Source organism: Bacillus gaemokensis (assembly GCF_001590835.1).
Classification (GTDB): domain Bacteria; phylum Bacillota; class Bacilli; order Bacillales; family Bacillaceae_G; genus Bacillus_A; species Bacillus_A gaemokensis.
The window spans coordinates 161,074-276,416 of the sequence record NZ_LTAQ01000034.1 but is presented as its reverse complement, the minus strand read 5'-3'; the positions used below and the strand labels follow the sequence as shown (position 1 = coordinate 276,416).

Annotated in this window: 111 protein-coding genes, 5 pseudogenes and 2 other annotated features (2 of these 118 only partly in view); of the genes and pseudogenes, 84 read left to right on the top strand and 32 right to left on the bottom strand. The window is 34.4% G+C overall.

Features of this window, described 5'->3' with window-relative positions:
* From AZF08_RS20745 to AZF08_RS20695, 11 genes are all read left to right on the top strand, one after another.
* Nucleotides 1-585, top strand: the 3' portion of a protein-coding gene (locus AZF08_RS20745; RefSeq protein ID WP_033674757.1) for an LLM class flavin-dependent oxidoreductase. The gene continues 474 nt to the left of window position 1, outside the view; 585 of the gene's 1,059 nt are visible here — the last part of the coding sequence; its start codon lies beyond the left edge, outside the window; it ends in the stop codon at nt 583-585.
* Nucleotides 586-1,304: 719 nt separating this feature from the next.
* Nucleotides 1,305-2,705, top strand: a complete 1,401-nt coding sequence (locus AZF08_RS20740; protein ID WP_033674758.1) for a cytochrome ubiquinol oxidase subunit I — start codon at nt 1,305-1,307, stop codon at nt 2,703-2,705.
* Entirely contained in the window at nt 2,692-3,708 is a 1,017-nt protein-coding gene (gene cydB, locus AZF08_RS20735; protein WP_033674759.1) for a cytochrome d ubiquinol oxidase subunit II, read from the top strand. The genes AZF08_RS20740 and cydB overlap by 14 nt, the downstream gene beginning before the upstream one ends.
* Entirely contained in the window at nt 3,708-5,402 is a 1,695-nt protein-coding gene (gene cydD, locus AZF08_RS20730) for a thiol reductant ABC exporter subunit CydD (protein ID WP_033674760.1), read from the top strand. The genes cydB and cydD overlap by 1 nt, the downstream gene beginning before the upstream one ends.
* A 1-nt stretch (nt 5,403) precedes the next feature.
* The gene (cydC, locus tag AZF08_RS20725; RefSeq protein WP_033674761.1) at nt 5,404-7,137 is read left to right on the top strand and encodes a thiol reductant ABC exporter subunit CydC; all 1,734 of its coding nucleotides are present in this window, start codon (nt 5,404-5,406) and stop codon (nt 7,135-7,137) included.
* A 250-nt stretch (nt 7,138-7,387) separates the two neighbouring features.
* The gene (locus AZF08_RS20720; RefSeq protein WP_033674762.1) at nt 7,388-8,527 is read left to right on the top strand and encodes a hypothetical protein; all 1,140 of its coding nucleotides are present in this window, start codon (nt 7,388-7,390) and stop codon (nt 8,525-8,527) included.
* A 174-nt stretch (nt 8,528-8,701) separates the two neighbouring features.
* Nucleotides 8,702-11,263 (top strand): glycosyltransferase, encoded by a 2,562-nt coding sequence (locus AZF08_RS20715; RefSeq protein WP_033674763.1) that lies wholly within the window; start codon nt 8,702-8,704, stop codon nt 11,261-11,263.
* A 19-nt stretch (nt 11,264-11,282) separates the two neighbouring features.
* Nucleotides 11,283-12,410, top strand: coding sequence for an aminotransferase class I/II-fold pyridoxal phosphate-dependent enzyme (locus AZF08_RS20710; protein ID WP_033674764.1), 1,128 nt, complete (start codon nt 11,283-11,285; stop codon nt 12,408-12,410).
* On the top strand, nt 12,407-12,970 hold the full coding sequence (locus AZF08_RS20705) for an acyltransferase (RefSeq protein ID WP_033674765.1): 564 nt from the start codon (nt 12,407-12,409) through the stop codon (nt 12,968-12,970). Before AZF08_RS20710 ends, AZF08_RS20705 begins: the two co-directional genes overlap by 4 nt.
* Nucleotides 12,971-13,270: 300 nt before the next feature.
* Nucleotides 13,271-13,492, top strand: coding sequence for a hypothetical protein (locus AZF08_RS20700; RefSeq protein ID WP_033674766.1), 222 nt, complete (start codon nt 13,271-13,273; stop codon nt 13,490-13,492).
* Nucleotides 13,493-13,647: 155 nt separating this feature from the next.
* Nucleotides 13,648-14,097 carry a DUF6376 family protein gene (locus tag AZF08_RS20695; RefSeq protein ID WP_033674767.1) on the top strand — a complete coding sequence of 150 codons (450 nt, stop codon included), beginning with the start codon at nt 13,648-13,650 and terminating at the stop codon, nt 14,095-14,097.
* Nucleotides 14,098-14,152: 55 nt separating this feature from the next.
* Here the strand turns inward: AZF08_RS20695 and AZF08_RS20690 are convergent, their stop codons facing one another.
* From AZF08_RS20690 to AZF08_RS20680, 3 genes are all read right to left on the bottom strand, one after another.
* On the bottom strand, nt 14,153-14,491 hold the full coding sequence (locus tag AZF08_RS20690) for an EamA family transporter (RefSeq protein ID WP_033674768.1): 339 nt from the start codon (nt 14,489-14,491) through the stop codon (nt 14,153-14,155).
* The gene (locus AZF08_RS20685; protein ID WP_033674769.1) at nt 14,484-14,825 is read right to left on the bottom strand and encodes an EamA family transporter; all 342 of its coding nucleotides are present in this window, start codon (nt 14,823-14,825) and stop codon (nt 14,484-14,486) included. Before AZF08_RS20685 ends, AZF08_RS20690 begins: the two co-directional genes overlap by 8 nt.
* A 285-nt stretch (nt 14,826-15,110) precedes the next feature.
* Complete coding sequence (locus tag AZF08_RS20680; RefSeq protein ID WP_033674770.1) at nt 15,111-16,112, bottom strand: S66 family peptidase; 1,002 nt, start codon at nt 16,110-16,112, stop codon at nt 15,111-15,113.
* A 226-nt stretch (nt 16,113-16,338) separates the two neighbouring features.
* Between AZF08_RS20680 and AZF08_RS20675 the strand changes: the two genes are divergently transcribed.
* Together AZF08_RS20675 and AZF08_RS20670 are read left to right on the top strand one after the other, a co-directional pair.
* Nucleotides 16,339-17,322, top strand: a complete 984-nt coding sequence (locus tag AZF08_RS20675; RefSeq protein ID WP_033674771.1) for a D-alanyl-D-alanine carboxypeptidase family protein — start codon at nt 16,339-16,341, stop codon at nt 17,320-17,322.
* Nucleotides 17,323-17,584: 262 nt separating this feature from the next.
* Nucleotides 17,585-18,184, top strand: coding sequence for a nitroreductase family protein (locus AZF08_RS20670; RefSeq protein ID WP_033674772.1), 600 nt, complete (start codon nt 17,585-17,587; stop codon nt 18,182-18,184).
* Nucleotides 18,185-18,242: 58 nt separating this feature from the next.
* On the opposite strand, the gene AZF08_RS20665 is transcribed toward AZF08_RS20670, so the two are convergent.
* Both AZF08_RS20665 and AZF08_RS20660 read right to left on the bottom strand, forming a co-directional pair.
* Nucleotides 18,243-18,425: a hypothetical protein gene (locus AZF08_RS20665; RefSeq protein ID WP_033674773.1), complete on the bottom strand. Its 183-nt coding sequence runs from the start codon at nt 18,423-18,425 to the stop codon at nt 18,243-18,245.
* 77 nt (nt 18,426-18,502) lie between these two features.
* Nucleotides 18,503-19,273, bottom strand: a complete 771-nt coding sequence (locus AZF08_RS20660) for a TSUP family transporter (protein WP_033674774.1) — start codon at nt 19,271-19,273, stop codon at nt 18,503-18,505.
* Nucleotides 19,274-19,458: 185 nt separating this feature from the next.
* Here AZF08_RS20660 and AZF08_RS20655 point away from each other — a divergent pair, with 185 nt between their 5' ends.
* Together AZF08_RS20655 and entFM are read left to right on the top strand one after the other, a co-directional pair.
* On the top strand, nt 19,459-20,241 hold the full coding sequence (locus AZF08_RS20655) for a TrmB family transcriptional regulator (protein WP_033674775.1): 783 nt from the start codon (nt 19,459-19,461) through the stop codon (nt 20,239-20,241).
* 407 nt (nt 20,242-20,648) lie between these two features.
* Nucleotides 20,649-21,986, top strand: coding sequence for an enterotoxin EntFM (gene entFM, locus AZF08_RS20650; protein WP_033674776.1), 1,338 nt, complete (start codon nt 20,649-20,651; stop codon nt 21,984-21,986).
* Nucleotides 21,987-22,106: 120 nt separating this feature from the next.
* Here the strand turns inward: entFM and AZF08_RS20645 are convergent, their stop codons facing one another.
* Nucleotides 22,107-22,865, bottom strand: coding sequence for an alpha/beta fold hydrolase (locus AZF08_RS20645; RefSeq protein ID WP_033674777.1), 759 nt, complete (start codon nt 22,863-22,865; stop codon nt 22,107-22,109).
* A 317-nt stretch (nt 22,866-23,182) separates the two neighbouring features.
* Between AZF08_RS20645 and AZF08_RS20640 the strand changes: the two genes are divergently transcribed.
* The 8 genes and pseudogenes from AZF08_RS20640 (at nt 23,183) to AZF08_RS20605 (ending at nt 31,220) form a co-directional block, all read left to right on the top strand.
* The gene (locus AZF08_RS20640; protein WP_033674778.1) at nt 23,183-24,943 is read left to right on the top strand and encodes an ABC transporter ATP-binding protein; all 1,761 of its coding nucleotides are present in this window, start codon (nt 23,183-23,185) and stop codon (nt 24,941-24,943) included.
* Between the two features lie 175 nt (nt 24,944-25,118).
* Entirely contained in the window at nt 25,119-25,796 is a 678-nt protein-coding gene (hitR, locus tag AZF08_RS20635; RefSeq protein WP_033674779.1) for an envelope stress response regulator transcription factor HitR, read from the top strand.
* A complete protein-coding gene (locus tag AZF08_RS20630) occupies nt 25,793-26,848 on the top strand; it encodes a sensor histidine kinase (RefSeq protein ID WP_033674780.1) in 1,056 nt (351 codons plus the stop codon). Before hitR ends, AZF08_RS20630 begins: the two co-directional genes overlap by 4 nt.
* 220 nt (nt 26,849-27,068) lie before the next feature.
* Nucleotides 27,069-27,788, top strand: a complete 720-nt coding sequence (locus tag AZF08_RS20625) for a 3-ketoacyl-ACP reductase (RefSeq protein ID WP_033674781.1) — start codon at nt 27,069-27,071, stop codon at nt 27,786-27,788.
* 145 nt (nt 27,789-27,933) lie between these two features.
* Nucleotides 27,934-28,597 (top strand): annotated as a pseudogene (locus AZF08_RS20620) (O-methyltransferase).
* Between the two features lie 46 nt (nt 28,598-28,643).
* On the top strand, nt 28,644-29,084 hold the full coding sequence (locus AZF08_RS20615; RefSeq protein ID WP_033674782.1) for an ASCH domain-containing protein: 441 nt from the start codon (nt 28,644-28,646) through the stop codon (nt 29,082-29,084).
* Nucleotides 29,085-29,306: 222 nt separating this feature from the next.
* Nucleotides 29,307-30,179, top strand: a complete 873-nt coding sequence (locus AZF08_RS20610; RefSeq protein WP_033674783.1) for an aminoglycoside 6-adenylyltransferase — start codon at nt 29,307-29,309, stop codon at nt 30,177-30,179.
* A 195-nt stretch (nt 30,180-30,374) separates the two neighbouring features.
* Nucleotides 30,375-31,220, top strand: coding sequence for a peptidoglycan-N-acetylglucosamine deacetylase (locus tag AZF08_RS20605; RefSeq protein ID WP_033674784.1), 846 nt, complete (start codon nt 30,375-30,377; stop codon nt 31,218-31,220).
* A 19-nt stretch (nt 31,221-31,239) separates the two neighbouring features.
* Here AZF08_RS20605 and AZF08_RS20600 read toward each other — a convergent pair whose 3' ends face one another.
* Nucleotides 31,240-31,854: an NUDIX hydrolase gene (locus AZF08_RS20600; protein ID WP_033674785.1), complete on the bottom strand. Its 615-nt coding sequence runs from the start codon at nt 31,852-31,854 to the stop codon at nt 31,240-31,242.
* An 86-nt stretch (nt 31,855-31,940) separates the two neighbouring features.
* Here AZF08_RS20600 and AZF08_RS20595 point away from each other — a divergent pair, with 86 nt between their 5' ends.
* The 12 genes from AZF08_RS20595 (at nt 31,941) to AZF08_RS20540 (ending at nt 46,533) form a co-directional block, all read left to right on the top strand.
* Complete coding sequence (locus AZF08_RS20595) at nt 31,941-32,579, top strand: pyridoxamine 5'-phosphate oxidase family protein (protein ID WP_033674786.1); 639 nt, start codon at nt 31,941-31,943, stop codon at nt 32,577-32,579.
* A 313-nt stretch (nt 32,580-32,892) separates the two neighbouring features.
* Nucleotides 32,893-33,125 (top strand) — a binding site (T-box leader).
* Between the two features lie 115 nt (nt 33,126-33,240).
* Nucleotides 33,241-33,459: a binding site (T-box leader), on the top strand.
* A gap of 150 nt (nt 33,460-33,609) precedes the next feature.
* Nucleotides 33,610-34,905, top strand: coding sequence for a homoserine dehydrogenase (locus AZF08_RS20590; protein WP_033674787.1), 1,296 nt, complete (start codon nt 33,610-33,612; stop codon nt 34,903-34,905).
* Nucleotides 34,898-35,956, top strand: a complete 1,059-nt coding sequence (thrC, locus tag AZF08_RS20585; protein ID WP_033674788.1) for a threonine synthase — start codon at nt 34,898-34,900, stop codon at nt 35,954-35,956. Before AZF08_RS20590 ends, thrC begins: the two co-directional genes overlap by 8 nt.
* Complete coding sequence (thrB, locus tag AZF08_RS20580; RefSeq protein WP_033674789.1) at nt 35,953-36,858, top strand: homoserine kinase; 906 nt, start codon at nt 35,953-35,955, stop codon at nt 36,856-36,858. The genes thrC and thrB overlap by 4 nt, the downstream gene beginning before the upstream one ends.
* A gap of 135 nt (nt 36,859-36,993) precedes the next feature.
* Nucleotides 36,994-39,300: a glycoside hydrolase gene (locus AZF08_RS20575; protein WP_033674790.1), complete on the top strand. Its 2,307-nt coding sequence runs from the start codon at nt 36,994-36,996 to the stop codon at nt 39,298-39,300.
* A gap of 280 nt (nt 39,301-39,580) precedes the next feature.
* The gene (locus AZF08_RS20570) at nt 39,581-40,579 is read left to right on the top strand and encodes an LCP family protein (protein WP_033674791.1); all 999 of its coding nucleotides are present in this window, start codon (nt 39,581-39,583) and stop codon (nt 40,577-40,579) included.
* 159 nt (nt 40,580-40,738) lie between these two features.
* Nucleotides 40,739-41,989 (top strand): hypothetical protein, encoded by a 1,251-nt coding sequence (locus tag AZF08_RS20565; RefSeq protein WP_033674792.1) that lies wholly within the window; start codon nt 40,739-40,741, stop codon nt 41,987-41,989.
* Between the two features lie 13 nt (nt 41,990-42,002).
* A complete protein-coding gene (locus AZF08_RS20560) occupies nt 42,003-42,692 on the top strand; it encodes a response regulator transcription factor (RefSeq protein WP_033674793.1) in 690 nt (229 codons plus the stop codon).
* Nucleotides 42,689-44,050, top strand: a complete 1,362-nt coding sequence (locus tag AZF08_RS20555) for a sensor histidine kinase (protein WP_033674794.1) — start codon at nt 42,689-42,691, stop codon at nt 44,048-44,050. Before AZF08_RS20560 ends, AZF08_RS20555 begins: the two co-directional genes overlap by 4 nt.
* Nucleotides 44,051-44,153: 103 nt before the next feature.
* The gene (locus tag AZF08_RS20550) at nt 44,154-44,975 is read left to right on the top strand and encodes a peptidoglycan-N-acetylglucosamine deacetylase (protein ID WP_033674795.1); all 822 of its coding nucleotides are present in this window, start codon (nt 44,154-44,156) and stop codon (nt 44,973-44,975) included.
* Nucleotides 44,976-44,989: 14 nt separating this feature from the next.
* The gene (locus AZF08_RS20545; RefSeq protein ID WP_033674796.1) at nt 44,990-45,655 is read left to right on the top strand and encodes a YkyA family protein; all 666 of its coding nucleotides are present in this window, start codon (nt 44,990-44,992) and stop codon (nt 45,653-45,655) included.
* 197 nt (nt 45,656-45,852) lie between these two features.
* Nucleotides 45,853-46,533 (top strand): MgtC/SapB family protein, encoded by a 681-nt coding sequence (locus tag AZF08_RS20540; protein WP_033674797.1) that lies wholly within the window; start codon nt 45,853-45,855, stop codon nt 46,531-46,533.
* A 147-nt stretch (nt 46,534-46,680) separates the two neighbouring features.
* On the opposite strand, the gene AZF08_RS20535 is transcribed toward AZF08_RS20540, so the two are convergent.
* Nucleotides 46,681-47,670 (bottom strand): Gfo/Idh/MocA family protein, encoded by a 990-nt coding sequence (locus AZF08_RS20535; protein ID WP_033674798.1) that lies wholly within the window; start codon nt 47,668-47,670, stop codon nt 46,681-46,683.
* A 152-nt stretch (nt 47,671-47,822) separates the two neighbouring features.
* Here AZF08_RS20535 and AZF08_RS20530 point away from each other — a divergent pair, with 152 nt between their 5' ends.
* The 4 genes from AZF08_RS20530 to AZF08_RS20515 all read left to right on the top strand — a co-directional run bounded on the left by AZF08_RS20530 (nt 47,823) and on the right by AZF08_RS20515 (nt 53,668).
* Nucleotides 47,823-48,353: a GNAT family N-acetyltransferase gene (locus AZF08_RS20530; RefSeq protein ID WP_033674799.1), complete on the top strand. Its 531-nt coding sequence runs from the start codon at nt 47,823-47,825 to the stop codon at nt 48,351-48,353.
* Nucleotides 48,354-48,701: 348 nt separating this feature from the next.
* Complete coding sequence (gene pulA / locus AZF08_RS20525; RefSeq protein WP_235190040.1) at nt 48,702-51,593, top strand: type I pullulanase; 2,892 nt, start codon at nt 48,702-48,704, stop codon at nt 51,591-51,593.
* 354 nt (nt 51,594-51,947) lie between these two features.
* Complete coding sequence (locus AZF08_RS20520) at nt 51,948-52,154, top strand: alpha/beta-type small acid-soluble spore protein (protein WP_033674800.1); 207 nt, start codon at nt 51,948-51,950, stop codon at nt 52,152-52,154.
* 263 nt (nt 52,155-52,417) lie between these two features.
* Nucleotides 52,418-53,668, top strand: a complete 1,251-nt coding sequence (locus tag AZF08_RS20515) for an MFS transporter (RefSeq protein WP_082246067.1) — start codon at nt 52,418-52,420, stop codon at nt 53,666-53,668.
* Nucleotides 53,669-53,768: 100 nt separating this feature from the next.
* On the opposite strand, the gene AZF08_RS20510 is transcribed toward AZF08_RS20515, so the two are convergent.
* Entirely contained in the window at nt 53,769-54,377 is a 609-nt protein-coding gene (locus AZF08_RS20510) for a LysE/ArgO family amino acid transporter (protein ID WP_033674802.1), read from the bottom strand.
* A gap of 106 nt (nt 54,378-54,483) precedes the next feature.
* Here AZF08_RS20510 and AZF08_RS20505 point away from each other — a divergent pair, with 106 nt between their 5' ends.
* The 5 genes and pseudogenes from AZF08_RS20505 to AZF08_RS20485 all read left to right on the top strand — a co-directional run bounded on the left by AZF08_RS20505 (nt 54,484) and on the right by AZF08_RS20485 (nt 58,287).
* Nucleotides 54,484-55,944, top strand: coding sequence for an aminotransferase-like domain-containing protein (locus AZF08_RS20505; protein ID WP_407639491.1), 1,461 nt, complete (start codon nt 54,484-54,486; stop codon nt 55,942-55,944).
* A 61-nt stretch (nt 55,945-56,005) separates the two neighbouring features.
* A complete protein-coding gene (locus tag AZF08_RS20500) occupies nt 56,006-56,173 on the top strand; it encodes a DUF3933 family protein (RefSeq protein ID WP_063177353.1) in 168 nt (55 codons plus the stop codon).
* Nucleotides 56,174-56,379: 206 nt separating this feature from the next.
* Nucleotides 56,380-56,864, top strand: a pseudogene (locus AZF08_RS29085) (sigma-70 family RNA polymerase sigma factor); the annotation flags it as partial.
* 24 nt (nt 56,865-56,888) lie between these two features.
* The gene (locus tag AZF08_RS30870) at nt 56,889-57,143 is read left to right on the top strand and encodes a hypothetical protein (protein WP_033674834.1); all 255 of its coding nucleotides are present in this window, start codon (nt 56,889-56,891) and stop codon (nt 57,141-57,143) included.
* A gap of 316 nt (nt 57,144-57,459) precedes the next feature.
* A complete protein-coding gene (locus AZF08_RS20485) occupies nt 57,460-58,287 on the top strand; it encodes a VanW family protein (RefSeq protein WP_033674804.1) in 828 nt (275 codons plus the stop codon).
* A 170-nt stretch (nt 58,288-58,457) separates the two neighbouring features.
* Here AZF08_RS20485 and AZF08_RS20480 read toward each other — a convergent pair whose 3' ends face one another.
* Both AZF08_RS20480 and AZF08_RS20475 read right to left on the bottom strand, forming a co-directional pair.
* Nucleotides 58,458-59,402: a patatin-like phospholipase family protein gene (locus AZF08_RS20480; RefSeq protein WP_033674805.1), complete on the bottom strand. Its 945-nt coding sequence runs from the start codon at nt 59,400-59,402 to the stop codon at nt 58,458-58,460.
* Between the two features lie 89 nt (nt 59,403-59,491).
* Nucleotides 59,492-59,635, bottom strand: coding sequence for a YjcZ family sporulation protein (locus tag AZF08_RS20475; RefSeq protein WP_033674806.1), 144 nt, complete (start codon nt 59,633-59,635; stop codon nt 59,492-59,494).
* 225 nt (nt 59,636-59,860) lie between these two features.
* On the opposite strand from AZF08_RS20475, the gene AZF08_RS20470 reads away from it, so the two are divergent.
* From AZF08_RS20470 to AZF08_RS20455, 4 genes are all read left to right on the top strand, one after another.
* The gene (locus tag AZF08_RS20470) at nt 59,861-60,622 is read left to right on the top strand and encodes a YwqG family protein (RefSeq protein ID WP_033674807.1); all 762 of its coding nucleotides are present in this window, start codon (nt 59,861-59,863) and stop codon (nt 60,620-60,622) included.
* A gap of 214 nt (nt 60,623-60,836) precedes the next feature.
* Nucleotides 60,837-61,997: a transglutaminase domain-containing protein gene (locus AZF08_RS20465; RefSeq protein ID WP_033674808.1), complete on the top strand. Its 1,161-nt coding sequence runs from the start codon at nt 60,837-60,839 to the stop codon at nt 61,995-61,997.
* 132 nt (nt 61,998-62,129) lie between these two features.
* Nucleotides 62,130-62,333 carry a DUF4083 domain-containing protein gene (locus AZF08_RS20460; RefSeq protein WP_033674809.1) on the top strand — a complete coding sequence of 68 codons (204 nt, stop codon included), beginning with the start codon at nt 62,130-62,132 and terminating at the stop codon, nt 62,331-62,333.
* A gap of 30 nt (nt 62,334-62,363) precedes the next feature.
* Nucleotides 62,364-62,825 (top strand): NUDIX hydrolase, encoded by a 462-nt coding sequence (locus AZF08_RS20455; RefSeq protein WP_033674810.1) that lies wholly within the window; start codon nt 62,364-62,366, stop codon nt 62,823-62,825.
* Between the two features lie 65 nt (nt 62,826-62,890).
* Here the strand turns inward: AZF08_RS20455 and nadE are convergent, their stop codons facing one another.
* The gene (gene nadE / locus AZF08_RS20450) at nt 62,891-63,709 is read right to left on the bottom strand and encodes an ammonia-dependent NAD(+) synthetase (protein WP_033674811.1); all 819 of its coding nucleotides are present in this window, start codon (nt 63,707-63,709) and stop codon (nt 62,891-62,893) included.
* Nucleotides 63,710-64,115: 406 nt separating this feature from the next.
* Between nadE and AZF08_RS20445 the strand changes: the two genes are divergently transcribed.
* Nucleotides 64,116-65,996: an ABC transporter permease gene (locus tag AZF08_RS20445; protein WP_033674812.1), complete on the top strand. Its 1,881-nt coding sequence runs from the start codon at nt 64,116-64,118 to the stop codon at nt 65,994-65,996.
* 299 nt (nt 65,997-66,295) lie between these two features.
* Here the strand turns inward: AZF08_RS20445 and AZF08_RS20440 are convergent, their stop codons facing one another.
* Nucleotides 66,296-67,219: a DMT family transporter gene (locus tag AZF08_RS20440; RefSeq protein ID WP_033674813.1), complete on the bottom strand. Its 924-nt coding sequence runs from the start codon at nt 67,217-67,219 to the stop codon at nt 66,296-66,298.
* A 247-nt stretch (nt 67,220-67,466) separates the two neighbouring features.
* Between AZF08_RS20440 and pdxR the strand changes: the two genes are divergently transcribed.
* The 3 genes and pseudogenes from pdxR (at nt 67,467) to AZF08_RS20430 (ending at nt 70,198) form a co-directional block, all read left to right on the top strand.
* Complete coding sequence (pdxR, locus tag AZF08_RS20435) at nt 67,467-68,894, top strand: MocR-like pyridoxine biosynthesis transcription factor PdxR (RefSeq protein WP_033674814.1); 1,428 nt, start codon at nt 67,467-67,469, stop codon at nt 68,892-68,894.
* A pseudogene (locus tag AZF08_RS29080) lies at nt 68,885-69,075 on the top strand (hypothetical protein); the annotation flags it as partial. The gene pdxR and the pseudogene AZF08_RS29080, both read left to right, overlap by 10 nt.
* Nucleotides 69,076-69,247: 172 nt before the next feature.
* On the top strand, nt 69,248-70,198 hold the full coding sequence (locus AZF08_RS20430) for a S8 family peptidase (RefSeq protein WP_033674815.1): 951 nt from the start codon (nt 69,248-69,250) through the stop codon (nt 70,196-70,198).
* Between the two features lie 40 nt (nt 70,199-70,238).
* Here the strand turns inward: AZF08_RS20430 and AZF08_RS20425 are convergent, their stop codons facing one another.
* On the bottom strand, nt 70,239-70,547 hold the full coding sequence (locus tag AZF08_RS20425) for an ArsR/SmtB family transcription factor (RefSeq protein WP_033674816.1): 309 nt from the start codon (nt 70,545-70,547) through the stop codon (nt 70,239-70,241).
* A gap of 107 nt (nt 70,548-70,654) precedes the next feature.
* Here AZF08_RS20425 and AZF08_RS20420 point away from each other — a divergent pair, with 107 nt between their 5' ends.
* Together AZF08_RS20420 and AZF08_RS20415 are read left to right on the top strand one after the other, a co-directional pair.
* Nucleotides 70,655-71,590, top strand: a complete 936-nt coding sequence (locus AZF08_RS20420) for an aldo/keto reductase (RefSeq protein WP_033674817.1) — start codon at nt 70,655-70,657, stop codon at nt 71,588-71,590.
* Nucleotides 71,591-71,640: 50 nt separating this feature from the next.
* Nucleotides 71,641-72,825 carry an MFS transporter gene (locus AZF08_RS20415; RefSeq protein ID WP_033674818.1) on the top strand — a complete coding sequence of 395 codons (1,185 nt, stop codon included), beginning with the start codon at nt 71,641-71,643 and terminating at the stop codon, nt 72,823-72,825.
* A 60-nt stretch (nt 72,826-72,885) separates the two neighbouring features.
* Here AZF08_RS20415 and AZF08_RS20410 read toward each other — a convergent pair whose 3' ends face one another.
* Nucleotides 72,886-73,110 carry a hypothetical protein gene (locus AZF08_RS20410; protein ID WP_033674819.1) on the bottom strand — a complete coding sequence of 75 codons (225 nt, stop codon included), beginning with the start codon at nt 73,108-73,110 and terminating at the stop codon, nt 72,886-72,888.
* An 84-nt stretch (nt 73,111-73,194) separates the two neighbouring features.
* A complete protein-coding gene (locus AZF08_RS20405; RefSeq protein ID WP_033674820.1) occupies nt 73,195-73,542 on the bottom strand; it encodes a DUF4257 domain-containing protein in 348 nt (115 codons plus the stop codon).
* A 512-nt stretch (nt 73,543-74,054) separates the two neighbouring features.
* Between AZF08_RS20405 and rsgA the strand changes: the two genes are divergently transcribed.
* From rsgA to AZF08_RS20390, 3 genes are all read left to right on the top strand, one after another.
* Nucleotides 74,055-75,104 (top strand): ribosome small subunit-dependent GTPase A, encoded by a 1,050-nt coding sequence (rsgA, locus tag AZF08_RS20400; RefSeq protein ID WP_033674821.1) that lies wholly within the window; start codon nt 74,055-74,057, stop codon nt 75,102-75,104.
* 153 nt (nt 75,105-75,257) lie between these two features.
* Complete coding sequence (locus AZF08_RS20395; RefSeq protein WP_033674822.1) at nt 75,258-75,572, top strand: hypothetical protein; 315 nt, start codon at nt 75,258-75,260, stop codon at nt 75,570-75,572.
* Between the two features lie 170 nt (nt 75,573-75,742).
* On the top strand, nt 75,743-76,111 hold the full coding sequence (locus tag AZF08_RS20390; RefSeq protein WP_033674823.1) for a DUF3979 family protein: 369 nt from the start codon (nt 75,743-75,745) through the stop codon (nt 76,109-76,111).
* Nucleotides 76,112-76,143: 32 nt separating this feature from the next.
* On the opposite strand, the gene AZF08_RS20385 is transcribed toward AZF08_RS20390, so the two are convergent.
* The gene (locus AZF08_RS20385; RefSeq protein WP_033674824.1) at nt 76,144-77,184 is read right to left on the bottom strand and encodes a YkvI family membrane protein; all 1,041 of its coding nucleotides are present in this window, start codon (nt 77,182-77,184) and stop codon (nt 76,144-76,146) included.
* A 241-nt stretch (nt 77,185-77,425) separates the two neighbouring features.
* Between AZF08_RS20385 and AZF08_RS20380 the strand changes: the two genes are divergently transcribed.
* The 4 genes and pseudogenes from AZF08_RS20380 (at nt 77,426) to AZF08_RS20365 (ending at nt 81,281) form a co-directional block, all read left to right on the top strand.
* Nucleotides 77,426-77,869 carry a Dps family protein gene (locus AZF08_RS20380; protein WP_033674825.1) on the top strand — a complete coding sequence of 148 codons (444 nt, stop codon included), beginning with the start codon at nt 77,426-77,428 and terminating at the stop codon, nt 77,867-77,869.
* A gap of 94 nt (nt 77,870-77,963) precedes the next feature.
* Nucleotides 77,964-78,419 (top strand): DUF3939 domain-containing protein, encoded by a 456-nt coding sequence (locus AZF08_RS20375; RefSeq protein ID WP_033674826.1) that lies wholly within the window; start codon nt 77,964-77,966, stop codon nt 78,417-78,419.
* A gap of 303 nt (nt 78,420-78,722) precedes the next feature.
* Nucleotides 78,723-79,667, top strand: a pseudogene (locus AZF08_RS20370) (alpha/beta hydrolase).
* 447 nt (nt 79,668-80,114) lie between these two features.
* Complete coding sequence (locus AZF08_RS20365; RefSeq protein ID WP_082793729.1) at nt 80,115-81,281, top strand: NTTRR-F1 domain; 1,167 nt, start codon at nt 80,115-80,117, stop codon at nt 81,279-81,281.
* Between the two features lie 229 nt (nt 81,282-81,510).
* Here AZF08_RS20365 and AZF08_RS20360 read toward each other — a convergent pair whose 3' ends face one another.
* Both AZF08_RS20360 and AZF08_RS20355 read right to left on the bottom strand, forming a co-directional pair.
* Nucleotides 81,511-82,515 (bottom strand): LLM class flavin-dependent oxidoreductase, encoded by a 1,005-nt coding sequence (locus AZF08_RS20360; RefSeq protein ID WP_033673596.1) that lies wholly within the window; start codon nt 82,513-82,515, stop codon nt 81,511-81,513.
* A 104-nt stretch (nt 82,516-82,619) separates the two neighbouring features.
* Nucleotides 82,620-82,811, bottom strand: a complete 192-nt coding sequence (locus AZF08_RS20355) for a DUF3896 family protein (RefSeq protein WP_033673597.1) — start codon at nt 82,809-82,811, stop codon at nt 82,620-82,622.
* A gap of 186 nt (nt 82,812-82,997) precedes the next feature.
* Between AZF08_RS20355 and AZF08_RS20350 the strand changes: the two genes are divergently transcribed.
* Nucleotides 82,998-84,470, top strand: a complete 1,473-nt coding sequence (locus AZF08_RS20350) for a flavin monoamine oxidase family protein (RefSeq protein ID WP_033673598.1) — start codon at nt 82,998-83,000, stop codon at nt 84,468-84,470.
* Nucleotides 84,471-84,620: 150 nt separating this feature from the next.
* On the top strand, nt 84,621-85,205 hold the full coding sequence (locus AZF08_RS20345) for a GNAT family N-acetyltransferase (RefSeq protein WP_033673599.1): 585 nt from the start codon (nt 84,621-84,623) through the stop codon (nt 85,203-85,205).
* A gap of 224 nt (nt 85,206-85,429) precedes the next feature.
* Here the strand turns inward: AZF08_RS20345 and AZF08_RS20340 are convergent, their stop codons facing one another.
* Nucleotides 85,430-86,332, bottom strand: a complete 903-nt coding sequence (locus AZF08_RS20340; RefSeq protein WP_033673600.1) for an aldo/keto reductase — start codon at nt 86,330-86,332, stop codon at nt 85,430-85,432.
* Between the two features lie 170 nt (nt 86,333-86,502).
* Between AZF08_RS20340 and AZF08_RS20335 the strand changes: the two genes are divergently transcribed.
* A complete protein-coding gene (locus AZF08_RS20335) occupies nt 86,503-87,453 on the top strand; it encodes a CobW family GTP-binding protein (protein WP_033673601.1) in 951 nt (316 codons plus the stop codon).
* 32 nt (nt 87,454-87,485) lie between these two features.
* Here the strand turns inward: AZF08_RS20335 and AZF08_RS20330 are convergent.
* From AZF08_RS20330 to AZF08_RS20320, 3 genes and pseudogenes are all read right to left on the bottom strand, one after another.
* Nucleotides 87,486-87,716: pseudogene (locus AZF08_RS20330) on the bottom strand (alpha/beta hydrolase); the annotation flags it as partial.
* Between the two features lie 203 nt (nt 87,717-87,919).
* On the bottom strand, nt 87,920-88,390 hold the full coding sequence (locus tag AZF08_RS20325) for a GNAT family N-acetyltransferase (RefSeq protein WP_033673603.1): 471 nt from the start codon (nt 88,388-88,390) through the stop codon (nt 87,920-87,922).
* Between the two features lie 193 nt (nt 88,391-88,583).
* Entirely contained in the window at nt 88,584-89,534 is a 951-nt protein-coding gene (locus AZF08_RS20320) for a metal ABC transporter substrate-binding protein (RefSeq protein ID WP_033673604.1), read from the bottom strand.
* A gap of 267 nt (nt 89,535-89,801) precedes the next feature.
* Between AZF08_RS20320 and AZF08_RS30865 the strand changes: the two genes are divergently transcribed.
* Complete coding sequence (locus AZF08_RS30865) at nt 89,802-89,954, top strand: hypothetical protein (RefSeq protein ID WP_167332915.1); 153 nt, start codon at nt 89,802-89,804, stop codon at nt 89,952-89,954.
* Nucleotides 89,955-90,074: 120 nt separating this feature from the next.
* Nucleotides 90,075-90,734 carry an oxidoreductase gene (locus AZF08_RS20315; protein WP_033673605.1) on the top strand — a complete coding sequence of 220 codons (660 nt, stop codon included), beginning with the start codon at nt 90,075-90,077 and terminating at the stop codon, nt 90,732-90,734.
* Between the two features lie 152 nt (nt 90,735-90,886).
* Here the strand turns inward: AZF08_RS20315 and namA are convergent, their stop codons facing one another.
* Nucleotides 90,887-91,927, bottom strand: coding sequence for an NADPH dehydrogenase NamA (namA, locus tag AZF08_RS20310; protein WP_033673606.1), 1,041 nt, complete (start codon nt 91,925-91,927; stop codon nt 90,887-90,889).
* 132 nt (nt 91,928-92,059) lie between these two features.
* Here namA and AZF08_RS20305 point away from each other — a divergent pair, with 132 nt between their 5' ends.
* The 5 genes from AZF08_RS20305 (at nt 92,060) to AZF08_RS20285 (ending at nt 96,416) form a co-directional block, all read left to right on the top strand.
* The gene (locus AZF08_RS20305; RefSeq protein WP_033673609.1) at nt 92,060-92,512 is read left to right on the top strand and encodes a methylated-DNA--[protein]-cysteine S-methyltransferase; all 453 of its coding nucleotides are present in this window, start codon (nt 92,060-92,062) and stop codon (nt 92,510-92,512) included.
* A 46-nt stretch (nt 92,513-92,558) separates the two neighbouring features.
* Nucleotides 92,559-93,503 carry a DUF2628 domain-containing protein gene (locus AZF08_RS20300; RefSeq protein WP_033673611.1) on the top strand — a complete coding sequence of 315 codons (945 nt, stop codon included), beginning with the start codon at nt 92,559-92,561 and terminating at the stop codon, nt 93,501-93,503.
* A 138-nt stretch (nt 93,504-93,641) separates the two neighbouring features.
* Nucleotides 93,642-95,303 carry a peptide ABC transporter substrate-binding protein gene (locus AZF08_RS20295; RefSeq protein WP_033673613.1) on the top strand — a complete coding sequence of 554 codons (1,662 nt, stop codon included), beginning with the start codon at nt 93,642-93,644 and terminating at the stop codon, nt 95,301-95,303.
* A 57-nt stretch (nt 95,304-95,360) separates the two neighbouring features.
* Nucleotides 95,361-95,780 carry a FosB/FosD family fosfomycin resistance bacillithiol transferase gene (gene fosB, locus AZF08_RS20290; protein ID WP_033673615.1) on the top strand — a complete coding sequence of 140 codons (420 nt, stop codon included), beginning with the start codon at nt 95,361-95,363 and terminating at the stop codon, nt 95,778-95,780.
* 18 nt (nt 95,781-95,798) lie between these two features.
* Complete coding sequence (locus tag AZF08_RS20285) at nt 95,799-96,416, top strand: phosphoserine phosphatase 1 (RefSeq protein WP_033673617.1); 618 nt, start codon at nt 95,799-95,801, stop codon at nt 96,414-96,416.
* Between the two features lie 57 nt (nt 96,417-96,473).
* Here the strand turns inward: AZF08_RS20285 and exsB are convergent, their stop codons facing one another.
* On the bottom strand, nt 96,474-97,025 hold the full coding sequence (gene exsB / locus AZF08_RS20280; RefSeq protein ID WP_033673619.1) for an exosporium protein ExsB: 552 nt from the start codon (nt 97,023-97,025) through the stop codon (nt 96,474-96,476).
* A gap of 186 nt (nt 97,026-97,211) precedes the next feature.
* Here exsB and cotH point away from each other — a divergent pair, with 186 nt between their 5' ends.
* From cotH to AZF08_RS20240, 8 genes are all read left to right on the top strand, one after another.
* Entirely contained in the window at nt 97,212-98,288 is a 1,077-nt protein-coding gene (cotH, locus tag AZF08_RS20275) for a spore coat protein CotH (RefSeq protein ID WP_033673621.1), read from the top strand.
* A gap of 212 nt (nt 98,289-98,500) precedes the next feature.
* Nucleotides 98,501-99,118 (top strand): NUDIX hydrolase, encoded by a 618-nt coding sequence (locus AZF08_RS20270; RefSeq protein WP_033673623.1) that lies wholly within the window; start codon nt 98,501-98,503, stop codon nt 99,116-99,118.
* A 189-nt stretch (nt 99,119-99,307) separates the two neighbouring features.
* Nucleotides 99,308-99,910, top strand: a complete 603-nt coding sequence (locus AZF08_RS20265; protein WP_033673625.1) for a DedA family protein — start codon at nt 99,308-99,310, stop codon at nt 99,908-99,910.
* A gap of 96 nt (nt 99,911-100,006) precedes the next feature.
* Entirely contained in the window at nt 100,007-101,386 is a 1,380-nt protein-coding gene (locus AZF08_RS20260) for a putative polysaccharide biosynthesis protein (RefSeq protein ID WP_033673627.1), read from the top strand.
* Between the two features lie 184 nt (nt 101,387-101,570).
* The gene (locus AZF08_RS20255) at nt 101,571-102,512 is read left to right on the top strand and encodes a magnesium transporter CorA family protein (protein WP_033673629.1); all 942 of its coding nucleotides are present in this window, start codon (nt 101,571-101,573) and stop codon (nt 102,510-102,512) included.
* A 198-nt stretch (nt 102,513-102,710) separates the two neighbouring features.
* Nucleotides 102,711-103,607 (top strand): permease, encoded by an 897-nt coding sequence (locus AZF08_RS20250; RefSeq protein ID WP_033673631.1) that lies wholly within the window; start codon nt 102,711-102,713, stop codon nt 103,605-103,607.
* Nucleotides 103,608-103,610: 3 nt separating this feature from the next.
* On the top strand, nt 103,611-104,480 hold the full coding sequence (locus tag AZF08_RS20245) for a TIGR03943 family putative permease subunit (protein ID WP_033673632.1): 870 nt from the start codon (nt 103,611-103,613) through the stop codon (nt 104,478-104,480).
* A gap of 189 nt (nt 104,481-104,669) precedes the next feature.
* Nucleotides 104,670-105,176, top strand: a complete 507-nt coding sequence (locus tag AZF08_RS20240) for an acyl-CoA thioesterase (protein WP_033673634.1) — start codon at nt 104,670-104,672, stop codon at nt 105,174-105,176.
* Nucleotides 105,177-105,266: 90 nt separating this feature from the next.
* Here AZF08_RS20240 and AZF08_RS29075 read toward each other — a convergent pair whose 3' ends face one another.
* On the bottom strand, nt 105,267-105,353 hold the full coding sequence (locus AZF08_RS29075) for a YjcZ family sporulation protein (protein WP_000505094.1): 87 nt from the start codon (nt 105,351-105,353) through the stop codon (nt 105,267-105,269).
* A 160-nt stretch (nt 105,354-105,513) separates the two neighbouring features.
* On the opposite strand from AZF08_RS29075, the gene cls reads away from it, so the two are divergent.
* On the top strand, nt 105,514-106,698 hold the full coding sequence (gene cls, locus AZF08_RS20235; RefSeq protein WP_033673636.1) for a cardiolipin synthase: 1,185 nt from the start codon (nt 105,514-105,516) through the stop codon (nt 106,696-106,698).
* A gap of 32 nt (nt 106,699-106,730) precedes the next feature.
* Nucleotides 106,731-107,183, top strand: a complete 453-nt coding sequence (locus AZF08_RS20230) for a spore coat protein (protein ID WP_033673637.1) — start codon at nt 106,731-106,733, stop codon at nt 107,181-107,183.
* Between the two features lie 46 nt (nt 107,184-107,229).
* Here AZF08_RS20230 and AZF08_RS20225 read toward each other — a convergent pair whose 3' ends face one another.
* Nucleotides 107,230-108,015, bottom strand: a complete 786-nt coding sequence (locus AZF08_RS20225) for an SDR family oxidoreductase (protein ID WP_033673639.1) — start codon at nt 108,013-108,015, stop codon at nt 107,230-107,232.
* A 187-nt stretch (nt 108,016-108,202) separates the two neighbouring features.
* On the opposite strand from AZF08_RS20225, the gene AZF08_RS20220 reads away from it, so the two are divergent.
* Both AZF08_RS20220 and AZF08_RS20215 read left to right on the top strand, forming a co-directional pair.
* Complete coding sequence (locus AZF08_RS20220; RefSeq protein ID WP_033673641.1) at nt 108,203-108,385, top strand: hypothetical protein; 183 nt, start codon at nt 108,203-108,205, stop codon at nt 108,383-108,385.
* A gap of 113 nt (nt 108,386-108,498) precedes the next feature.
* Complete coding sequence (locus AZF08_RS20215) at nt 108,499-109,119, top strand: NAD(P)-dependent oxidoreductase (RefSeq protein ID WP_033673642.1); 621 nt, start codon at nt 108,499-108,501, stop codon at nt 109,117-109,119.
* Between the two features lie 25 nt (nt 109,120-109,144).
* On the opposite strand, the gene AZF08_RS20210 is transcribed toward AZF08_RS20215, so the two are convergent.
* The 5 genes from AZF08_RS20210 to AZF08_RS20190 all read right to left on the bottom strand — a co-directional run bounded on the left by AZF08_RS20210 (nt 109,145) and on the right by AZF08_RS20190 (nt 114,420).
* Nucleotides 109,145-109,627, bottom strand: a complete 483-nt coding sequence (locus AZF08_RS20210; protein WP_033673643.1) for a DUF456 domain-containing protein — start codon at nt 109,625-109,627, stop codon at nt 109,145-109,147.
* A gap of 1 nt (nt 109,628) precedes the next feature.
* The gene (locus tag AZF08_RS20205) at nt 109,629-110,936 is read right to left on the bottom strand and encodes a hemolysin family protein (RefSeq protein ID WP_033673644.1); all 1,308 of its coding nucleotides are present in this window, start codon (nt 110,934-110,936) and stop codon (nt 109,629-109,631) included.
* A gap of 217 nt (nt 110,937-111,153) precedes the next feature.
* Nucleotides 111,154-112,050: a hypothetical protein gene (locus AZF08_RS20200; protein ID WP_063177352.1), complete on the bottom strand. Its 897-nt coding sequence runs from the start codon at nt 112,048-112,050 to the stop codon at nt 111,154-111,156.
* Nucleotides 112,051-112,285: 235 nt separating this feature from the next.
* Entirely contained in the window at nt 112,286-113,749 is a 1,464-nt protein-coding gene (locus tag AZF08_RS20195; protein ID WP_051725661.1) for a HAMP domain-containing sensor histidine kinase, read from the bottom strand.
* Nucleotides 113,737-114,420, bottom strand: coding sequence for a response regulator transcription factor (locus AZF08_RS20190; RefSeq protein WP_033673646.1), 684 nt, complete (start codon nt 114,418-114,420; stop codon nt 113,737-113,739). The genes AZF08_RS20195 and AZF08_RS20190 overlap by 13 nt, the downstream gene beginning before the upstream one ends.
* Before the next feature lie 238 nt (nt 114,421-114,658).
* On the opposite strand from AZF08_RS20190, the gene AZF08_RS20185 reads away from it, so the two are divergent.
* Nucleotides 114,659-115,343, top strand: partial view of an ABC transporter ATP-binding protein gene (locus AZF08_RS20185; RefSeq protein ID WP_033673647.1) — the 5' portion only. 50 nt of this gene lie beyond the right edge of the window; the window shows 685 of its 735 coding nt (coding positions 1-685); the start codon lies at nt 114,659-114,661; the stop codon falls past the right edge of the window.

Here is a 115,343-nt window from a genome sequence, read left to right as displayed (position 1 = left end):
AAAGTAACATGGAATGGTAAATTCCGTGCATCACTTAACAATGCATCCATCTTGCCACAGCCTAAAAATGGTCATATGCCGATTTGGCGTGCAGTAGGAGGTCCACCTGCTAGCGCGATTAAAGCTGGATATGCAGGTGTACCGATGATGCTAACAACACTCGGAGGTCCTGCTATTAATTTTAAGGTTTCGGTAGATGCGTACCGCGAAGCAGCAGAGCGCAGTGGTTTTGATCCAGCAACTTTACCAATTGCAACAACGAGTTTGTTTTATACAGCAGAAAATTCACAGGATGCACTTTATGAGTACTATCCACATATTAATTCTGGTATGCAGGCATTACGTGGTGGAGGCTATCCAAAAGGGCAATTTGAGCAAGCTACAGATTATCGTGATGCGTTAATGATTGGTAGTCCACAACAAATTATTGAAAAAATGCTCTATCAATATGAATTATATGGTCAACAGCGTTTTATGGCACAAATTGATTTTGGTGGCGTACCATTCGATAAGATTGCCAAAAACATTGAGTTGATTGCAACTGAAATTATGCCAGCTATTAAGAAACATACAGTGAAAAAATAAGAAGTAGTTAAGTGCCGTTTGTTGAGACGTATTCAGGCATTCGCGAGGTGAATGCCTGAGTATGATTTTTAATATTTAAAATTTAATACTCTAAATAAAAGCTGATGATGCAGGAGGATATTGCGTCATCAGCTTTTATTTATGTTTTGTTTTATAAAATCTTTTTTAGTAAGTGATTTGTAACATATCTTAACTTTTACTAACAATGTGAAGATGGAGTAAGTTTTATTTTTTAGAATTTGTGAAGTGTAATATTCTTAATTTGAATTTTAAAAATACATTTTTTCTTGACAAAATAGCATATGTTTTTTGAGTGGAGAAAAGGGACATTTTTTCATAGGAAAGTCAAGTGTAGAAAAGAATTTACTGTTTTTTCATCATTTAAAAAGTAGGCTATATGTTTAAAAATTACATTTCTATAATATAAAATTTCTATTTCAAAAAAATTACAAAAGACATATTTCAGACAAAATCCTGTCAAGAATACGTCAAAAATCATCTGAATTTATTATGTAAGTATATTATACAATTCGATTAACGAACAAAACACTGTGGAAATAGTGGGAAAGGTAAATCTCACGAAAAAAGCGTTTTTCTTTAATAGGTAAAAAAGACTGAAAATTTCTATTTTCCAATAATACATAAGTGATGCTATCTTTTCATATTTCCAATCAATCTATTTAAAAATATAAAGAATGTAAGAAGGAAGTGACTTTGATATGGAGACGCTCGAATTAGCACGAATTCAATTTGCATCCACGACGATTTTTCATTATTTTTTCGTTCCGTTGTCTATCGGTCTAGTGTTTATCATTGCATTAATGCAAACAATGTATGTGGTAAAGGGACAAGAAATTTATAAGAAGATGACGAAGTTTTGGGCGCATATATTCCTTGTTAACTTTGCAGTAGGAGTAGTAACAGGTATTTTACAAGAGTTTCAGTTTGGTATGAACTGGTCAACTTATTCACGCTTTGTCGGTGATGTCTTTGGGCCATCACTTGCAATTGAAGGGCTTTTAGCCTTTTTCATGGAATCTACATTTCTTGGTTTATGGGTATTCGGGTGGGATAAATTACCGAAACGAATTCACCTTTTATCCATTTGGCTTGTGTCACTTGGAACGATTTTATCTGCATTTTGGATTTTAACTGCAAGTGCATTTATGCATGCACCAGTAGGATATGAGATGGCAGATGGACGCGCACAAATGAATGACTTTTGGGCAATTATTCAAAATCCGCAATTATGGGTACAATTCCCGCATACGATTACGGCAGCCATGGCAACAGGGGCATTCTTTATTGCTGGTGTCAGCGCATGGAAAATTACGAAAAGACAAGAGACTGAGATGTTTAAAAAGTCTTTCCGAATCTCAATTATAGTTGGAACAATCGCAACAGCTCTTGTGTTGTTCTTTGGTCATGCACAAGCGCAACATTTAATTAAATCACAGCCAATGAAAATGGCGGCAGCTGAAGCATTATGGAATACGAGTGAAGACCCTGCACCATTTACAGCTGTGGCAAAAATTAATCCAGAAACAAAATCGAATTCGTTTGAAATTCAAATTCCATATATGTTGAGCTTGTTATCTTATGATAAATTTAGCGGTCAAGTAGAAGGGATGAACCAACTTCAAAAGCAGTATGAAGAAAAGTATGGACCTGGAGATTATATTCCTCCAGTACGTACAATGTTCTGGAGCTTCAGAGCAATGGTAATAAGTGGAACGTTTATGCTACTTTTAGGAGCATATGGATGGTTCTTGTCACGAAAGGATCGTTTAACAGAAAAACCGTGGTATTTAAAGTTAATGGTTTATGCAATCTCGCTTCCATTTATCGGAAATACAGTTGGTTGGATTATGACAGAAATGGGACGTCAGCCTTGGGTTGTATTTGGTGTTATGAAAACCGAAGATGCAGTATCACCGAATGTTACAGCAGGGGAAGTATTGTTCTCACTCATTTCATTCACAACAATGTATTTGATTTTAGGAGGAATTTGTATTTACTTATTTGTTCGTTTAATTCGAGAACATGCGAATAAGAAAAGCAAAAAGGATTATCAGAGCCATGATCCATTTGATAAGGAGGAAGAATATGTTGTCTCTTAATGAGTTATGGTTTCTTATTATCTCAACGTTATTTATTGGTTTCTTTGTGCTTGAAGGCTTTGACTTTGGCGTAGGGACAGTTGCGAAGTTTTTAGGAAGAAATGATTTAGAAAAACGTATATATATTAATACAATTGGACCATTTTGGGATGCAAATGAAGTGTGGCTTGTTACAGCTGGTGGTACGATGTTTGCAGCGTTCCCACATTGGTATGCAACACTCTTTAGTGGATTTTATATTCCATTTGTTTTTATGCTTCTTGCTTTAATTTTACGTGGGGTAGCGTTTGAATTCCGCGGGAAAGTGGAGAATGAAAAGTGGAAAAATATGTGGGACTGGGCCATTTTGATTGGTAGTTTTGTGCCACCTCTTCTTTGGGGCATTGCTATTACAAACTTTATGGTAGGTGTTCCTATTAATGAAAATAAAGATGTTGTAGGAGGATTCTTACAATTACTTCATCCGTTTGCCTTACTTGGAGGAGCGATGTTTGTTCTTTTATGCACAGTCCATGGTCTGCAATTTATTACACTGCGAACAACAGGTGAATTGCAAGAACGTGCACGTATTGTTGCGAAAAAGATGGCACCTATTACATTACTAGCACTTCTTGCTTTTGCATGTATGGGATTATGGAAAACAGATATTTTTGTTGTTCATGGTACGGCTTGGATTGCACTCCCTATAGGAGCATTTGTAGCACTCTTTGTATCTAGTATATTGAATAGAAAGAGACGCGATGGCTGGGCTTTCTTTATGACAAGTTTAACAATCATTTTGCTTAGTGCAAGTGTGTTTATTGGTATGTTCCCACGTGTCATGATTAGTACACTAGGAACAGCGAATGATTTAACAATTTATAATGCGGCATCAGGAGCTTATTCATTAAAGTTAATGAGTTATTTATCTCTTACAATTTTACCATTTGTATTAGGGAATCAAATATGGAGCTATTACGTATTTAGAAAACGTATTAAGCCTCAGGATCATTTGGAGTACTGATGAAAAGAAAAAGAGGACTCCCATCGTATCCTGGTAGCCGGTTTTTATATGTAGTATTAAGTTTTATTAGTATTTTGGAAGCGTGTAGTATCATTGGACAGGCGGTATTTTTATCACGTGCAATTACATTTTTATTTCAAGGAGCACAAGTACAAGAAGTGTTGAACGAAATTCTCTACTTTGGAATTTCATTCGCTGTAAGACAAATACTAGTTCATATGTCGCAGTTTTTCGTAGAACATTTTGCTGAAAAAACAGGATTAGCACTACGTAAACAATTAATAGAGGCATACTTTAATCTAGGACCAAAGTTTGTACAAGTGAACGGTACTGGTCATCTGGTGACCCTATCGATTGAAGGGATTGAAAAGTTAAAAACATATGTTGAGTTAACAATTCCTCGAATGATTCGCAGTTGTATCGTTCCAGCGCTTCTTGCCTTATATGTTTTTACACTTGATGTTACTTCAGCTGTAATTTTGGTTGTAACGATACCAATTGTTATTGTTTTTATGATTCTTCTAGGATTAGCGGCACAGAAAATGGCTGATAAGCAATATGACACATATCGCGTGTTATCAAATCATTTTGTAGATACGCTAAAAGGATTAGAAACATTGAAATATTTAGGGAAGAGCAAAGAGCATGAAGGTAAAATCGAAAAGGTGAGCAAAAGGTATAGAAAAGCAACCATTCGCACATTGCGAGTTGCTTTTCTTTCTTCTTTTGCACTGGATTTCTTTACGAGTTTATCAATTGCTTTTGTTGCAGTAGGACTTGGTATTCGCTTAATAGATGGATCTATTATTTTGTTACCTGCTCTTACAATTTTAATTTTAGCTCCGGAATATTTCTTGCCAATTCGTCAAGTCGGGGCAAATTATCACGCAACGTTAGATGGACAAATTGCGATGGAGCAAATTGAAGACATTTTGCAAAAACAAAAAAATATGCAAGCACAGGCTGTGGGTTCAAAGGTTGTATGGGATTCTTTTAGTAATATGGAATTAAGTAATATAACGGTATGTAATGATGAAGCGGAAAACGCAATGTTACAAGATGTTTGCTTTTCGTGGAAAGGTAATGGCGCAATTGGGATAATTGGTGAAAGTGGGGCCGGAAAATCAACATTTATCGATGTGCTAGCAGGTTTCCTTCAACCTGCACATGGCAGCATTATGATAAATGGAATAAAAATAGACTCATTGACACGTGAAGATTGGCTACAAAATATTGCCTATATTCCGCAACAGCCATACATTTTTCCAATTTCACTAAGAGATAACATTCGTTTTTATGAACCAGGTGCAACCGATGAAGAAGTAGAGAGAGTTATAGATGAAGTAGACCTTCGCTCGCTTGTTCAATCCTTGTCAAGTGGAATACACGAAAGAATTGGAGAAGGGGGACGTATGCTGAGTGGAGGGCAGGAACAACGCATTGCTATGGCACGTGCTCTTTTAAGTAAAAAGCCAATTATTTTATTAGACGAACCGACGGCTCATCTCGATATTGAAACAGAATTTGAGATAAAACAAGCAATGCTTCGTTTATTCAAAGGAAAGCTAGTTTTTCTTGCAACACATCGGCTTCATTGGATGAAACAAATGGATCATATTCTTGTATTAGAAAAAGGTAACGTTATAGAACGAGGGACATATGAAGAACTTTTTATACGGAAGGGAGGGAAATGAAATGAATAATTGGATTGGGCCCTATATAAAACAAAATAAAGGGAGAATGCTTCTAACTATTATTCTTGGAATTCTTGGAGTGAGTTCAGGTGCAATGCTTCTATTTATTTCTGGTTATTTAATTTCTAAATCCGCCCTTCGGCCAGAAAATATAATGGCTGTATATGTTCTGATTGTTGCAACGCGAGCTTTTAGTATAGGACAGGCTGTCTTTCATTATATAGAAAGACTAGTTGGTCATGATGTAGTTCTTCGTATATTAGAAAAAATGCGTACCAAATTATATAGAATTATAGAACCACAAGCTTTGTTTTTACGTTCTCGCTTTCAAACAGGAGATGTATTAGGGGTATTATCTGAGGATATTGAACATCTGCAAAATTTATACTTGCGTACAATCTTTCCTAGTATATTAGCTTTAGCGGTATATAGTATTTTTATTGCTGTCCTTGGGGCATTTGATTGGGCCTTTGCACTTATGGCTGGGAGTATGCTAGCTGTTATTGTTTTTTTTATTCCATTGCTATCGTTACTTTTAATGAGGCAGCACCATACTGTATTGAAGCAAGGTAGAAATCGTTTATACCAGCAATTAACGGATGCTGTATTTGGATTAGCTGATTGGCAAGCAAGTGGCCGAACAGCTGAATTTATAAAAGAATACTCAGAGAGAAATGTTGAGTTGTTAAAGATTGAAAAGAAGATAAAACGTTGGCATCATATTCGAGATGGAATCATCCACTTAACAGTTGGAGTTGTTGTGATTTCTATGATAATTTGGTCTGGAAAGCAGGCAGAAAGTGAACAAATTGCTCCAACAATTATTGCAGCGTTTGTTTTAATGACATTGTCAGTGACAAATGTACTTATACCTGTCTCAGATGCAATTGATCGAATTCCATCTTATATAGATTCTATAAGTCGGCTCAATCGTATAGAAAGTAACATGGTTCCATCGGACAAATATCAAGACAACTGTGTATACGAACAGAAAAACGGTATTGTACCAAAGAAAGTGGAGATTCAATTAGAACATGTATTCTATAACTATTCAGAAAGTACCGAATTGGTATTGAAAGATATATCAATTGAAATTCCAGCAGGAAAAAAGATAGCAATCTTAGGGAAAAGTGGAACAGGAAAATCCACTTTATTAAAGTTATTAACAGGAGCACTGAGTCCAATAAATGGCCAAGTGTTACTTGATAAGAAAAAGGCACATACTGATTTTCTATCAAAGTATATTTCTGTGTTAAATCAAAAACCACATTTGTTTGATACGACGATTGGGAATAACGTACGTATTGGTAGAACAGATGCAGACGATCAAGATATTTGGTCCGCTTTAGAACAAGCACAAATTGCTTCACATATTGCGTCTCTTCCTAATGGACTTCAGACGAAAATGCATGAAATGGGGAAGAGATTCTCTGGGGGAGAGCGACAAAGAATTGCTTTTGCGCGAACTCTTATTCAAGAAGCACCGATTATTGTACTTGATGAACCAACTATTGGTCTAGACCCTAAAACGGAAGCAGCTTTATTAGAAACGATGTTTACGGCAACGAAAGATAAAACTGTAATTTGGGTAACGCATCACCTTATAGGAATTGAGCACGTGGATGAAATTATTTTTCTTGAAGATGGTCAGATAACGATGCAAGGTAGTCACGAGCAACTTCTTGTAGAAAATGAGAAATATCGTAGACTTTATGAGATGGATAAAGGTATATAGGGGAGAATCTCGCTTGATTCTGATGTAAATGAGTGTTAATAGAATTATGGAAATGTTATCTTTGAATGACATGTTTTTCGGGTGTTTGAGTAGCTTCATCTTATGGTGAAGCTACTTTTTTTACAACTTGAAACAGTTCATTTCATTTCTTGTTTTCAATTCAATGTTTTTATGAAGGTATAGGGCGGTATTTTTGTTTCAAATTGAGAATGCTCTGCGTATAATACATATAATCGAGGAGGTATATATGATGCGTGATGAGTACAACATTATTATTTTGAGTGATAAATTTTCGGGAAGTATTATTCAAAATTTACTCGATAGAAAAAAATGCAAAACAATCGTAAACGTTGAATCTATTTCAGATTCGATTTTTTCAGACCCTGCATTTCACTATGTGATTGTTTGGGGAACTCATGCTGCAATGCTGTCAAACGTACTTATACAATCAGGAGTGGAGAGTACGAAAATTATTAATTTGACAGATTATATGTATGAATGGCAGAAGCGATTGTTTTCCATATATCAAATAAATCCAGACTTTATGAATGTATACACTGCAATGCAAAAGGTAAAAAGCAATCCTACCTACGAGTTATTTATTACAGGACTTTCTTACCCATATTGCGGTATAAATCCTGAGCTTCTTCAAAAAAAGTCAGTTAAATTAACACTTCCATCACAAGATTTATACTATGACTATTTAATAGCGAAACAACTTCTTTCTAATCCTCATGTATTTCAATATTGCATTATGGGTATTGGCTATTTTTCTTTTCATTTTGATTTATCCTTATCTTCTGAAGCACATCGTATTCACAATGTGTATTATCCTTTGTTTCAAGATGGGCATCATACACCAGTAGCAACGCCTTTGTCTACTCATGGATTATTACAATTGGATACCTCAGAGTTCCTTTCCTCTATTTTTATTATGAACTTCGAATATGCTTGTATAGAGAAACTTGGGTGTAGCGCACCAGAATTATCATGGTTACATGCTGAGTGGAATACAGCGCCTTTTCATATGTCAGTTGAAGAACACGGGAAAATAAGAGCACAGTCGCATTCTAAAATTTTTTATCCAAATACTTTGATTGAAAATAAAATGATCTTCAAGAAGTATCTCGATTTACTGATGCAATACAATATAAAACCAATTGTTGTTGTATTTCCTGTGACATCGTATTATGCTCGATCCCTTAATCCAAAGTTAAAAGAAGGGTTTTATAACGTTATAAATGAATTTCGAAATATGTATTCTTTCCAAGTTTTAGATTTATTTGATTCCTCATTGTTTGAAGACAGTGATTTTTATGATAGTGATCATATGAATAAAAAAGGAGCAGATAAGATGTCTGTGTTGCTGAACCAAATTATTAACTGGTAGAGGTTGTTGTATTTTTTAAATCGCAGACTAGCATAAAAGCATAAATACTCCATACAGATATATTAATGTGTTTTTAATAGATAACAGTTTGCGAAATTTTGTTTATTCAAAAAAATTAGTGATAAGAAAGTATATGAAGCTAATAAATAGAATGAGTAGAAATGGGGGAATGAAATGAAAGAACATGTAGAGAAAGATGGAGATAATATACATCTTCTTCCGTTGGTAAGTATATTGATTCCTACTTATAATCGTCCTTTATATTTTGAACAATCTTTACGTAGTGTTTTAAATCAAACTTATTCTAATATAGAGATTATTATTGGGGACGATAGTACAAATGATGAAACAGAGAAAATAATACAAAAATACTTGCCCTATTATCAAAATATCACTTATATAAAAAATACTCCGACTCTTGGACAATTTGAAAATGCAATTATGCTATTTGATAAGGCAAACGGTGAATACATCAATTATTTAATGGATGATGATCTATTTCATCTAAATAAAATTGAAAAAATGATGAAATATTATATAGATGATAAAGAAAATGATATTAAGCTTATTACATCACACCGTCAAGTGATTGACACACAGGGTGATCCTTTACCAGATGTTTATTCAACTATGCGTCTATTTGAAACCGATACGATTATGGATGGCACGCAGTTAGGAAATATAGTTATTATGAATCAACGTAATTATATAGGGGAGCCTACGACTGTATTATTTCGTAAAAAAGATTTAGATGAGCCTTATGGTACATTTGATAAACGAAGGTATTTATGTAATGTGGATGTGGCTTCTTGGTTACATTTGCTTGCTAAAGGAAAAGCCGTATATATTGCGGAGACACTCAGTTATTTTCGACTACACCCAGACCAACAACTGAATGAATCTAATAAACTAATAGAAGGTTTAGAAGATTTTTCTCATGGAATTATAGCTGGAGAAAAATACGGTTTTTTATCTTCTAAAGAAGACCTAGACACGGCGGTCACAAAATTTCTTGAATATGCTAGAACAATTGTATCGTCACCTGCGGTATATTCATTAGAATATTATCAAACGATTATGGCTAAGAAGCTATATATGGAGAAGGAAAAGCAGTATATAAATATAAACTCACACTTGCCAAAGGTTAGTATACTCATTCCTTCCTATAATAGACCCCATTATTTAGAAATAGCTCTTAGAAGTGCTTTGAATCAAACCTATGAAAATATCGAAATCATTATTTGTGATGACAGCACGAATGATGAGGTAAAATCCATGCTAGAGCCTTATTTAAAAGTATATGCCTGTATAACATATATGAAAAATGATGTTCCGTTAGTAGCTGAAAATTTCAACAAATGTATAGAATATTCTAAAGGGGAATATATAAATTTCTTAATGGATGATGATGTATTTCATCATGAAAAGATTGAGAGAATGATGAAATATTTTTTAGAACTTAAAAATATTTCCTTTGTAACCTCATATCGAGAACTTATAGATGAGAATGGGGAATTGTTGCCACCTTCTACACTGAATCCGAAAATGGCTACAGAAACCACACTCTTCGATGGAAAAGAATTAGGTAATTATATGCTGAAAAACTTGAAAAATGTAGTTGGAGAGCCTACGACAGTTCTATTTAATCGTAAGGTGTTTTATGGGAAATTTGGCTATTTTAAAGAGAAAGCATATTCAGCTATTAATGATATTGCAACATGGATAGATATGCTTAAAAAAGGGAATGCGGTTTATATTGAAGAACCACTAAGTTATTTTAGACAACACAGAGGCCAAAATCAAAAACAAACGAATTTCATCTTAATGACAATCGAGGAATGGATCAATTTAATTGATGGCGCCCGTGAATGTGGATTTTTAAGTTCTGAAAAAGATTATAAAGAAAGCTTATCATATTGCTTAGAAAATGCCGGATATATACTAAAGGAAACAGCGAGGCAAGGAGAACTAAGCTATATAAAAAACGAAAATATAAAAAGAGAATTATATAAATTAGTCACTCGTTTATTCAAGGATTATTTTGGCTATTGCCCTTATTGCAATCAAACGTTTGAAAGCTTTTCTCCTTGGCCAGTGGATTTTGATTTCCCAAAATATAGATTTGAAATGTGGAATAAAGATACTGGTATTTGTCCGGTATGCTACTCCATGGATAGAGAAAGACTTTATCGTATTTATATTGAAACAGAAACAGATTTATTGAGAGTAAATCATAAAATCCTTCACATTGCACCGGAAGCAAAGCTAAGAGAGTGGTTGAATCAGTATACAAATCTTACTTACATATGTGGGGATTTAACACCTAAGGATAAATACATGGAAGAAGTTGATGTTACAAAGATAGCGTATGAAAATGAAACTTTTAACGTTATTATTTGTAGCCATGTCTTGGAGCATGTTCCTGAGGATGAAAAAGCAATGGAAGAATTGTATAGAGTATTAAAGCCCGGGGGATGGGGAATTGTTCAAGTTCCAATAGTGATGAATATAGATTCTATCATAGAGGATTCATCTATTGTAACACCACAAATGAGAAAAGCAGTTTTTGGCCAAGAAGATCATGTGAGAATATATAATCAAGCTGGATTTATTCAACGTTTAAAGAATGCTGGATTTTACGTAGAACTATATAACATAGCTGAAAAACATGGAATAGAACAAGCTCGGAAATTAGGATTATCCGAAACAGATATGCTATATATCATTAGAAAATGATAGGAAGGAACAGTCGAATATGAAAAACATTCCTTTTTTACGTGCTTCAGTTGTAAACGCTAAAGAGTACATGAATGATCTAGAAAAAATTGATATGTCTCACATATACACTAATTATGGCCCTATCAATCAGCGTTTTGAAGAGTCCGTTATGTCAAAGTTTTTTCAAGGTAAAGGGGCTGTTACAACAGTAACGAATGCAACGTTAGGTTTGATGATGGCTATTCAATTGAAGAAAAAAAAACAGGGGAAATATGCACTTATGCCAAGTTTTACGTTTCCAGCTACTCCTTTAGCTGCCATTTGGTGCGGATTGGAACCGTATTTTATTGATATATCATTTGAAGATTGGTGTATGGATAAACGTGTGCTTTTCGATACAATTAATGAGCTGAAAGAGGAAGTTGCTGTTGTCATTCCATATGCAACATTTGGCTGTTGGATGGATTTAAAGGATTATGAAGAATTAGAACAGAAAGGAATTCCTGTTGTAGTGGATGCAGCGCCCGGATTTGGATTGATGAAAAAGGATCGGCATTACGGACAGGGATTTAGTGGAATGGTAGTGTATAGCTTTCATGCTACTAAACCATTTGGTATTGGAGAAGGTGGTATGATTTACAGTAACAACGAGGAAGACATAAAACAAATCAAAAGGATCGGGAACTTTGGATTTGATGAGCATCGTCAATGTAACATGCTCGGATTTAACTGTAAAATGTCAGAATATGCTGCTGCGGTTGCACTGGCCACTTTAAATAAATGGGACAATAAAGTTAAAGAACGTAATCAGATTGCCAAGTGGTATAAGCAGTATTTGCAAGAAACTAGATTGTTAGAGAAAGGCTGGGAGCTTCAGCGGACAGATGCAGTTATCCATCAGTTTATGCCTATCTTATGTCCAAAAGAAATTCATAACACAAATGTACTAGAAATATTAAAAGAACAACAAATTGAAGCTAGATCATATTTCTCACCATCCTGTCATCAGCAAGATTTCTTTCAAAAATATCAATCTACAAATTTATCAAAGACAAATACAATAGCAAAACGAATAATTAGCTTGCCTTTATGGGAAGGGATGACAAAAGAGGTAGTGCAAGAAATTGTACTGTGTTTACAACGGAAGGTGGTGCTTGAAGATTGAACAGTTTTTATAGCCAAAAAGAATTAGGAGAAATTGGATTTCAATCTGTTGGAAAAAATGTTCTTATTAGCAGGAAAGCAAGTATATATAATCCGAGTGTTATGACAATTGGAGATAACGTTAGAATCGATGATTTTTGCATCTTAAGTGGTAAGATTCAAATAGGTAATTACGTACATATATCTGCTTATACAGCGTTGTATGGAGGAGAAGTAGGTATTGAAATACAAAATTTTGCTAATATTTCAGCAAGAACATGTGTGTATGCTGTACTTGATGATTTTAGCGGCAATGTACTCATGGGCCCAACAATCCCTATCCAATATAAAAATGTTACGGCTGCAAAAGTCATTTTGAAGAAACATGCAATTGTTGGAGCGAATTGTATCATCTTTCCCAATGTTACTATAGGAGAAGGAACAGCAGTCGGTGCTATGAGTATGGTAAAAACGACGTTAGAAGATTGGTTTATTTATGTCGGAGTACCAGTGCGGAAAATTAAACCTCGTCAGAAAAAGTTATTAGAGCTTGAAACAGAGTTCTTGAAAAATAATAAATGACAATAAGTTTGTAGCGGTGAAAGATAAGATTGTGATATGGATAATATATCATCTTGTCGAGATTGAACAGATGGATAAAGGAATGTAAAATTGTACGTAATAAAAGCACGAATTCTTGATATTTCAAGGGTTGTGCTTTTTATTTGTTTTACAAATCTTTAAATGAGTACTCGTTATGACCAAAAAAAGAATGTACGTTTTGTTGAATGGAGAGTATTGAACTGTTTTAAGCGTGTTTAGAACTCATCATATAAAGGCAATACTGAGCCATATTAGGAATGTATGTGAAAGGATGATTGTATGTTTGAGGAAGATGGAATCGTTTTAATTATGGAACCTGTGGATGAAAGGAATCTGAGAAAATTCATCTTGACTGTACCTCAGTCAGTTTATAAGAAAAAAGAAATTCCCCTAAAATATGGAGCGGCTATAGGAGAAGGGTATACAAGTATTATTGAGGAAATTATCGGTGTACATATAGAATCAGAACTTGTAACAGTTGTAGGGTATGTGAGAAATTAGTTGTCTTTACAGGGGCGAAATAAAAAAGGTACTGTACAGTTTTAATAGAATATATAAGGTGAAGCGTTTGAAATGTTATGATTAAATACAGCTATTTGTATCATGAAAGTTGATAATAAACAATGGATTAGTAGGGATTTAGGAGGGATAAAGAAATGACAATAAAAAAAGCTTTGTTATTTTTATTTGTAATGGTAATTGGTTTAACGGGCTGTTCTATGATTGAAGAAGGTAAGAATTCAATTGATTATGCTCAAAAGGCAACAGACTATGTTAATGAAGTAAGTACGTTTGCAAATGAGGCGCCAGGGTTAGTGGAGAAAGCAATCAACGATAGTGCCGCTCGAAAAGAATTAGAGACTAAACTCGGAGAAATCCAAAAGGATATCCCAGCTTTTAATGAGTTGACGCCTCCAGATGTAGCAAAGGACATTCATCAGCAAATTGTTGGGTATAACGAAAAATTAAATGCATTAATTGATACAACTACAAAAAAGATAGAACAAGGAAAAATGGATGTAGAACAATTTAAAAACTCAGAGCTTATGCAGACAGTTCAACAAGTCCGTGATTTAAAAGATAAAGTTCAAAATTTAGGGCAGTAAGGATAGTATGAAAAAAAGTCCGTTATTTATAACGGACTTTTTTAACGTAAGGATACTATTGTATAGAATAAATGACAATCCCGATTATTATAATGATGTTACCGATAACTTTTCTTTTTGTTATTTTCTCTCCTAGGAAATACCAACCAAAGACTAAAATAATGACATAGCTAAGAGATTCCAATACAGGAGCTTGATTTAATGGAACACCTTTTAGTGCAATAACGTTTAGCCCAGCGTTAATTACAAATAAAGAATAGCCAATAATAACATAACGATTTACATATTCTTTCAATTTGGAGTCGTATTCTTGTAGAGTTGCTTTTTTTAATAAAATTTGTGAGTAATTTGCTAAAACAATCCCGAAAATATATAACAATACATAATTATTCATCTTTCGTCACCACCACAATCCCAAGCATAATGATAGCTGCACCGAGTAAATTGTTCCATTTTATCGTCTCACTCAAAAAGATGACGGACCATAACATGGACCATAATATGATAATTCCCCGTTGTGAATATGCTTTAGAAATTTCAAAGGGTTTAATTACCTGTTGCCAAAGAATAGCATAGCCAAATAAAATCACAACAAGTCCAAAGTAAGCGGCGAAAAACGCAATGGATGCGATAGGAAATTGAGCTGCCCATTTCATATAAAACAGGATGATAGAATATAGCAAGAAAGCTACATGTAAAAATACATAATTTTTAATAGTTGGTTTCATATATTCACTCTCTTTTAGATATAAATACATCAATTTGAAATAAATGTACTTCATCTATATTTTCTTATTACATAGAATGTGGATTGAAATCTTTTTTTCTAGTTTTGTAACGTGTATTCTTTGTTTATCTCTTCACATTCCAAGGTATATAATACCATGAGTGATGTTGTAAAACAATATAAGGAAACGAGAGGCTTTTCGTATAGAAGCCACTCGTTTCCTTATATTCATTATGTAATTTCATTATTAAAATAAAGGTATTCATAGGATCAGTGAATTTCAAATTTAGCTTTTCCATTGTTCGAGAATACGTATGTCCTTATTTGTTGCATCTATCTCTACTTGAACACCAATTGGCATAGTAATCATCGGGTGGGTGTGGCAACAATCAAAGTCTGCAAGAAAAGGAATATTACGCTCCTGTAGTACTTCTAATAATATTTCATATGGTTTTCGATTGGTACCACAATCATCAAATTGCTCGTGTTTTCCAAGAATGATTCCTGAAATTTTATCAAATACGCCATTAATTTTAAGGAATGAGAAACTTCTTTCAATGGTAGCAGCATCTTTGGAGCTATCTTCAATAAAGAGAATATCTCCTTCTTTAATATCAGGCATAAACGTGCTACCCCATATACCTTGTATTGTATTTAAGTTTCCACCAATTAGTCTTCCGGTTGCTTTTCCACCATTTACACAAACCCAATCGTTTTCTCTCAGCTCTTTTTCCTTTGTTTTTTCTTCCCAGTTTATAAATTCATCTGTCCAAAATAAAGGTTTATTTAGCTTATAAGGGATGTCTTGATCATCCATTAAAGCTTCTTTAAAGTATGTATAAGTAGAATCTACAAAAGGCTCAAATTCACCAAAGGAAGGGACAAGTGCTGGGCCGTAAAATGTAGTGATTCCTGTTTGGGCATATACCCCAAGTAAAAGTGCTGTAACATCTGAGTATCCAATCATAATTTTCGGATTTTCTTTAAATGCTCCGTAATCAATATAGGGTAAAAGAGAATTTGAATTCATTCCACCAATCGTTGACATGATGCATGTAACATCAGGGTTTCTAATCAATGTATTTAGTTCTTTAGCACGTTCCTGAATGCTTCCTGCACGATAAAAATCCTGTTTGCCTGTAAGCCAGCCTTCTAATATGTGGAATCCTTCATCTTGTAAGTATTTTTTAGCTCGACTAAATCTTTTAGGTGATGTATATGTTGCTGGTGAAGAGGGAGAGTATATGCCGATCGTATCTCCCTTTTTTAAGGTACTAGGTAGTATCATTGTATCAATCCTTTCTTAATAAAATAGAATGATTTTAAGTGATAATGAAATTTGAAAATTTTTATAATTAAATATTTTTTTGCAGTATAACATATTATTCGTAAATAATCTTGAAATAATAGTTAAAGTAGATTATGACTCTACTGTTTGACCTTGACGATGTAAAGGCATTGTTGGTATGGTTAAATTTGAAATGATAATAGGTAGAGCAAAAGGAGTTTTAGTGATGAAAAGGTTAGGGTGGGGAAGAGTAACAATACTATGTGCCATTATTTTAGGTATATGTTGGTTCTTTTTCCATGGGAGTATTTTAGAAAAGAAAGATACCAATGTTTCAAAAGTAAAAGGAAAAATGACAATAGATGGACCACCGCTACAAGTAGCAGAGTTACCAAAGATAGGGCTATCTGAAAAGGTAATCCCGCAAAAGTATATCCCAGTGGTTGAAGCGAAAGCAGCAATGATTATTGATGCGAGTGATGGACAAGTCATGTATCAAAATCATGAAGAAGATGTGCTTGCCCCGGCGAGTATGTCAAAGATGATGACAGCATATATCCTTTTGGAAAACATACATAAAGGAAAGGTTCATTGGGAAGATCAAGTGAAAATAAGTGATAAATCAGCGCAAACAGAAGGTGCTAGAATTCCGGTGCAAGTGGGGGATGTATTAACGGTTAAAGATTTATACCATGCGTTAATGATCCAATCTGCCAACAATTCTGCAGTTGCTTTAGCGGAACATATAGCGAAGACGGAACAAAATTTTGCCCAACTTATGAATCAAACAGCGAAACAACTGGAGTTATCAGAAGCAACCAAGTTTGCCAATGCTTCTGGATTGCAGGAAGTTGATGGAAGTGAAACGAAAATGACAGTAGCTGACGTAGCAAAGTTAGCGTATCATCTTGTAAAAGATTATCCAGAGATAATAGAAGTCACGCATTTACGTCAAAGTCAGTTAGCATTTAAAAATACGACTGTTACAAATACAAATGAAATGTTGAATCCAGCTAACCAAGGACTTTATATAGAAGGAATGGATGGACTGAAAACAGGTTTCACTGATAGTGCGGGTTATTGCTTTACGGGGACTGCCAAACAAGGTGACAAACGACTCGTAACGGTTGTTATGGGTACGAAAAGCAAAATGAAACGTTTTACAGAAACGAATAAATTAATGTCCTATGGCTTTCAGATTGTTAAGTAAGTGAAGAGTATATTTGCTTTATCGTATGAAGGGAAACAGTTTGTTTGATACTCGAATTGAGTGGAAAATAGGCTGTTTTTTAATTTTAGAGGAATATAAAAAGTATTAAAAACAAATATTAAAAAAGTATGAGTGCTATTATTTGAACTTGTTTTAATTTGTAGATACAATAAATGTATAAACTTATTATTAATAAGTTGGAGGCGGAATATACCATAATACATATGAGCAAGCCTCAAAATAAAAATTGGAGGGAATTAGTATGGCAAAAGATTTTTACACAGCAATTGAAGACAGAAGATCAATTTATGCAATTAGTAAAGAGCAAGTTGTTTCTGATGAGAAAATTCAAGAAGTCGTGAATCATGCCGTAAAATATACACCTTCATCTTTTAATTCCCAAAGTGCAAGGGTTGTTGTTTTATTAGGTGAGCAACATGACAAACTATGGGATATTACAAAAGAAACGTTACGAAAAATTGTACCTGAAAATAATTTTGGACCAACTGAAGAAAAAATGAATGCATTTAAAAGTGGTTATGGAACAGTTTTATACTTTGAAGACAGTAAAGTAGTTGAAGATCTTCAAGAAAAATTTGCATTATATAAAGATAATTTCCCAACTTGGTCTCAGCAATCATCAGGAATGCTGCAATTTGCGATTTGGACAGCATTAGAAATTGAAGGATTTGGCGCAACATTGCAACATTATAACCCATTAATTGATGACGAAGTGAAAAAAGAATGGGATATTCCAGAAAGCTGGGAATTAATCGCCCAAATGCCATTTGGTAAACCAGTTGCACCGGCAGGAGAAAAAGAATTCCAGCCGTTAGAAACTCGTGTGAAATTTCATAAATAAGAAAATAAAAAGGATTACCGATACTGGTAATCCTTTTTTGTTGTGTTGCAAATAATGTTTATAATTTGTAAAGGTCATTTTGTTTTACATGATCTATTTGTTTATGAATCGTATTTTTTAAACCGATCTTTTTTCTTTCGATAACTGGAACTTTTTTGAATGTTAATAAAGATAGCAGGCGTATACATGTGTAGTAAATTTCAATATGGTGTTTGGAACTATTATCAATAATGTGCTCCATAGATAAAAATAAACCTCCTAGTATTTCGATATACAGTAGTTATTTTATCATTTTCAGGCTATATATTCCATTTTTGATTAGAAGATTCCTAAATAATCTCCAATATTTTTTCCGATGAGAAGTAGCGTTACAAAAATAAATAATACTCGTACATAAGAGACGCCCTTTTTTATAGCGAAATTTGATCCAACAAAAGCCCCAAGAATCATTGCAACTCCCATCGAAAGTCCATATGCGAAATTGACAACGTCTAAATAGAGAAAAATAATAAGTGCAGCGATGTTACTTCCAAAGTTTAAAATCTTTGCATTTCCTGCTGATTGAATGAAGTTAAATCCAATAATTAAAAAGGTAAATAATAAAAATGATCCTGTTCCCGCACCGAAGAAACCATCATAAAATCCAATGATAAAAATGACAAAAGAAAAGAGAATTCCTTTTTTTACAGTCATCCCGCCATACGTTGCTTCTTTTCCCCAATCTTTTTTCATTATCGTATAAATCGCAACAACAATTAATAGTACAAGTACTAACGGTTTTAATATTTCAGATGAAATATGTTTGACCACAAATGCGCCAAGTATAGATCCGATAAAAGTCAAAGGAAATAACTTAGAGACCAATTTGAAATTTACATTTCCAGATCGAATAAATGAAATGGTACTCATAAGTGCTCCCATTGAACTTGCTAGTTTGTTAGTTGCGATAGCTGTTGAGGGTGGGAGTCCAGTGAACAACAAAGCTGGTATAGAAATTAATCCACCGCCACCTACTACAGAATCAATAAATGAAGCTAAAAAACCTGCAATAATTAAAAACAGCATTGTATAGAGATTGATGTCTTCCATATGTATTTCCCCCATCCAAAATAAATATTAGTCACTACTAAAATAGTACCTATTGATTTGCTTAATGTAAATGAAAATTTCAATAATTTAGTTGTAATGTTTACTGCATCTATTTTTATGGTTACTATTAAAGTAATGACTACTGTAAATATTGCAGAAAGAATTACACATATGGGAGGCTTACAATGGACGATTTACTACACAAAATTCAAATGCTTGGCTTAAATCAATATGAAACAAAGGCATATGTTTCATTAGTTCAACAGGGAGCTTCTAGCGCCTATCAAGTTAGTAAAAATTCTGGAGTCCCTCGTGCGCGTATATATGAAATATTGAATGCTCTTGAACAAAAAGGCATTGTAATGAAGGAAGAAATAAATGAAGCAGTGCAATATTCGCCTTTACCTGTAGAGGTGTTTTTAGAAACGGTAAGAGAGAACTGGGAAGAGACATACACATATGTAGAAAAAGAGTTAAAAGAATTTGAGAAAAAAGAACCGGAAGCTGATCCAAGAGTAACCACTTTAAAAGGGGAGGAAAATATATTAGCTTTTTGTAGAATATTAATTCGAAGAGCACAGAAAAAGGTTGTTTTATCAATCTGGGATACGATGTATGAAAAGCTTATAGTGGATTTAAAGGAAAAAGACAAGGAATGCAGTTTAAAAGGTATTGTCTTTCAAGTTGAAAATCCGTTAAAAGGATTAGAAGTTCATCGGAAAACAAGTTATGTTGATGATATTGGAAGTCATAATTGGTTTATCTTATCAATTGATGGAAAAGAAATGATATATGGTCATTCAATCGAACAAAAAGGAAATGCTTTTTATACAGATGATCCTGTTCATATATATTTACTAGAGAATTATATATGGCACGATATTTTAGTAAACCGCTTAGTTGGGGATAGTGAACAGAATATGGATTCTTGGATTGCCCCTGAACGTGATAAATTCTTTTTCGTATAATTTTAATTTTTTTAGAATACTATATGGTTGCGTATTTGCTGAATTTTTGTCATGATAAGAGGGTGATTCATGAAAAGAACTATTTTGTAAGACCAGTAGGGAAATTAATTGTTTACTTAGGTACTATGTTTTTATTCATGTCATAGGTAAAAAAGAGATACTACTGGAAACTTCAATTCGTTTTGTAGTAAAAAAGGAAATGTTTTATTACGAAAGTGCTCTATATGAAGTTGGAATTCACATGAAGTTCACATGAAATTCACATTGATAATTTAAAATGAATGACGTATGAAAAAGAAAGCCCTTGGTAAGAAGTGGGATTTAATATGGAATTATTTCCAATCTTTTTGGAAAATATTAAGTTCATTTTTTAAGAGGGTAGTAGGGAAAGGGAGTTAATACAACTTATGAAAAAAGTACTAGCAGGTTTAGCGGCAGCTTCTGTGGCTGGTGTGGTAGTTCCTGGAATGGATACTGCTCATGCACAAGTTTCAACAGACGCACTAAAAGAAATCGATGGACAAACACAAAAACAAACACAAAAACAAACAATTGAACCGAAAGTAACTGAAACAAAAGTAGTAGAAACAAAATCTGAACTTAAGTACACGGTAACAGCGGATGTATTGAATGTACGTACAGGTGCTGGTACAGGAAATGATATCATTTCTAAAGTACAAGAAGGACAAGTTCTACAAGTAACTGGTGAAGAAAATGGCTGGTTAGAAGTAAATGTAAATGGTAAAACAGGCTATGTAAGCAGTGATTTTGTAACAACTGGTGGAAAAAAAGAAACTGCTGTTCAACAAGGAACAGGTACATATACAGTAAAGGTTTCTTCACTTAACGTACGTACAGGCCCTAGCGCTTCTCATACAGTTGTAGGTACTGTAAACAAAGGACAAACTGTACAAGTTGTCGGTGAAGTACAAGACTGGTTTAAAATTAACCACGATGGCGGAACAGGCTATGTAAGTAAAGACTTTGTAACAAAAGGCGGTACAACTACAAATGTAAATACAGAAACAGAAAATCCTAGCAACAATGAAATGACGATCCGAAAAGACGGTTCATATGTTGTTGATACAGGAGCTTTACGTGTACGTACAGGTCCAGCTACATATAATGCTGTAATTGGTGGCGTAGTGAAAGGTCAAACATTACAAGTTATCAGTGGAGAAAACGGTTGGTATAAAATTAACCACCAAGGAAAAACTGGTTATGTAAGTGCAGACCTTGTTAAGTTTGTAAAAGGTGGTACAGGAAATGTAACTACGCCTTCTCGTCCAACTACTGGCGGTGAGCAAGGAAATACACAAACAGAAAAACCACAAATAGAAAAACCACAAACAGAAAAACCGACAACACCATCTGCTAATGGATCATCAATCGTGTCTATTGCACAGTCGTTAAATGGTTCGCCATATGTATATGGTGGTACAACACCATCTGGTTTTGACTGCAGTGGCTATGTTTACTACGTATTAAATAAAGCAGGGCATTCTGGTGCACGTCAAACTGTTGCTGGTTACTGGAGCAGCAAGACAAAAACTACTAATCCACAACCAGGTGATTTAGTATACTTTAAAGATACTACAGGTCCTGGTAGAGGTATGACTCATATGGGAATTTATTTAGGAAATGGTCAGTTCATCAGTGCAGAAACTGAAGAAACTGGTGTAAGAATTCAATCAGTAAATAATTCTTACTGGAGTAAACATCTAGCAGGTTACTCAAAAGCATAATAACAGAATCATATTCTTAAATGGTATTAGGAAAAGCTTTCTAGGAAACTAGAAAGCTTTTTTGCTTTATAAATTGTAGAATATATGGACGCTTGCTTTATTGATTGCGCGTTATTCCGTTTATGCATCCAGTAAAAATTTTGAATACAAATCATGAAAGTAGTTAGGGCGGAATAAGTTTGCAGCGTGACCTGCTAATGGAATTTCTTTATATAAAACATTTGGAAGAATGGACTTTAAATCAAATAAACATGATTTGTAAAGATGATCGTGTTCTCCCATTACCCATAGAATTGGTTGAGTTAGCTCTTTCAGACGAGATTTTAAATCGAATTCTAGACGATGTTTGAGCGATTCTGCAATAATTGATGAGTGTAACTGTAAGCCAAAGCGATAATAAATGTTTTTCGAAATGACGGCAAAAGGATTGGCTTTCAGTATACCACTTGGGAAAATTGTATTCGCATATTGATAAAGCCAAGTGGAATATTCATTTTCACGTTTGTCCCAAAACTTTCGAAAAACGTTATATAAAAGGGAGGGATTATTATAATGACCTCCAATATGACAAAGACTTAATACTTTTTCTGGATATTTGTGAGCAAATATAGTAGCGATGTAGCAGCCGTAGCTAAGGGCACAAATATGAGCTTTTTGAATTCCTTCCTTTTCATAAAGGTTGGATAATTGTTGTACCAAGTGCTCTAAAGAAAAATCTATTGCTTGTCCTTTATCTTCACCGTGACCTAGTAAATCATACGTGATGATATTGTAAGATGGGGAAAATCGCTTATATTCTTTTTTGAAGGCACGACGATTTCCGACTAATCCATGAATGAATATAATGGTTTTCTTTTCGGAATTCTTGTTTGTTTTCAAAGGTATACCCCTTTCAGTGAATGAAGATTAGTAAGAGTTGTGTGTCATTCTTACAATCGTAGGATATGAAAATACAATTCTTATATATTTGATGACTATTGTATAGTTCATTTTTTACTTAAAACAAAAAATGCTAGCTTTTAAATAAGTACCAGGTAATAATATCAGATAGTTACATCTGTTGTAAAGATAAGATTTGATGTATTTTTTTACAAAAAAATAGAATGGGATATGACTGTTTACATTCAGTTTACATTCATATCGTATTCTATTTTTAGAAAGTAACCGTTTGGTTTGAAATAAGGAGATGAACAGAAATGACAGTGAAAAATAAAGAGAAGGAAAAAGGAAGTTGGCGGAAATTTTTACGCCTCATTCAAGATACAAATCCTCCGAAAGGAATTCTTGTTTTTGCATTAGTAATGAGCTTGTTTTCAACAGGAGCAAGTTTGTTTATTCCGATGCTAACAAAAGGTTTGGTTGATAATTTTTCAATCTCATCCATAACTACGATGCAGATTGTCGGATTAGTTGCATTCTTTATTGTCCAAACAATTGCGTCAGGATTATCCATTTATTTACTCAATTATATTGGACAAAAAATTGTAGCTGGACTTAGGGAACGATTATGGAAAAAGGTTTTGATTTTACCAGTTTCTTATTATGATCAAAACAGAACGGGTGACACAATTAGCCGTATGACGAATGATACAGGTGTTGTGAAAACGTTGATTTCAGAGCATTTATCAAATTTATTAACAGGTGGTATTTCTATTATTGGATCACTAATTGTACTATTTGTTTTGGACTGGAAAATGACAGTTCTATTGCTAACTGTTATTCCGTTATCTGTCTTGATTTTAGTTCCGCTTGGAAGGAAAATGTATAAAATTTCTAAAATACTTCAAGATGAGACCGCTTCTTTCACGAGTGTGTTAAACCAAGTTTTATCAGAAATCCGTTTGGTGAAATCTTCAAATACAGAATCGAAAGAATATGAGATTGGAAACAAAGGCATTCAAAAATTATTGCAATTTGGATTGAAAGAAGGAAAGGTTCAAGCTTTAATTACACCAATCATGTCATTTGTGTTAATGGCGTTACTTGTTATTATTGTGGGATATGGTGGAATGCGCGTTTCTAGTGGAGCACTAACAACAGGAGAACTTGTGGCATTTATTTTATATTTAGTACAAATTATTATGCCAATGAGTCAACTTTCTATGTTCTTTACGCAATTTCAAAAGGCAATTGGTGCAACGGAACGTATTAATACGATTTTAGAGTATGAGGTAGAAGATCATATAGAAGGTGTTAATGTAACAAATGCAAAGCAATCAATTTTGATTGAAAATGTAGATTTTGAATATAACAAGGAAGAACATGTACTAAAAAATATTCAGTTTACGATTGAATCAGGAAAAGTGACTGCAATTGTAGGGCCAAGTGGTAGTGGGAAAACGACACTGTTTTCGTTATTAGAACGTTTTTATGAGCCAACAAGTGGTGTAATAAAATTAGGGAAAGATCCAATTTCAACATATTCATTACAATCTTGGCGACGTCAAATAGGGTATGTTTCACAGGATAGTCCATTAATCGATGGGACAATTCGAGATAATATTTGTTATGGGGTAGAAGGAGAAGTGAATGACGAAGAAATAAAGCGAGTATCAGCCATGGCTTATGTTGATGCGTTTATTAACGATTTACCAAAAGGATACGATACGGAAGTTGGAGAACGTGGTGTGAAATTATCTGGCGGACAAAGGCAACGAATCGCAATTGCCCGTGCATTACTTCGAAATCCGCAAATATTAATGTTAGATGAAGCAACTTCAAGTCTTGATAGTAAATCGGAATCTGTTGTTCAAAAGGCGCTAAATAACTTAATGAAGGGCAGAACAACTTTAGTTATTGCACATCGACTTTCTACTGTTGTAGATGCAGATAAAATTATTTTTATCGAAAAAGGGGAACTTACAGGAAGTGGCTCTCATGATGAATTATTGCGTTCTCATGATATGTATCGAGAATTTGCAATACAGCAATTAAAAATTAAAGAGGGAGCACTATAAAACAGGTGTAGTATTTTTGTATATATTTTGATGTAGTGAAATTTTAAGCAGTGGAGATTTTTTATCTCTACTGCTTATTCACCATCATCAATCAGATTTATGGTTGGAAACACCTTGTCTTAACGTGAAAATGTACTAACCATGAATGGTATGATAAAAGAGAAGAGGTGATGATTTGGTACCTAAAATTTTAATTGTAGATGATGATCCGCACATTAGGGAACTAGTTGCTGTGTTTTTGGAACGAGAAGGTTTTCAAACTTATGAAGCTACTGATGGTGTGGATGCTCTTCGTAAAATAGAAAAAGTGAAAATGGATATGGTTATACTCGATATCATGATGCCGAATATGGATGGTTGGGAACTGTGCTATGAATTAAGACAATACTATGATATGCCTCTTTTAATGCTTACAGCAAAAGGAGAGACTTCTCAAAAAGTGAAGGGGTTCCAGTTAGGGACAGATGATTATCTTGTAAAACCATTTGATCCATTAGAATTAGTTGTACGAGTAAAGGCGTTGCTTAAACGATATCAAATTACAGTATCGCAATCTATCCAAGTCGGGAATGTATTATTAAATCGAAAAACATTTGAGGTTATGATGGGAGAACAAAGTATAACATTACCTTTAAAAGAATTTGAACTATTGTTTACTGTAGGTTCAAAGATAGGTAGAACATGCTCAAGAGAACAACTGATTGAGGAAGTGTGGGGCTATGATTTTGAAGGGAATGAACGTACATTAGATGTCCATATTAATCGTTTGCGTGAGAAATTTCAGGAAGAACAATCCGGTTTTACAATTAAAACAATTCGTGGATTAGGTTATCGATTAGAGGTAAGCCGATGAGTAGACGGAAGTTTTGGAAGGTCGCGGGAACAATTATAGGGGTGTTTTCCTTTCTCATTGTAATTTGGTCAATTGCTTTTTTTGTGTCGTCGAATGTGTTACGTGCTCTTAAGATAGAAGTATCACCTTTTGTCACGTTTCTTATTAGTGATATACTTGGATTTTTATTTGTCATTCTTATTAGTATGTTAATAGGATTTTTGATGAAACCAAAGCGAGAAGCGATGATTAGGTCTATTATTGAGCCGATACAGAAAATTACAAAAGGCGATTTTTCTGTAAAAATAAGAAATGAAGAACAGTATGATGGAGAAATTGGTGTCCTTGTGAAAAGTATTAACGATATGGCGGATGAATTAAATGAAATGGAAAGAATGCGACAAGAATTTGTATCAAATGTTTCTCATGAAATTCAATCACCGTTAACATCAATTAAAGGATTCGCGCGTGCATTACAAGACGAACAATTATCTGATGAAAAGAGAGAACATTATCTTACGATCATTGAAACCGAGACAACAAGGCTCTCTAAGCTTAGTCATAATTTACTTAAATTAACGTTGTTAGAATCTGAAGAGTATTTACCAGAGCGGAGAACGTATCGATTAGATCAACAATTAAAGCAAATTGTGCTGAACTGTGAACCATTATGGAGTGAGAAGGAAATTGAGCTGGAATTGTCTTTAGAAAAAATCCACGTCACTGCAGATGAAGAAAGTATGAGTCAAGTATGGATAAACTTACTTCATAATAGTATTAAATTTACTCCAACTGGCGGAGCGATTACGATTCAATTAATGCAAAATGGTGAACAGGCTGAAGTTCATATTCGTGATACAGGAATAGGGATTTCAGAAGAACAAAGACAACACATTTTTGAACGTTTTTATAAAGCAGATTCATCACGTAATCGTGCACATGGAGGCAGTGGTTTAGGTTTGGCGATTGTGAAGAAAGTGATTGACCTTCATAAGGGAGAGATCCGGGTAGAGAGTGTTGTTGGAAATGGAACAGAATGTATTGTTTCGATTCCTAGTAGTAAATACAACTAAAAAGATAAGCAATTAGCTGTGCGAGATACAGATTTCATTAGTAGGGTATGAAGCCACCACACTAATGAAAGTTTCACTTTTTATAAAATGTGTATTGAACACAACAGTTACTTACAGGTAACCTACGCACATCAAAGTGCATAATTGTCATTTCGTATGAACGAAGATAAAATTTATATTATAAAACTTAGTAACAGAAAGTAATTGAGGAGTGTTATATTTGGCAGAACTATTACAAGGTAAAAATGCGTTAATTACAGGAGCAGGAAGAGGAATTGGTCGCGCTGTAGCGATCGCTTTAGCGAAAGAAGGCGTGAACGTTGGTCTTTTAGCACGCTCTGAAGAAAACTTAAAAGCAGTTGCGAAAGAAGTAGAAGCAGAAGGTGTGAAAGCTGTTATTGCTACTGCTGATGTATCTTCATATGAAGAAGTTACTACTGCTATTGAAACATTAAAAAGTGATTTAGGATCTATCGATATTTTAATTAATAATGCGGGCATTTCGAAGTTTGGTAAATTCTTAGAATTAGATGTTGCTGATTGGGAAAAAATTATCCAAGTTAACTTAATGGGTGTATATTATGCAACTCGTGCAGTTTTGCCGAGTATGATTGAACAACAGTCTGGTGACATTATTAACATCTCATCTACGGCAGGACAAAAAGGTGCACCAGTAACAAGTGCATACAGTGCTTCTAAATTTGGTGTTCTTGGCCTAACAGAATCATTAGCGATGGAAGTACGTAAACACAACATTCGTGTAACAGCTTTAACGCCAAGTACAGTAGCAACAGATATGGCAGTAGACTTAGGATTAACAGATGGTAACCCAGATAAAGTGATGCAAGCGGAAGATATTGCAGAATTTATCGTTGCGCAGCTGAAGTTAAATAAACGTACATTTATTAAATCTGCGGGACTTTGGTCTACTAATCCGTAAGAAAGTATATCTGAAGAAATAAAAAAGATTTGGTGTAGAGCTAAATCTTTTTTATTTCTTTTTTAATTCTGATTTTTTCGAATTATAATGAAGGTGAAAGCTACTAGAAATCTATCTCATATAATCCGAAGGGAATGTTATTTACGTGAATTATATTGATAAATGGGCGGCTGTTAATCACTATATTACGGATTTACTTGTACCAAAAGATTCTATTCTTGAAGAGGTGCTTCAAGTGAATGCTGAAGCTGGTTTGCCAGTGCATGACGTTTCAGCAAATCAAGGGAAGTTTTTACAATTGCTTGCAAAGATTCAAGGTGCACGTAATATTTTAGAGATTGGTACTTTAGGTGGATATAGCACAATATGGCTTGCGAGAGCATTGCCAACAGATGGTTGTCTAATTACACTCGAAGCAAACGAGAAGCATGCTGAAATTGCTCGTGCTAATATTGAACGAGCTAGTTTGAGCGATGTAGTTGGGAATGACGATAGACTCGTTGTAGCAAATAGCTACTGAAGATTATGAGTCATTTGATCTTATTTTTATTGATGCGGATAAACAAAACAACCCTGCATATTTTGAATGGGCTCTTAAACTCTCACGACCTGGTAGTTTAATTATTGGAGACAATGTAGTGCGTGAAGGGGAAGTAATTAATGCTTCAAGTAACGATTCTCGTGTACAAGGAATACGTCGTTTCTATGAATTAATTGCGGCTGAACTACGTGTAAGTGCCACAGCAATTCAAACTGTAGGGAGTAAGGGATATGATGGATTTGTAATTGCGCTTGTAACGGAAGAGTAAGATGTGATAAAACTATTAGACTATTGAAAAGTGAGTTGATGAAGAAATGAATTCAGCAGCTCGATTGTACTGGGAAGAGTATTGGAAAGACGAAGAGGCCCCTCAGTCAGTTAGTGCATGGCAGTTTGGTGATAGCTCGGATTATCTTGCCCAGTTAGTAATCGATGGTGTAAAAACAGCAACGTGTTCAGGGCATATTTTTTATGAATTGGAGAATGTGTCGTTACCAACTACGGGAGACTACAGCGTTATTTTAAATAGTAATGAAAAACCAGTAGCAATTATTCAAACAGTAGAAGTGACTTTGACACCTATGAATGAGGTAACGGAAGAGTTTGCAATTGCAGAAGGAGACGGAAGTTATCAAAACTGGAAAGAAATTCATGAAAGATATTTTAGAAGTAAACTGAATGAAATAGGTCATGAATTTTCTAAAGATATGTTGCTTGTTTGTGAACGTTTCAAGTTAATAGATGTAAAGAAATAGGGAGAGAAAAAATGAAGAAAATGTTTGATATGTTATAACGTATATGGAAAACGGGTAATTCTTCTCGTGCGCCTCCAAAATGAATACAGTACAGTGCCCTAATAAAGTGAAGGCTTTTACGGGCAGTTTATCTACTACCTAACTTCTTTGCTTCCGTCGAATTTTGAGGTAGGAGTATTACTGCCCGCAAATAGCAGGATAAAATTTGGAGGTTAGAAAAATATGAGAAGTGAAAAAGAAATGATGGGTTTAATATTAAATACAGCAAGAGAAGATGACCGTATTCGTGCAGTTATTATGAATGGTTCTCGTGTGAATCCAAATGTGAAGAAAGATTGTTTTCAAGATTATGATATTGTATATGTTGTGAAAGATATACAGTCATTCACATCTAATCACAGCTGGATTAATAGATTTGGAGAAATAATGATTGTACAAATACCAGAGGAAATAACTATAGTTCCAGCTGATGAGGATGGAAGATTTCCCTATTTGATGCAGTTTATAGATGGAAATCGGATTGATTTAACTTTAGTTCCAGTACAATTAGTAAATGAGCTAATGGATAGAGATAGTTTAAGTGTACTTCTTCTTGATAAAGATGGTTGTATTGAACCATTTCCACCAGCAAGCGATTCAGATTATCTTATAAAAGAGCCAACAGCAAAAGAATTTGCTGATTGTTGCAATGAGTTTTGGTGGTGCAGTACAAATGTAGCAAAAGGATTGTGGAGAAAAGAACTTCCTTATGTAAAAGGGATGCTTGAAGGTCCTGTACGAGATATGCTTACGTGTATGCTGGAGTGGCATATTGGGATAAAAACAAATTTCATAGTAAACGCTGGGAAGTTTGGGAAATATTTCGAACAATACCTTGAAGATGACATGTGGAAACAATATGTAGAGACCTTTTCAAATGCAGAGTATGAGAATATTTGGAAGGCATTCTGTGTAATGAGAGATTTATTTAGAAAAGCTGCAAATGAGATTGCTAGTTACTCTGGATACGAATATCCACAAGGTGATGATGATAGAGTGACAAGTTATTTAAAGCATGTGAAATCTTTACCGAAAGATAGTACAAAAATATATTAAAGAAAGAAATAACACCGTTCGAATGGTCGAATGGTGTTATTTCTGTTTCGAGAGTTAATATGGAATGCATGTATTTCACTGTTTACGAGCATTATTCACCTAATTGTGAGAGCAATTAAAGTTTCACTTCATATTACAAATCTTCCTAACAAAATCCGAATGAACAGCATATAAAATTTTAGGGAGGTTTTTATCATGTATTATTTTTATCCATCAGAAATGTTGAGTCCTTTTCAATGGATTACAGAGCGTAATTTCTCTTTGTACAATGTATATTCTTATATGCCGTATTCAAATGTACTTTATTATCAAAACTATCCAAGCATAGTTTCTGGTCTGTCAAATACTATATTAGATAATGTGGTTCAAAATGGAAAAGATATTAGAGGATCATGGACTCCATTTTCATGGGTAGAAAAATATGCTTATGCGTTTTCTGGGCCATTTAATAAAGCGGAAGTTGCTCTTACATTTGATGATGGACCAGACCTTGTATTTACTCCGCAAATATTAGATAAGTTAAAAAGTTATGGTGTGAAAGGTACATTTTTCCTTCTTGGTGAAAATGCAGAAAAATATCCTAACGTAGTAAAACGAATTGCAAATGAAGGTCACACCGTTGGGAACCATACGTATAACCATCCAAATTTAGCGAAAGTGAGCGATGAAGAATATCGTAATCAAATCGTAAAAACAGAAGAGATACTGAGGAAATTGACGGGATATGCACCAAAGTTTATACGTCCACCTTATGGTGAAATACTTGAAAAACAACTGGAATGGGCTACAAAGCAAAATTTTATGATCCTGCAGTGGAGTGTAGACACGGTTGATTGGAAAGGTGTAAGTGCAGAGAAGATTACGAATATTGTGTTGGGAAATGCATTTCCGGGAAGTGTGATACTCCAACATTCTACGCCAGGAGGGAATTTGCAAGGATCTGTAGATGCGTTAGATCGAATTATTCCTCAGCTTAAAGCGAAAGGATCACGATTCGTATCACTTCCTAGTATGTTTAATACATCGAAGCAAAGAAAATAAACTAAAAAGCCAACATGTTTTACAAACAGTTGGCTTTGAACATATCTCTTCCTGTTTCTACTATAAACTCGTAATATTCAATTTCGTATGGATAAATATCTTCAAATGTTATTGTAATAAGTTTAGCATTTTTATTTAAAACTGGAGTACCTGTTATAGATGGAAGTTCGCCTTTTAAAAGCTGTAAAAAAGAAGTTGCATTTACTTTCATTACATCGTCTACTTCATCACCTGGTGCAAACGGAAGTGGGTTTGTGACAGTATGAAAGTACATATGGCACATTTCACGATCAATAAAATGCGGAATTTCATGATTGATTTTAAAGATTCCTTTGTATTCTAAGTCATTACCTTGAAAAGAAAGCCCCAATTCCTCTGCTACTTCACGAAGACCACCTATTTGTATATCTTCATCATGCATAATATGTCCAGCCGATGTAATATCCCATTTTCCTGGGAAGTCTTTCTTATTTTTAGCTCGTAATTGGAAGTATAAAAAAATGTCTTCATTATCTTTTTCTACAAACCAACAATGGAATGTTTCGTGCCAATCACCGTCACGATGTACATCATCACGTAATTTTTTTCCTATGTTGTTTCCCTCTTTGTCAAAAATCGTTAACCATTCTGCCATTGATATTCCCCTTTCTGTATATTTTATTATACAATGAACGTATGGAATTTTGGGAAAATAAAGAAAATATAAGAGGTGTATATGGAATGGGAATAGAGAAGAAAGAAAAAAATTCATTTATTTCAACAGAAGATGAACTACGTCTTATTTTAGGGTATCCAAGTGAACGGGCTGTCAAAAAAGTGATTCCATCGCTTGACCATCATTGTCGTGAATTTCTGTCTAAATCCCCATTTTTAGTAATGTCTACTTCAGATAAATTTGGTCATTGTGATGCTTCGCCAAGAGGAGATGCACCTGGATTTGTATATGTTTTAAATGAAAATCAAATTGTCATTCCAGAAAGACCGGGGAATCGCCGAGTGGATTCGATTCTTAATATTTTATCTAATCCACAGGTGGGACTTATCTTTTTCATTCCAGGGCTTGGAGAATCATTACGAATAAATGGGTGTGCAGCCATTACAAAAGACGAAGAGATTTTGGAGAAAATGCAAGTAAATGGTCGCAGTCCACTTCTTGGAATTGTTGTAGAAATAGAAGAGTGTTTTATCCATTGTGCAAAAGCATTCATAAGGTCTAAGTTGTGGGAACCAGACTCTTGGTTAGACAAAGAAAAACTGCCATCAGCAGCAAGAATGCTTGTTGATCATACGAAAGTGAATACAAATGAAGAGGAAGTTGCACGTTCTTTAGAGGAAAGTTATACGAAAAGATTATACTGAGAATATTACAGATTATTTGTTTGATAAAATATATAAATATAATTAATGTTAAGACGGTGGAAGAGTATTCTCTTTATCGGTGATCAGTATTTTGAGAGGCAGAAATATGCTCCTATGAGTTATTATGTAATGTGCGCTTTTGGAAAAGGGAAAAACTGCAAGTTTAATAGTTTCTTTTTGTAACCCTAATTATTATTGCAAGATATGTTGTGAAAATGTAATTGTCTGCTGAAGTAAATGGCATATAAATATTTTTCAGAAAATAGGCTTGCTTTTTTGAATTATCATAATTATAATAATTTAACAAATAGACATAAAAGTAATGATAAGGACATGAGATGATTTTTACGGTTTACAGAGAGGGAGGCCATAGGCTGTGAGCTTCCTAACACGGGAAATCATTTTACCACCTTTGAACTTCAATAGTGAAAGAGTAATCTAGTAATTATTGACGGACTCAGCCGTTATCTGATCTTGAGCAGTCCAGGTGAATATATATTTGGATTGAAACAAGGGTGGAACCACGAAAACACATTCGTCCCTTTACCAGGGATGAGTGTGTTTTTTATATAGAATTAATATTTGAAAATTTTAAAAATAAAAAATATTACTTGCTTTTGTTTTACATGTAAGTATAATGAATTAACAAATACATATGAACGAAAAAGTAATGATAAGGACATGAGATGATTTTTACGGTTTACAGAGAGGGAGGCAACACGGGAAATCATTTTACCACCTTTGAACTTCAATAGTGAAAGAGTAATCTAGTAATTATTGACGGACTCAGCCGTTATCTGATCTTGAGCAATCCAAAGGAAATGTTAAGTTGTTGGATTGAAACAAGGGTGGAACCACGAAAAACACATTCGTCCCTTTACTAGGGATGAGTGTGTTTTTTTGACATTGAAGGGAGGTGCTGTAGAGTGAAACGATTTATATGTACGGAAATAACCACCACCTGCACGAATGTAAAGCAGATAAAGGTGACTCATATAGTATAAATTAAAATTTAGGAGGAGATGGGAAGATGAGTAATGTAGTTTATGTTGGTGTAATAGGTTTAGGCACTGTAGGGAGTGGTGTAGTTCAAATTTTGCAAGAACACCGTAAGAAAATATCACTTGATACAGGGTGTGAAGTAAATGTAAAGGCAGTGGCTGTAAGGGATTTGGAAAAAGAACGTGATGTTTTAATCGATGGAATTCATGTTACAAGTAATGTAGATGATGTTTTAAATGATTCTGATATTGATATCGTAGTAGAGGTAATGGGAGGAATCGAAGAGGCAAAACAATCTATCGTAAAGGCATTGCAAAACAAGAAACATGTCGTAACTGCAAATAAAGATTTAATGGCTGTACATGGAACTGAATTGCTGCAACTTGCAAATGAAAATAATTGTGATTTGTTTTATGAAGCGAGTGTGGCAGGAGGGATTCCAATATTAAGAGGACTTGTCGATGGCTTAGCTTCGGACCATATTGAAAAGATAATGGGAATTGTAAATGGAACAACAAATTATATTTTAACAAAGATGAGTCAAAATGGATGTTCGTATGAAGAAGCACTCAAAGAAGCTCAAAAGTTGGGGTTTGCAGAATCAGATCCATCAGCAGATGTAGATGGGCTCGATGCTGCAAGGAAGGTGGCAATTCTAGCTAATTTAGGATTTTCGATGAATGTTTCGTTAGATGATGTGCATGTTCGAGGTATTCGAAATATAGAAAAAGAAGACTTGGAAATGGCAGAAAAGTTAGGATTTACTATGAAGTTGATTGGAAAAGCAGAGAAAGAAGGTTCTGCGATTAACTTAAGTGTAGCACCTACTTTATTACCAAATCATCACCCATTATCTAGTGTGAATAATGAATTTAACGCTGTGTATGTACATGGTCATGCAGTTGGGGAAGTGATGTTTTATGGACCAGGGGCAGGGAAATTGCCGACAGGCTCGGCTGTAGTGAGCGATATTATTTCAATTGTGAAAAATATGAATCAAGTAGTGAAAAATCAAAGTGTGTTAAAAGAGCCAGAGCCTTATCAATTAAAACAGGATGAAGAGGTTATTTCTAAATACTTTGTACGTATTTTATTACGTGATGAACCAGGGATGTTTCAGAAAATAACGGAATGTTTCGTTAATAGTTCTATTAGTTTGGAAGAGATTATTCAATTGCCATTGAATCAAGAGCTTGCAGAAATTGTAATTGTGACACATCAAACTTCAAAGTATCAATTTGAACAAGTTTTAATATCGCTAGAGAATGTAGTAAATGAAGTGAAAAGTTATTACAGCATTGAGGAGGAAAAACAATATGTATAAGGGATTATTAAAACAGTACGTTTCTTATTTACCAGTAAATGATAATACACCAGACGTAAGCTTAATGGAAGGGAATACACCACTCATTCCACTTCTGAACATTTCAAAGAAATTAGGGATTCATTTATACGGAAAATATGAGGGCGCTAACCCTACAGGGTCTTTTAAAGATAGAGGAATGGTGATGGCGGTTGCGAAAGCAAAAGAAGAAGGCTCGCAGGCAATTATTTGTGCTTCAACAGGCAATACATCAGCATCGGCAGCAGCATATGCAGCTCGTCTTGGAATGAAGTGTATTATCGTTATACCAGAAGGGAAAATTGCTCATGGGAAATTAGCGCAAGCAATTGCATATGGGGCAGAAATTATTTCAATTAAAGGGAACTTTGATGACGCACTTCGAGCCGTACGTCAAATTGCAGCTGAAGAGCCAATTACTTTAGTAAACTCTGTGAATCCATATCGCATTGAAGGACAAAAAACAGCAGCGTTTGAAATTTGTGATCAGTTGCAAAAAGCACCAGATGTCCTTGCTATTCCGGTTGGGAATGCAGGCAATATCACAGCATATTGGAAAGGTTTTTGTGAATATGAGAAGGAAAAGGGCTTCAAAAAACCTAGAATTCACGGTTTTGAAGCAGAGGGGGCAGCGGCAATTGTAAAGGGTCATGTCATTGATTCACCAGAAACGGTCGCAACTGCAATTCGAATTGGTAATCCGGCCAGCTGGTCCTACGCTGTAGAAGCAGCGGAGCAATCAAATGGTGAAATTGATATGGTATCAGACGAAGAAATTTTAAATGCTTATCAGTTGTTAGCAAAAACAGAGGGAGTTTTTGCAGAACCAGGGTCAAGTGCTTCTCTGGCAGGGGTAATGAAACATGTTCAAGCAGGGAAGATCAAAAAGGGAGAGACGGTTGTTGCTGTATTAACAGGGAATGGCTTGAAAGACCCTGACATCGCTATCACTTCTAATCACTTAGACATTGCAAGTGTTTCAAATGATATGGAACAAATGAAAGAACATATTAAAGGAGTGATTATTTCGTGATTCCATTCAAAGTTCGTGTTCCGGCTAGTACAGCAAACGTAGGCCCTGGTTTCGATTCTGTTGGAATAGCATTATCTTTGTATTTGGACGTATATGTAAAAGGAGAATCGACTCACTGGCATGTTATACATTCATTCGATTCGTCCATTCCAAATGATGAAAGGAATTTAATTGTAAGTACGGCACTTAGAGTATGCCCGTCTTTATCTTCTTATATAATAGAAGTTACTAGTAATATTCCGCTCACGCGAGGATTAGGAAGTAGTGCGTCAGCTATTGTAGCAGGGATAGAGCTTGCAAATCAGCTTGGGGAATTACAATTAACAGCAGATGAGAAAGTTCACCTTGCTACGAGTTTCGAGGGGCATCCTGATAATGTAGCAGCTTCGATTTTCGGAGGGACAGTAATTGGCGCGATGGATGGAAATCATGTGTCTGTTGTTAGAATAGAGAGTAAAGAATTAGGAGTGATTTCTCTTATTCCTAATGAGGAATTAAATACAAATAAAAGTCGTTCTGTACTACCGAAGACATTTCAGTTTCATGATGCGGTTCGTGCAAGTGCAGTAAGTAACGTATTAGTGGCGGCGCTTTGTCAGAAGAAGTGGGAGATTGTTGGTGACATGATGGAGCGGGATCAATTTCATGAACCATATCGTTCTGAGCTTGTTCCGTTGTTACCTTCTATTCGTCAATGTGCGAAAAAGTTTGGAGCCTATGGAACAGCACTTAGTGGTGCAGGGCCGTCTATTTTTATTTTGACTTCGTATGAGAAACGCCAGGAGATTGCTGAACAATTAGCGAAAGTGTTTCCGGATATAGGGGTTTGTGAACTTGATATTGATCATGAGGGTATTGTTGTTAATAGAGAAGAAGTTGTTGACTTATCAATGGAAAATTAACATGAATTTGGAAGGAAAGCTAGCACAATGCTAGCTTTCTTTTGTTATTACTATTTTTGTATCTGCAATAACTTTTTCATGTTGCCACATTCCTGTAACAAACCACCTGTATATTCATTGGTGGAGGTGCAGAAGATGAAAAAAATGATGGCAATATGTCTTTTTACAACAATGACAATTTCAACTTTAGCGGGGTGCGATTGGCAACAAAGTGGTGTTTCAAATGAATCAAAAGTAAAAAAGGTAACATATAAGGATTTTACGTATGAGGTTAATCCAGAAACATTTGCATTAACAGTAGAACGGGATGGTGTGAAGGAACAAGCGTCACAGCCTTTACCGAAAATGAAAGTATCAAAATTGAAAAAAGACGATACACACACATCATGGGAATATCCAGATCAGAAAGTAAAAGTAAACTTAGAAAAGAAAAAAGATCATTTAAATATTGAAGTGGAATCTACAGGTGCAGAAAGTTTTACGTGGCCGAAAGTGCAAGCTGAGAATTATACACTTCCATTATGGGAAGGAAAGCAAATTCCAAGTAATGATGAAAATTGGAAGAAATTCTTGAAAGATGACACGTATACATTTGCAGAATCATTTTCAATGAAATTTTTCGCATTAAATGGTTCGAAGTATTCTATGGTATATGTTGCAAATAATATGTTTAATAATGAATTGAAATTTCATTCAGATCCTAAAATAGGGTTTGATTTTGTACACGAATTTCCAAGTATCAATAAAAATAAAACATATGGTTTTCAATTATATGTGACAGATAACGATGCAGTAAGTATTGCTAAGCTATACAAAAACAACATTGTAGAAAAAGGTGAATTTAAAACACTGCAAGAAAAAGCGAAGCAAAATAAAAAAATTGAAAAATTATATGGATCGGCGCACTTTTATTTTTGGAATCAAAATGCTTTGTCACAAAGTAATGTGAACTGGCCAAAGTTAAGGGAGAAAATGAATAGTCCTTTATTCGGATGGATTAAAGAACTAATCCAAAAATACAGTAAAGAGCCTGGGGAACTAAGTGTCCTTGAGCAAGTTAATAAGCAAGATTTTATTGATAAGTATCAAAAGAATGTTGTGTTACGCTATATAAATGAAGCATTAGCTATGAAGGAATTTTATAAAGAAGATATCTTCCCAGAAATTGATGGTGAAGCAAGTGCGTTATTGAAAAAAGGTGTAGACCATTTAACAGAAACAGAATTGTATAATTTCAATAAGTATGTATTAAAGTCAGCACTAGGTGATGCTGTCGATGATATTGATAAATGGGGCAGTGCCGATGGAACGAACATTTTAAAAGAGATGAAAGAAGCGGATATTAATCATGCATGGATCGGTCTTCCAAACTGGGAACAAGGATTCATGCAACCAGAATTTGTGAAACAAGCTGAGAAAATGGGATACTTAGTTGGTCCATATGATTCTTATCATTCGATTCATGAAAAAGGTGATAAAAATTGGAATACAGCTTCCTTTAAAGATCCTTCATTATTTGAAAATGCAACGGTTGCGAAAAAGAATGGTGAGAAAATACAAGGATTTTTAGGGAGAGGTCGTAAATTAAACCCGACATTATCTATGCCTAGTGTGAAAGAACGTGTCAGTGGCATATTGAATAATGGTATCCCATTCAATTCGTGGTTTATTGATTGCGATGCTACAGGAGAAATTTATGATGATTACTCTGCAGAACATATAACAACACAAGAACAAGATTTAAAAGCACGCTTAGCACGTATGGATTATATAGCAAAAGAAAAAGGTATGGTAGTTGGCTCAGAAGGTGGAAATGATTTTGCAAGTCAAGTTATTGCATTTGCACATGGGATTGAAACGCCTGTTATTAAATGGGATGATGAAGATATGAGGAAAAATAAAACAAGTCCTTATTATGTAGGTGGATATTGGTCACCGAATCAAAATGTTCCAGAAAAGTATGTGAAGCAAGTACCGTTGAAGGAAGAATATAAACAAGTATACTTAAATCCAGTGTATTCGATTCCTCTATATAAATTAGTGTACAATGATTCCGTTATTACAACTCACCATTGGGAATGGGGAAGTTTAAAGATAAAGGAAGAAGTGGGAGACCGTATGCTATATGAATTATTATATAATGTGCCACCGCTATATCATTTAGATGAAGTAGAATGGAACAAACATAAAAAAGAAATTACGCATCATTTGAAAACATGGGAAGCATTTCATAAGAAAGCTATAAAGAAGGAAATGACAGATTTTGCATATCTTTCAGAAGATAAACTAGTGCAATCAGCTTCATATGGGAAAGATATAAAAGTCGTTGTTAATTTTTCAAATGATGATGCGAAAACAGGGGATATAACGGTACCAGCAAAATCAGCTATTATTTATGATGAAGAAAAGAAGACGATTTACAAACCAGAAGTGAATGGATAGAAATAAATAAATAAATATAGAAGATACCCACTAGTATAGTAATGAAAGTACGAACTAGTGGGTATTTTTTACTGGTAGGCACAATGGGTTTGTAAAATTATTGGAAATTCAATTTAGTGTCTTGCTAAAATATAACACGGGAGTATAATGTGAAATGAAATACATATTGAATTTTATATAATTAAACCTTACAAAAATGTAAGGTGAATGAAATGAAATTCAATATGAAGATTGATAGACATGGAGTATACTAGGAAAAGAGAAAGAGAGGGGAATAAATATGAGTTCTGAATTAGACCAAAATACAAGAAGCAAAAAGAAGCGTTCTAAAAGAAAATCTATGAAATGGTTCATTTTGATTCCATTTTTCCTACTTATTTTTGGAGGAGTAGGGTATGGTTCGTTTTTATATAATAAAGCTAAAGCAGTTGTAAGTGATGCATATGCACAAATTGATAAATCAGCGAAACGTGATAAAGAAGTTGAACCGATGAAGGATAATATTTCTATTTTAATTATGGGTATTGATGGAAGTGATATTCGAAAAGGGCAGTACGGGGAAGCAGTTCGTACTGATGCGTTGTTACTAGCGACAATTAATAAAGATGATAAATCTGTGAAGTTAGTAAGTATCCCGCGTGATTCCCGCGTATATATTCCATCAAGAAAGAAGTTAGATAAGATTACACATGCTCATGTATTCGGTGGTGTTGAAAGTACACGTAATACAGTAGAGAAATTTTTAAATGTACCAGTTGATTATTATGTGAAGTTTAACTTTGATTCTTTTGTAAAAGTTGTCGATTCACTTGGCGGTATTGATATTGATGTACCAGTTACCTTTACAGAGCAAGATAGTAAAGATCAGGCGGGTATGATTCATTTAGAAAAAGGATATCAACATTTAAATGGAGAACAAGCACTTGCATTAGCGAGAACACGTAAAATTGATAGTGATGCAATGCGTGGTCAAAGACAACAAATTGTTATTGAAGCAATTGCGAAAAAAGCAATGTCTGTTCAATCTATTAGTAAAATGAGCTCATTATTAGATGCAATCGATAGTAATATGAAAACAAATTTAACATTTGACGATATGCTTTCTATTACAAAAAATATGGCAGGAACAGATTTACAAATGGAAAAAATGCAAGTAGAAGGTACAGATAAACGTATTGGTGGTATTTATTACTACATTCCAAATGAAAAAAATGTGCAAGATATTTCTAAAAAGTTAAATGAGCATCTAGGTGTTACACCAAAGACAGTGCGAAATTAACAAAAAGGGTTGGCACCTGCCAATCTTTTTTTTTTGAAACAGATTTGTAACTTTTCTGTAACGATTTTCTACCACATAAAAATTATAATTTTTTATGTGTAAAAATGTAGTGTGAAGTGGAAAAGTAAATGGAAAATTTGCGATAAGGAAAGAAAACATATGCGAAAAGCGCTTAGCATCATGGGCATTATTTTAATATTGACTGGCTGTACAATAGCTGAAACACCGACAAATTTAATGGAAGCTCCTACTTATGGGAGCTGGCTAAATGAATTAAAAGAACAAATGAATAAAGATCTTCCTGTTAACTATCGTTTGCTTACACCGATTTCAAATAGAGATAAGCAAACGATTTGGACAATGAATATAAATGAAGACGGAAAGAAAGAAGTTGTAATTTTTTATAAGCAATCAAATGAAGATTATCAAGTATATTTATCGTTTTATAAGGAAACCGATAAAGGTTGGAAATTACAATTAACCCGTACTTTTATAGGAGAAGGACTGGATTATGTTGCAGTAGGCGATTTTACAGGAAATCATAAAAAAGAAATTTTAGTGGGCATTTCTACTAATCGTGAAGTTTCTCAAAATGTAGTGTATGCTTTCTCATTAGAACAAAATAATATAACTGAAATTTATAATCGGGATTATACAAAATTGTTTGTAGACGATTTAAATGCGAATGGGATTAACGATATAAGTTTGGTTACTTATAAAAAAAATCAACGATTACAAGTTGATTTTATAGAAGAATTTAAGATTGTATCGAATGTTTCGTTTGATCCATATATAAATGAAATACAGAAAATACAGCTAGGGCATATATCTAAACAAAAGAAAGCGATAGTTATTGATGTTGGAGCTGGCGCCCACTCTGGAATTACGTATATAGCTAAATTTGAAAACAGTCATTTTGAAAAAGTATTTCTAGATGAAGACAATCCATTAATTAATGATTTTGTATTAGAGAGTCAAGATGTGAATCGGGATGGAATCATCGAGTTTGCTACTACTGTTCAGGCAAAAGGATGGGAAGAACATTCACATGCTGAGAGTCCACAGTTTGAACGATATGTACAGTTAGATGGAAATAGTGGATTTAAGCTGATAGAAGAAAGATATATAAATGTAGAGCAAGGGTATTTTGTTAAAATCCCTAGAGAATTAATTGGAAAGATTACACTTTCAGCTGAAAACACTTCAAAGAACATTCAGTCTTTTCTTTATGCTGATACAAATGAACCGTGGCTTGAAGTGCACACTTTTAAACATAAAGAATGGCTAAATGTTCAAGATTATGAAGCGGCAGTTAAAACAACCTCTCGGGTATATGCCGTGCCAAAACAATTCAAGTACAACAAATTAAAGTCTTATATTAAACCGCTAGCTGAGTATCAGCAGGAATAAAGGAGGGGAGATAATGACCACAATTTTAGTACTGGAAGACGAAATAACGATTCGTAGCTTTATTGTTTTAAATATGAAGCGTGCTGGGTTTCATGTGCTAGAAGCAGGGACAGGAGAAGAAGCTTTAGAAATTTTACGAGAACAAATAGTTGATATTGCGCTGTTAGATGTAATGTTACCTGGGATAGACGGTTTTGAGGTATGTAAATCGATACGAGAAATCAATAGAAAAATCGGGATTATTATGTTAACGGCACGTGTTCAAGACAAAGATAAGGTGCAAGGGTTAACAATTGGAGCAGATGATTATATTGAAAAGCCATTTAGTCCAATTGAATTAACCGCTCGTGTACAATCTTTGCTAAGAAGGGTAAAAGTAAATGAAGAAAGCACCGAAGTGATTCAATCAGGACCGTTTCTATTAAATCTTCTCCAAGAAAAGTTATATAAAGATGGAGAAGTAATTGATTTAACCCCAACAGAATATAGTATTCTTCAGTATTTAATGAGCAATACTACTAAGCCAATTTCACGTGATGAAATTTTAAATAAAATATGGGGTGTAAATTATGTAGGTGATATGAAAGTAGTAGATGTAAATATAAGGCGCTTACGTCAAAAGATAGAATCTAACCCGTCTAATCCACAGTATATTTTAACCGTATGGGGAAAAGGTTACATGTGGAAGGAACGCGTAGAATGAAGCGGAAAATTAGTTTGTATTTTATGACAGTTATTATTCTTATGCTTGTTTTGTTCGAAGTGGTTTTTTCTATTTCTATTTATCGGTACTATTATAATGGTATTATTAACCATATAGAGTCGCATGCAAAAACGAGTACCCGTTTCTTTTCTGAATATAATTCGGTTTATTTTATTCGATTGCGCGAATATAGTGGTGATATTATGGAAGCTTTTCAATTAGAAGGAACAGAATTACAATTAATTGATCGGCACGGCGTTGTCATACAATCCTCAAGTGGACAGAAAGTAAATGAAAAAGTAGAAATTCCTTTTTCATTACTTGAAGGAGAAACACATCATCAGGTTATCACAACAAAGGATAAACAAAAACAATTAAAAGTGTTGAGCCCGATGATTCATCAAGGACAAACAATTGGAATTTTAAAGTACACAACAAATTTGAGAAGTGTAAATCAAAAAATTATAGAGCTTATATTATTTACAATTTTCGTTGGAGTCATTATTTCAGGTATTGTTTTGTTAATTAGCAAGCGATTAGCGAATCTTTTCGTCAAACCAATCCAATCCATTATTCATGCTTCTTCACAAATTGCGGAAGGGACATTGAATTATAAAATTAAAGAAGACTATCCTGGTGAGTTAGGTGAATTAGCTTGTAGCTTAAACCATATGTCATATAAAATCGAAAAGGCAGAGCAAATGAAAAATGAATTTATTGCATCTATCTCACACGAATTGCGTACGCCATTAACAGGAATTAAAGGGTGGAGTGAGACGTTAAAGTCTGTGGAATGCTTAACGGAAACAGAGATAAAACAAGGCATGAATATTATTTCAAGTGAAACGGATCGTCTTATTCACCTTGTAGAGGAATTATTAGATTTTTCAAGGTTAGAAGCAAAACATCTTCATCTATATAAGAAAAAAGTTCAATTAAATCAAATACTTAACGAAACAATTTGGCAGTTAACACCGAAGGCCGAGAAAAAGCAGATTGAAATCCTCTGTAGTATAGAAGAGATAGAAGTACTTGGTGATAAAAGTAGATTAAAGCAAGTATTTTTAAATATCATTGATAATGCAATTAAGTATTCTTATGATAAAGGGCGAGTTTCTATTACTTTGAAACAAACAGAAGGACAAGCAGTCATTACTGTAGCAGATCAAGGGATAGGAATTGCGAAAGAACATATACCATTTGTAATGAAATCTTTTTATCAAATTAAAAGTAATTCATCAGGTGCGGGAATTGGATTAGCTATTGTAAATAAAATTGCTGAACTTCATGGTGGTACAATGCGTATTACTAGTAAAGAGGAATTTGGCACAATGATTTCGATAAAACTTCCACTATAATTTGTACATGTAGTTTTTTTGTTATTTACCAAAAAAACTACATGTACAATTATATTTGGGTGATTTATATATAAGATTAATAGAGAGAAAGGAATTTAGTAGAATGGGAAATGTTTTTAGTGTAAAACGTATAGTAACGACAATCGTAGCAGTTGTTGTAATAGCGGTAGGTTATTTCATGTTTCAAGCTATTACTTCACCAGCGAGAGCTGTAGCTAAGCAAGAAAATACGGTACAGTTGGCGAGTGAACAACCAAAAATTGAAATGAAAAAAGCAGCACCGAGTCGATTTAATGGTAAGGAGCGAAAGGTTGCATATCTTACTTTTGATGATGGACCAGGAAAATATACGGCTGAGCTGTTAAATATGTTGAAACAACATGATGTAAAAGCAACCTTCTTTTTGATTGGTGCAAATGTAAAAGCATATCCTGATTTAGTAAAGCGTGAAAATGCAGAAGGGCACTATGTTGGTATGCATAGTATGACACACAGTAATAAAAAATTATATGCCCAAGGTGGCTATGTAGATGAAATGAAAGAAGATCAAAGCCTAATTGCAAACATTATTGGGAAATCGCCCAAATTAACACGCCCACCATATGGTTCAACACCTGGTTTAAATGAAGCGCTTCGAAACAAAGTAGTAGAAGGCGGTTTAAAAGTATGGGATTGGACAATCGACTCTTTAGATTGGAAATATAATACAACCGCAGTTGATGCTGCCTCAGCTAAGATTGTTCAAAATGTACTAAAAGATGCAACGAAGGCACACGAAGTTATTTTAATGCATGATATTCATCCACAATCTGTTGCAGCAGTACCAGCTATTATTAAAGGGTTAAAAGAAAAGGGTTATGAATTTGAAGCATATCATGAAGAGAATCACTTCCCAGTGAATTTTTGGCATGATGACCGTATGTAATGGAGGAATTGACGTTGACTTATAGAAAAATAGCATTAGTTGGAGCATTATCAGTAGGTTTATTATCAGGGTGTTTTGGTGAAAAACCAGAAGAAAATGTATATGTTGCATTTGAAAATGCAGCAAAACAAGAAAAATCATTATTTGATGATGCGAAAAAATTAGAGGGATTGGAAACAAAAGGCCAAGAGTTGTATGGACAAATTATACAAGAAGGCAAAGAGCATAATGAAGTGGTAGCACAAAAGATAGATCAGGCTGTTACAAATGTAGATGAGCGTGAAAAGTTATTGAAAAACGAAAAAGATTCATTAGAAAAAGCTCAAAAAGAAACAAAATCTGTTCAAAGTTATGTAGATAAAATTGAAGATAAAAAGCTACAAACGCAAGCAAAAAAGGTAGCGGAATCTTATAAAAATCGTTATGAAGCTTTTCAAAAAATGAATGAAAACTATACAAAATCATTAGCGATCGAAAAAGAACTTTATGGAAAGCTAAAAGTAAAAGAGACAAAGCTAAAAGAAATTGGTGAAAAAGTTAAAGCTGTAAATAAATTAAATGAAGAAATTCAAAACGAAAAAGAGAAGTTTAATCGTTATACAAAAGAGTATAATGATGGGAAACTAGCATTCTATAAGGATGCGAAGATCAAAATAAAAGAACAAAAGCAAGGGAAATAAGTATCAATTCAAGTACCATCAAAATGAAGAAGACCAGAAGTCGGAAAAGCATTTTATAATGTTTTTTCGGCTTTTTTTATTTAATGAATAGAAAAGACTGGAAATGGAATTCTAAAAGAGTTATAGTTTAATATTCAAGGAAAAATGATGTTTAAGAAGAGAAATAATGAACATCATATAAGTAAGGAGAATGAAAAATGACATATGAATTTTTACTCAAACTAGGTTTAGCACTCTTTTTAGGTTTATTTATAGGGATTGACAGGCAGCTCAAGAATAAACCGCTTGGTGTGAAAACAAGCATGGTCATTTCTGTAGCGAGTTGTTTAATTACGATGGTTTCAATCGAATCGGTGAATGTTTATTCTTCACCAGGTCATACGAATATGGACCCGATGCGTTTAGCAGCACAAATTGTAAGTGGTGTTGGTTTTCTCGGAGCTGGAGTTATTTTACGAAGAAATAACGATGTGATCTCTGGTTTAACGACAGCTTCTATGGTTTGGGCAGCATCTGCGTTAGGAATTGCAATTGGGGCAGGATTTTATATACAAGCAACAGTGGCAATGATTTTGATTATATTAGCAATTAATGTATTACCGCATCTTGTAAAAATAGCTGGTCCGTACTCATTACGCCAAAAGGACTTATCCATTAAAATCATTGTAAATAAGCACCGAGAGTTAGATGGAATCTTTAAACAAATTAAGGGTTTAAATATGCAAGTAAAGCGAGTGAAAATAAAAGATATTGATAATGGATCTTCACAGCAATTAGAAATGGTTATTTTAGCACCTGAAGAGTTATATACAACTGAGCTATATAGCTCTTTAAAAGAGATTAATCATATTGTTTCGGTTGAGGTTGAGAGTAGATAGGAACATTGAGCTTGTTATTCGTGAGGATGAAGCTTTTGTCGATGGAAGTTTCACTTTATTAAAAATGAAGCGAATTATTTTATCTATATAGAAAAACGTAGGAGAAAGTCCCTTTAGTGAAAGACAAAAGGGACTTTTCTATATTCATTACTTTTTTAAATCAGCAGGAAAAATAAGCCCGATTTGCCTTCTAACTTCCTCCATAATATTCATTGTAATCCTTGAAGTATTATGAGAATTGACAGTGGATTCTAGCTGGTTTTTCTTAATCAATTCTATAAATTCTTTTGTTTCATATGACATGGTATGAGTTGATTGAGGTTGTGTAAGATTTTCAACATGACTGTTTCGATACCGAATTTCTACTTTTGTAGGTGAACTAATTTTATCGATGATTATGCTACCATTTTCGCCTTGGATTTCAGAAGGTACATAGGAATTTGCTATTTTAGAATACATAATTACAGCGTCCATATCATTATATTTTAATAAAAGACTCCCTTCTCCATCTACACCAGAACTTAAAAGGTAGGCATTTGCCTGTACATGAGAGGGGGTGCCAAACAGTACAACCATCGGATAAATGCAGTATACTCCAATATCCATTAGGGCTCCATTAGAAAGAACAGGATTAAAAGCATTTAGAACGGTTCCTTCTTTATAAGTATCATAACGAGAAGAATACTGACAGAAATTCGCAAAATAACGGCGGACTTTTCCAATCTTATGTAGATTATCCTTAATCACTTGAAAATTAGGGAGGAGAGTGGATTTCAGTGCTTCCATTAAAATAACATTATGATTTTTAGCAGTTTGTATCATTTTTTCTACTTCTCTTGTATGTGAAGCAATTGGTTTTTCACATAATACATGTTTACCATGTTGCATAAAAAGAATCGCTTGCTCTGCATGTAGTGAATTAGGACTTGCTATGTAAACAGCATCAATTACATCGCTTTTTGCCATGATTTCTAAGTTAGTAAAAGTGGTATCAACATTATGTTTACTTGCAAACTCTTTTGCTTTGTCTTCTGTTCGTGAATAAACCGCGGTTAGAGAAAAATCTTTTAATGTACGGGAATCCTCAATAAATTTAGTTGTGATCTTGTTCGTTCCAATTATTCCGAATCGTATCATATGGATTGCTCCTTCTATAAAATATTTTGGTTATGGTTTGCTGTAGAAAATTAATTATATAGGGAAGTAAATAAAATATTAAATCATTTGCTTAATAAATATCGATTTTACATGTTTTTCCGATACAATGAAGTTCAAGGGGGGGAGAAGGAATGGAAATAAAAATTAGAAAAGCAACAGAAGACGATATTGAAGGTATCACGAAAGTGCATGTTGATAGTTGGAAAACAACATATAAAGGGATACTACCTGATGGGATTTTAGACAGTATTACATATGAAAGCCGAGAAAAACAATGGAAAAGTATCTTTAAACAAAAATCAGCTCATCAATATAGGTATGTGGCAGAAGGGATAGATGGAACAATTGTAGGATTTATTGATGGTGGTCCTGAAAGAACAGGAATATATGATTGTGATGGTGAATTATATGCGATTTATTTATTGGAAGAATATCAAGGATATAAAGTAGGGAAGAGATTATTTCAAACGCTCGTGTCAGAATTTATAAAAAAAGGGGTTCGGTCTGTATTAGTTTGGGTTATATCTGATAATCCTTCCAAAAACTTTTATGAAAAATTTGGTCCTGAACGAATCGATACAAAATTTATTCAAAGATTGAATACTGAGGAGACTGCATATTGTTGGAGAGATCTCCATACTCTCAATGAGAAGTTGATTTAATTGAGAGTAGCGAAATAGAACTACTTAACAATCAAATTAAGTTATGTAAAATTTACATCTCATTTTGATTTTGTTTGGAATGGGATTTTTTATTCTGCTCTAAAGAAGATGAAACCTAGGGTCTTAAAAGTGAGAATGAATAGGTAAACCCTCACTGATTAAAGTTACACTTTATTTTACTAATTTTCTGTTTTAATAGGTGAAATTTGATTTCTCACAAATACGCCTAGATTTTACTCATATTCTTTTTTGTTTTTGAAATATTTTTTATTTTTAGTGAAAACGTTTTCTTTATTTTGTATAATATGAATGAGTTACATATCTTTATGATAAAGGAGATGAATAAACATGTATAAACAAAAATTTAGAAAAAAATTAGCCGTTATTTTGATTGTTTCTCTATTCTTTTCCAGTTTTTTAACCAATTCAATGCAAGCGTTTGCGGTCGGGTCTGAAAAGATTAAAATTCATTATCAAGTTGGAAAGAATAATGAAAAAGATTGGAATGTTTGGGTTTGGCCAGAAGGAAAAGAAGGGAAGTCCTATTCATTTACAGGTGAAGATAGGTTCGGGAAATATGTAGAAATAGAAATTGCTGAGAATGTAGACCGAGTAGGTTTTATTATAAAGACAGAAACTTGGGAAAAAGATGGTGGTGACCGCTGGATTGATCTCAAAAAGGGTGAAAGAGAAGTATGGGTGAAATCAGGGGATTCAAACACTTATACGACCTCACCTGATGGCGAATCTGAGGATTTAGTATCTCATAAGAATATAAATCTCAAAATTCACTATTCTCGTTATGATCATAAATATGAGGATTGGGGTTTGTGGATTTGGCCAGAAGGAAAAGAAGGGCAAGGAGTTTCATTTACAGAAGAAGATGAGTACGGGAAAGTTGCAAATGTGCAACTGGCAAGTTCTGAAGGCATACAAAAGGTGGGTTTAATTGTTCGAAAGAGTCAAGAGGGAAATGAATGGGCAGATAAAGAATTTGGGGATCGATACATTACGAAGTTTAATCAAGATGGTTCAGCTGAAATTTGGTTATCCCAAGGAATAGACGGAGTGTATTATGATCGAAATCAAGTAGAAAAAAAGCCTCAAATTAAGCGGGCTTCTATTGATAATATAAATGAAATTACACTTGAAACGAACATTCCATTTTCATTAACAGACGATAAACATGCTGGTATTACATTACAAGGAGCAGAAATTAAAGAAGTCCTTGCAGATAATAAAGCGGGTGGGGATGTAACAAATAAAGTCCGTATTATTACAAAAGAGAAACTGGATTTTACTAAAATATATACAGTTACAAAAGAGTTTTATGGGAGTGCAAATACAGAGATAGGTGCTGTCGTTCGTACGCCTGAATTCGATAACCAATTTTATTATGATGGCAAAGATTTAGGTAATACTTATTCAAAAGCAAAAACATCATTTCGTTTATGGGCACCAACAGCGAGTGAAGTAAACTTAGTTATGTATGATACATGGGATGCTTTAGTAGGAAAAGAAATACCAATGAAGAAATCTGAAAAAGGGACTTGGATGGTAGAAAAGGATGGGAATCAAGATGGTGCTATATATACATACAAAGTAAAGGTAGGAGAAACATGGAATGAAGCTGTGGATCCTTACGTACGAGCAGTCACGGTGAATGGGGATAGAGGGGTTGTAGTTAACTTAAAGCATACAAATCCAAAAAAATGGTCAATGAAAAAACCAAAGCTTGCAAACCCTGAAGATGCTATTATTTATGAAACGCATGTACGTGATTTATCTATTGCTCCTAATAGTGGTATTAAAAATAAAGGGAAATTTTTAGGGGTGACAGAAAAAGGGACGATAGGACCGAATGGAGTAAAAACAGGTTTAAACCATATGAAAGATTTAGGTGTTACACATGTGCAATTTATACCCATTTATGATTATGCAACAGTTGATGAAACAAAGTTAAATGAGCCACAGTATAATTGGGGATATGATCCAAAGAACTATAATGTACCAGAAGGATCGTATGCTACAAATCCTTACGAACCAACAACTCGTATTCGTGAATTGAAACAGATGATACAAACTATGCATGATAATGATTTGAGGATGATAATGGATGTTGTTTATAATCATGTTTACTCCGTAAGGGAATCAAACTTTAATAAAATTGTACCGGGATATTTTTTCCGTTATAACGAAGATGGAACATTGGCTAATGGAACAGGAGTTGGCAATGATACGGCATCCGAACGAAAAATGATGAGGAAGTTTATCATCGATTCAGTGACATATTGGGCGAAAGAGTACCACATAGACGGTTTTCGTTTTGATTTAATGGGAATTCATGATGTAGAAACGATGAATGAAGTTCGCCAGGCATTAAATAAAATTGACCCGACTATCATTGTTTTTGGAGAAGGATGGGATCTAAATACACCGTTAAACTCACAGCAAAAAGCAACTCAAAAAAATGCGGGGAAAATGAATGGAGTGGGTCATTTTAATGATAGCATCCGCGATTCCCTAAAAGGTAGTGTATTTAATGAAAAGGATAACGGATTCATTAATGGAAATCGAGATAAGATAAAACAAATTCAAATGGGGATTGCAGCAGAAATGAAAAGTAATTCGAATCCAGCTACTTACAATGATCCAGAACAGGTTATAACTTATGTGGAAGCGCACGATAACCATACACTCTGGGATAAACTATCACTAACAAATCCTGAAACATCAGAAGCAACAAAAAGGCAAATGCACAAACTAGCATCTTCAATTATTTTAACTTCCCAAGGTATACCGTTTATTCATGCTGGACAAGAGTTTTTGAGAACGAAAGGTGGCGATCATAATAGTTATAAATCTTCTGATGCAGTGAACCAATTGGATTGGCAGCGCCTGGCTACGTATACAGATGAGGTTGAGTATATGAAAGGGCTAATCAAATTACGTAAAGAGCATCCGGCATTCCGTCTCACGACTAAAGAAGAAATAGAAAATAATTTGAAATTTATATATGCTCCTGATAACGTTGTGGCGTATACATTAAATCAAGGACAACTTGTTGTGATTCATAATGCTAATAATCAAGCTATTCATATGGAATTACCAGAAACAGGGACGTGGAAACTGCTTGTAAATGGTCAGAAATCTGGGAATAAAGCCATTGCTAATATAGAAGGTAATTCTATATTGGTACCAGCACTAAGTTCGTTCGTATTAGAAAAAATAGAAAGATAATTAAAATAATAAGGTTTACTAAAAACTTATAATGCTAACATGATTTTAAATACTTTTTATCATTATTTTTAGTTGGAAGAAAAGTAATGAGGGAAGAGGCTTACAAAGAATAAAGTAAGCCTCTTTTTCTATATTGAAAGCATGTATAATAAATTCTTTTTTTGTAGATTCAATGTTTAATGATGAGGGAAAAGAAAGTATTAATATTCATGTTAAATCTTTATCATACCATAGTTTTTGTTCCGTGAGTATAAATGCTATAGACGAATTAAAATAAATTAAAATTACCAAAAAATACCAAGAATATAATACCTGATTTCTTCGCATTTTAATATATAAAGGAGGTGAACGGTAATGGCTAAAAATCGTAATTCTAATCAATTAGCATCACATGGAGCACAAGCAGCTCTTGATCAAATGAAATATGAAATTGCACAAGAATTTGGTGTACAACTTGGAGCCGATACTTCTTCACGTGCAAATGGTTCTGTAGGCGGTGAAATTACAAAGCGCCTTGTAGCTATGGCAGAACAACAGCTTGGCGGTGGATATACTCGTTAATTTTAAAGCGTCATGGGAGAAAGGAAGGAGTCTTCCTTTCTTTTTTATTTTTTACAGATCCTTATATAGTGTTCGGTAAAAAGTAAGTTGATTTCCATTAAATAGTATGGATATACTGTTGTGAGGATTGAAAGAATAGAAATAATGCTATGTTTTACTCCAATTTCTTTTGTTATATAAGTTAAAAGGCAGACAAGATGTGATAACCCTGATGGAATGTAGAAGCAAATTCCATCAGGGTTACTATATGGAAAGAAAAAAGGATGAGAGGTTTCGAAATCAACATGTTAAAAAAAGAAAACTGTTGTTTAATAGCACTTGCATCTGTTCCACTTGTTATGACATTAGGGAATTCAATGCTTATTCCAATCCTTCCAACAATCGAAAAAAAGCTGCATATTTCATCTTTTCAAGTATCCATGATTATTACAATATATTCTATTGTCGCTATTTTATTAATTCCTATTGCCGGTTATTTATCAGACAGATGGGGGCGTAAAATGGTGATGGTCCCAAGTTTGTTAATTGCGGCTATTGGCGGAGCGATTACAGGGTGGGTATCATGGAAAGTGGAAGATCCTTACACGTGGATTCTTATTGGAAGGGCGATTCAAGGTATAGGGGCTGCTGGAGCTATGCCAGTTGTCATCCCCTGTGTGGGTGATTTATATAAAGATGAAAAGCAAGTAAGTACTGGATTAGGAATTATTGAAACATCAAATACATTTGGAAAAGTGCTTAGTCCAATATTAGGTTCTGCACTTGCAGCTGTAGTATGGTTTTTACCATTTTGGGCTATTCCATTGCTGTGTGCTATAGCGATCGTCTTATTATTATTGTTAGTCAAAGCAAAAAAGCAAGAAAATCAAGCACCACCATTCAAAAAATTTCTACAATCAATTGCCTCAACTTTCCGTGAGAAAGGAAGATGGTTAGTCGCAATCTTTGTGTTAGGTGCTATCATTATGCTTATTTTATTTGGAATTCTTTTTTATTTGTCTACCATATTAGAAACGAAATACAACATTCATGGGATTTGGAAAGGATGTATTCTTGCAGTTCCTTTACTTGTGTTATCGCTAAGCTCTTACATGGCAGGAAAGAAAATCGGAGATAATCAAGCTATTATGAAAAAGTGTATATATATTGGCTTTATATTAGCGGCTGTTTCTGTTATCCTTCCGTTATTTGTAAAAGGTATATATTTGTTACTCCTTTGTCTTGTCGTTATGGGAATAGGAATTGGTATAGCGTTACCATGCTTAGATTCCCTTATTACACAGGGAATTGAAAAGGAACAAAGAGGGACAGTTACTTCTTTTTATAGCTCAATGCGTTTTATTGGTGTAGCTGCCGGTCCACCTCTTTATTCTTTTTTTATGAAGGGAACAGATCATGAAGTTTTTTATTTGACAAGTATCTTTGCAGCAATTGGTGCAGTTGTTACAATTATATGGATTAAACCAAAAACAAATCAAGATACCTTAAAACAAAAACCTGAACCTAGCCCTTAACCCTCTCTGTTCTTCAATACTTAATTTGAACTTGAATGTTCAAATTAAGTATTGAATCGCATGTTATCTGTTCTCAGCATGTGATTTTCATTATTCTAGTTTAAAAAATAATCTGTTTTAACATATAAAGGGCGACACCCCATATAATTATTCCGGAAATTTTATTTAATATTCCAATTGTTTTTCCAGATGAATCTACTTTTTTTAGTATTCTTCCCGCAAGTGCTAATCCGATAAACCACATCCATGACACAGTAATAGTTGCAGAAGTAAAAGCCCATTTTTCACTACCTGTATATTGAATAGAATTCGTTCCTATGACACCAATTGTATCTAAAATTGCATGTGGATTTAATAAGGAAACCGAAGCAGCAAAAATAATTTGTTTTTTTAAGGATATCTTTTCTTTAGTCACTTCTTTAGTAGTATCATTTTTCCAAATAGTCCATCCCATATAAATAAGAAAGAAAAATCCAATCACATATAGAGCTATTGTTAACCAAGAGAAGGTAAGGAGCATAATAGATACACCTTGTATGGCAATTAAAATTAAAATTGTGTCGCAAATAGATGCGGTTAGTACCACAGGAGCAGCACGCCAAATATTGGGTTGACTGGCCCCCTGATTAAAGACAAAGACATTTTGGACACCTAACGGAATAATGAGTCCAAATGCAAGAATAACTCCATGAATAATTGCTTCAGTCATTTCATTTCCTCCCATACAATTACTTAAATATGATAGTGTATATTGTATAAAAGAAAATAGAAGTTGTATCCATCCATATGGTTGGATCGTAACCCAACCAAAAAGAATGGGAGTTGATAATGTGAAATACTCTAATTGGAAACCTGATACTTCTTCTTCTACTCCTTTATACAAACAAATTGAGGGATACATAAAAGGGAAAATTGTAAATGGAGAATGGACAGTTGGTACAAAATTACCTTCACAACGAGATTTGTCACATGCATTCGAAGTGAACCGGAGCACAATCGTAATGGCGTTCGATGAATTAACAGCAAAAGGATTAATAGAGGGAAAAGGTAGAAAAGGTACAATCGTACGGAGTAATACATGGAATAAATTCACTTATGTACCACCCCCTGACTGGAATTCGTATGTAGAAACGGGTTCTCATTATCCCAATCTACCAACTATACAAGAAATAAATCAGGCTGAATTTTATCCGAATATGATACGATTAGGTACTGGTGAGCTTTCATCTGATCTTTTACCTGAGAAACAAACAAAGCAAATTATAAAGAAGATTTCCCATGAAAGAATTACATTGGGATATGAAGAACCTAAAGGTGACTTCAAATTAAGAGAGCAAATAGCAAAATACTTGAAAACATATGAGATTTCCGTATCACCAGCATCTATATTAATTGTTTCGGGAGCAATTCAAGCTTTGCAGCTTATTTCGATGGGGCTTCTTTGTAAAGGTTCATCTATTTTACTTGAAAAACCATCATATTTATACTCTCTCAATATTTTTCAGTCAGCGGGAATGCGCTTAATCGGAATTCCAATGGATGAAAATGGGGTAAATCCATTATTTATTGCCAAATATAAGAAGCAATTTAATGGTTCTATTTTATATACGATTCCTTCATTTCATAATCCAACGAATTTTATCATGAATGATAAGAGGCGGAAAGAGGTCATGAAAGTATGCAATGAAGTTGGATTACCTATAATTGAAGATGCTGTATATCAAGATTTATGGTTTGATACACCTGCATCTAAACCATTAAAGGCATATGATAGAAATGGGAGTGTATTACATATTGGAAGTATGTCCAAGGTAATTAGCCCTGGTTTAAGGATTGGTTGGGTTGTTGGACCAGAAACAGTTATTCAAAGGTTAGCAGATATAAAGATGCAAATGGATTATGGTTCAAGTTCATTCTCACAGCGAGTTGCTTCGGAATGGTTTAGCAGTGGTTTATACGATGAACAAATACAATACATACGAATCGAATTGAAAAAACGGCGGGATTTTATGCTCCAAATGTTAAGACAATATTGTACAGGTGTAGCGACTTGGCATGTTCCATCAGGTGGATTCTACATTTGGTTACAGATTCAACCGAAAATACATAGCCGAGATTTATTTCAAAAAGCATTGCAAGAAAATGTTTTACTGAACCCAGGAACTTTGTATGATAGAAACGCAAGCCAATTTTTACGTCTTTCCTATTCATATGCATCACTTCATGAGATGGAGATGGGAATTAAGAAAATAGCAAAATTGATAAAGAGTTTGTGAATATAATAGTTATCCTTTTTGGAAAGAGAAAAAGGATATGAATTTGAAAAGAGGAAGAAGTATGAAACAATATGTTATTTGTCAGGTGATTGAAGGAAAGAAGTATTTAGCTGCTTATGCGGAAACGAAGCAAGAAGCAATTGAAAAAGCAGAGCTATTAGGACTAAGAACGGGAGAACGTTACGTAGTTGTTACTGCTGAAGAGGCAGAAGGGTTATCGTATCCTTAAGTGAAAGCAACCTTTTTGGTTGCTTTTTTGATGAGTGGAAAGGTGCTTGTCATTCGTTTTTTATTATTTGTAACATTTTGTATTAATATATAAATATTAATAGTTTCATTTGAGTAGTAAGAAAAAATGAATATTTCTATAAAAAAGGGAAAATAATGCAACTTTTTAATTTGTTTATCCGTGTTATATATGAAAGGAGGAGGGGGATGGAAATTGAGGAAATATATAAGATTTATATAAATGATGTATACCGGTATTTATTTTCCCTCTCTCGTAGCCATCATGTAGCAGAGGACTTGATGCGGGAGACTTTTTATCGGGCTTATCTTTATCTAGAAGATTATGAAAGCCAACAGGTAAAATCATGGCTTTTTAAAGTAGCGTATCATACGTTTATTGATTTTGTGAGGAAAGAGAAAAAATAGCTTTTGTAGGGACAGAGGAGTTAGAAACTATACAAACAAGTGAGTCCATAGAAGAATATGTAGTAGCAAAAAATAGTTACGAGAAACTAATTCAGATTATTCATACATTACCAGTGATGGAAGCACAAGCTATTTTATTATGTGATGTACATCAATTAACGTATGAAGAGGGTGCCTCTGTATTAGAGTTAAAGTTAAACACATATAGAAGTCACGTATTTCGTGGAAGAAAGAGATTACAACAATTATTAAAGGAGGAAAAGAGTCATGTTTATAAACAGGAAACATGGATGGGGATTATATCATTAACAATTGCTTTCATAGCACTATTGTACTTGAATATTGCTTTGCTTATTCAAGAAACATTTTTGGGTGAAGGCTTTCTTCAAATAGTCGGAGTTGGGTTACTGTGTTCGGTCATAGGTATGGTTACAAAAAGTAAAAGTCGAAAATATGCATTATGGGCATTTAGTTTATTTGTTTTTATGCTACTATTTACTGTATTAGGATTTATGTTAGGGTGGATGATAAGTTTTACACCTTAAAAAGAGACGAGGGAATCTAAGATTTCCTCGTCTCTTTTTTGATTATTCAGTAGAAATGTTTTGAATAGTGTTTATTTGTTTTTGGAATGATAGTACAATAAATTTCAAATGTTTAATATACAAAATAATAAAATTAATTAGTCGTGTATCACATGAAATTTTATCCTGCTATTCGCGGGCAACAAGATCCTCATCTCAAGATTCAGAGAGAAGCGAGAGGAATCTGCGGAGAGATAAAGCCCTATTGAAGGGAGGGTCACTTATAGATAGAATTATAGTTTTAAAGGTATACAGTGATAAGTGATAAGGAGAAAAAATGAATATTGTAAACTTGCGTCCCAAACAGCGTTCTAAATATCGTATTAAGCTAGGTACGTGGTACTATTCTACAAAGAGGTATATGCAGTGGTTAACAGATGGAAAAAGGTATACAAAAAGAATTCAAAAAGAAAAGTTGCCATGTACAGTTATAGAGCATCGAACGATACTACGCCGTAAACTTAAAGATGTAGATATGTGGTACCAAGAGAATAAAATAATTAATTTAAAACTTGCTGTGAAACAGTTAAATGGTGTTGTAATTAAACCCGGAGAAACATTTTCTTATTGGCGTTTAATAGGTAAGACTACAAAAAGAAAAGGCTATGTAGAAGGGATGGTATTGCATTACGGTGCTTTTAAAGCAGGAGTTGGAGGTGGATTATGCCAACTTTCAAATTTAATATATTGGATGACTCTCCATACGTCATTAACAGTAACTGAACGCTATCGTCATAGTTTCGATGTTTTTCCGGATTCCAAACGTACACAGCCGTTTGGAAGTGGTGCGACTTGTTCCTATAACTACCTGGATCTACAAATAAAAAATGATACGAATCAAGACTATCAGCTTTATCTTTATATGACAGATGAACATTTAGTTGGTGAATGGAGAACAGCTCATCCACAGTTGTATCAATATGAAGTGTATGAAAAAGAACATGCAATCGAATCTGCATATTGGGGTGATTATATAAGGCACAATGTGATTCATCGAAAAGTATATAATCAACAGAAACAATTTGTAGAAGATCAATATGTCACTGAAAATCACGCTATAATGATGTATGAGCCACTTCTCGCTTATAATAGCGAAAAAGAGTAGCATATTCTGCTATTCTTTGGAGATGAAATAACCGCCTTAATAATATAAAGTTTTGTTTTATAAAAAATAAGCCTAATAATAGTTCATTAGGCTTATTTATTTTTTAGCACTATTTAATTTTTATTTCAAAATAATAAAAGATAATAGTAGCATCAATTTAGAGAGTGGTTTTATTGATAGGTCTTTCGGACTTGATTGCCACTTCTATATTGACGAACATAATGTTTGAAGTTCCATTTTTGTAAAAAATCGTTAGCTGCATTGAAACCAGATTGATAAAGCCATTCTTTTTCGGAATCGGTTAATTCAAAGTTCGTACTTGTAATTGTACCGGTTGGAATTGTAATCGTACGCGCTTTTGATTCTTTATCAAGATGACGCAAGTCGTGTGCTTGCATCATTGTTTTAAATAAGCCTTTAAACATGGAGATTGGTTCTTTATAAGGAGTAGGTTCAGCTTTGATCTCATCTTTCACAAAATGAAACCCGAAAGTAGGCCAACGAGGTATAGTGGGTGAGTCGAAAATCCATATCGGATAATTACTTAAAATACCTCCATCGACCATATAACAAGGTTGTTTCCATTTAGGCGTTCTCCATTTTACTGGCTCAAAAAAGAAAGGGATTGTCCCACTCATTCTGACGGCTTTAGCGATAGAAAAATGATCATTTGTAAAGCCATAGCTTGGCAAGTCATCGGGGAATACCACCATTCTACCGTTACTAATATCTGAAGCGATGATTTTTAAATTTTTAGGATTAGATAAGTCACTGAAATTATGAATGCCCTTTTTATTTAGTAGGTTCTCTAGCCATTCTTCTAGAAAAACATTTGAATAAATACCTAGTCTAGTCCATGCATTTAATCCTTTTCCTATAAAAGGAATTTTATCAAGCAATGTTTTTTTTGTGAATTGATGGTAATCAATGTTACTTATAATGTCTTTTAATTCTGTGCACGAATAACCAGCTGCCAGAAGAGCTGCAATAATAGCGCCGGCTGATGTACCTGCTACGCGTTCCCACTCATATCCTTGCTCAGCTAGTGCGCAAATGGCTCCGACATGTGCAATTCCGCGAACACCGCCACCTTCGAAAACACCATCAATTTTCATAAGAATATGTCCTTTCGAATAATGGATTTTTTGTATAGCAAAAAAGCACGCAAATCACGTGCTTTTTTACAATAGTTTGTAAAGCTTACTTAGCAACCGATGAAGCCGCCCCAACAGCTAGCTCCAATGATGATTAGAAGGATAAATAAAACGATTAATAAAGCAAAACCGCCATACCCTCCACAACCGCAACTGCCGCCGTAACCGCCACCGCAACTATATCCGTAACCCATGTGGAATGCCTCCTTATATTAAAAGTCGAAATGAATGTTAAGATGGTCTAGTGTAAGGAATTATGAGATATCGTGTTTGTAGGAACAATGTATACTATGCTTTTTAAAACTTGTTCGCGTATGAGGGATGAGCCTGTTTTTTAGATAGCTTGTTAAATTTGGAGATGAAGGGTGTATTATATTTGTGCTATGATACGAATAAGTACGGTTAAGTAAGGAGAATTTATGGAAAAACAAATTGAGTCATTAATTGATAAATATGAATTGACACATTTAAAACAGGAACTAGTAGCTACTATATTTCCATGCGTAAAAGTTATTCCTAAACAAGAAGATACACTTTCAATTGGTCGTTCTAAAATGGGTGGAGTTCCTGATGTTCCAGTTGGATTCGAATATCCAACTTATGAAGGAAATATATTAGATTTTATTGCACAGTTCAATTTAGCAGATTTACAAGATGTAGGAATGAGTCATGATCTTCCGAAGACAGGGATGTTATATTTCTTTTATGACAGAAATTGTGTACCTGAAGAAAATGGAGTTTTAAGCCAGAAGGATGCCCGGCGTGTTCTGTATTATGACGTTCCGACTGAAAAACTACAAAAAATTGATGGTAGTCAAGTGAAATATACACAATGCGAAATTTCATTTGAACTCACATATAAGTTACCAGAGCTCTTTATTGAAGATGAAGATGATTCGGATCGCTTTCTACAGTTACTTGAAGAATTAATCCCAGATCATTATGATAACCATCAGTTATTTGGTGAACCTTTCTCTGTTCAAGAAGAAGTGTTTCAAGAAGCTGGAGAATATATTGGTGTGAATTCTCAAAATATGACACTTTTATTCCAAATTGATTCTGATTATAAGAACTGTAATATGATGTGGGGAGATTTAGGAATGTTGTATTTCTGTATTGAAAACGATGATTTGAAGCATCGTCGTTTTGAGAAAACATGCTGTTTATTGCAGACTTTTTAGAAAAAAGCGGTAGTTACTTCTATTGAAGAACTGCTGCTTTTTTACTTCATAATGTATATTTTCTTGAAATATAATCGAAATTCCTTTTAATAATATTAAAATAGCAATTAATAAATATGCATAATCTCATATTTTCTTTTTGAAAAAATATTGTATACTTTATAAATATATGAAAAAATTTTCGTATATTTATAGAATAGAAGGACGTGACGAGATGAAGAAAACAAATAAGTATGTAGCAGCTGCCGCGCTTTGTTCAACAATCATGATCGGTGGTTTACAAGTACCTGCTGTATCATATGCAGCTACAAATACAAAAGTGGTAGATACACAATCAGATGCAAAAATGTTAGGGGACTTCCAAAAAGAATTAAAAAAGCACGTTGATAATCGTGAAGAGAATATTACAATCACATACAAAACAAAAGAGAACAATGTTAGAGAGATAATGGATAAGCTCTTTCAAGAGTATAATAAAATCGTAGATGCAGATGAATATTTAAAATATAATGTAGCAAGCACAAGGTACTCTATACAAGGAATGCCAGGGAAGTATTCATTCACATTGAATATTACATACCGTGAATCCAAGCAACAAACACAATATGTAAAAGCGCAAGCAAAAACGATTGTAAATTCGATTGTAAAAGCTGGAATGGATGAACATGAAAAAGTAAAAGCGATTCATGATTATGTTGTGAAACATGTTTCCTATGATACTTCTTATAAGGCTTATACAGCATATGAAGCCTTGGCTAATCGTTCAGCAGTTTGCCAAGGGTATACACTATTAACATATCAATTACTAAAAGAAGCGGGTATTCAATCGCATATTGTAACAGGAAAAGGAAATGGGCAAGCTCATGCCTGGAACCTTGTAAAGATTGAGAATAAATGGTATCACCTTGATACTACATTCGATGATCCAGTTCCGGATAAAGCAGGCCGTGTCACATATTCTTATTATAATATGTCTGACGAGCAGTTAGGAAAAGACCATGAGTGGGATCGTAGTAAATATCCAAAAGCATCAACTAATTACTATAGCGAATTAACAAGTAAGATAAAAACAGGTGGTTCTAAAGCAGTGGTATACCAACAAATGCTAAAAGATACGAACTTAGTTTATCTTTCCACACAATATGGAGCTGAAAACTACAATGAACTTAAAGGTAAATTGCAGAAGCAATTCACTGCAAAGCCTACAAAAGTAGAAGTGCGTTATAAACAGTCAATGGATGGAACAATGCAAGATATTAAAAAAGCATTAAACGAACTTACTTGGCCAAAAGGGGCGAAGCGAGTATCGTATCAAGTTGCACCTTATAGTGCGAAGGCAGGATATTCATTAGCGACGATTACGTTTACGTATTAATGAAAAGGAGCATCTGTAATAGGTGCTCTTTTTTGTATTTACATATGTATAAGGTTTTTCATGACGAATGTATAATTACTCACACTGAAAATATGGTAAAATTATCAAAAGGACAAAGGGTATGAGAGTAGAATGTCTTTGTTTGAAAATGATATATTTGCAATCGTTTATTTATGTGTAATAATTGGGCTGATCATTTTGTTTGTTATATCATTTACTTTGTTTATTAGAAGGTTATTTTTGAATGCTGCTGCAAAAAATGCTCATTCTATCAGCATAGATAAGAAGCTTGATAAAATTATTGAATTACTTGAAAAGGATAGAAAACAACCATAGATACATGACTGTATTAGGAAGGTGACAAAGATGGCAGATTATATTAAAGAATTACGAAGAAAAGTAGGACACGATTATGTAATTTTAAATTTTGCTGGCGGTTGTGTTTTTAATGAATTAGGGGAAGTACTCTTGCAAAAAAGAGGAGATAATGAAGCATGGGGATTTCCTGGTGGAGCAATGGAAATTGGTGAATCTGCTGAAGAAACAGCAATTCGGGAAATAGAAGAAGAAACGGGGTACACTGTGCAAATAGAAGAGCTCATGGGTGTATATACGAAATATTTTCATATATATCCGAATGGGGACAGGGCGCAGACGATTGGCATATTCTTTAGATGTTTTATAACTGGTGGAAGTAAAAAAATAGATGGGGAAGAAACGTTAGACTTGAAGTTTTTCCCGTTAAATCAAATGCCAGTCCTTTTTAACAAACAGCATCAAGATTGCTTGCAAGATATTTTAGAGAAGAGAACAGCAGTATTTCGTTAAATTAGAAAAAATATTTATATAAAGAAAGAAGCTAAATAAAATTAGCTTCTTTCTTTATATATTACTTATTTCCACCAATCATCAAACATTGATGCTGGTACTTGTCTTTTATGTTCACTTACTGTGTAACGTTTTTCGATTTTTTCTGCAACGTCTTCAGGAACTGCTTTTCCTTCTAAGTAATCATCTAGTTGATCATATGTAATGCCTAATTCTGTTTCGTCAGCTTGGCCTGGTTTTTCATCTAATAAATCAGCTGTTGGCAATTTTAAGTAAAGGCGTTCTTCAGCACCTAATTCTTGTAATAAAGCTCTTCCTTGACGCTTTGTTAAGCCAGTTAGTGGTAAAAGATCGGCACCACCATCTCCAAATTTTGTGAAGAAACCTGTTACGGCTTCAGCAGCGTGATCTGTTCCGATAACAAGTAAACCTTTTTGTCCGCCAATTGCGTATTGTGTGACCATACGAATGCGGGCTTTGACGTTACCTTTATTGAAGTCTGTTAATGATTCCCCCAATAAGTTTGTATATTGATTTGAAAATGCATCAACTGTTGTTGCGATATCAAAAGCAACTGATTGATCAGGTTTAATAAATTGTAGTGCCAATTGTGCATCATCTTCATCTTTTTGTACGTGATATGGAAGACGAACAGCAATAAATGTTGCGTTTCCTCCTTGATTGCGAACTTCTTCAACTGCAAGCTGTGCTAAGCGACCTGCTAGTGTAGAATCTTGTCCACCGCTAATTCCGAGTACAAATCCTTTTGCACCTGTTTTTCTTAAATAATCTTTTAAGAAATCAATTCGTTTACGAATTTCTGTTTTCGGATCAATTACAGGCTGAACATGTAATGCTTTCATAATTTGGTCTTGTAGTGTCATTATGTTTTCCTCCTATTCATATAGAACGAGTGATAAAGTGAAACTTGGGGCCATCCCCCACTGAGGGTTAGCCTTCACCAATCAGTATTTAACGGGCAGTTATCCCACACCTATCGCCCTCGTTTCTCTCTGAATCTTGAGGTGGGGGTCTTACTGCCGTTAATGCGGGATAAATTTATATGTACTGCTTCATACATCTCCACCCTTATTATTTCGCAAAATTAACGAATATACAATAGGGTGAACGTATGAATATGAATGTAGCTATTATAAAGAAACTGCTTCGTTTAATCAATTTTTCTGTAGCCTTTCAAAATTGTAAGGTTTTTGTCATTTGAATCGATGGAAGATATTTCTTCGCTTTATTATGATAGCAATATAGTTATTGGAAGGGCGGAGAAACAATATGAATATTAGAGAATTAGCGTTTCGGAATGTAACGCGGAATAGACGAACATATTCGGCTTATTTTTTGAGTAGTGCATTTGCAATCATGGCCTTTTTTGTTTACTCATTTTTTGCTTTTCATCCTGCATTAAGCGCAGGTGAATTAGGCCAATATGTATTTGTAAGTATGTCTTTTGCGCAGGCTATTATTTATCTTTTTACGTTTTTCTTTATTTTGTATTCAATGGGAATGTTTTTAAAAACAAGAAAGCGTGAATTAGGGATTTTAATGATGCTAGGTATGACAAAATTTCAATTAAGACGTCTTATCTTTTTTGAGAATGTCATGATTGGTATTGCATCAATTATTACGGGGATTATTTGCGGAATGCTGTTTTCAGGTTTATTAATTTGGATAGCGCCATTGGTATTGAAGTTGGATATATCTTTATCATATTACATACCAACAACAGCAATAGGTGTAACAAGCATTATGTTTTTCGTATTATTCATTATCATTTCATTCTTTAGTGCAGGAATGATCCGTAAAAATCAAATTATGAAACTATTTAGAGGATCTGTAAAAGCAAAGCCTGAACCAAAAGCGTCCATTATTTCTTCAGTTTTAGCTGTATTATTGCTTGGCACGGGGTATGTAGGTGCCTTATCTTCACACGGTGTAATGGTCTTTGTTATGTTGATTCCTGTAACGACAGTTGTCACGATTGGCACATACTTACTGTATAAGCAGCTAAGTGTATTTATTATTCGAGCGTGTAAAAAAAGTAAAGGATTATATTGGACAAGAACGAATATGATTACTCTCTCAGACCTAGCATATCGCATGAGAGATAATGCTAGAATGTTCTTTATTGTTACCATTATTTCGACTGTAGCTTTTTCAGCTATTGGGACATTAGTCGGTTTTGCTTCCATGACGAAGGGTATAATGGATCAACCGATTGCCTTTCATTATCACTCTAAACAAGGAAATGAAAATGAACCAGGGCATGTACAAGCAATTGAGAAAACATTAAAGAAATATAATATATCTGCTGAAAAGATAGATATTGTATCGAAGCAAACTGAAGATAAAGTATTGCGAGATGCGGTCTTTGTAAGAGAATCTGAGTATGAAAAGTATGCAAAGCTTACAGCTGAACAGGCAGATGATGTAAAAGAAAATACAGCACTCTTTCTATCAACAGAAATGCCAGTGCCACAAAAAAAAGAAAGAACAACAATAGAACTACCGAATGGAAGTAAAGCATTGACGGTGAAAGAAGTGAATACATCCTCTCTTGGTAAAGTACTGACTGGGAATGTCTATGTTATTTCAGAAGCCCAGTATAATCTATTGCAAGATGGATTTACAGAAGTAAAAGATTATCTGTATCAAACGAAGGAAAGTAAAAATGAAATTGAAGCTGGAAAAGAATTAACGAATCAAATCAAATCTCATCAAGAGCACTCAAGATTTAGCGCAGCGGAGTACGATGAAAATCAAGCTCTACAGGTTTCTGGCCCTATATTATTTGTAGGATTCTTTATCGGTATTGTGTTCTTTGTTTGTGCAGGTAGTTTTCTATATTTCCGCTTATTCTCTGACTTAGAAGATGATTACCGTTTATTTGATTCTATTCGAAAAGTAGGGTTAACAAGTGGAGAATTATCTAAAGTAGTAACAATTCGATTAGCATTATTGTTCTTCGTTCCGATTGGCGTTGCGACATTACACGGGGCGGTTGCGTTAACGACTTTAGGGCAAATGTTTGAGTATTCACTTCTAAAAGAAAATGCAATTGTGCTAAGTATCTTTGTAGGAATTCAAATTGTATATTTCATTCTGATCCGATCCCGTTATTTAAAGCAATTGAAGGAAAGGTTGCGAATGAGTTAGAATAGAGAATCTTGAGTTATTATCAGGATAAAAATTTTGAAAATTAAAGCCCTCCGACATATTAGACATGATTAATATGTTGGGGGCTTTTATAATGAATAATAATTATTATTAAGAAGATTCCTAAGGATTATTTGTTTTTGCTAAGAATGAGTGTAGGTGCTTAGCGTGATAAATCAAATTGAGTGAGTTACATTTTGTAGCCAAAGCTACGATAAAGAATGTACGGGATCTTAAGTGGTGATGTATTATTGGTAACAACCTAGGTACTCATGTATAAATAAATGCTATTTCAAAATTCATAAGGTATTTTCCTTTTTATTAGCTCTATTTATGTACAATATTACATTCTGTATTCGTGTTTCAATTCCTAGAGCAATTGCAGCACCAATGCAGCTAAAAAGGCAACCAGCAAATAAATACCATGATGGGTCTGACTCACCGATCAAAACAGAGGCAATACCTCCAATTGCGGGAAAGAGGGCGACCATATAGCCACTTTGTGCCCCTCCAATTTTTTCTACAAGCTTCAAATAGAATAACCATGCTGCAAAAGAAGCAATTAATGTTAAATATAACAACGCAGCTAAATATGAAATCGATGTTGGAAGTGTAAATTCTTGCCCCTGAAACAATACAATTGCTCCGAGCGCTATACTACCTACTGTAAATCCAATTGCATTTGCATAGACAGGATTAACTTTTTGACGTGCATTTCTCGCTGAGGCGGCGTCACCTATCGCTGTAAGAAGCGTACCTAAGAGCGCAATACTAATTCCTTTTATGTCATTAAATCCTTTAAAACTGTTCAAATTCGGATAGATGAGGATAAACACCCCGAATACACTTAAGATTCCTCCGATTAAAACGCGTGAATGTAATGTTTCTTTTAAAAAAAAACGAAGAGCAATTGGAGTCAAAATAACTTTTAACGAAAAAATCAATGTTACGATGGCAGCAGAACTCAAAATTGTAGCGTAATAAAGGCATAGGTAGCTTAATGCAAAGTTACATATACCAAACACTATAACAAATGGAATATCTATTTTTGTTGGTTTCTTATTTGTTTTAAGAAAGCCGACAAGAATCCAAAATAAAAAAGCCGTTGCAATTAAACGATACGTTAAAGATAATTCCAGGCTGACTGGAGTTCCTTGAATTTTTACTGCGATGAAATTAAGCCCCCATACAAGCAAACAAAATATGTACATAAATATTGTCAATAGTCTTACCTCTTCCTGAATTTTAAACTGCATCAATGCTTAAAACTTCTACATTAACTATCTGGTGAATGATGTTAATTATTATTTGTCGCTTTATATAAGCGGACTTACAATAACCGTTATAATTTATCCCTCCCATATTAAAATTGTAATGAATAAAGGTTATGGTTTATTATAAAAGGAAAATTGATCACTAAAAAAGATACAATTTTCAATAACTTGACCAGTACAGAAGGAGGGTGAAAAGATGGATATTAGCCCAAAGTTAGATGAGAATTTAAAAGAGTCATTGTATATACAGTTATACGAATACATTAAGGAGGAGATTCAAAGTGGGAGAATCTCGCCTTTAACACGTTTACCATCTATTAGACAACTTTCTACTTATTTGAGAGTAAGCAAGACAACAGTACAGATGGCGTATCAGCAGCTTCTTGCGGAAGGATATATTGAAAGTAAAGAGCGAAGCGGATTTTATGTTGTAGAAATAGAAAGAGAACCGTTCGGACGTATGGCTAATGATTGTCAAAGTGTACCCTTTATAGAGGATAAAAATATGAGGAAAAAGCATATTCGTTATGATTTTTATATGTGTAATATTGATTTAGATCATTTTCCGTATAATAAATGGCGCACATGCTCTAACCAAAGTATGAATATTGATCAAAAGGAATTGCTTTCCTATGGCGATCAACAAGGCGAACTTGGTCTTCGTCGAATACTCTGCAATTATCTCCGTCAAGCACGTGGTGTGAATTGTTCAGAGGAACAAATTGTGCTTGGTGCAGGCACTCAAACAGTCATCAAACTTTTGTGCCAGCTTATCGGATTAGACAGAAAAAAGGTTGCGATGGAAGAACCAGGGTATTATGGAGGGCGTAATGTATTTCATCAACTTGGATTTTCCATCAAGCCTATACATCTTCAGAAAGATGGAATTAATATAGAGGAATTGGCTAAAAGCGGTGCGAAAGTTGCTTACATCACACCATCTCATCAATATCCGCTGGGAATGGTGCTGCCCATTGCTAAGAGGATGAAACTTTTGCAATGGGCAGAAGAAAATAACTGTTTGATTATTGAAGACGATTATGATGGGGAATTTCGCTATCATGGGAAGCCCATCCCATCTTTACAAGGACTAGACGCACATGGAAATGTCGTTTACATAGGAACATTTTCTAAATCACTTATGCCAGCTATACGAATTAGCTACATGGTACTGCCAAAACGTTTGTTAGAGGTGTATCGTAATAACTTATTTATGTATGAACAAACTGTTTCGAGACTTCATCAAAAGTCACTGCAGCTTTTTATGGAAAGTGGGGAATGGGAGCGTCATATTCGAAGAATGAGGAAAGTTTACCAAAAAAAGCATGATGTTCTATTACAAACTATTAAAAATGTGATGAGGGGGCATGTAAAAGTAACTGGACAAGATGCCGGATTACATATTGTCATAGAAGTGAAGAGTAGCAAGGATGTAGACGACCTAGTAAAAATAGCAGAAGATTCAGGTGTAAAAGTGTACAGTATAACGAACAATTGGTTCGAAAAACAAGTAGACTATCCCCGACTCATTCTTCTTGGGTTTGGTGGGTTATCTATTCAAGAAATTGAACAAGGAATTAAACATCTGCATGCAGCATGGTCACCATTTTATAAGGAAGAGTAATTTCTTTTGTTGGTATCATATTAGCGGCTACATTTGCCGTACTAACTACGTAACCGTTATTGGAGTTGTTTATGTTTGGATTTGTAGTGGCACTAGGTGTTATCATTGATACATTCCTTGATTCAGCGATTATACTTGTATTAAAAAATGGAGCCTATGGCCGCAAAAATTAAGTAATTAACATGTTACATACGTCTTTTTTTGTCAGAGCATCTGATGAAAAAAGACGTTTTTTATTTGAGAAAACTCTAAAAAGCAGGAAAGTAAGGTGAAGAAAACGAATTTAACCTATTAATGTAAGTGTATTCATTTTTGTTTGGAGTGTTTACAATACATGATTGGGAGGGATTACGATGAACAGTAGTACAGTAAATAAACAAAAAGGTATTCAATTAATTCCGTTTACAGTAAATGAAGTAGTAGAGCAAGTAAATGAAATACCTCCAGGTGTACAACTGATTCATGCTCCGCAGGTGTGGGAAAAGAGTGCAAAAGGGAAAGATATTGTCGTTGCAGTTTTAGATACAGGCTGTGATGTAAATCATATTGATTTGAAAGATCGAATTATTGGCGGAAGAAATTTCACTGAGGATTATGAAGGTGATCCAAAAGTATATCTTGATAATAATGGTCATGGTACACATGTTGCAGGGACAATTGCTGCTACAGAGGATGGTGTTGGAGTGTTAGGTGTTGCTCCACTTTCCAAATTATTAGTATTAAAAGTATTATCAGGAGATGGTTCAGGGAACTATCAACAAATTATTGAGGCAATTGACTACGCAGTACGCTGGAGAGGACCTAATCAAGAGCGGGTACGGATTATTTCCATGTCACTTGGTGGTCCGCAAGATGTGCCAGAGCTTCATGAAGTCATTCAACATGCGGTAAAGCAGGAAGTACTTGTTGTATGTGCAGCCGGAAATAATGGAGATTGCAGTGATGAAACAGAAGAATTGGATTTCCCGGGTGCTTATTCTGAAGTAATTGAAGTTGGTGCTGTTAATTTAGACAGAAAGCTTGCTTGCTTTAGTAATTCAAATCAAGAAATTGATTTAGTAGCACCAGGAGAAAAGATTCTCTCCACTTATCCAGAAGGAAAGTATGCAGTGTTAAGTGGAACATCTATGGCAACGCCGCATATCGCGGGTGCACTAGCACTTCTTATTAAACAGTGTGAAAGAGAATATGGGAGAAAGTTATCAGAGCCTGAAATTTATGCACAGCTTATTAAACGTACCGTACCTTTAGGATATGAGCGAACATCAGAAGGAAATGGATTAATAGATTTGTTAAAAGAATAGTTATTACTAAAAAACATCTCATTTAAAAATGAGATGTTTTTTAGTATGGTTCTGTTGCCTGCAATACAGTATTTAATAATCCAGGGAATCTAGCATTTAAATCTTCTGTTCGAATCGAAACAAACCGCTGTGTTCCTTCTATACGGGTATGCATAACACCTGATTCACGTAAAACTTTAAAATGATGAGATAAAGTTGATTTTGCGATGGGGATGTTTAGAGCACCACATGATTGTTCATTTTGTTCTATTAACATATTTACAATCTGTAACCGGATTTGATCACTGAGAGCATATAAAACAGAGGAGAATTGAATTTCTTCTCGATTCGGATGGTATAGTGTTCGCATGATTTCACCTACTTTTATAAGTTCTTTCATTTGCACTATAGCATATAACGTGCTATATTTCTATTGTTCGATTATATTCGAACAATAGAAATATAGGGGGAATAAAATTGAAGTATATAACGTTACAGAAGGCTGGGTTACAAGTTTCTCAAATTGGTTTAGGAACAAATGCAGTAGGGGGTTATAACTTATTTTCAAATGTGAATGAACAAGAAGGAATGAGAATGATTGAAGAAGCTATAGGACAAGGAATTACATTTATAGATACAGCGGATACATATGGTTTCGGAAGATCCGAGGAATTAATTGGGGAGACAATTAAAGGAAAACGACAAGATATTGTGCTTGCTACAAAAGGAGGAATACAGCCGTTATTAAAGGGATCTACTTGTATTAACAATGAACCAAGCTATTTAAGAAATGCAGTAGAAAATAGCTTGCGAAGATTACAGACAGATTATATTGATCTATATTATTTACATTTTACGAATCCAACGACTATGTACATAGATTCAATTGGAGAACTTGCTCGTTTAAAAGAAGAAGGGAAAATTCGTTCGATTGGAATATCCAATGTAAATCTAGATCAGTTAAAAGAGGCAAATCAGTTTGGAGATATTGATGTACTGCAATCTCCGTATAACATGTTAGATCGTACAGCAGAGAAAGAACTGTTACCGTATTGCATAGAAAAAGGGATTTCATTTATTCCATATGGCCCTCTTGCTTTTGGAATTTTAGGTGGTAAATATACGGAAGATTTAGAGTTAGATGAAAAAGATTGGCGCCAGGATGTATCATTATTTGAAAAATATACATATAAGAAGAATTTTATGAAAGTTGAAAAATTAAAAGGTTTTGCTAGGGAAAAAGATACAAACTTATCTAATATAGCGTTAGCTTGGCTTTTAAGTCAAAGAGGAATTGATACGGTAATTCCTGGCGGGAAACGTGCAGAGCAAGTAAGAGAAAATGTAAAAGTAGTAGACGTCTCGTTACATGAGAAGGATTTGGAATATGTACAATCTGTTTTAGAGGATTAATAAAGGGGGGATGAACACCCCCTTTTTAAACATTTAAGGAGATGGAGAAGATGAACAAAGTTATGACTTTGTTTTTTGTTATGATGTTTATGATTGGTACAGACACTTTTTTAATTTCACCACTTTTACCAACATTACAAACGATATATGATATTCCAACAGAAATTTCGGGGTGGATGGTAAGTGCGTATGCATTGGGATATGCTATATTCGCACTTATTGCTGGACCTATTTCTGATGGATTAAATCGAAAGAGAGTGATGATAGGGGGAATGATCTTTTTTGCAATTAGTACGTTTTTATGCGGATTAGCACCGAGTTTTTGGTGGATGTTTACATTTCGTTTTTGTGCAGGGATAAGTGCGGCGTTTGCATCTCCGCAAGTGTGGGCATCGATTCCACTTCTTGTGCCCAAAAATCAAATTGTGAAAGCAATTGGGATTGCAACGGCAGGGTTGGCGTTAGCGCAAGTGCTTGGTTTACCTATTGGAGCGTATTTAGCAACGATACAGTATACAATGCCATTCTATACAATTGGTATTTGTTCAGCAGTACTTGTAGTTTTTATTTATTTTATATTGCCGGAAATACAACCACTGCAAGTAGAAGAAAAAAATCAATCTATTGTAAAGCGATATCAGCAATTATTGAGAAATCCGAAGGTCTCACTTTCGTATTTTGCATATTTTCTCTTCCAAACTGGGAATTTTGCAGCATTTTCGTTCTTTGGGGTGTGGCTAGCCACTCAATTTGGATTGCAAGTAAATGAAGTAGGAACTGCAATGCTCATACTTGGATTAGGAAATTTGGCAGGTAATATTTTTGGACCTAAACTTGTGAAAAAACTGGGGTATACTTACGCTTTTTACGGTAGCATTATTGTAATAGCAGGTTTATATGTTATTTTACCGTATTTGAAACAAATTCTGTTGGTGGAGCTATTTTTCTTTGTTTTATTTTTCATTACAGGAATTCTATTTGTGTTAATGATGAGTCATTTGCAAAAAATGTCCAGTGCAGCTAGAGGAACAGGAGCAGCGTTAGCAAACTCTTCTATGTATATCGGACAAACGATTGGAGCCGCGATAGCGGGGATATTATTTGCAGCATTTCATAGTTTTGCATCAATCGGATATTTTACAGCTGTGCTATATATAATTTCGTTACTTGTGTTCAGAAAAAGTGAACGGATTCAGGCACAAGAAATAGGAGAAAAGGAGAGTGCAGTTTCATAAAAAATAGTTACTATAAAAATATTATGTAAACAAATATAATAAAAGCACTGTTTTGAATGATCAAAACAGTGCTTTTCGTTTAGATTGAATGGTTGCAGCATTTTCATCGTGTATTCCGGCTTCTTTAATAATTCGTTTTTTTGCTTTATCTAATAGGTGATTTACTGTTTCACCAAAGTAATTGGCTTCTCGTTTTGTGCGGGCTTCTCGTAAACATTTATAGTTTTCTAGCAGTTCCTCTTTTTCGGAGTCTGTTAAGAAATCTTCTATTTTCTTTTTTGTCATACGAAACACCCTTTCTCTGACAGACGACGCAATTCAGAAATGTTTATTGTTCATTATAACAATATTTTGTCAATCAAGTATAGATTAACGGCGTAATAATTTGTCAATTTCTTGAATCTTCTCATCTGCTTTCCCAATCTGTGTATTTTTTGCTTGTTCACCACCGAGAGCCTGATGAAGTAAGAAGGTTTGTCCTGAAATAGCAGTGACAATGGACACTTTGATAATCTCTTTTATTGTTATTACATCAAATAAAACGAGTCCAAGAAGTGCAGCGAGACTACCAGTTAATATGTCAGTAAAAAAACCAAGATGAAAAAAAGTTTTTAAACGGCGTGGAAGCAATAACTTACCTTGGTTATTGATCAGATGGGAAACGAAACCGGTAATGCCACCAACGAGAACAGCGGTTAGCCATTGATACATCTCCATCAAATCCACTCCTTTTAGTGAATAAGATTCGTTTTTTACAGCCGTATTCCTTTTTTAATTTTATATAAGCATATTGAGAAAATTTGGTTTGACTAAACGTCTGTTCATTTTTATTATAACAGAAAATTCGGATACATTTTAGTCTATTATAGGAGTGGTTCTTTGATTATCATAAATATAGAAAAGGGGAAATAAAATGAATATAGAGTATCGAATAAGAGATGTAGAGGATTTATAAACCTGCTGTGGTTCCATGTACTAGAAGATGAAAATAGCGACGGTAGGCAAATTAAAATGATAAAAAATAAAATGACTGAAAATTATGTTAAATAAAGTGGCTTTTCTAAAAAATATTACATATAATGAGATTAACTAAAATAAGAACGGAGTGATGTATTATGGCGATGGTTGATATGAATGTTAAAGCGAATACGAAGGTGGACGGAAAGGGCGGAACTTTATAAAGAATCGCACGATCCTTCCGCTGGGCTCAAAATAGGGAGGATATAGATTTGAACCAACGACTTTTAGAATCATTCGGATGGGATTCTTTTTTTGAGGATCAATCTTTAGAACAGTATGAAGTAGGAAGAATTTTACTTGAACATAAACATATGTATCGTATTATTTGTGATGATGGAGAATATGTAGCAGAATTATCAGGGAAATTCCGTCATGAAGCACTGGTCAAAGGGGATTATCCAGCAGTAGGCGATTGGGTGCATATAAAGAAAATAGGAGAAGAAAGCAAGGCGATTATTCACCATGTTTTTTCGAGAAGGAGTTCTTTTTCAAGACAAGCAGCTGGTGAGAGAACGGCTGAACAGATTGTGGCTGCAAACGTTGATTATCTTTTCTTAGTAAATGCGCTCAACCATGATTTTAATGTGAGAAGAATCGAGCGGTATTTATTATTAGCCTATGAAAGTGGAGCGATGCCTGTTATTCTTTTGACTAAGAGTGGCTTGTGCGAAGACGTGGAGCAAAGAATAGTGGAAACGGAATCAGTAGCTATTGGTGTTCCTATTTTTGCGGTTGATAGTCTTGAACATACAGGAATTGAATTATTGCAACAGTTTGTAGCTTCTGGGAAAACGATTGCTCTGGTTGGTTCTTCTGGTGCAGGAAAATCAACTTTGTTAAATGCATTAATGGAGAGTGAAGTTGCAAAAACAGGTGGTATTCGTGAAGAAGATAGTAAAGGAAGACACACTACGACTCATCGTGAGTTGTTTCAATTACCGAGCGGCGGTTTAGTTATTGATACTCCTGGAATGCGAGAAATTCAACTTTGGGAAGGAAGCGAAGCGATTCATGCTACGTTTTCTGACATTGAGGAATTTGCGAAAGATTGTCGTTTTCGTGATTGTGAGCATGAGAATGAACCGGGTTGTGCAGTTCGTAAAGCTATTGATGATGGTATTTTAGCAGCGAATCGCTTGCGCAATTATAAAAAGTTGCAAAGAGAAATTGCATATGCCATGAGAAAACAAGATCCAGTCCTTGCTCGCGCTGAGCGAGGAAAGTGGAAAAAGATTGTGAAACAACATCGGAAAAAGTGAAATAAAAAACAAAAGCTAATAAAAAGCTTTTGTTTTTTTGGTTCATTATAATAGATGAAAGTGAAAAATAGTCAATTATAGTCGAAAAATAGAGGGATTTGTTGTACAATTGTGTAATTATTGTAAAGTAGACTATTTATAAAGGAGAAGAGTATGGGAGTGTATTGGGGAACAAAAAGACATTCTTGGCTTAGTTATGTTTCATTTTGGTTAAGTGTTTCGTTTTTTCTTATCTTTTTGGTTGAAGTGTTTGTATTTAAAACACTTTTAAATAGTTCGAGTGGTGCTTTACAAATTATTAAATATTTTTATTTTATATTTGTACCATTAAACATTATTATTAGTTTAAGACTATTGTTTAAAAAGAATGAAAAAAAGACATTACCAATCTTTAGTTTCATCGTATCATTATTATTCGCGAGTTTGATAGCAGTGCTAGCTTTAGTAGCGACAGGTAAAGTATTTTAACCCCAAACAGGAATGAAACATTTCATTCCTGTTTTCTTTGTGTAAAAGCGTGAGAATATATGAGGCAGATGAATACAGCAAGGGCAATGATTATGGTACAATAAGTTTGATAATGATAGAGAAAGGGTATGAAAAATACTCATTGTTTTTAGTAAGAGAGGGGTTATCTGATGTTGTATGAGGATTTAATGTCATTATTCCAAGTTATGCCAATTGAAGATGGGAAAAATGGCTGGAAATATATAATCCAAGAACAAGATAGTAAGTATTCAATTGCTGATAGAATATCAGCAGAACAGATGAATGTAGAATTGCTTTTTAATGAATATGATGAGTTGCGTATTACTTTATATAAAGAAGGTCAGCCGATTACAACAATACAAAGAATAGGAATTTTAAAAACCGAGTTAGAAGAAGATGAAGAAGGTATTCAATTTGTTTTAGAACGTATGCCAAGCCGGATGATTCGATTGCAATTAAAGCCATATCTTGCAGTCGAAATGGGCCTGTATTGGGAAGTGTGTGAAGATTGTGAGTAAAAAAGCATCCGTACATAGCGGATGCCTTTTTATTAGTTTTTTTCTAATTGTTTATATGCGATGATCGGAAGAAGGACGATACTAACCCATCCGATTATTGGGTACAAGATGTGAAGAAGTTCACTGTAGCCAATATAGCTAAAACAATAACTAATGAGTAAAATAAAATAAATAATATTGTTGTTTTTCCAGCCCGTGATAGACTGCATTTGTTTTGTCATCCCGAATACATTTCCGACTAATGTTGTGAATACTTCGCCAAAAATAATAAGGACAAAGAAGAAATGGAAAGTAGCATTAAATCTTCTTACTACTTCAGCCATCGGAATGTTATATTGATAAAATTGGTCAACAGATAAAATGGCTAAATGACTACATAATAGAATAAAGCATAGCCCAGTTCCTCCTAAAATCCCACCCCATAGAATGGCTTTTCGATCCTTTACCTCACTTGCTAACGGTACTAGAACGCTCTGTGCGAGAGAAAGGTTTAAAGCGACATATGTAATGGGGCTTGTAATCCATTTCATGTCCCAACTTTCTGTAGGGATCGTATTAACGATGGGGGTTGTACCATGAATAAAAGTTATAATAGCAAGTCCAATAATGAAAATCATCATAATTGGTACTACAAGCGTATTTACTTCAAATACACCCTGTAATCCACGGCTACCAATAATGATACATAGAATGACTGTAATAAAAATACCGAGTTGTCGTGGTAGGCGAAGTTGTTCTTCAAATACAGCTCCAGCACCTGAAAGCATAACACTCGTCACGCCAAAAAGTACGAGTAGTAGTAAAGTATTTATCACATTTCCAAATACATCACCAAACAAATATTTGTTAAATTCCTGAGCGGAAAATGCACCAATTTGTGAAGAAAGCAACATCATCTTCGTACCTAACCAAATGAAGAAAACCCCACTTACACATATTCCAATTGTTCCGTATAGTCCATGAATCGTAAAGAATTCAACAATCTCTCGTCCTGTTGCAAATCCAGCTCCGACGACAGTTCCGATATAAGTAGCAGCAACTTTTCTTGCTACCTGCCATTGCTGATTATCCATGTAATCCCTCTTTCTACTATGATGAGCTTGACTTACTATTATGCATATGTATGAGCCTGGACAATTAGACATAGGAAGTGACAGAAAGAGTACATGGATTTCTTAAAAATAGGGAAAGATTAAAGTTGTTAAAACTTTGTTACATATAAGCCAATGTTTTGGACGAGCAGGAAATGTATGGTACAATGAAAATATATTATTAAAAGATAGTAATTCTAAAATGATAAGAGGAGTGGATGGAATGAGTACGAAAACAAATGTTGTTGAAGTATTAAACAAGCAGGTAGCAAACTGGAATGTGTTATATGTAAAAATCCATAACTATCACTGGTATGTGACAGGCCCACACTTCTTTACATTACATGAAAAATTTGAAGAATTTTATAATGAAGCAGCAACGTATATCGATGAAATCGCAGAGCGTATTTTGGCGTTAGAAGGAAAACCACTAGCAACAATGAAAGAGTATTTAGAAATATCTACTGTACATGAAGGAACAAGTAAAGAATCAGCTGAAGAAATGGTGCAAACATTAGTAAATGATTTTTCAGCGATTATTCAAGAGTTAAAAGAAGGAATGGAAGTAGCTGATGAAGATGGAGACGAAACTTCAGCGGATATGTTACTAGCAATTCATACAACACTAGAACAGCATGTTTGGATGTTAAGTGCGTTCTTGAAATAAGATAAAAAGCCCATTTAAATTTCTTTCAATGGGCTTTTTTGTGATTTTTCAGCTTTCTTTTTATGGTATAATATAGTAAAAAGGAGGCGATGCAATGTTTCGCTTTTTCAAAAGTGGAAAAGAGGAGAGGCCAATTACGAAAGATGAATTAGAGCAAGCAATGGCTAAGTTTCTGGAGACAAATGCAAATATTGTTTATACAGTATTAGTCAATGAAGATTATACAGTAAATTATGATTTGTTAAAGCCATATTTACCAGCATTTCCTACAAATACGTTCATTATAACGAAGGAAACGCTCGAGGTATTTGAACATACAGTAGGAAATTTGGAGCTTATAAAAGAAATTGATCTTGTACAAAGAGCCGTGGATCAATATGTAACAGAAAAGGAAATGTTTCCTATTGTAGAAGATGATGAGAATCGTCTCATATGCGGATTGAAACTAGCACCGTATTTAGATCGTGTGTTAAAAAGAAATTTGTATATTTCAGAGAAGCATTATTTAGTCTCAAGTAAACCAGATAAAAGTAAGAAGAATATAGTGTAGTATAAAAAACAACAATAATATATTGTTGTCTTTTTTTGTTGGTAAAGGATTTTGAAACGAAAGTAGATTTCGATTATTTTATTGATTTTTCTGTCAATTGATGTTTGAATGATTAAGAGAGAGTTAGAAAGGAGTGATGTATGATGAGAAATTGTAAATCAATTAGCGAACGTTATCCTAAGAATAGAGGTAGTCACTGTTAATCAGATAATCAAAATATAACAGTGTTCACTTACCGTACCCTTAAGATGGCTGGAAGCGTTATAGAGAAGTTTATAAAAAGGTTACGGGAGGTAATGATGAATGAGTAACATTACTTATATTGGTTTATTAAATGAGACATTAGAATGTTATGCAAAGAAGGGTAGTTTAGAAGCGTATTCCTATATTACAAAAAATGCTGAAAAGGTAGTTGGTAATAAAGCTCAAATATATAATTTTAGATATGCATTGGCAAGTGCATCTGGGCTTGAGCAAGAAGCTTTACATATAATGAAAGAAGCAATTATAGAGAATGAGTCTTGATATGGATATGAGTATTTAATTACAGACGAAGATTTAAAGCCCTTTCATAAATATAAAGAATTTCATATGATGATTCAGTTATGTAAAGAAAGAGAAGAAGCAGCAAAGGCATCTGAACAGGCTAACTTGAAAATTATACAAGGGAATAGGGATATTGATAACAGGTTATTAATTGCGATACATGGTGATCAAGAAAATATAAAGATAACAGAACCATATTGGCAACCGGTTGTGTCCCAAGGTTATCTGTTGGCACTGCCGCAGTCTTCTCAAATACAATTTTCAGAAGGATATGTATGGGATGATGTAGAAAAGGGATCGAATGAGTTAAAAGGACATTATGAAAGTATTATTGCAAGTAATAATCGTGAATTAGGGAATGTAATTGTCGGTGGTTTTTCTGCTGGAGCAAGGGTAGCCCTACATGCGATGTTACACGAAAATATTGAAGTGAAAGGATTTATTTTCGTAGCACCATGGCTTCCTGAAATTGAAGAATGGGGAGAGGTGTTGAATATATTAAAAGATAAAGGGATTAAGAGATATATTGTATGCGGGGATCAAGATGAAGATTGCTTTGAATGTACGCAAAGGTTTGTAACATTGTTAGAAAAAAATAAAATAGAGCATGAATATAAAATTGTACAGAATTTGAATCATGATTATCCCGAGAGCTTTGAATATATTTTAAAAGGTGCTATTGCATACATTACCAACACTTGATTAGTGCCTATAAAAGAAGGTTTGATATAATTTATAGATTATATTTGTTTACAAAAATAATTAGGATAAATAATAAAAGGAAGTATATCACTTTGATATGCTTCCTTTTCATTTACATACTAATAGATTGAAAAAATATAAGGATTTATGCAAGAAGTTTTTAGGTTTTGTCTAGATCACAATATATTAAAATGGAGTATTAGCAATATGGAATTAAGGGTGGGAAGTATAAAATATTATACGTATGAGAGGTTATAAATCCTACGGGAATAACAAGTTAATCATTTGATTTATGTGTTTTTTTGATTGAAAAATATTTATTTTTAAGTTATTAGAACACATTTATTATTGTTTAGTTATAAATGTCCAATCGTGAATTCTATTAATTTCATACAAATATAAAATGAAATTATCATTAAATTCTTTATCAAGAAAGGAGGTGATTTTTTGCCTAATAATCTCATCATTAATGGAGGATTCGAGACCGGAACACTTTTTCCATTTAGTACTGTGAATGCTTTGATTGATATTACACATAGTCATTCTGGCTTTTTCAGTGCAAATCTTTCTGGAGGAATTATAGATGCTGTTATTAATCAAGAGGTACCTATACCCTCAAATCAAAGTTTTGAATTCTTAGTTTCTCTTGCGAAAGTTGGAGGCGCCGTAAGTCCTCTTATTTCGATTACGATTGCTTATTATGCAGGAGCAGTTATTCCGGCGAATTTTATAGGATATGGTCTAAGTACTGTGATTTTACCCAATCGTCTTCCAGATAGCAATCAAAATAATTGGTTGGAAGTGTATCTAACTACCTCTTTAGCTCCACCTACTGCTACTCAAGCACTTGTATCCATTTATAAGGTTGGTCAGATTGGAAGTCCAAATGTGGTTGTAGATGATATAGCGTTGTTAGCATCGGGACAATCAGGCCCAACCGGTCCGACAGGAGGAACAGGTCCGACAGGAGGAACAGGTCCAACAGGAGAAACCGGCCCAACGGGAGAAACCGGCCCAACGGGAGAAACTGGCCCAACGGGAGAAACTGGCCCAACGGGAGAAACCGGCCCGACAGGAGAAACTGGCCCAACGGGAGAAACTGGCCCAACAGGAGAAACTGGCCCAACGGGAGAAACTGGCCCAACAGGAGAAACCGGCCCAACGGGAGAAACAGGTCCGACAGGAGAAACTGGCCCAACAGGAGAAACTGGCCCAACAGGAGAAACCGGYCCAACGGGAGAAACTGGCCCAACGGGAGCGACAGGTCCGACGGGAGAAACTGGCCCAACGGGAGAAACCGGTCCAACGGGAGCGACAGGTCCAACAGGAGAAACCGGCCCAACGGGAGAAAYTGGCCCAACGGGAGAAACCGGTCCRACRGGAGAAACYGGYCCAACGGGAGAAACCGGTCCAACGGGAGCGACAGGTCCAACAGGAGAAACTGGCCCAACGGGAGMAACWGGYCCRACGGGAGAAACTGGCCCAACAGGAGAAACTGGCCCAACGGGAGCGACAGGTCCAACAGGAGAAACCGGTCCAACGGGAGCGACAGGTCCAACGGGAGMAACAGGTCCGACGGGAGAAACTGGCCCAACCGGCCCAACTGGCTTATAAAAAATACACATATTTCTTGTAGCTACATTTAGCTCTTTAACTAGAAAATATCAATCTCATGTGTAAAAACAAAAAAGTCATTCTGATAATGAATCAGAATGACTTTTTATGTATTAATTTCAGTAAATTGATCGCCATACGATACATGTCTTAAAATTTTTGAAATAATTTGTTTCGGGTAACCGAGTTTGAAATAGTCATCTAAATCGATAATTCCGAAAGGTTCATGTTATTGTAATTCAAATGCGTCTGCTAATAAACGATAAGATTTTAATTTATCCTCAAATTGATGAGTAATGGTTACAATCATAAATTCCTCAGCATTATAGGATTCACTCAATTTTAAAATTTGTTCTTTTACGCGCGTTTGATCACCGACAATCATACGTTGGCGATTTTCTTTAATGCGGAATAGGTCATAGGCACTATAAGCGTAATTTTGTGCTGTTTCAATAGAAGGAGTACCAGTTGTACGTTTTCCTTGTTCTAATAATAAAATCGACAAATCTAGACTAGATGCAATTCTTTCAGCTTCTTCATTTGTTTCTCCGCAAACGACAAAAATAGAAACAATTGATTTAGGTTTATCTCCTAAGAAAGACGGCTGAAATTGTTCTTGATACGCTTTCATAACTTCAGGACCACCATAGCCATTAATGAATTGTGCAAATGCAAAAGCCGTTCCTTGTTTCGCTGCAACCATCGCACTTTCTCCACTAGACCCAAGCATCCACATTTCGGGTGTAGTTGGGATGATAGGTGAAGCTTTTAATTTTGCATATTGGTGGTTATCAGGTGTTTTGTCATGTAAGTACATTGCTACATCTTGTATTTGCTCTGGATAATGGTCGAGTGAAATCATTTTTCCCTCTTGAAGTGCACGCGTTGCGATAGGCATACCACCTGGTGCACGGCCTACTCCAAGATCGATTCGATTTGGATAAAGTGCTTCTAATACACGAAAGTTTTCAGCTACCTTATATGAACTGTAGTGAGGGAGCATAACGCCACCAGAGCCAACACGGATATGGTTTGTTTTTGCTGCAATATGAGAAATGAGCACTTCTGGGCTGGATCCAGCTAAACTAACAGAGTTATGATGTTCAGATACCCAAAAACGAGTGAAATTTAGTTTTTCAACTTCTTGAGCAAGTGTTACTGTATTGGAAAAAGCTTCAATTGCTGTACTGCCATCGGAAATAGGTGATTGATCTAATACACTTAGTTTTATCATAGAATATACCTCACAATCTTAATGTACATTCTATTATATATTTACTTACGAAAAATGCGTAAAGAAATGCTCAAATAAAAAAGCGAATGCTTTCACATCCGCTTTTAGTGAGAAAATCCACGTTCGTAATGGTTCATTTCTACTAAATTTAAAATATACTCGTAGTTATCAATTTCCATTTTAATTTGATTCCGCTCTTCTTCTGTTAATTTTACACTTGTGAGTTGTTTACATAATTGCTGTTTTTTTAATTCCAAGTGTTTTTTAGTTGCATGATAGTCGTAAGTACGTTTCATGGTTATCGATCCTCTCCTTACATTTCCTATCTACATCTTTATTATATGAGGAAGTGAGGGGATTGAGAGCAGCTTCTTGTGTATTTTTAGTGAATATTCATAATCTTATCGTGTTATGTTTAACTACGCTTGTGAATAAAATGCATTAAACCACTAATTTGTATGTGTGAAGTAAGGGGTGGGATTGTGCAAAAGGATATACAATTTGATAGTGCAACTAATGAAATGTTAAGGATTATTGATAAGGGATTACCGAAGACGACACATCCAAAACAAATCATTGTAATTGGTGCTGGAATGGCTGGTCTAGTATCAGCTTCACTACTAAAAAATGCAGGACATTATGTGAAAATTTTAGAGGCGAATAGCCGGGTGGGCGGTAGAATTGAGACGATTAGAATGCAAGATACAGGTTTATATTTAGATGTTGGGGCAATGCGCATTCCGTATATACATACACTAACAATGGCGTATATAAAAAAGTTTGGTTTACAGGTGAATCCGTTTATTAATCGAAATGATACAGACATTATTTATGTGAATGGTAGAAAAACGACATTGCGGCAATATGAGAAAAATCCTAGTATATTACGATACCCAGTAGCCATGAATGAAGAAGGAAAGACGTCAGAGGAATTATTATTGTTAGCAGTGCAGCCAATTATTGATTTTATTAAAAGAAATCCAGAGAAAAACTGGGGGATTGTTGAAAAAGACTTTGGAAAGTATTCAACAGCGCAGTTCTTAAAACATCATCCGTATCAGTATAATACATACTTTTCACCAGTAACAATAGAGATGATTGGGGTACTTTTAGATTTAGAAGGTTTTTTGGAAAGAGCATTTGTTGAAACTTTACGGTTTATATATATTTTGCAGCAGGAAAGCGGTTTTTGTGAAATTACAGGAGGTAATGATCAGCTTCCAAAGGCTTTTTTACCTCAGCTACAAGAAGATATTGTTTATAATCAAAAGTTAATGAAGCTTCATCAACATGAGAAAGAAGTGACTGCTTTTTGTAGAAATGAGGAAACATTTGAGTATAGTAGCATAACGGGGGATGTAGTGATTGTTACAATTCCTTTTTCTACAATGCGCTTTGTTGAAATTGATCCATTTGATTCTGTATCACATGAAAAGTGGAAAGCAATTCGTGAACTACATTATATGGCAGCTACTAAAATAGGAATTCAATTTAAAAGTCGTTTTTGGGAAGAGCAGGGGCAAATGGGTGGGAGAATCATTACAGATTTACCAATTCGATATGCGTATTATCCAAGTCATGGTATTGGGTCTAAGGGGCCGGCTATTATGTTAGGGAGTTATACATGGTCGTATGATGCGTTACTTTGGGATGGGCAAACGAAAGGTGATCGTATTTATTACACATTACAAAACTTAGCGACTATATTAGGTGGTCAAGTATATGATGAATTTATGTCAGGGGTAGCAAAGAGTTGGACGCTAGATCCATATGCATTAGGGGGCTTTGCGATTTTTCAAGCAGGCCAAGAATCAGAACTGCAGTCTGCGATTGTAAAACCAGAGGGGAAAATTTATTTTGCAGGAGATCATACAACGTTGTACCATGGTTGGATACAAGGAGCGATTGAGTCGGGAATACGTACAGCGGTAGAAGTGAATCAACTCATTGTATGAGGATGCTTGTAATAGGGGAAGTTAGGTGATGATTTTGAGTGGTATATATGTACTAGTAAATCTGTATGTTTTAAGATTCAGAAAAAAATATTTACTATATAGTCTGGATTGAATATTATTATACATAAAAGAACAATAGGGGTGTTTGGGATGAATCCATTATTACTTGATTTTCCTTCTGAATTTTACACAGATAGACTTCTTATTCGGATGCCAAAGCCAGGGGATGGTAAAGTAGTTTATGAAGCTATCAATGCATCGCTAGAAGAACTCAGGCCTTGGATGGCTTTCGCGCAAAAAGAGCAAACAGAAGAAGAGATAGAAGCAAGTATAAGAAGAGCTCATATTCAATTTTTACAGCGTGAAGATTTGAGGTTACTAGTATTTTTAAAAGAAACAGGTGAGTTTGTTGCTTCTTCAGGATTGCATCGAATTAATTGGGAGATACCAAGATTTGAAATTGGGTATTGGATAGATTCGCGTTTTGGTGGAAAAGGTTATATGACAGAAGCAGCACAAGGGATTATGGACTATGCTTTTTCTGAGTTACAGGCAAATCGAATAGAGATTCGCTGTGATTCAAGAAATGTAAAAAGTAGAGCTATACCTGAAAAGTTAGGTTTTAAATTAGAAGGTATTTTAGAAAGTAATAATGTGGCGGTAGATGGTAGTGGGTTAAGGGATACATGTGTGTTTGCTATGACAAGAAGTAGTTATGAAAAAGAAGAGCTATAATATATTAGCTCTTCTTTTTTTCGCTATAGTATTGAGAAGGAAGAGAATCGTGAAAGAGAATTTCTATTTGCTCGTCAAATTTAGGATTTGATTTATAGTAAAAATCTTTTATTTTAGATGTTGTAATCTTTAGTTGATTTATTCAAAAGACAACCTCCTTTTTATGGGGATTATAACATGAAAAGGAGGCCTGGATTCGATATCTATTATGATTTACTCATACATCACGGTACAGGGTGTCCATTATAACTTTCGAAGGTGGTAAACCACTGCTGACGATCTAATGTAAGTTTTGTAGCTTCGATAGCTGTCTTCACGCGATCAAGCTTACCAGAACCAACGATTGGCATCATTTTTGCTGGATGTGCAAGTAACCATGCATACATTACGGTATCAATGCCGTCAACACCTAGATCATTAGCGATTTTTTGTAATGTTTCACGTAACCGTATCGAGCGTTCGCTCTTATCTGTGAAAATTTCTCCGCCAGCAAGAGGAGACCAAATCATAGGTGCAATTCGCTTTTCTTGGCATAGGTCAATCGTACCTTTTTCAAAATGCTCAAGCTGCATTGCTGATACTTCAATTTGATTTGTAATAAGTGGGAAATTTAAATAAGAGCTTAGCATATTGAACTGAGGCGTTAAAAAGTTCGATACACCAAAATGACGTACTTTTCCATCTTGCTTTAAACGTGTGAAGGCTTCTGCTACTTCAGTCGGATCTATAAATGGATCGGGACGATGGATGAGTAGCACATCGATATAATCAGTATGTAAGTTTTTTAGTGATTGTTCTGCGCTCTTTACAATATGCTCAGCACTAGTATTATAATGAGCGACATATCGTTCTGGAAATTTTGGAGATGGGGGAGCGATTCCACACTTTGTGACAATTTGCATGTTATCACGTAAAGAAGGTTTAAATTGTAATGCTTCCCCAAATAATGCTTCACACGTATATCCTCCGTAAATATCAGCGTGATCAAAAGTTGTAATTCCCATATCCATACAATTTTCGATAAAAGAAAGTAATTCTTCCTTTGACATATTCCATTCTGCTAAACGCCAAAATCCCTGAATGATACGAGAAAATTCTAGGTTATTAGCCATTTGAACTCGTTCCATATGAGTATAGACCTCCTTGATGAATGATGAAGTTTTTGAAAGGGCTTTCTTGTTCGGTACTATTATATAGTTATCAAGAGGTACATACAATAAATATGTCTTTGTTATAAAAAACGACTTTTTCTGTATGGTATAATGTACGAAGATATAGCTATAAGGAGATGTACGAAATGATTCCAGTAACAATTTTAACTGGTTTTCTTGGATCGGGGAAAACAACATTATTAAATCGCATTTTATCGGAAGAGCACGGTAAGAAATTAGCGGTTATTGTAAATGAGATAGGACAAATTGGTATCGATAATCAATTGATTATGAATGTAGAAGAAGAAATTATGGAAATGACGAATGGCTGTTTATGTTGCACAGTGCGCGAGGATTTACTTGTTGCGTTAAAACAGTTACTTGATGTGAAAGCAGAAGGGAAAATGGATTTTGATGGTTTAGTAATTGAAACTACAGGTCTTGCAAATCCAGGCCCGATTATTCAAACGTTCTTTTTAGATCCGGTTATTCAGTCGGCGTACCAAATTAATGGAGTAGTAACAGTCGTAGATAGCTATCATATACATAAACACTTTAAAAAAGGGTTAGAAGCGAAAGAACAAATTGCTTTTGCTGATATGATTTTAGTAAATAAACTAGATATAATTGAAGGAGCAGAAAAGGAAAATCTTCTTATCGAATTACAAGGTATTAATCCAACTGCAAAATTAATACCAACAACAAATTGTGAAGTGGATATTCCAGCCTTGCTAGAAATTCAAACATTTAAAACGCGTGATACATTAGAAATTTATCCACATAAAGAGCATCATCATTTAGAAGGTGTGAAATCGTTTGTATTACGCGAAGAGCGTCCGTTAGATTTGCAGAAGTTAAACGAATGGATGTCAGCTGTTGTTCAAGAATTAGGAGAGCACTTATATCGCTATAAAGGAATTTTATCAATTGATGGAGTAGATCGCCGTATTGTTTTCCAAGGTGTTCATACATTGTTTGCGGCTTCTTATGATAGAGAGTGGCAAGAGGAAGAAGAACGCGTAAGTGAAGTAGTTTTCATTGGGAAAGATATTAATAAAGAATGGTTCCAAGAACATTTCCAAGAATGTGTGAAATAAGCCTGCTAACTCAGCAGGCTTATTGTTTGTCATCAATCTCTTCCAGCTTCCACTAATTTCTTAGCGACAATTGCTGGTTTAACGTGAAACATAGTCATATGATCGCCTTGTGTAGTGACCAAACGAAAGAGTCCAAGACGACTTGACATATGAGGATGCCAGCCATATTGTTCACCTTGTAGAACCGCCGTATCTTCCGATAAATAGAAATAACTTTTTGGAATGTTTAATTGATAGAACTTTGTCAAATCAAGTTTTTCATATGCTTACATATATTTCCGCTAGGAGATTGTTTTTATTCTTTGGGAGTATATAGTTATGAAAAGTATTTATTCATACTCGTTTTGTTGAAGTAATGCTAGATTGTGAGAATGCAAAATATAAGGGGAAGAAAGTACAGATTGAAAATATTCTACTAATTAACAAAGGCAAGTAGAAAAGATATCAACTAAAAAAAAGCTCGTTTTCACAGGCTTACACTTTTATCTATAAGTAATTTCATAACTACACCTACAACTGGACCATCATCGTCAATATCACCAGTTAAATGAAAACCAAACGATTCATATAGTTTCATTGCTAGTTTGTTTTCTGGATGAAGACTTAAATAAATCTTTTTACATTGAAATTTTTGTTGTAAGTACTGGATTAGTAGATGGAGAAAACGTTTTGCATAGCCGTTTCCTTGAAAATGGTGATCAATCATAAAACGGTCTAGCCATACGCTGTCATCTTTTGCTGAATACCAACCATACATTGCGTATCCGACAAGTTTCTCTTCATCATATAAGCCTACTGACGTTCCGTTTTCTTCATAGAGTGACTCTGCTAAAGAAAATGCATTGCTTTCAATGAACTGTTGCTGTTCCTTTGCTACGTCTAAAGCAGCGACTGAACGCCAATTAGTTGCTGTTACTTCACAAATGTGAAGATTCATAGTTCCAACTCACTTTCTGAAATGATATAACTTTAAAGCTAACATGGATAATTTTACTTGTTATTTCGTTTAAGTCAAGTTGCAGTCCATAAAGTGAAACTATAATTAGTGAGGTGCACGAATGAACCTCACTTACTAATTGGGATAAAAAAGACAGCTGAATATGTTTCAGCTGCCTGAAAAAAATCTAAGTTTAGTTAGTTGCTTCTTTTAAAGCATTCACGTTTTCTTCCATCAATGTAAAGTAATCTTTATTTTTCTTCGCATCATCTTCAGAAATAGTAGCAAGGTGGTTTAAGCGTAAAATTTTTGTTCCTGTTTCTTTTTGAATCACTTCGGCTACTTTTGGAGTAGAGAATGTTTCAAATAAAATATATTTTAAGTCATGATCCTTTGCTGTTTTTGTAATGTTAGCAAGTTCTTTTTGTGATGGTTCATCAGAAGCTGAGATGCCAGCAACAGGGATTTGTTTTAAACCATAGCGTTGTTCCCAATATCCATATGCAGCATGAGAAACTAAAATTTCTTTCGTTTTTGGGCTTGCAACAACAGATTTAAATTGATCGTCTAAATCAGTAAACTTTGTTTGCAATGCTGCAAAGTTTTTCTCGAATTCTTTTTTGTGATCTGGTTGTAATGATACAAGTGCATTTTTGATTTTTTCAGCTTGTTTCATTGCAAGTGTAGGATCTAACCATACGTGTGGGTCTTTATCATGATGGTGTTCATCCTCTTTATGACCTTCTTCATGATCATGATGTTCTTCTTCCGATGAAGCGCGAAGTTCAATGCCTTTAGATGCATTTACAATTTTTACATTCTCTTTTTTTAATGCTTTTTCCATTTTCTCAGCAAATGGCTCTAATTCTGCTCCGTTATACACAAATAAGTCAGCTTTCGCAACTTGCACTGTTTGTTTTTGACTTGGCTCATATGTATGAGAGTCAGCGCCAGGTGGATAAATCGCTTCTACATTTACATAGTCGCCACCAATTTTTTTAGCAAAATCAGCAAGTGGGAAAATTGTTGTGTACACAGTAAGTTTTCCATCTTTTTTTGCGGATCCATCTTTTTTGTTAGTACATCCAGCGAAAATAAGTGTAAAAATAAGTAAAAATGAAAATGCGGTTAACTTTTTATTCATATAATTCTCCTCTTTTCTATCTTTTCCAAGTCTATTCTCTCCAAATTAAGAAGAAAGTATCTTTTTTTGCAAAACGGAATAATTACGTTTTAGTTCGCGAACTTAGTATAATATATCTTTACGGAAGTTGCAATAAATAATAATCATTCCGATTTGTTTTTGTTATAAATTTGTCAAAAAGAACGGTGTTAATTTTTATGATTGTTGCATATGTGACAACATTGCTTTCATATATTGGGGTAGAGGGTATAAAAAGGGGATGAGAGATTGGATTACTTAATGGAAGCAATCCTTTTAGTATTAGCGATAGTTTTACCATTAACATGTGTTTTAATTTTTCTAAAGACATTAATCAGTAATCTAGGTGATTCTACAATGATAACAAAATTACCAACAGAAAAAGAAAAGAAAGAAGAGTAAGCAAAGCACTTGCATCACGCATAGTGCTTTGCTTATGATAAGATAAAGGAAACTCTCACAAGTGGGAGTCACACTGCCCGTTCAGACGGGATAAAAGTAGATAAAGAGGTATAAAAATACATGAACAAACGAACAGCGTTAGTACTCGGTGCAAGTGGTTTAGTTGGACAAGAAGTGACGCAGCTATTACTTGACTCAGATTACTATGATTCGGTTATGGTTTTTGTAAGGAAACCGCTGCAATGGGAGCATGAGAAATTACAACAAAAACAAGTAGATTTTTCGATATTAGAAGAGTATAAAGAATTTTTTGCTGTGGATGATGTGTTTAGTTGTTTAGGAACAACAATTAAGAAAGCAAAAACGAAAGCAAATTTTAAAAAAGTAGATTATGAATATACGGTACGAGCAGCCTGCTTGGCAGAAAAACAAGGCGTACAAAATTTCCTTGTTATCTCTTCTATGGGGGCAAATTCAAAATCTCTTTTCTTCTATTCACAAGTAAAAGGAAGAATGGAGGAAGAGCTTCAAAAGTTAGTCATTGGTGGAATCCATATATTTAGACCGTCTTTATTGTTAGGAGATCGAGAAGAATTTCGTTTTGGAGAGAGAATGGCAGAAAAGATATCTGGAGTTTTACCATTCGTATTTAACGGTACTTTTAAAAAGTATAAACCGATTACAGCTGAACAAGTTGCAAAAGGAATGTATTTAGCGGCACTTCGTGAAGAGTCTGGTGTTCATATTTACAATTCAACAGAGATTGCAGCGATGAAATAACAAAAACGAGAAGGAAGATGCCTTCTCGTTTTTGTTTTATCCCACTATTCGAGGGCGATTATCCCCTCACCTCAAAATTCGGCGAAAGTAAAGAAGTTAGATGGGAGATGAAGAAAACCCTCACTGATTAAAGTTATACTTAATGTTATTTATTATTTCGTAGTGTTTGCTATTTTACCAGGAGCACGACTGTATTGGTATGGTTCTTGTAGTTCAAAGCCGAGCTCATTGGCAGCTGTTCTTGGGAAGTATGGATTCCGAAGTAGTTCACGACCAATAAAAATTAAATCAGCTTCATTATTTTTCAAAATTTGCTCTGCGTGTAGACCGCTTGTAATTAACCCAACTGCTCCTGTCGCAATGTGAACGTGTTCTTTGATATGTTTTGCATATTCAACTTGATAACCGGGATAAACGTCGATATGAGCTGGTACAACTGCGCCAGAACTACAATCAATGACATCTACGCCCTGTTCCTTCATCCACTGTGCGAATTGTACATAATCATGTACTGTCAATCCTTCAGGGTGATAGTCATTTGCAGAAATACGAACGAATAAAGGTCCATTCCATACTTCATTTACAGCGTCAATAATTTCTCTTAAGAAACGGTAACGATTTTCTGGAGAACCTCCATATTCATCAGTGCGTTTGTTAGATAGAGGAGACAGAAATTCATTAATCAGATAACCATGTGCGCCGTGTAGTTCAATGATATCGAATCCTGCTTGCTTGGAACGAAATGCTCCATCTTGGAAAGCTGCAATTGTTTCTTGGATTTGAAGTTTACTCATTTCTAATGGGGTTTTCATCCCATCATGAAATGGAATGGATGAAGGGGCTAGAGCATCTGTATGTAATTCAGCTTTTCGTCCAGCATGGGCTAATTGAATAGCTGCCTTTGCACCATTTTCATGAATGAACGATACTGTTTTTTGTAATCCTTCAATGTGTTCATTACTCCAAATCCCTAAATCTTTATTAGAAATACGCCCTTCAGGTGCAACAGCTGTTGCTTCAAGCATAATGAGACCAACTTGGCCAGCTGCCCGCGTTCCATAATGAATATGATGAAAATTTGTTACCTTTCCATCTTCCTTTTCTACTGAATACATGCACATAGGTGACATAACAATACGATTTTTTAACGTAATGCCTTTTATTGTATAAGGTGAAAAAAGTTGATAGTTCAAAATAATTCCTCCTTATTGCAGTTTCTTTCATTGTATCATTATCAATTTTGTTTCCATAATGAAACGCTTATTCTCAAAAAAATGTTCATTCATGTTACAATTACGAATATAAACCAAATTGGGGGATAGAGCATGTATCGAGCTTATTATGAAAGTGAATTAGGCTTACTTGAAATTACGGCAAACGATAAAGGGATTACGTCAGTTATATTTGTGGAGGAACGAAAAGAAGAAAGTAAGAATGAAATTGTAGAGCGGTGTTTAGCTGAATTAGATGAATATTTCCACGGGGAAAGAACTGAATTTTCAGTTCCGTTATCAGCAGATGGAACGTCCTTTCAAAAGAGTGTCTGGGATGCGCTTTATACGATTCCATACGGTGTGAGTGTGTCCTATTTAGAGATTGCAGAAAAGGTTGGGAATATAAAGGCTGCGCGCGCAATAGGTGGAGCAAACAGTCGAAATCCTATTTCAATTATTGTTCCGTGTCATCGAGTTATTGGTAAAAGTGGCAAGCTTGTTGGTTATGCAGGAGGCTTATGGCGGAAAGAATGGTTGTTAAAACATGAGGGGATTTTGAAATAAGGACGAGATCATCAGTACGGGATAAATCGTGGAAAGAGGGATTAGTTTGCATTGTATAAATTGTGGGAATCCTTGTTTTGACGGTCAACTTAATTGTGAAGATTGTCAGAAAATGCTACATAACGAAACAAAAGAGGAGATCTCATCAATCGAAAAAGACATGGAACAATATGTCGGAGGACATTATCTATATTTTAAAAGAAAATGGGAGAAAGAAAGGATACGAATAGCAAGGTGGAGTTGGAATGGATGGGCTGCTATTTTTAATGCTGGATGGTTTGGATACCGTAAGTATTACTTACCTGCATTTTTGTTTGTAATTTTATTAGTAGCTTGTGATGCATTTTCTTATTACATGGGATTTAATGTAGCGCTCCCAATCATAAATATGGCCCCACTTACGTTTCTATTGCTTATTTTAATGATGATAGGGATAGGGATTTTTGCTAATGGTCTATACTATCAATTTGCAGAGCGTAAAATATACCAGATAAAAGCAAAAGGAGTTAAGAATAAGTCTGTAGAAAACTATTTAATTCGTGATAGTGGCGGAACAAGTAAAATAGGAGCGGCAATTGTTACTCTTTTGACAGCTGCTGCTATATTTATGAGTCACTTTTTCTTTCCGACAGATCAAGATGTTATTCGAAAAGTACGCACGAGTTCCTTATATGAATATCCTTTCTTTTCTATTGGTGAAGCATTTGAGCAGTATTTCCAACAACCAGGATGGGTTTATTACCGTGGAACAGATGGAGTAGAGTTAGTTGAATTTCATGGATATAGAAGTGGGATGACACGGGAACAAATTGTGATTCAATTTGTTGTGGATTATCAATTGCATGAAATTGAACCGTATTCTTTTACTGTTAATGGTGAACCGCAAAGTGAAAAAGGATTTTTAAAAATGATGGAAGAGGTATTCCGCATTCAAAATCCTTTTGAATTAGATGATGGATTACAAAGGGATGATAAGAAAGAAATGTTGTAAGAAACAAATGAAAAAGTAACGTTTTCATTTGTTTCTTTTTTATTTACTAAAATAAAATATTTAAAATAATCAGAATCTTTTGTATAATATGTATCATACATGCTTTACTGTATACATATAGACTGGAGGGAAGAAAGAATGAAGAAAAAGATTCCAATGTTTGCTGTACTTGCATTATCAACAAGTGTGTTCGTCGCAGGTTGTGGAAATGGTGAAAAGGTGTCAACAACAAAAAAAGACACAGGTAAGGGGATAGCTGATAAACAAGTACTAAACTTACTAGAAGCGGCAGAAATCCCTTCGATGGACACGTCAAAATCAACAGATTCAGTGTCCTTTCGTGTATTTGTAAATGCAATGGAAGGTTTATATCGATTAGATAAAGATAATAAACCAGCTCCAGGTATGGCGAAAGATGTGAAGATTAGTGACGATAAGAAAACATATACTTTTGAATTGCGAGATGCAAAGTGGTCGAATGGTGAACCAGTTCGTGCACAAGATTTTGTATATGGTTGGCAACGTGCCCTTGATAAAGCAACAGCTGCTGAATATGCATTTATTTTATTTGATGTAAAAAATGCACAAAAGGTTAATAAAGGAGAATTGCCACTAGATCAATTAGGTGTAAAAGCAAAAGATGACAAAACATTAGTAGTAGAACTAGAGCAACCAGCACCGTATTTTCTCGAGCTTACATCGTTTCCAACATTTTTTCCTTTAAATGAGAAATTTTTAAAAGAACAAGGAGATAAGTATGCACTAGAGGCTGACAAAGTTTTATACAATGGACCTTTTACGTTAAATGAGTGGAAACATGAACAGAGCTATCAATTAAAGAAAAATCCGAATTACTGGGATAAAGGTGCTGTGAAACTAGAAGAAATTAATGTGAGTGTCGTAAAAGAAACGAGTACAGGTGTAAACTTATATGATGGTGATCAAGCAGATCGTGTCATTTTAAGTTCAGAGTTTATTGATAAATACAAAAAGAGTAAACCAGATGAATTCAAAACGAAATTAGATCCACGTATGTATTTTCTACGTTTTAACCAACAAAATGCAACATTTAAAAATCAAAAAGTACGCGAAGCAATTGATTTAGCTTATGATAAAAAAGGAATTGCAAATGTTATTTTAAATGATGGTTCTTTACCAGCGTATTTCTTAGTACCAGAAAAGTTCACAACGGGACCTGATGGTAAGGATTTCCGTACTGTAAACAAAAACTTCCGAGATAGTAAAAATAATGCGGAAAAAGCAAAAAAATTATGGGAAGAAGCGAAAAAAGAACTGGGTCAAGAGACAATAACGGTAGAATTACTAAATGATGATAATGGTAGCCGGAAGAAAGTGGGCGACTTTATTAAAGAAGAGCTTGAGAAAAACTTACCTGGTATTAAAGTGAATTTGAAACAACAACCGTATAAACAAAAATTAGATTTAGAGAAGAAATTGCAATATGAGTTTTCATTATCAGCTTGGAGTCCAGATTATCCAGATCCAATGACGTATATTGATATGTTTATTACAGGAAGTTCATTTAACGAAATGGCCTATTCAAATCCGAAATATGATGAATTAGTTGCTAAATCGAAAGGCGAATTGTTAAAAGACGACGCAGCGCGTTGGAAAGCACTTGCTGAAGCTGAAAAAATCTTAATTGGGGAAGATGCAGCGATTTCACCTACTTATCAACAAAGTACAGCATATTTAGAGAAAACATATGTAAAAGGAATTGCGAATCATACATTTGGTGGAGATTTTAGTTATAAATGGGCTTATGTTACAAAAAAGTAGTAAAATAAAAGATGGGTGAATTTTCACTCATCTTTTACTATGTAAGGAGGACTAGTTTTGATAAACGGTGTGAACCATCTTTGTTTTTCGGTTTCAAATTTAGAAAAATCTATTCAGTTTTATAAGACCGTACTAGAGGGAAGCTTATTAGTAAGAGGAAGGAAACTTGCATATTTTGATATATGCGGAATGTGGGTAGCGCTCAATGAAGAAGTAGATATTCCAAGAGATGAGATTCATCAGTCATATACACATCTTGCATTTTCTGTTGCACGAGAGGACTTTGAAAAATTACTACAGAGACTAGAAGACAATAAAGTTCATATTTTACAAGGAAGAGAACGTGATGTGAGAGATTGTCAGTCTATTTATTTTATTGATCCAGATGGACATAAGTTTGAATTCCATTCAGGTACATTGCAGAATCGCTTAAATTATTATAAGGAAGCAAAGCCGCATATGGAATTTTATGAATGAGTACAGAGGAGGAGACGAATGAAAACAGCATTGTATGTAACACGTCATGGAGAAACAGAATGGAATGTAGCAAAGCGTATGCAAGGAAGAAAGAACTCGAATTTGACTGAAAAAGGAATGTTACAGGCAAAGCAATTAGGGGATCGTATAAAGGATATACCACTTCATGCAATATATAGTAGCCCCAGTAACCGAACGATTCATACAGCAGAGTTAATTAAAGGGGACCGAGATATACCAGTTATAGCGGATGAGCACTTTTACGAGATTAATATGGGAATTTGGGAAGGTCAAACACTTGCTGATTTGGAAAGGCAATATCCGGAGGAAGTAAATTTATTTTGGAATGAACCACATCGTTTTTGCTCGGCATCTGGAGAAAATTTTTATGATGTACATAGTAGGGTCATAGAAGGAGTAAATCTTCTTTTAGAAAAACATCAAGGAGAAAGTATTCTAATTGTATCGCATGCAGCTGCAGCAAAATTACTTGTGGGACATTTTGCTGGTCTTTCTGTTGAAAAAGTGTGGGATGATCCATTTATGCATAGTGCGAGCCTAAGTGTCATTGAATTCGAAGATAAAAAGGCTGATGTTAAACAGTTTGCCGATATAAGTCATTTTCAGCAAGTATAAAAAAGACCGCCTTATGCGGTCTTTTTACACTTACTGTTAACTATAGAGTATAAAGAACTAGCAATTACGTTTTTTATACCAGAAGTGATCGAATTTTTTATTTTTACAGAATGAATGTTTATGGCCTTTCCAATCATGGCAGTCTGAATGATGATCTTTTCCGTCATGGCAATCTGAATGATGGCAAGGTTTTTTATCGTGATCACGGATGAAAACACATTTTTTACAGAAACATCGTTTTGTCCAGAAAAATTTCTTTTCAAAACGAACGCATTTTGTAACAAATGTACATTTTTTTACACGAGTTCGTTTCGTAACAAACGTACATTTCTTCACACGTGTAACCTTTGTAACGAATGTCCATTTTTGAACACGTACGCGTGTACATTTTGTAACAAATGTACATTTTTTCACACGTGTACATTTGGAAACAAAAGTACAATGTTTTACACGAGTGCATTTTGTTCTCGGGCATCTACAATCTGTTGAACATTCTTTTTTTGAAAAACAGTCATCATCACAATCAAAAGTACTTGGATCTTGATGTAAAAACTCTTCCATCCCCGCGCTTTTGATTTCTTCTACGGCTTTTCTAATGTCGCGTTTCATAGAAATCCTCCTTATCGTTTGTTGAAATGAAAAGGTATTCTTTTTTACATTAATTATGATATGAACATAGGTTGCTCTCTGTATAGGACAACAGTTTAATTTTTATAGAAATAGATATATAGCGGATGTATGGACAAAATAAGGCGCATACATTGAATGGAGAGAAAATAGAGGGGATGAGGAAATATGATACCTTCTTATGATTTTTTTATTCATCCAATGTACGTAGTTGAATTAAAGAAAGACATTTGGTCGGATAGTCCAGTGCCTGCTAAATTAACGTATGGGAAAAGAAAGTATGATATTGACATTGTCTACCGAGGGGCACATATTCGTAAATTTGAGAAAAAATCATATCATGTTATGTTTTATAAGCCAAAACAATTCCAGGGTGTAAAAGAATTTCATTTGAATTCTGAGTTTAAAGATCCATCGCTTATTAGAAACAAGTTATCACTTGATTTTTTTAATGATATAGGAGTGCTTTCACCAAAGTCACAACATGTTTTCGTTAAAATTAATGGTCAAATACAAGGGGTATATTTACAATTAGAATCTGTTGATGAAAACTTTTTAAAAAGTAGAAACTTACCGAGTGGCTCTATTTATTATGCAATCGATGATGATGCAAATTTTTCATTAATAAGTGAGCGAGATCAAGATGTTAAAACTGAGCTTTTTGCAGGATATGAATTCAAATGTGCAAATGAAAATAGTGAAGAGCAACTTAGTGAATTTGTCTATCAGGCAAATTCACTATCACGCGAAAATTATGAAAAAGGAATTGTGAATTATCTTGATGTCGAAAAATATTTACGATGGTTAGCAGGGGTTATTTTGACTCAAAACTTTGATGGTTTTGTTCATAACTATGCATTGTACCATAATGATGAAACAAATCTATTTGAAGTGATACCGTGGGATTATGATGCGACATGGGGGCGAGATGTAGAGGGGAGACCATTAAATCATGAATACATCAGAATTCAAGGATATAATACTTTAAGTGCAAGAATACTTGATATACCTGTATTTCGAAAGCAATATCGTAATATTATCGAAGAAATTTTAGAAGAAAAATTTACAGTTTCTTTTATCAAGCCAAAAGTAGAGAGTATGTGTGAATTAATACGTCCATATCTCATTCAAGATCCTTATATGAAGGATAAAATAGACATCTTTGATCAAGAGGCAGAGATGATTTTGCAATATATAATGAATCGACGTCAATATATACACGAACATCTATATGAATTATCATAGTTTGACAAGAGATTGATTTACAATCAATCTCTTTTTTTGTTATATAATGAAGTGAAACTTTCAACAGCGTGCTTTCGTGTGACGATATTTTAATATAGGGAATATCGGATGAATCCCTCGGGTGAGTAAAGCTTCATTTTATAAAAAATGTTTAATCTCCTCTTCGGTATAGCGTGGTGAATTAGAGAAATTTCAAATAGGTAGGTGAGAATATGGAGGCAAAATGGGTTGATTGGGTAAAACAAATACAAGCTATTGCACAGGCTGGTTTAACGTATTCGAAAGATGTGTATGATATCGAACGTTTTCAACAACTACGTGATCTTTCAGTTTCTATGATGTCACATTATACGAAGACAGATTGGGAAGTAGTAGAGAAGTTGTTTGCAAGTGAAACTGGCTATCAAACACCGAAAGTAGATATTCGAGCAGTTGTATTTCAAAATGGAAAATTGTTGTTAGTAAAAGAAAAAAGTGATGGGAAATGGGCACTTCCAGGTGGATGGGCAGACGTTGGATATACACCAACAGAAGTTGCAGCAAAAGAAGTGTGGGAAGAAACTGGTTATAAAGTGGATCACTTTCGATTGCTAGCAGTATTTGATAAAGAAAAACATCATCCATCACCTTCAGCAACACATGTATATAAAATATTTATTGGCTGCGAAATTGTTGGGGGAGAGAAACGAACAAGTATCGAAACTGAAGCGGTAGATTTTTTTGCTGAAACGGAACTGCCGGAAATGTCAGTTGCTAGAAACACAGAGTGGCAAATTAAAGAGATGTTTACTTATATGAAAGATTGGAATAAAGAGACATTGTTGGATTAAGAGAAAAAGTTTAAAGTGAAAATGAAGTTGTTTTTGTAAATTCAAATTGAACTTTTCTTCTTATTTGTGCTTGGTCTAATAATCATGAATGGTACATATTTTCAAAAGAGAACAATGAATATATTGGCATACACAAACCTTTGTGGGATAATGAGAGAGTATGTGAAAAGAAAAGGAGATAGGGAAAAAATGTTAGCGAATTTAATAGATCAGTTATTACAATTCTTTACAAGCTTAGGTTACTTTGGGGTTGCTTTAGGACTAATGATTGAAATTATTCCAAGTGAGATTGTCCTTTCGTATGCTGGTTTTTTAGTTGCACAAGGTAAAATAAGTTTTGTCGGGGCAGTAATTGCGGGTACAATTGGTGGTACATTAGCACAAATCTTTTTATACTGGTTAGGGTATTATGGAGGACGTCCTGTAGTTGAGAAGTATGGAAAGTATTTATTAATTAACAAGCATCACTTAGATGTAGCTGAAAATTGGTTTAAACGTTATGGCGCGGGGGTAATCTTCTCTGCACGTTTTATACCAATTGTACGCCATGCAATTTCAATACCAGCAGGATTGGCAAAAATGCCTTTGAAACTTTTTACATTATATACAGTAATTGCGATTATTCCATGGTCGATTCTCTTTATTTATTTAGGGGAAAAACTAGGTGGGAATTGGCGTCATATTAAAGAATATGCAGCTGATTATACACATTACATAATTATCGGTGCAGTACTCTTTGGTGCTCTTTATTTCGGTTTAAAGGTTTTGAAAAAGAAAAAAACAGTTCGGTAAAGCCAATGAATGCATTGGCTTTTTTTTATGCGATCGAGTTCTAAAAGAAAGAAGTTGTCCATAATGTGTAGTAATAAAGCGTAGCGGGGGAATGCAATGAAAGGATCACCGTTTTTACGTGGAACACTATTTTTGACGATGGCAACAATGATTTCTAAAATGTTAGGGTTTATATATGTCATACCGTTTACAGCGATGGTAGGAACGAGCGGATATGTATTATATACATATGCATATCGTCCTTATACAATTATGTTAAGTATTGCGACGATGGGACTACCATTAGCAGTTTCTAAAATGGTTTCGAAATATGATGAGTTAAACGATTATCATACAGTAAAAAGGGTATTGAAAAGTGGATTGTTCTTTATGATTTTTATGGGAATTGCTTCATTTTTAGTGTTATACATGTTGGCTCCATATCTTGCAAAGCTAGTGATTGATGGGAATGACCAAACAGGTAATAGTATGACGGCTGTGACCTATAATATTCGAATTGTAAGCTTCGCCTTATTAATTGTGCCAGTAATGAGCTTATTGCGCGGTTTTTTTCAAGGATTTCAATCTATGGGACCTTCTGCATCTAGTATCGTTGTAGAACAATTTTTTCGGGTATTAACAATTTTAATAGGAAGTTTTGTTGTGTTATATATTTTGAAAGCATCGGTTTCATTAGCAGTAGGAGTTTCAACGTTTGGAGCATTCATGGGGGCCATAGCTGGATTAACGGTTTTGGTTGGATATTATTTGAGAAGGCGAAAGTATTTAAAGAAAAAAGAAATAGCAAGTATTCCGCAAACAACGAAATCATCCTTCTCATTATACAAAGAGCTATTTACGTATTCAATTCCATTTGTTGTTGTTGGTTTAGCGATACCACTCTATCAGACGATTGATACATTTACGATTAATAAATTATTAATTCAGATAGGATATGGACAAGGAGAAGCAGAGAAAATAAATGCGATCATTGGGCTAGTCCAAATGGTTGTACTTATCCCAGTTTCTGTTGCAACAGCTTTTAGTATGTCTCTTGTCCCAGAGATGACGAAAGCTTATACAGCGGGAAATGATCAACTATTATATAAACATTTTACGAAAACGAATTTGTTGGTGATAGGAATTACCATTCCCGCAGCGATTGGAATGATTGTATTAGCTAAACCTGTATATACTCTTTTATTTGGAGTAGGGAACGATCCAAATATGGGAAGCGTTATTTTACAGTATTATGCACCAGCGTGTATATTATTTTCATTGTTTGCAGTGACAGCTGCAATGTTACAAGGAATTAATCAGCAACAAAAAACAATTATCGGATTACTTATAGGCATTCTTATAAAAGGTGTATTAAATATTACCTTATTACCTTACTTTGACTATACAAGTTTTATTATCGCAACATATGCGGGTTACACCGTTTCAGTGTCATTTAACTTGTGGATGCTTTCTAAATATGTTATAAAGGCAACATAAGCTTTTAAAAAGGCAGAGCAAACTCTGTCTTTTTCTATTTTGAAAGAATTTATAAAGAAAAGCGTTTTCAAAATAATTTTCTATTGAAATTTGAACGTTTGTTTCATATGCTGAAAATAGCGGTTCAAAAACTGTTATTTAAGTGAGGTAGATTCCCACATGTAAAAAGAATCGGGGTGATAGTATGTTAAATATTTATTTAACAGACCGAAACGGAAAACTACAAGAAATTGAGGAGATTGAAAAAGGTTGTTGGATTAATGTACTCCATCCAACAGAAGAGGAAATTCAGTTCCTAGTACAAACCTTAAATGTAGAATTGGATTTCATTAAAGACCCTTTAGATGATGAAGAGAGATCTCGTATTGAAAAAGAAGATGATAATGCATTAATTATCGTCGATATTCCTACAGTAAGGCATGATGAGGAAGGAAATTCCATATATGACACGATTCCGATTGGTATGATTGTCATGCCGGAATGTTTTGTTACGATTTGTTTGGAAGAAAATCCGATTTTTGAGCGTTTTATTAATCAAAGAATAAAAGAATTTTATACGTTTAAAAAAACGCGTTTTGCCTTGCAGCTCTTATATACAATTTCTACTTATTATTTAAGATACTTAAAACAAATTAATCGAAAAACAATCGACTTAGAGCACCAATTAAATAAGTCGATGAAAAATAAAGAAATTTTCACATTACTAGGACTTGAAAAAAGTTTGGTGTACTTTACGACATCTTTAAAAGCAAATAAAATCGTAATTCAGAAATTAATGCGCAATAATACTTTTATTAAAATGTATGAAGACGATCAAGATTTGCTAGAAGATGTATTAATTGAAAATAAACAGGCCATTGAAATGGCTGAAATATATAGTAACATTTTAAGTGGTATGATGAATACGTTTAGTTCGGTTATTTCAAATAACTTAAACAGTGTCATGAAACTTTTAACGTCGATTACAATTATTTTATCATTACCGACAATGGTCTCGAGCTTTTTTGGAATGAACGTAGCCATTCCGCTTGAAAAGAATCCACATGGCTTTGTAATTGTCATGATTATATGTGCAACATTATCTTGCACTTTAGCGTTTATTTTTTGGAAGAAACGTTATTTTTAATCTGTAAGAAAGCTGCTCTAGCATAGTTATGAAACTACGCTAGAGCAGCTTTTTTTGTTATAATGAATGCTTTTTGTACGCTATATGCATAGATGACAATTTCTTCGATATTATTTTAAAATTTGTGTAAGGCTTGTTCAAATTGTTATTTGAGGTTAAAATTACATATTGTTAAAGAAAAAATGGAGGAAATACATCATGGAATTGTTTCAGTTACCGAAAGCATTCCTGCAAATGAATACAATCTTTATTTCAATTTTAATTGAAGCACTACCATTTGTGCTGATTGGTGTATTTATTTCAGGATTCATTCAAATGTTTGTGACGGAAGATATGGTGGCAAAGTGGATGCCGAAAAATCGATTTCTATCCGTACTATTAGCTACTTTCCTTGGCATGATGTTCCCAGGTTGTGAATGTGGAATCGTTCCAATTGTAAGACGTTTAATTGGAAAAGGTGTTCCGCCATATGCTGGAATTGCATTTATGTTAACGGGACCAATCATTAATCCGGTTGTATTGTTTGCAACGTACGTTGCATTCGGAAGCAATATGCAGATGGTATGGTACCGTTCAATTGTGGCAATTGTTGTGGCAATTATTGTTGGACTTATATTATCGCTTATGTTTAAAAATCATCAATTACGCGATGATCATTTTCCCGAAGTAAATCATAAACTTCCATTGCGTAAAAAAATGTGGGATGTTTGTACACACGCAGTTGAAGAGTTTTTCTCAATGGGGAAATACTTAGTATTGGGAGCATTAATTGCTGCTGCGGTTCAAACATTTGTACAAACGTCGACATTACTTGCTATTGGACAAGGTCCGTTTTCTTCTTCGGCAGTTATGATGGGGCTTGCTTATATTTTGTCGCTATGTTCAGAAGCGGATGCTTTTATTGCATCTTCGTTCCAAAGTACATTTTCAACAGCGTCACTTGTCGCGTTCCTCGTTTATGGACCGATGGTGGATATTAAAAACATGTTTATGATGCTTGCAACATTTAAAACAAGGTTTGTAATTGTTGTGACAGTTACAGTTACACTTGTTGTTTATGCAAGCTCACTACTCATTTATGCGATGGGGTGGTAGGTTATGTTTCGAGCATATATTTTACTAGGGTTTACAATTTTAATTGCACAGCTTCATATTTCGGGTAATATAACAAAGTATATAAATATGAAGTATGCATATTTATCAAAAACAGCTGCAATTATTTTAGGTTTTTTAACACTTGTTCAAATCATCATTGTTTTCCATAAGGAACATCAAAAAGAAAAAGAGCAGCATGATTGCAGTTGTAACCATAGTCATTGTGGACATGACCATTCAAAAGATGAGAACACATGGTGGAAACGAACTTTTTCGTATACATTATTTTGTTTCCCTATTATTTCAGGACTATTTTTTCCAATTGCAACATTAGATTCGGATATTGTTAAAGCGAAAGGGTTTCATTTTCCTGTTGCACAGGCGGAGAGTACAGATCCATTTATGAGAAGACAATTTCTAAGACCCGATACGAGTATTTACTACGGGAAAGAGGGGTATCGTGGTGTAATGGAAAAAGGGAAAAAACAATATGTAACAAAAGATAGCATTGCTTTAAAAGATGAAGACTTTTTAAAAGGAATGGAAACCATTTATAATTATCCTGGTGAATTTACAGGTAAGACACTTTCGTTTAAAGGGTTTGTTTTCCGAGATGATTCTTCAAAGAAAGAGCAATACTTCTTATTCCGCTTTGGTATTATTCACTGCGTAGCCGATTCAGGTGTATATGGTATGTTAGTGAAAAAACCAGAGGGAGTAGAGTGGAAAAATGATGATTGGATTCAAGTAGAAGGAACAATTTCAACTGAATTTTATCAACCATTCCATGCAAATATTCCTGTTTTGGAAATAACAAAATGGAATAAAGTTGAACAGCCGAAAGAACAATATGTATTTAGAGGAGCCGATTGATCAAAATCGGTTCTTTTTTATAGACGTAAAGTTCGAAAAATTGTTAATATATAGTTCACTTGGTGTATCTTTGATCAAGCAGAATGAACAAGAAAGTATAGGGGAGTTTGAACATTTTCTAATTTTTTATAAGGTGAGATTTGTCTTAAAGGAAATAATAGTAATGAGTTCATTAAAGGGGTGAAGTAGATGGAAGAAACAAAGGGGAAAACAGTTAACGAATCAAGGGTTTTTAAAACGAGCCGTGTCTTTCCGACAGATTTAAACGATCATAATACATTATTTGGAGGGAAAATATTAGCTGAAATGGATATGATTGCTTCTATATCTGCAACGAGGCATTCAAGAATGGAGTGTGTAACGGCATCCATGGACTGGGTTGATTTCTTACATCCTGTCCGTTCAACGGATTGCGTGAGCTATGAATCGTTTGTTATTTGGACAGGAAGAACTTCTATGGAAGTATTTGTGAAAGTAGTGGCAGAAGATTTGATTTCTGGTAAAAAACGTATCGCAGCAACGTCATTTGTTACATTTGTAGCACTGGGAAAAGAAAATAATCCAGTTCCAGTTCCACCTGTAATTCCGGAAACAGAAGGAGAAAAAGAACTACATGAGATTGCTGTTTTACGTGCGCAGCAACGTCATATTCGAAAAGCAGAAAGTAAGAAAATTGCAACTTTGTTAGTTGTATAAGAAATCTTAAAATGAAAAGCGGACACCTAAAAAGAGGTGTCCGCTTTTATAGTTTTTTCATCTACATATCGCTCTCTCTAGGGTGGCTAACTAGCAAAAGCAAGCAGCACCAACGATAATTAAGAGGATAAATAATACGACAAGTAACGCAAATCCATTCCCATGTGCGAAGCCCATTGCTATTTCCTCCTTTTATTTTAAGATACAACATACAATATGCAAATCCATACTTGCTTGACAGGGACAAATATCCTGTAGGCATGGATTTTTCTTGTATGTTAACGTGAAAAAAAGGAAACATATAGGAATAACGGATTTTGAAGAAAGGGTTTTATCCATGAAAAAATGTATAGCCATTCTGTTATGTATCATAGGGGTATTCATATGGATGAACGTCGATGTAGAAATGGGGAATAAAATGACGAATCAACTTGAAATATCACAAATTCGGCAGGGGAGTTTCCAGTCATTTGCAAATGGAGAAGATTTATATCGAAATATGTTTGAAGATATCAATCGTGCTAAAAAATTTATTTATCTTCATTTTTATATTGTAGGTAAAGATAAAGTCAGTCGTGAATTTTTAGAGCTATTAGAGAGGAAAGCATCGAGTGGTGTGGATGTGAAATTATCGGTAGACCGAATTGGTGGCTATAAAATTAAGAAAAAAGTGATTCAACGCTTGAAAGAGAAGGGTGTCAAATTTACTTTTAGTAAAAAACCTAAATTAAAGCATTTTTTTCATTCATTACATCAACGCAATCATCGTCGCATTGCAGTGATTGATGGGGAAGTTTCATACGTTGGTGGTTTTAATATTGGAGAGGAGTATCTCGGGAAGGATCCTAAATTCGGAAGATGGCGTGATTATCAGCTGCGCATTGAAGGAGATGGAGCAAATGATATGGAAAGGAAATTTGCAGAAGATTGGCATGCAGATACTGGTGAAAAGCTTTCTTTATATAAAGCGGCTTCTGTACAAGGAAATGCAAAATATCAGTATATATTTTCTGATGGGAAAGGATTTTGGCAAGAATATAGTGCGCTACTAAAGCAAGCTAAAAAGTCAATTATCATTGCAACGCCATATTTTGTGCCAAACAAAGAAATGATAAACGTATTACAAGAAGCATTGCAGCGGGGAGTTTCTGTAAAGATTCTTGTTCCATTTAAAAGTGATGCTCTGTTACTAAAACAAGCTGCTTATCCACATTTAAAAAAGATGTTGGATACTGGAGCGGAAATCTATCAATACCGAAATGGCTTTTTTCATGGAAAGGTGACAATAATTGACGATACAAGTGCTGATGTAGGAACAGCTAATTTTGATAATCGTAGTTTTTATATAAATACAGAGTCAGACTGTTTTATATATGACAAAGCAGTGGTTGCTGAAGTATGGGGGCGATTACAAAAGGATTTTCATGATTCTAAACGACTAACAGACAAAGATTTTGACAAAATCAGTAGTTGGGACTGGTTTTTAGCAAGGGTGGCAAATGTTCTGGCTTTCTATTTATAGGCATATATTTAGAAGAAAGGGGGAGCTATAATATGAAGTGTATGGAGGAATTAATGAGTTGTAGTTATACAATTATATGTATGATCGGTGAGCATTTGAAAAATATTCAAGATGAGGAATTACGAGATATATTCCGGCAACATTTACCCTATATGTTGCAAGCTTATAATGAGCAGGTGAACTTCCAAGAAGGAGAAAATATACAACATATGATTTGTGAGCAACTAAAGTCTCCCTTTATACAAAATGGTATAGATATGGAAAATTCAGGTGATCTCGGAATCGCTATTTCTTATATTTCAAATTTGAAAAGGTTAGCACTCAGGTTTGCTCAGGTTGCTGTAGAAGTTGCCAATCCTGAATTTCGATCTTTTCTAGAAAACTGTTTTGTGAAAATGAACCGCTATGCATATAGTGTATGGCAATATGTAGTGAAGAAAGAATATAAGATTGAACATGTATACGAAGATGAAAAGTTTGCGTAGAAAAAACAAGACGGAATAGTAGCCGTCTTGTTTTTTTGTATAAGAATTATAAACTTTTCACCATTCCCCCATCAACAAGAAAAGATTGTCCAGTCATATACGTATTCGCATCGGATGCAAGGAAGGTAGCAAATGCTGCGAATTCACTAGGATGTCCATATCTTCCAAGAGGAATAATTGCCTCATATTGTTTTTGAACATCTTCTACCGTAATTCCACGACTTTCAGCAATTGTTTCGTCTAAAGAAGCGATGCGGTCTGTAGCGATACGCCCTGGTGCAATTGTGTTAATTAAAATGTTGTAAGGAGCAAGTTCAGAGGCTAATGTTTTTGCTAAGCCTGTAATACCAACTCGGAATGTATTTGATAGTAATAACCCAGGAATAGGCTCTTTAATAGAAGAAGAAGCAATATTAATAATCTTGCCACCTTTTTCTTTCATATAAGGAAGTACTTCACGAATTATACGAACATAACTTAATAAATTGAGTTCAAATGAGCTGTACCAATCTTCGTCAGTTAATTCTTCAAATGTACCTGGTTTTGGACCACCGGCATTGTTGACTAAAATATCAATTGTTCCAAAGGTCTGTGCAGTATACGCTACAGCTTGTTTAATATTTTCTTTGTTTGTAACATCACAAACTGTATACATAACATTCCCTTTGTTTAGGGTAGCGAGCTCTTTTTGTAAAGATGCTAGTTTTTCTTCATTACGGCTGAGCAACATAACATTTGTTCCTTCTTTTACAAACTCTGTAGCAATTGCCTTTCCTAATCCTTGACTAGAAGCGACGATAAGAGCTGTTTTTCCAGATAAACCAAATTCCATATGTATCAACCTTTCTCTTCTATACTACTTTTATTATAGGTGAAAATGCTGGAAAATAAAAAATATACGACTTTGTTATCAGAAAATTTACAAACATTTACTGTATCTTTACTGTTTTCTAATATTTCCTTTAAAAAAGAGAAGTAATATGAGATTGTACATATTCTATCAAAGGGAGGATAAGCAAATGAATAAATGGGTTAAATCTTTAACTGCTACGGCACTTGCGAGCTCTTTATTTCTGGTAGGTTGTAATAATAATAATGAGGAAAAGAAAAAAGATGAAGAAACAACAACGCAGCAAGATGAAAAGAAAGATAAAGAAACAAGCGGAGATACTAAATCTTCAGATTCAAAAGAAAAGAAATAAGCTTGTTTTATAGTATATAGTAGAGCTTCCTCAATGTATGAGGGAGCTTTTTAGTTGTATATTTTTCTTTTTTGCGAAAAAATAGAGAAAAAGAGATAGTAAGGAGAACGAAGATGAAAATATGTATATTTGGAGCTACAGGTAGAGTAGGGACGGAGTTAATGAAGCTAGCATTACAAGCTTCATATCATGTTACAGTATTAGTTCGTGATTTGAAGAAGATTGAAGTAAATCATGAAAATCTACATATTATAGAAGGAAATGTATTACATGAAAATGATGTGCGTAAGGCATTAAAGGGAGCGAATATTGTTATAAGTGCTCTTGGTACAGATGGGAATGGAACGTTATCGAAAAGTACGCCTCATATTATAAAACATATGAAAGAAGAGGGGATAGAAAGGATTATTACAATAGGAACAGCAGGTATTTTACAGTCCCGAATAAATCCGGATATATATCGGTTTCAATCAAAAGAATCGAGGAGAAGAACAACGACAGCTGCGGAAGATCATCTAGCTGCCTACGTAACCTTAAAAAATAGTGGATTATGTTGGAGAATTGTTTGTCCGACACATTTAATTGATGGGGAAGCGACAGGTGTTTATCGAACTGAAGTGAATATGTTACCGGCGGATGAAGGAAAGATTACAGTTGGAGATACCGCTCATTTTACATGGTCTGTATTACATAAAAAAATATATAAAAATCACCGGATAGGCATTGCATATTAGAAAAACCATCCCTAAAAAGGGATGGTTAAAAAATGATATAACAAACAAAAATGATAATCATAATAATTTGTAAAATTGCTTTTGCTACTGTGCTGCTTAAAAATCCAACAACTGTTGCAATACCAACCATAAAAGCTTCTTTCGGTGACTTTGTATGCATGAGTTCTGTCATAAAGACAGACAAAAACGGGATAATAATGAGACCAAATGGTGGGAAGAAAAAGGAACCTACAATAATAGAAACCATTCCCACACGTTCGCCCCATTTTGTACTGCCATATTTTTTTAAGAAATATCCATTTGCAATAAAATCAGCAACGAAAATAATAATTGTAAAAATGACTTGAAGAATCCAAAAGAGGGTTGTTAGCTCCCCGCCGTTTATACCAAAATGATAAATGAAATACCCAGCCCATAAGGCAAGTATGCCAGGGATAATTGGATAGATAAAAGCGATAAATGAAACGATAAAACAAGCAATTATACAAAGAGTTAATAAGACAGTCACTCTATATCTCCTTTTTATTATCTAGTTTATGTACAGCAATTTTCTTGATTTGATGACCATCAAGCTCCAACGCCTTGAATTGAAAACCAGCGTATTCAATGGAATAGCCAGGTTCAATATTTAAATCAACTGATTGAGAAAGAAGCCAGCCACCAATTGTATCTAAATCGCTCTCATCAATATGTAAGCCAAACATGTCATTCACTTCAGAGATGAGTACTTTTCCATCAAGGACAGTGAGCTTCGGTGTACGTTTTTCAATCATTGGTGATTCATCTGCATCGAATTCATCCTGAATTTCTCCAATAATCTCTTCAATAATATCCTCCATGGTTAGCAGCCCAGCAGTTCCTCCGTATTCGTCCATTACAATTGCCATTTGAACACGGTTTTTTTGAAGATGAATTAAAGTCTTTCGAATTGGAACTGTTTCAAAGACAGTTAAGACTGGATGTATGTATGCTTCTAAAGGTTTGTTAATCCCTTTCGTTTGATCATGAAAAATTTCTTTCGTATTTAGCATCCCAATAATATCATCTTTATCTTTTTCAATGATTGGATAACGTGTATATTTTTCGGATGCGACAATTGCCATATTTTCTGCCAATGTATTCTCTGTAGATAAACAAACCATCTCTGTACGTGGTACCATGATTTCTTTAGCAACACGATCATCGAACTCAAAAATATTGTTTACATACTTATATTCGGTTTGATTAATTTCACCGCTTTTAAAGCTTTCGCCCAAGATAAGTCGTAGTTCTTCTTCTGAGTGGGCAAGTTCATTTTCCTTTGCAGGTTCTAAGCCGAACAGCTTTGTAAAGAATATGGCTGTACTATTAAGTAACCAAATGAAAGGATACATAATTTTATCAAACCAAATGAGTGGCTTGGCAAATTTTAAGGTAATTGTTTCTGCCTTTTGAATTGCAAAAGATTTTGGGACAAGCTCACCTAATACAACATGGAAAAAAGTAATGATACTAAAGGCAATAATGAACGATAACGTGTTAGCCATTGCACCAGTAATATTTACTTTTTCAAATAGTGGTCGTAGTAAATGTTCTACAGTTGGTTCACCAAGCCAACCTAATCCTAAAGACGTAATAGTAATACCAAGCTGACAGGCTGATAAATACACATCTAAGTTAGATACAACGCTTCTGGCAGCTAGTGCTTGCTTATTTCCTTCATTTGCAAGCTGGTCAATTCGGCTTTTTCGTACTTTTACAACCGCGAATTCAGATGCAACGAAAAAGCCAGAAATGAGAATAAGTACAAAAATGAGAAAGATATTTAATATGTCCAAGTGTGTTCTCTACTCCGAAATCGGAATAAAGATGTCACCTCCTGCAAGTATGTTATACTTTTATAATAAATCGAAACGAAAATAATAGTCAAAGAAAATGAATAAATATTGGCATGTTTTGTTAATTGTTCATAATTTTGTTGTTATTTTACCCTGTATATAAAAGGAATAATCCTCTGCCTTGAATTTTTAAGGGAGAAGGTCATGTGTGTACTTTTCATTTTAACATCGTTCTAGTAAGAGTGTATGATTGTCGTTTTGAATAGTTTGTTGTCCAAAGAGACTGGAGAAAAGAAAGAATGGTGTATGGGATATAAAGAAGTAATAAACCTATTGTGACAACAATGGGTGAGCTTCCTCCAAATTGAATAATAAATTGTAGCAATCCTTGCGCATGGAAAATACATTCCATATAAAAAAAAGAAAGAATAATGGAACTTAAAATAGATTTATGGTTGGAAACAAGAGCCATAAACAATGTATTCATAAGAAAGGCAGAATCCCGTATTTCATGCTCTTCTGTTTTGCTTAAAAATGGTATCCATTTTTTTATTGCTTGTATAACGATAATCATTGATGTACTAAATATAATAATCAGGGAAGAAAGGAACGGGATATTTATGTACTTTGCTATGTACAGAGAAAATAGTATAATCGAGCATTGTAACAAAACGGTACTGAATGAGTATGGGATCCAGCGTAAAAATGAAGTGTGTTTTTTAAAAGATGTTGGTGTTCTTAAGAAAGCACGACCGATTGCTAGACTAATAAAAAAGCCAACCACAAGTGTGAGTGTAAAACGAACTATGGATAAAAAGTATACTTCCCATATATAAGGGAAAAAAAGCATAGAATGTCCTTGGGTATGTGATACTGATACTACTTTTGAATTTATGATAGGTTGCGACGAGAAAAGAATGGATTCATGCATCCAATCAATCATTGGGATAGAAACGCTTGAGAGATGGACGAGATTATGAAAAATCCCAAGTAGACCTTTTAAATACGATGATTCATGTGATAATAATATGGCGGGAATAGGGCTTATGATAAGAATGAAAAGCATGCCTAATAAAAAACGATATATGCAAGAGCGAAATAAGGAAGAAGACATATGATTCACCTACTCTTTGAAAATTCAGAAAATTCTTATTCTTATTGTAGCGTCTTTTGAGGAAAGTTACAATATCTTTTTCTTTACATATTGGTATAAGCTGTGATGCTAAATAAATGCTGTATCTTAGTCTTTTTGAGTGATAAAACCTTAAGTCCATAGGTTCAGAGACAGATGTGAGAAGGGACTTCAAGATGATTGTAAGCAGGGGAAAGACTCCACCCTATAGTGAATTTCAGGATGGAGTTGGAAGACAGTCGTGATGACGTTGTAGAGGTAAAGAAATTTCGATGGTAGCACCACCATTCGCGTTATTGTATGCTGAAATTTTTCCATCATGTTTTTCAACAATAAGCTTGCTAATATAAAGGCCTAAGCCTGAACTATGTTTGTAGACATGATCTTCATATCCTTTATAATGTTTGTTGAAAATAATGTCTGCATCTTCAGTAAAACCTTTTCCGTTATCTGACACCTTAAAGATTAAATTGTCATGTTTACAAAATGTTTCAATGGAAATTGCTCCATTGTCATCTATATATTTGAGAGAGTTTGATAGAATATTTTCAAATACTTCATTTATTCTAAACGGATCAAAGGTGAAGCATTCATTATTCTGGAATAAAGAATGTATATTGAAGTTAACATTTTGTTGGGCGCAAATATAAGTGAAATTATTTTGCATATCGGAAAGGTATTCATCTATATTTATACTTTGCATATGTAGTACGAAATTTGGTCTTTCTAAATCCCAAACTTCATTTAATTCATTAATCATAATCCTTACTCGGTCAGCGTTATTAACTAAAGTTTTCATACATGCTTCTTTTTGTTCTTCTGAAATGTTTGTATAAGGACCAGAAAGCAATTCTAAATGGCCACATATAACCGTAATAGGTGTTTTTATATCGTGTGTTAGGGAGAGAATCATTTCCTTTCTTTGTTTTTCCATCGTCCACTGTACTTTTAGTGAATCTTGAAGGGCTACTCTCATATTTTCAAAAGATTGTAACACTTGTCCTAATTCATTGTTATAAGATGTGTTAATTTGGAAATCTAAGTTTCCGCTTTTAATCTTATTATTTGCTTCAATCAATTCTTTTAAAGGACGATTCAGACCTTTTGCAAATATCAAGGCAAAGATAAAGACGATGATGAGAGGACATAAAATGAAAAGAGGTAAGGTAATACAAAATGTGAAAAACATGTTATAGCTTGTTTTTTTTATTAGTGTATTTACAAGAGTGGATTCTGCAAGAGCGCTGCTTTGGTATTTCAAGACGATTCCACCGCTTACTTGATTTCCATTTAAAAAGGGTTGAAAGGTAATGCCATAAGTTTCTTTATCACTCTCTTTTTTTGAATAAGCTTGGGAGATCATTTGTATGTTTTTTGGTAAAGGATTTGTACTTGAAGCATATAAGACTTTTTTATCTTTTGATAAAACCCAGTATTCAAAACCCTCTTGAGGAATTTGTTTGCCTAGTTCATTTTTAAATTGTGGGTTTAATATATGCTCAATATTGTTATTTACATATTGCTGAATGTTGAACGATATTTTCTTGTTATAAAATGAAAACGAAAAGTAACCAAAAAGGGTGATTGAGAGCATAGCTGCAATAAACACACTTAAAGTGAAAAATATTAAAAACTGTGTTTTTATTTTGTAATTGGTAGTTACATATTTTAATACTCCCATTTATAACCTATCCCCCAAACTGTTTTAATATAGTTGTGATTGCATCCATGCAGTTGGAGTTTTGCTCGTATTCTTCTAATATGTTCTGTAATTGTATTGATATCGCTCTCACTCATATAGCCCCATACCTCTTCAAAGATTTGTTCTTTAGAGAATACTTGGCTAGGGTGTGTGGATAAAAGTTCAATAATTTTATATTCCTTTTTTGTAAAGTCTACTATTTCTCCATTAATACGAATGCTTTTTGCTAGCATATCCACGATAAGATTACTAAATTGTAAAGTAGGGTGCTCTTTTTTTTGAATCCATCGTGGATCCTTCTTTACATGTACATTTACTCTTAGGATAAGTTCCTGTAATGAAAATGGTTTTACAATATAATCATCTCCACCGACTAAAAAACCGTTCACTCGTTCTTGCTCTAAGCCCCTTGCTGTTAAGAAGAGAATGGGGCAACTTACATGTTGCCTAATCTGTCTGCAAATATCAAAACCGTTCATATCAGGGAGCATGACGTCTAATAAAATAAGTGTTAAATCAGCATGGATCTTTTCTAATGCATCACTTCCGTTTGTAGCAAAATCTACAGTGTATCCTTCTGTTTCTAAAGCAGGTTTTAAAAACGAAATAATATCTTTATTATCATCCACAATGAGTACTTTTCCATCCATTATTTTCACCTCGTATCCAACCGTTATGTATATATTTATTTTCTTTGTATATTAAAAATCTATATAGTTTTATATCCTCATACACATTGTATTATAACGTTGATTTTCTAATTTACAACGCTAAATCATAATAATTTTGAAAGTTGATAAAAAGTTGAGACTTATATGTTTTTATAGATACAGACGAGTTCATACGTTTTGTTACAATATGAAGTTTGCTTAGGAAAGGAATGAAAATATGTACGAGAAAAAAATTGAAGTTCAAAATATTAGTAAGACACTTAGCAAAAGGAAAGTCATTAAAGATGTTACCTTTGAAGTTTGTGGCGGGGATATTTGTGGTTTTATTGGTCCGAATGGTGCGGGAAAGACAACTATAATGAAAATGATAACGGGACTTATAAAGCCTGATGAAGGTAGAGTAATTGTTGATGGTGTAGATGTAAGTAACGATCGAGAAGAAGCGTTATCGGGAATAGGTGCAATGATAGAAACCCCTGTATTTTTTGAATATATGTCGGGAAGAAAGAATCTTAGAAACCTTGCGCGGTTAAATCATGATAGGAATCGAAAAGAGCAATTGGAAAAGGTAGAGGAAGTATTATCCATTGTAGGTTTGACTGAACGAGGGGACGATAAAGTAAAAGCATACTCATTAGGGATGAAACAAAGACTTGGAATCGCACAAGCGTTATTGAATAATCCGTCTATAGTGATTTTGGATGAACCTGCCAATGGACTTGATCCAATTGGGATGAAAGAGTTAAGAGAATTAATCACTAGTCTAAAGGAAAATAGAGGAATTACATTCTTTATCTCTAGTCATTTGCTAGATGAGTTACAAAAAATATGTACCAAATATGTATTTATTAAAGAAGGAAGTATCAAGTGGACAGGAGATCATGGGGCACTTCTGAATTCTG

What these genes read in the sequence shown, in the direction of transcription:
- AZF08_RS20740 (WP_033674758.1), top strand. Translation starts at nt 1,305, where the DNA reads ATGGAGACGCTCGAATTAGCACGAATTCAATTTGCATCCACGACGATT.
- cydB (WP_033674759.1), top strand. Translation starts at nt 2,692, where the DNA reads ATGTTGTCTCTTAATGAGTTATGGTTTCTTATTATCTCAACGTTATTT.
- cydD (WP_033674760.1), top strand. Translation starts at nt 3,708, where the DNA reads ATGAAAAGAAAAAGAGGACTCCCATCGTATCCTGGTAGCCGGTTTTTA.
- cydC (WP_033674761.1), top strand. Translation starts at nt 5,404, where the DNA reads ATGAATAATTGGATTGGGCCCTATATAAAACAAAATAAAGGGAGAATG.
- AZF08_RS20720 (WP_033674762.1), top strand. Translation starts at nt 7,388, where the DNA reads ATGCGTGATGAGTACAACATTATTATTTTGAGTGATAAATTTTCGGGA.
- AZF08_RS20715 (WP_033674763.1), top strand. Translation starts at nt 8,702, where the DNA reads ATGAAAGAACATGTAGAGAAAGATGGAGATAATATACATCTTCTTCCG.
- AZF08_RS20710 (WP_033674764.1), top strand. Translation starts at nt 11,283, where the DNA reads ATGAAAAACATTCCTTTTTTACGTGCTTCAGTTGTAAACGCTAAAGAG.
- AZF08_RS20700 (WP_033674766.1), top strand. Translation starts at nt 13,271, where the DNA reads ATGTTTGAGGAAGATGGAATCGTTTTAATTATGGAACCTGTGGATGAA.
- AZF08_RS20695 (WP_033674767.1), top strand. Translation starts at nt 13,648, where the DNA reads ATGACAATAAAAAAAGCTTTGTTATTTTTATTTGTAATGGTAATTGGT.
- AZF08_RS20690 (WP_033674768.1), bottom strand. Translation starts at nt 14,491, where the DNA reads ATGAATAATTATGTATTGTTATATATTTTCGGGATTGTTTTAGCAAAT.
- AZF08_RS20685 (WP_033674769.1), bottom strand. Translation starts at nt 14,825, where the DNA reads ATGAAACCAACTATTAAAAATTATGTATTTTTACATGTAGCTTTCTTG.
- AZF08_RS20680 (WP_033674770.1), bottom strand. Translation starts at nt 16,112, where the DNA reads ATGATACTACCTAGTACCTTAAAAAAGGGAGATACGATCGGCATATAC.
- AZF08_RS20675 (WP_033674771.1), top strand. Translation starts at nt 16,339, where the DNA reads ATGAAAAGGTTAGGGTGGGGAAGAGTAACAATACTATGTGCCATTATT.
- AZF08_RS20670 (WP_033674772.1), top strand. Translation starts at nt 17,585, where the DNA reads ATGGCAAAAGATTTTTACACAGCAATTGAAGACAGAAGATCAATTTAT.
- AZF08_RS20665 (WP_033674773.1), bottom strand. Translation starts at nt 18,425, where the DNA reads ATGGAGCACATTATTGATAATAGTTCCAAACACCATATTGAAATTTAC.
- AZF08_RS20660 (WP_033674774.1), bottom strand. Translation starts at nt 19,273, where the DNA reads ATGGAAGACATCAATCTCTATACAATGCTGTTTTTAATTATTGCAGGT.
- AZF08_RS20655 (WP_033674775.1), top strand. Translation starts at nt 19,459, where the DNA reads ATGGACGATTTACTACACAAAATTCAAATGCTTGGCTTAAATCAATAT.
- entFM (WP_033674776.1), top strand. Translation starts at nt 20,649, where the DNA reads ATGAAAAAAGTACTAGCAGGTTTAGCGGCAGCTTCTGTGGCTGGTGTG.
- AZF08_RS20640 (WP_033674778.1), top strand. Translation starts at nt 23,183, where the DNA reads ATGACAGTGAAAAATAAAGAGAAGGAAAAAGGAAGTTGGCGGAAATTT.
- AZF08_RS20630 (WP_033674780.1), top strand. Translation starts at nt 25,793, where the DNA reads ATGAGTAGACGGAAGTTTTGGAAGGTCGCGGGAACAATTATAGGGGTG.
- AZF08_RS20615 (WP_033674782.1), top strand. Translation starts at nt 28,644, where the DNA reads ATGAATTCAGCAGCTCGATTGTACTGGGAAGAGTATTGGAAAGACGAA.
- AZF08_RS20610 (WP_033674783.1), top strand. Translation starts at nt 29,307, where the DNA reads ATGAGAAGTGAAAAAGAAATGATGGGTTTAATATTAAATACAGCAAGA.
- AZF08_RS20605 (WP_033674784.1), top strand. Translation starts at nt 30,375, where the DNA reads ATGTATTATTTTTATCCATCAGAAATGTTGAGTCCTTTTCAATGGATT.
- AZF08_RS20600 (WP_033674785.1), bottom strand. Translation starts at nt 31,854, where the DNA reads ATGGCAGAATGGTTAACGATTTTTGACAAAGAGGGAAACAACATAGGA.
- AZF08_RS20595 (WP_033674786.1), top strand. Translation starts at nt 31,941, where the DNA reads ATGGGAATAGAGAAGAAAGAAAAAAATTCATTTATTTCAACAGAAGAT.
- AZF08_RS20590 (WP_033674787.1), top strand. Translation starts at nt 33,610, where the DNA reads ATGAGTAATGTAGTTTATGTTGGTGTAATAGGTTTAGGCACTGTAGGG.
- thrC (WP_033674788.1), top strand. Translation starts at nt 34,898, where the DNA reads ATGTATAAGGGATTATTAAAACAGTACGTTTCTTATTTACCAGTAAAT.
- AZF08_RS20575 (WP_033674790.1), top strand. Translation starts at nt 36,994, where the DNA reads ATGAAAAAAATGATGGCAATATGTCTTTTTACAACAATGACAATTTCA.
- AZF08_RS20570 (WP_033674791.1), top strand. Translation starts at nt 39,581, where the DNA reads ATGAGTTCTGAATTAGACCAAAATACAAGAAGCAAAAAGAAGCGTTCT.
- AZF08_RS20565 (WP_033674792.1), top strand. Translation starts at nt 40,739, where the DNA reads ATGCGAAAAGCGCTTAGCATCATGGGCATTATTTTAATATTGACTGGC.
- AZF08_RS20560 (WP_033674793.1), top strand. Translation starts at nt 42,003, where the DNA reads ATGACCACAATTTTAGTACTGGAAGACGAAATAACGATTCGTAGCTTT.
- AZF08_RS20555 (WP_033674794.1), top strand. Translation starts at nt 42,689, where the DNA reads ATGAAGCGGAAAATTAGTTTGTATTTTATGACAGTTATTATTCTTATG.
- AZF08_RS20550 (WP_033674795.1), top strand. Translation starts at nt 44,154, where the DNA reads ATGGGAAATGTTTTTAGTGTAAAACGTATAGTAACGACAATCGTAGCA.
- AZF08_RS20540 (WP_033674797.1), top strand. Translation starts at nt 45,853, where the DNA reads ATGACATATGAATTTTTACTCAAACTAGGTTTAGCACTCTTTTTAGGT.
- AZF08_RS20535 (WP_033674798.1), bottom strand. Translation starts at nt 47,670, where the DNA reads ATGATACGATTCGGAATAATTGGAACGAACAAGATCACAACTAAATTT.
- AZF08_RS20530 (WP_033674799.1), top strand. Translation starts at nt 47,823, where the DNA reads ATGGAAATAAAAATTAGAAAAGCAACAGAAGACGATATTGAAGGTATC.
- pulA (WP_235190040.1), top strand. Translation starts at nt 48,702, where the DNA reads ATGTATAAACAAAAATTTAGAAAAAAATTAGCCGTTATTTTGATTGTT.
- AZF08_RS20520 (WP_033674800.1), top strand. Translation starts at nt 51,948, where the DNA reads ATGGCTAAAAATCGTAATTCTAATCAATTAGCATCACATGGAGCACAA.
- AZF08_RS20515 (WP_082246067.1), top strand. Translation starts at nt 52,418, where the DNA reads ATGAGAGGTTTCGAAATCAACATGTTAAAAAAAGAAAACTGTTGTTTA.
- AZF08_RS20510 (WP_033674802.1), bottom strand. Translation starts at nt 54,377, where the DNA reads ATGACTGAAGCAATTATTCATGGAGTTATTCTTGCATTTGGACTCATT.
- AZF08_RS20505 (WP_407639491.1), top strand. Translation starts at nt 54,484, where the DNA reads ATGGGAGTTGATAATGTGAAATACTCTAATTGGAAACCTGATACTTCT.
- AZF08_RS20500 (WP_063177353.1), top strand. Translation starts at nt 56,006, where the DNA reads ATGAAACAATATGTTATTTGTCAGGTGATTGAAGGAAAGAAGTATTTA.
- AZF08_RS30870 (WP_033674834.1), top strand. Translation starts at nt 56,889, where the DNA reads ATGGGGATTATATCATTAACAATTGCTTTCATAGCACTATTGTACTTG.
- AZF08_RS20485 (WP_033674804.1), top strand. Translation starts at nt 57,460, where the DNA reads ATGAATATTGTAAACTTGCGTCCCAAACAGCGTTCTAAATATCGTATT.
- AZF08_RS20480 (WP_033674805.1), bottom strand. Translation starts at nt 59,402, where the DNA reads ATGAAAATTGATGGTGTTTTCGAAGGTGGCGGTGTTCGCGGAATTGCA.
- AZF08_RS20475 (WP_033674806.1), bottom strand. Translation starts at nt 59,635, where the DNA reads ATGGGTTACGGATATAGTTGCGGTGGCGGTTACGGCGGCAGTTGCGGT.
- AZF08_RS20470 (WP_033674807.1), top strand. Translation starts at nt 59,861, where the DNA reads ATGGAAAAACAAATTGAGTCATTAATTGATAAATATGAATTGACACAT.
- AZF08_RS20465 (WP_033674808.1), top strand. Translation starts at nt 60,837, where the DNA reads ATGAAGAAAACAAATAAGTATGTAGCAGCTGCCGCGCTTTGTTCAACA.
- AZF08_RS20460 (WP_033674809.1), top strand. Translation starts at nt 62,130, where the DNA reads ATGTCTTTGTTTGAAAATGATATATTTGCAATCGTTTATTTATGTGTA.
- AZF08_RS20455 (WP_033674810.1), top strand. Translation starts at nt 62,364, where the DNA reads ATGGCAGATTATATTAAAGAATTACGAAGAAAAGTAGGACACGATTAT.
- nadE (WP_033674811.1), bottom strand. Translation starts at nt 63,709, where the DNA reads ATGACACTACAAGACCAAATTATGAAAGCATTACATGTTCAGCCTGTA.
- AZF08_RS20445 (WP_033674812.1), top strand. Translation starts at nt 64,116, where the DNA reads ATGAATATTAGAGAATTAGCGTTTCGGAATGTAACGCGGAATAGACGA.
- pdxR (WP_033674814.1), top strand. Translation starts at nt 67,467, where the DNA reads ATGGATATTAGCCCAAAGTTAGATGAGAATTTAAAAGAGTCATTGTAT.
- AZF08_RS20430 (WP_033674815.1), top strand. Translation starts at nt 69,248, where the DNA reads ATGAACAGTAGTACAGTAAATAAACAAAAAGGTATTCAATTAATTCCG.
- AZF08_RS20425 (WP_033674816.1), bottom strand. Translation starts at nt 70,547, where the DNA reads ATGCGAACACTATACCATCCGAATCGAGAAGAAATTCAATTCTCCTCT.
- AZF08_RS20415 (WP_033674818.1), top strand. Translation starts at nt 71,641, where the DNA reads ATGAACAAAGTTATGACTTTGTTTTTTGTTATGATGTTTATGATTGGT.
- AZF08_RS20410 (WP_033674819.1), bottom strand. Translation starts at nt 73,110, where the DNA reads ATGACAAAAAAGAAAATAGAAGATTTCTTAACAGACTCCGAAAAAGAG.
- AZF08_RS20405 (WP_033674820.1), bottom strand. Translation starts at nt 73,542, where the DNA reads ATGGAGATGTATCAATGGCTAACCGCTGTTCTCGTTGGTGGCATTACC.
- AZF08_RS20395 (WP_033674822.1), top strand. Translation starts at nt 75,258, where the DNA reads ATGGGAGTGTATTGGGGAACAAAAAGACATTCTTGGCTTAGTTATGTT.
- AZF08_RS20390 (WP_033674823.1), top strand. Translation starts at nt 75,743, where the DNA reads ATGTTGTATGAGGATTTAATGTCATTATTCCAAGTTATGCCAATTGAA.
- AZF08_RS20385 (WP_033674824.1), bottom strand. Translation starts at nt 77,184, where the DNA reads ATGGATAATCAGCAATGGCAGGTAGCAAGAAAAGTTGCTGCTACTTAT.
- AZF08_RS20380 (WP_033674825.1), top strand. Translation starts at nt 77,426, where the DNA reads ATGAGTACGAAAACAAATGTTGTTGAAGTATTAAACAAGCAGGTAGCA.
- AZF08_RS20375 (WP_033674826.1), top strand. Translation starts at nt 77,964, where the DNA reads ATGTTTCGCTTTTTCAAAAGTGGAAAAGAGGAGAGGCCAATTACGAAA.
- AZF08_RS20360 (WP_033673596.1), bottom strand. Translation starts at nt 82,515, where the DNA reads ATGATAAAACTAAGTGTATTAGATCAATCACCTATTTCCGATGGCAGT.
- AZF08_RS20355 (WP_033673597.1), bottom strand. Translation starts at nt 82,811, where the DNA reads ATGAAACGTACTTACGACTATCATGCAACTAAAAAACACTTGGAATTA.
- AZF08_RS20345 (WP_033673599.1), top strand. Translation starts at nt 84,621, where the DNA reads ATGAATCCATTATTACTTGATTTTCCTTCTGAATTTTACACAGATAGA.
- AZF08_RS20340 (WP_033673600.1), bottom strand. Translation starts at nt 86,332, where the DNA reads ATGGAACGAGTTCAAATGGCTAATAACCTAGAATTTTCTCGTATCATT.
- AZF08_RS20335 (WP_033673601.1), top strand. Translation starts at nt 86,503, where the DNA reads ATGATTCCAGTAACAATTTTAACTGGTTTTCTTGGATCGGGGAAAACA.
- AZF08_RS20325 (WP_033673603.1), bottom strand. Translation starts at nt 88,390, where the DNA reads ATGAATCTTCACATTTGTGAAGTAACAGCAACTAATTGGCGTTCAGTC.
- AZF08_RS20320 (WP_033673604.1), bottom strand. Translation starts at nt 89,534, where the DNA reads ATGAATAAAAAGTTAACCGCATTTTCATTTTTACTTATTTTTACACTT.
- AZF08_RS20315 (WP_033673605.1), top strand. Translation starts at nt 90,075, where the DNA reads ATGAACAAACGAACAGCGTTAGTACTCGGTGCAAGTGGTTTAGTTGGA.
- AZF08_RS20305 (WP_033673609.1), top strand. Translation starts at nt 92,060, where the DNA reads ATGTATCGAGCTTATTATGAAAGTGAATTAGGCTTACTTGAAATTACG.
- AZF08_RS20295 (WP_033673613.1), top strand. Translation starts at nt 93,642, where the DNA reads ATGAAGAAAAAGATTCCAATGTTTGCTGTACTTGCATTATCAACAAGT.
- AZF08_RS20285 (WP_033673617.1), top strand. Translation starts at nt 95,799, where the DNA reads ATGAAAACAGCATTGTATGTAACACGTCATGGAGAAACAGAATGGAAT.
- exsB (WP_033673619.1), bottom strand. Translation starts at nt 97,025, where the DNA reads ATGAAACGCGACATTAGAAAAGCCGTAGAAGAAATCAAAAGCGCGGGG.
- cotH (WP_033673621.1), top strand. Translation starts at nt 97,212, where the DNA reads ATGATACCTTCTTATGATTTTTTTATTCATCCAATGTACGTAGTTGAA.
- AZF08_RS20270 (WP_033673623.1), top strand. Translation starts at nt 98,501, where the DNA reads ATGGAGGCAAAATGGGTTGATTGGGTAAAACAAATACAAGCTATTGCA.
- AZF08_RS20265 (WP_033673625.1), top strand. Translation starts at nt 99,308, where the DNA reads ATGTTAGCGAATTTAATAGATCAGTTATTACAATTCTTTACAAGCTTA.
- AZF08_RS20260 (WP_033673627.1), top strand. Translation starts at nt 100,007, where the DNA reads ATGAAAGGATCACCGTTTTTACGTGGAACACTATTTTTGACGATGGCA.
- AZF08_RS20255 (WP_033673629.1), top strand. Translation starts at nt 101,571, where the DNA reads ATGTTAAATATTTATTTAACAGACCGAAACGGAAAACTACAAGAAATT.
- AZF08_RS20250 (WP_033673631.1), top strand. Translation starts at nt 102,711, where the DNA reads ATGGAATTGTTTCAGTTACCGAAAGCATTCCTGCAAATGAATACAATC.
- AZF08_RS20245 (WP_033673632.1), top strand. Translation starts at nt 103,611, where the DNA reads ATGTTTCGAGCATATATTTTACTAGGGTTTACAATTTTAATTGCACAG.
- AZF08_RS20240 (WP_033673634.1), top strand. Translation starts at nt 104,670, where the DNA reads ATGGAAGAAACAAAGGGGAAAACAGTTAACGAATCAAGGGTTTTTAAA.
- AZF08_RS29075 (WP_000505094.1), bottom strand. Translation starts at nt 105,353, where the DNA reads ATGGGCTTCGCACATGGGAATGGATTTGCGTTACTTGTCGTATTATTT.
- cls (WP_033673636.1), top strand. Translation starts at nt 105,514, where the DNA reads ATGAAAAAATGTATAGCCATTCTGTTATGTATCATAGGGGTATTCATA.
- AZF08_RS20230 (WP_033673637.1), top strand. Translation starts at nt 106,731, where the DNA reads ATGAAGTGTATGGAGGAATTAATGAGTTGTAGTTATACAATTATATGT.
- AZF08_RS20225 (WP_033673639.1), bottom strand. Translation starts at nt 108,015, where the DNA reads ATGGAATTTGGTTTATCTGGAAAAACAGCTCTTATCGTCGCTTCTAGT.
- AZF08_RS20220 (WP_033673641.1), top strand. Translation starts at nt 108,203, where the DNA reads ATGAATAAATGGGTTAAATCTTTAACTGCTACGGCACTTGCGAGCTCT.
- AZF08_RS20215 (WP_033673642.1), top strand. Translation starts at nt 108,499, where the DNA reads ATGAAAATATGTATATTTGGAGCTACAGGTAGAGTAGGGACGGAGTTA.
- AZF08_RS20200 (WP_063177352.1), bottom strand. Translation starts at nt 112,050, where the DNA reads ATGTCTTCTTCCTTATTTCGCTCTTGCATATATCGTTTTTTATTAGGC.
- AZF08_RS20195 (WP_051725661.1), bottom strand. Translation starts at nt 113,749, where the DNA reads ATGGGAGTATTAAAATATGTAACTACCAATTACAAAATAAAAACACAG.
- AZF08_RS20190 (WP_033673646.1), bottom strand. Translation starts at nt 114,420, where the DNA reads ATGGATGGAAAAGTACTCATTGTGGATGATAATAAAGATATTATTTCG.